General features: G+C 64.9%; 92 protein-coding genes, 1 tRNA gene and 1 pseudogene. 60 read left to right on the forward strand and 34 right to left on the reverse strand.

Features of this window, described 5'->3' with window-relative positions:
• Nucleotides 1–99 precede the first annotated feature (99 nt).
• The 9 genes from EKL94_RS03555 (at nt 100) to EKL94_RS03595 (ending at nt 10692) form a co-directional block, all read left to right on the forward strand.
• The gene (locus tag EKL94_RS03555; protein WP_126928007.1) at nt 100–2676 is read left to right on the forward strand and encodes a TonB-dependent receptor plug domain-containing protein; all 2577 of its coding nucleotides are present in this window, start codon (nt 100–102) and stop codon (nt 2674–2676) included.
• A gap of 52 nt (nt 2677–2728) precedes the next feature.
• Nucleotides 2729–3310 carry an FMN reductase gene (gene msuE, locus EKL94_RS03560; protein ID WP_126928008.1) on the forward strand — a complete coding sequence of 194 codons (582 nt, stop codon included), beginning with the start codon at nt 2729–2731 and terminating at the stop codon, nt 3308–3310.
• Nucleotides 3311–3466: 156 nt separating this feature from the next.
• Nucleotides 3467–3829 (forward strand): DUF3088 family protein, encoded by a 363-nt coding sequence (locus tag EKL94_RS03565; RefSeq protein WP_014036937.1) that lies wholly within the window; start codon nt 3467–3469, stop codon nt 3827–3829.
• Nucleotides 3830–3843: 14 nt separating this feature from the next.
• A complete protein-coding gene (locus EKL94_RS03570) occupies nt 3844–4821 on the forward strand; it encodes an MsnO8 family LLM class oxidoreductase (RefSeq protein WP_126928009.1) in 978 nt (325 codons plus the stop codon).
• Between the two features lie 18 nt (nt 4822–4839).
• Nucleotides 4840–6183: an LLM class flavin-dependent oxidoreductase gene (locus EKL94_RS03575; protein ID WP_126928010.1), complete on the forward strand. Its 1344-nt coding sequence runs from the start codon at nt 4840–4842 to the stop codon at nt 6181–6183.
• A 4-nt stretch (nt 6184–6187) separates the two neighbouring features.
• On the forward strand, nt 6188–7408 hold the full coding sequence (locus EKL94_RS03580) for a M20 aminoacylase family protein (protein ID WP_126928011.1): 1221 nt from the start codon (nt 6188–6190) through the stop codon (nt 7406–7408).
• On the forward strand, nt 7405–7956 hold the full coding sequence (locus EKL94_RS03585) for a GNAT family N-acetyltransferase (protein WP_126928012.1): 552 nt from the start codon (nt 7405–7407) through the stop codon (nt 7954–7956). The genes EKL94_RS03580 and EKL94_RS03585 overlap by 4 nt, the downstream gene beginning before the upstream one ends.
• On the forward strand, nt 7953–9698 hold the full coding sequence (locus tag EKL94_RS22750) for an amino acid ABC transporter permease/ATP-binding protein (RefSeq protein ID WP_126928013.1): 1746 nt from the start codon (nt 7953–7955) through the stop codon (nt 9696–9698). The genes EKL94_RS03585 and EKL94_RS22750 overlap by 4 nt, the downstream gene beginning before the upstream one ends.
• 16 nt (nt 9699–9714) lie before the next feature.
• Complete coding sequence (locus tag EKL94_RS03595) at nt 9715–10692, forward strand: ABC transporter substrate-binding protein (RefSeq protein WP_126928014.1); 978 nt, start codon at nt 9715–9717, stop codon at nt 10690–10692.
• Between the two features lie 88 nt (nt 10693–10780).
• Here the strand turns inward: EKL94_RS03595 and EKL94_RS03600 are convergent, their stop codons facing one another.
• Nucleotides 10781–13900 carry a discoidin domain-containing protein gene (locus EKL94_RS03600; RefSeq protein ID WP_126928015.1) on the reverse strand — a complete coding sequence of 1040 codons (3120 nt, stop codon included), beginning with the start codon at nt 13898–13900 and terminating at the stop codon, nt 10781–10783.
• A gap of 513 nt (nt 13901–14413) precedes the next feature.
• Here EKL94_RS03600 and EKL94_RS03610 point away from each other — a divergent pair.
• Nucleotides 14414–14911 carry a helix-turn-helix transcriptional regulator gene (locus EKL94_RS03610; protein ID WP_126928016.1) on the forward strand — a complete coding sequence of 166 codons (498 nt, stop codon included), beginning with the start codon at nt 14414–14416 and terminating at the stop codon, nt 14909–14911.
• Between the two features lie 27 nt (nt 14912–14938).
• Here EKL94_RS03610 and EKL94_RS03615 read toward each other — a convergent pair whose 3' ends face one another.
• The gene (locus EKL94_RS03615) at nt 14939–16015 is read right to left on the reverse strand and encodes an MBL fold metallo-hydrolase (RefSeq protein WP_126928017.1); all 1077 of its coding nucleotides are present in this window, start codon (nt 16013–16015) and stop codon (nt 14939–14941) included.
• A gap of 104 nt (nt 16016–16119) precedes the next feature.
• On the opposite strand from EKL94_RS03615, the gene EKL94_RS03620 reads away from it, so the two are divergent.
• A complete protein-coding gene (locus tag EKL94_RS03620) occupies nt 16120–16731 on the forward strand; it encodes a TetR/AcrR family transcriptional regulator (RefSeq protein WP_126928018.1) in 612 nt (203 codons plus the stop codon).
• Here EKL94_RS03620 and EKL94_RS03625 read toward each other — a convergent pair.
• Together EKL94_RS03625 and EKL94_RS03630 are read right to left on the reverse strand one after the other, a co-directional pair.
• Nucleotides 16728–18674, reverse strand: a complete 1947-nt coding sequence (locus EKL94_RS03625) for an EAL domain-containing protein (protein ID WP_126928019.1) — start codon at nt 18672–18674, stop codon at nt 16728–16730. The genes EKL94_RS03620 and EKL94_RS03625 overlap by 4 nt on opposite strands.
• Nucleotides 18675–18737: 63 nt before the next feature.
• The gene (locus tag EKL94_RS03630; RefSeq protein WP_126928020.1) at nt 18738–19640 is read right to left on the reverse strand and encodes a LysR substrate-binding domain-containing protein; all 903 of its coding nucleotides are present in this window, start codon (nt 19638–19640) and stop codon (nt 18738–18740) included.
• A 120-nt stretch (nt 19641–19760) separates the two neighbouring features.
• Between EKL94_RS03630 and EKL94_RS03635 the strand changes: the two genes are divergently transcribed.
• On the forward strand, nt 19761–21272 hold the full coding sequence (locus EKL94_RS03635) for an MFS transporter (protein WP_126928021.1): 1512 nt from the start codon (nt 19761–19763) through the stop codon (nt 21270–21272).
• Here EKL94_RS03635 and EKL94_RS03640 read toward each other — a convergent pair.
• From EKL94_RS03640 to EKL94_RS03650, 3 genes are read right to left on the reverse strand one after another with little or no spacing between them, the layout of a single operon-like run.
• Nucleotides 21266–21982, reverse strand: a complete 717-nt coding sequence (locus EKL94_RS03640) for an SDR family NAD(P)-dependent oxidoreductase (protein ID WP_099552883.1) — start codon at nt 21980–21982, stop codon at nt 21266–21268. The two genes, EKL94_RS03635 and EKL94_RS03640, sit on opposite strands and share 7 nt — an antisense overlap.
• A 28-nt stretch (nt 21983–22010) precedes the next feature.
• Complete coding sequence (locus tag EKL94_RS03645) at nt 22011–22739, reverse strand: GNAT family N-acetyltransferase (RefSeq protein ID WP_126928022.1); 729 nt, start codon at nt 22737–22739, stop codon at nt 22011–22013.
• Between the two features lie 14 nt (nt 22740–22753).
• Nucleotides 22754–23419 carry an ArsR/SmtB family transcription factor gene (locus EKL94_RS03650; RefSeq protein ID WP_126928023.1) on the reverse strand — a complete coding sequence of 222 codons (666 nt, stop codon included), beginning with the start codon at nt 23417–23419 and terminating at the stop codon, nt 22754–22756.
• 55 nt (nt 23420–23474) lie between these two features.
• Here EKL94_RS03650 and EKL94_RS03655 point away from each other — a divergent pair, with 55 nt between their 5' ends.
• Both EKL94_RS03655 and EKL94_RS03660 read left to right on the forward strand, forming a co-directional pair.
• Nucleotides 23475–23978: a DUF2938 domain-containing protein gene (locus EKL94_RS03655; RefSeq protein ID WP_126928086.1), complete on the forward strand. Its 504-nt coding sequence runs from the start codon at nt 23475–23477 to the stop codon at nt 23976–23978.
• Nucleotides 23979–24019: 41 nt separating this feature from the next.
• Complete coding sequence (locus EKL94_RS03660; protein ID WP_126928024.1) at nt 24020–24823, forward strand: APH(3')-II family aminoglycoside O-phosphotransferase; 804 nt, start codon at nt 24020–24022, stop codon at nt 24821–24823.
• Here the strand turns inward: EKL94_RS03660 and EKL94_RS03665 are convergent.
• Complete coding sequence (locus EKL94_RS03665; RefSeq protein WP_126928025.1) at nt 24796–25221, reverse strand: DoxX family protein; 426 nt, start codon at nt 25219–25221, stop codon at nt 24796–24798. The genes EKL94_RS03660 and EKL94_RS03665 overlap by 28 nt on opposite strands.
• A gap of 143 nt (nt 25222–25364) precedes the next feature.
• Between EKL94_RS03665 and EKL94_RS03670 the strand changes: the two genes are divergently transcribed.
• The 4 genes and pseudogenes from EKL94_RS03670 to EKL94_RS03685 all read left to right on the forward strand — a co-directional run bounded on the left by EKL94_RS03670 (nt 25365) and on the right by EKL94_RS03685 (nt 29225).
• Nucleotides 25365–25955 (forward strand): TetR/AcrR family transcriptional regulator, encoded by a 591-nt coding sequence (locus EKL94_RS03670; RefSeq protein WP_126928026.1) that lies wholly within the window; start codon nt 25365–25367, stop codon nt 25953–25955.
• The gene (locus EKL94_RS03675; RefSeq protein WP_126928027.1) at nt 25952–26986 is read left to right on the forward strand and encodes a DUF418 domain-containing protein; all 1035 of its coding nucleotides are present in this window, start codon (nt 25952–25954) and stop codon (nt 26984–26986) included. The genes EKL94_RS03670 and EKL94_RS03675 overlap by 4 nt, the downstream gene beginning before the upstream one ends.
• A gap of 99 nt (nt 26987–27085) precedes the next feature.
• Nucleotides 27086–28093 (forward strand): aminoglycoside phosphotransferase family protein, encoded by a 1008-nt coding sequence (locus EKL94_RS03680; protein WP_126928028.1) that lies wholly within the window; start codon nt 27086–27088, stop codon nt 28091–28093.
• Nucleotides 28094–28280: 187 nt separating this feature from the next.
• Nucleotides 28281–29225: pseudogene (locus EKL94_RS03685) on the forward strand (IS481-like element ISStma12 family transposase).
• 39 nt (nt 29226–29264) lie between these two features.
• Here the strand turns inward: EKL94_RS03685 and EKL94_RS03690 are convergent.
• From EKL94_RS03690 to amaB, 7 genes are all read right to left on the reverse strand, one after another.
• Nucleotides 29265–30152, reverse strand: a complete 888-nt coding sequence (locus EKL94_RS03690; protein WP_126928087.1) for a DMT family transporter — start codon at nt 30150–30152, stop codon at nt 29265–29267.
• Nucleotides 30153–30184: 32 nt separating this feature from the next.
• Nucleotides 30185–31246 (reverse strand): UDP-N-acetylmuramate dehydrogenase, encoded by a 1062-nt coding sequence (gene murB / locus EKL94_RS03695; protein ID WP_126928029.1) that lies wholly within the window; start codon nt 31244–31246, stop codon nt 30185–30187.
• Nucleotides 31247–31254: 8 nt separating this feature from the next.
• Nucleotides 31255–32310, reverse strand: a complete 1056-nt coding sequence (locus EKL94_RS03700; protein ID WP_126928030.1) for a quinone-dependent dihydroorotate dehydrogenase — start codon at nt 32308–32310, stop codon at nt 31255–31257.
• A gap of 9 nt (nt 32311–32319) precedes the next feature.
• Nucleotides 32320–33090: a class I SAM-dependent methyltransferase gene (locus tag EKL94_RS03705; RefSeq protein WP_126928031.1), complete on the reverse strand. Its 771-nt coding sequence runs from the start codon at nt 33088–33090 to the stop codon at nt 32320–32322.
• Nucleotides 33091–33094: 4 nt separating this feature from the next.
• A complete protein-coding gene (locus EKL94_RS03710) occupies nt 33095–33379 on the reverse strand; it encodes a DUF4190 domain-containing protein (RefSeq protein WP_005413144.1) in 285 nt (94 codons plus the stop codon).
• Between the two features lie 135 nt (nt 33380–33514).
• Nucleotides 33515–34318, reverse strand: a complete 804-nt coding sequence (locus EKL94_RS03715; protein WP_126928032.1) for an SDR family NAD(P)-dependent oxidoreductase — start codon at nt 34316–34318, stop codon at nt 33515–33517.
• Entirely contained in the window at nt 34318–35850 is a 1533-nt protein-coding gene (gene amaB, locus EKL94_RS03720) for an L-piperidine-6-carboxylate dehydrogenase (protein ID WP_126928033.1), read from the reverse strand. The genes EKL94_RS03715 and amaB overlap by 1 nt, the downstream gene beginning before the upstream one ends.
• A 520-nt stretch (nt 35851–36370) precedes the next feature.
• Here amaB and EKL94_RS03725 point away from each other — a divergent pair.
• From EKL94_RS03725 to EKL94_RS03750, 6 genes are all read left to right on the forward strand, one after another.
• Nucleotides 36371–37738, forward strand: coding sequence for an undecaprenyl-phosphate glucose phosphotransferase (locus tag EKL94_RS03725; protein ID WP_440085879.1), 1368 nt, complete (start codon nt 36371–36373; stop codon nt 37736–37738).
• Nucleotides 37739–37890: 152 nt separating this feature from the next.
• A complete protein-coding gene (locus EKL94_RS03730; protein ID WP_099589757.1) occupies nt 37891–38325 on the forward strand; it encodes a low molecular weight protein-tyrosine-phosphatase in 435 nt (144 codons plus the stop codon).
• A gap of 53 nt (nt 38326–38378) precedes the next feature.
• Entirely contained in the window at nt 38379–40589 is a 2211-nt protein-coding gene (locus EKL94_RS03735; protein ID WP_126928035.1) for a polysaccharide biosynthesis tyrosine autokinase, read from the forward strand.
• A gap of 349 nt (nt 40590–40938) precedes the next feature.
• Entirely contained in the window at nt 40939–42117 is a 1179-nt protein-coding gene (locus EKL94_RS03740) for a glycosyltransferase family 4 protein (protein ID WP_126928036.1), read from the forward strand.
• 139 nt (nt 42118–42256) lie between these two features.
• A complete protein-coding gene (locus tag EKL94_RS03745; protein WP_126928037.1) occupies nt 42257–43306 on the forward strand; it encodes a glycosyltransferase family 4 protein in 1050 nt (349 codons plus the stop codon).
• A gap of 83 nt (nt 43307–43389) precedes the next feature.
• Nucleotides 43390–44688: an O-antigen ligase family protein gene (locus EKL94_RS03750; RefSeq protein ID WP_126928038.1), complete on the forward strand. Its 1299-nt coding sequence runs from the start codon at nt 43390–43392 to the stop codon at nt 44686–44688.
• A 1068-nt stretch (nt 44689–45756) separates the two neighbouring features.
• Here the strand turns inward: EKL94_RS03750 and EKL94_RS03755 are convergent.
• The 9 genes from EKL94_RS03755 to EKL94_RS03795 form a co-directional block, all read right to left on the reverse strand.
• A complete protein-coding gene (locus EKL94_RS03755) occupies nt 45757–46704 on the reverse strand; it encodes a phosphoribosyltransferase family protein (protein WP_126928039.1) in 948 nt (315 codons plus the stop codon).
• Nucleotides 46705–46759: 55 nt separating this feature from the next.
• Nucleotides 46760–48253 (reverse strand): MOP flippase family protein, encoded by a 1494-nt coding sequence (locus tag EKL94_RS03760; RefSeq protein WP_126928040.1) that lies wholly within the window; start codon nt 48251–48253, stop codon nt 46760–46762.
• Nucleotides 48250–49356 carry a glycosyltransferase family 4 protein gene (locus tag EKL94_RS03765; protein ID WP_126928041.1) on the reverse strand — a complete coding sequence of 369 codons (1107 nt, stop codon included), beginning with the start codon at nt 49354–49356 and terminating at the stop codon, nt 48250–48252. The genes EKL94_RS03760 and EKL94_RS03765 overlap by 4 nt, the downstream gene beginning before the upstream one ends.
• 73 nt (nt 49357–49429) lie before the next feature.
• Nucleotides 49430–51550, reverse strand: coding sequence for a YjbH domain-containing protein (locus EKL94_RS03770; protein WP_126928042.1), 2121 nt, complete (start codon nt 51548–51550; stop codon nt 49430–49432).
• Complete coding sequence (locus tag EKL94_RS03775; protein ID WP_126928043.1) at nt 51550–52323, reverse strand: capsule biosynthesis GfcC family protein; 774 nt, start codon at nt 52321–52323, stop codon at nt 51550–51552. The genes EKL94_RS03770 and EKL94_RS03775 overlap by 1 nt, the downstream gene beginning before the upstream one ends.
• Nucleotides 52320–53012, reverse strand: coding sequence for a YjbF family lipoprotein (locus tag EKL94_RS03780; RefSeq protein ID WP_126928044.1), 693 nt, complete (start codon nt 53010–53012; stop codon nt 52320–52322). The genes EKL94_RS03775 and EKL94_RS03780 overlap by 4 nt, the downstream gene beginning before the upstream one ends.
• Nucleotides 53013–53025: 13 nt before the next feature.
• Nucleotides 53026–54132 (reverse strand): polysaccharide biosynthesis/export family protein, encoded by a 1107-nt coding sequence (locus tag EKL94_RS03785; protein WP_126928045.1) that lies wholly within the window; start codon nt 54130–54132, stop codon nt 53026–53028.
• A gap of 88 nt (nt 54133–54220) precedes the next feature.
• Nucleotides 54221–54523, reverse strand: coding sequence for a hypothetical protein (locus tag EKL94_RS03790; RefSeq protein ID WP_126928046.1), 303 nt, complete (start codon nt 54521–54523; stop codon nt 54221–54223).
• 109 nt (nt 54524–54632) lie between these two features.
• Nucleotides 54633–55223, reverse strand: a complete 591-nt coding sequence (locus EKL94_RS03795; RefSeq protein ID WP_126928047.1) for a phosphatase PAP2 family protein — start codon at nt 55221–55223, stop codon at nt 54633–54635.
• Between the two features lie 109 nt (nt 55224–55332).
• Between EKL94_RS03795 and EKL94_RS03800 the strand changes: the two genes are divergently transcribed.
• Together EKL94_RS03800 and EKL94_RS03805 are read left to right on the forward strand one after the other, a co-directional pair.
• Nucleotides 55333–55409: transfer RNA gene (locus EKL94_RS03800), tRNA-Arg, on the forward strand.
• An 87-nt stretch (nt 55410–55496) separates the two neighbouring features.
• Nucleotides 55497–56699: an acyltransferase family protein gene (locus EKL94_RS03805; protein ID WP_126928048.1), complete on the forward strand. Its 1203-nt coding sequence runs from the start codon at nt 55497–55499 to the stop codon at nt 56697–56699.
• An 89-nt stretch (nt 56700–56788) separates the two neighbouring features.
• Here EKL94_RS03805 and EKL94_RS03810 read toward each other — a convergent pair whose 3' ends face one another.
• Nucleotides 56789–57679, reverse strand: a complete 891-nt coding sequence (locus tag EKL94_RS03810; RefSeq protein ID WP_126928049.1) for a dihydrodipicolinate synthase family protein — start codon at nt 57677–57679, stop codon at nt 56789–56791.
• A gap of 145 nt (nt 57680–57824) precedes the next feature.
• Here EKL94_RS03810 and EKL94_RS03815 point away from each other — a divergent pair, with 145 nt between their 5' ends.
• On the forward strand, nt 57825–58289 hold the full coding sequence (locus EKL94_RS03815; protein ID WP_126928088.1) for a GNAT family N-acetyltransferase: 465 nt from the start codon (nt 57825–57827) through the stop codon (nt 58287–58289).
• 7 nt (nt 58290–58296) lie between these two features.
• Here the strand turns inward: EKL94_RS03815 and EKL94_RS03820 are convergent, their stop codons facing one another.
• The gene (locus EKL94_RS03820) at nt 58297–58854 is read right to left on the reverse strand and encodes a GNAT family N-acetyltransferase (protein ID WP_126928050.1); all 558 of its coding nucleotides are present in this window, start codon (nt 58852–58854) and stop codon (nt 58297–58299) included.
• 146 nt (nt 58855–59000) lie between these two features.
• On the opposite strand from EKL94_RS03820, the gene EKL94_RS03825 reads away from it, so the two are divergent.
• Complete coding sequence (locus tag EKL94_RS03825) at nt 59001–59894, forward strand: AraC family transcriptional regulator (RefSeq protein WP_126928051.1); 894 nt, start codon at nt 59001–59003, stop codon at nt 59892–59894.
• A gap of 53 nt (nt 59895–59947) precedes the next feature.
• On the opposite strand, the gene EKL94_RS03830 is transcribed toward EKL94_RS03825, so the two are convergent.
• On the reverse strand, nt 59948–60307 hold the full coding sequence (locus EKL94_RS03830; protein WP_010482617.1) for a response regulator: 360 nt from the start codon (nt 60305–60307) through the stop codon (nt 59948–59950).
• A complete protein-coding gene (locus EKL94_RS03835) occupies nt 60297–61460 on the reverse strand; it encodes a two-component system sensor histidine kinase NtrB (protein WP_440085889.1) in 1164 nt (387 codons plus the stop codon). Before EKL94_RS03835 ends, EKL94_RS03830 begins: the two co-directional genes overlap by 11 nt.
• A gap of 151 nt (nt 61461–61611) precedes the next feature.
• On the opposite strand from EKL94_RS03835, the gene EKL94_RS03840 reads away from it, so the two are divergent.
• The 5 genes from EKL94_RS03840 (at nt 61612) to EKL94_RS03860 (ending at nt 67751) form a co-directional block, all read left to right on the forward strand.
• Entirely contained in the window at nt 61612–64713 is a 3102-nt protein-coding gene (locus EKL94_RS03840) for a response regulator (protein ID WP_126928053.1), read from the forward strand.
• Nucleotides 64710–65534: a CheR family methyltransferase gene (locus EKL94_RS03845; protein ID WP_126928054.1), complete on the forward strand. Its 825-nt coding sequence runs from the start codon at nt 64710–64712 to the stop codon at nt 65532–65534. The genes EKL94_RS03840 and EKL94_RS03845 overlap by 4 nt, the downstream gene beginning before the upstream one ends.
• Entirely contained in the window at nt 65534–66109 is a 576-nt protein-coding gene (locus EKL94_RS03850) for a chemotaxis protein CheB (protein ID WP_126928055.1), read from the forward strand. Before EKL94_RS03845 ends, EKL94_RS03850 begins: the two co-directional genes overlap by 1 nt.
• Nucleotides 66106–67239, forward strand: a complete 1134-nt coding sequence (locus EKL94_RS03855; RefSeq protein ID WP_126928056.1) for a hybrid sensor histidine kinase/response regulator — start codon at nt 66106–66108, stop codon at nt 67237–67239. Before EKL94_RS03850 ends, EKL94_RS03855 begins: the two co-directional genes overlap by 4 nt.
• An 83-nt stretch (nt 67240–67322) precedes the next feature.
• Complete coding sequence (locus EKL94_RS03860; protein ID WP_126928057.1) at nt 67323–67751, forward strand: BLUF domain-containing protein; 429 nt, start codon at nt 67323–67325, stop codon at nt 67749–67751.
• A gap of 3 nt (nt 67752–67754) precedes the next feature.
• Here the strand turns inward: EKL94_RS03860 and EKL94_RS03865 are convergent, their stop codons facing one another.
• Entirely contained in the window at nt 67755–68075 is a 321-nt protein-coding gene (locus EKL94_RS03865) for an ArsR/SmtB family transcription factor (RefSeq protein ID WP_126928058.1), read from the reverse strand.
• A 44-nt stretch (nt 68076–68119) separates the two neighbouring features.
• Between EKL94_RS03865 and EKL94_RS03870 the strand changes: the two genes are divergently transcribed.
• The 3 genes from EKL94_RS03870 to EKL94_RS03880 all read left to right on the forward strand — a co-directional run bounded on the left by EKL94_RS03870 (nt 68120) and on the right by EKL94_RS03880 (nt 70129).
• Nucleotides 68120–68599, forward strand: a complete 480-nt coding sequence (locus EKL94_RS03870; RefSeq protein WP_440087547.1) for a YeeE/YedE family protein — start codon at nt 68120–68122, stop codon at nt 68597–68599.
• Nucleotides 68596–69009 (forward strand): DUF6691 family protein, encoded by a 414-nt coding sequence (locus EKL94_RS03875; RefSeq protein ID WP_126928060.1) that lies wholly within the window; start codon nt 68596–68598, stop codon nt 69007–69009. The genes EKL94_RS03870 and EKL94_RS03875 overlap by 4 nt, the downstream gene beginning before the upstream one ends.
• 67 nt (nt 69010–69076) lie before the next feature.
• On the forward strand, nt 69077–70129 hold the full coding sequence (locus EKL94_RS03880; RefSeq protein WP_126928061.1) for a linear amide C-N hydrolase: 1053 nt from the start codon (nt 69077–69079) through the stop codon (nt 70127–70129).
• Here EKL94_RS03880 and EKL94_RS03885 read toward each other — a convergent pair.
• A complete protein-coding gene (locus tag EKL94_RS03885) occupies nt 70126–70905 on the reverse strand; it encodes a DUF6491 family protein (RefSeq protein WP_126928062.1) in 780 nt (259 codons plus the stop codon). The genes EKL94_RS03880 and EKL94_RS03885 overlap by 4 nt on opposite strands.
• An 81-nt stretch (nt 70906–70986) precedes the next feature.
• On the opposite strand from EKL94_RS03885, the gene EKL94_RS03890 reads away from it, so the two are divergent.
• Nucleotides 70987–71685: a helix-turn-helix domain-containing protein gene (locus EKL94_RS03890; protein ID WP_126928063.1), complete on the forward strand. Its 699-nt coding sequence runs from the start codon at nt 70987–70989 to the stop codon at nt 71683–71685.
• Nucleotides 71686–71796: 111 nt separating this feature from the next.
• Nucleotides 71797–72747: a DMT family transporter gene (locus EKL94_RS03895; protein WP_126928064.1), complete on the forward strand. Its 951-nt coding sequence runs from the start codon at nt 71797–71799 to the stop codon at nt 72745–72747.
• Between the two features lie 9 nt (nt 72748–72756).
• On the opposite strand, the gene EKL94_RS22330 is transcribed toward EKL94_RS03895, so the two are convergent.
• A complete protein-coding gene (locus tag EKL94_RS22330) occupies nt 72757–73077 on the reverse strand; it encodes a hypothetical protein (RefSeq protein WP_185829984.1) in 321 nt (106 codons plus the stop codon).
• Nucleotides 73078–73104: 27 nt separating this feature from the next.
• On the opposite strand from EKL94_RS22330, the gene thrA reads away from it, so the two are divergent.
• Genes thrA through thrC form a run of 3 tightly spaced genes read left to right on the forward strand, consistent with a single transcriptional unit; the run spans nt 73105 to nt 77836 of the window.
• Entirely contained in the window at nt 73105–75609 is a 2505-nt protein-coding gene (thrA, locus tag EKL94_RS03900; RefSeq protein WP_126928065.1) for a bifunctional aspartate kinase/homoserine dehydrogenase I, read from the forward strand.
• Nucleotides 75606–76520 carry a homoserine kinase gene (locus EKL94_RS03905; protein WP_126928066.1) on the forward strand — a complete coding sequence of 305 codons (915 nt, stop codon included), beginning with the start codon at nt 75606–75608 and terminating at the stop codon, nt 76518–76520. The genes thrA and EKL94_RS03905 overlap by 4 nt, the downstream gene beginning before the upstream one ends.
• Before the next feature lie 29 nt (nt 76521–76549).
• Nucleotides 76550–77836 (forward strand): threonine synthase, encoded by a 1287-nt coding sequence (gene thrC, locus EKL94_RS03910; protein ID WP_126928067.1) that lies wholly within the window; start codon nt 76550–76552, stop codon nt 77834–77836.
• A gap of 132 nt (nt 77837–77968) precedes the next feature.
• On the opposite strand, the gene EKL94_RS03915 is transcribed toward thrC, so the two are convergent.
• Nucleotides 77969–78721, reverse strand: a complete 753-nt coding sequence (locus EKL94_RS03915; protein ID WP_126928089.1) for a Crp/Fnr family transcriptional regulator — start codon at nt 78719–78721, stop codon at nt 77969–77971.
• Between the two features lie 128 nt (nt 78722–78849).
• Here EKL94_RS03915 and hisS point away from each other — a divergent pair, with 128 nt between their 5' ends.
• The 19 genes from hisS to cueR all read left to right on the forward strand — a co-directional run bounded on the left by hisS (nt 78850) and on the right by cueR (nt 99940).
• A complete protein-coding gene (gene hisS, locus EKL94_RS03920; RefSeq protein ID WP_126928068.1) occupies nt 78850–80247 on the forward strand; it encodes a histidine--tRNA ligase in 1398 nt (465 codons plus the stop codon).
• Nucleotides 80247–80540 (forward strand): hypothetical protein, encoded by a 294-nt coding sequence (locus EKL94_RS03925; protein WP_126928069.1) that lies wholly within the window; start codon nt 80247–80249, stop codon nt 80538–80540. Before hisS ends, EKL94_RS03925 begins: the two co-directional genes overlap by 1 nt.
• A 588-nt stretch (nt 80541–81128) precedes the next feature.
• The gene (locus EKL94_RS03930; RefSeq protein WP_126928070.1) at nt 81129–81437 is read left to right on the forward strand and encodes a YerC/YecD family TrpR-related protein; all 309 of its coding nucleotides are present in this window, start codon (nt 81129–81131) and stop codon (nt 81435–81437) included.
• Between the two features lie 34 nt (nt 81438–81471).
• The gene (hisG, locus tag EKL94_RS03935) at nt 81472–82383 is read left to right on the forward strand and encodes an ATP phosphoribosyltransferase (RefSeq protein WP_126928071.1); all 912 of its coding nucleotides are present in this window, start codon (nt 81472–81474) and stop codon (nt 82381–82383) included.
• On the forward strand, nt 82380–83675 hold the full coding sequence (gene hisD / locus EKL94_RS03940) for a histidinol dehydrogenase (RefSeq protein WP_126928072.1): 1296 nt from the start codon (nt 82380–82382) through the stop codon (nt 83673–83675). Before hisG ends, hisD begins: the two co-directional genes overlap by 4 nt.
• On the forward strand, nt 83672–84766 hold the full coding sequence (hisC, locus tag EKL94_RS03945) for a histidinol-phosphate transaminase (protein ID WP_126928073.1): 1095 nt from the start codon (nt 83672–83674) through the stop codon (nt 84764–84766). Before hisD ends, hisC begins: the two co-directional genes overlap by 4 nt.
• Complete coding sequence (gene hisB / locus EKL94_RS03950; protein WP_126928074.1) at nt 84763–85836, forward strand: bifunctional histidinol-phosphatase/imidazoleglycerol-phosphate dehydratase HisB; 1074 nt, start codon at nt 84763–84765, stop codon at nt 85834–85836. Before hisC ends, hisB begins: the two co-directional genes overlap by 4 nt.
• The gene (gene hisH / locus EKL94_RS03955) at nt 85833–86435 is read left to right on the forward strand and encodes an imidazole glycerol phosphate synthase subunit HisH (RefSeq protein WP_126928075.1); all 603 of its coding nucleotides are present in this window, start codon (nt 85833–85835) and stop codon (nt 86433–86435) included. The genes hisB and hisH overlap by 4 nt, the downstream gene beginning before the upstream one ends.
• Nucleotides 86432–87166, forward strand: a complete 735-nt coding sequence (gene hisA / locus EKL94_RS03960; protein ID WP_126928076.1) for a 1-(5-phosphoribosyl)-5-[(5-phosphoribosylamino)methylideneamino]imidazole-4-carboxamide isomerase — start codon at nt 86432–86434, stop codon at nt 87164–87166. The genes hisH and hisA overlap by 4 nt, the downstream gene beginning before the upstream one ends.
• A complete protein-coding gene (hisF, locus tag EKL94_RS03965; RefSeq protein ID WP_126928077.1) occupies nt 87160–87936 on the forward strand; it encodes an imidazole glycerol phosphate synthase subunit HisF in 777 nt (258 codons plus the stop codon). The genes hisA and hisF overlap by 7 nt, the downstream gene beginning before the upstream one ends.
• On the forward strand, nt 87926–88546 hold the full coding sequence (gene hisIE / locus EKL94_RS03970; protein ID WP_126928078.1) for a bifunctional phosphoribosyl-AMP cyclohydrolase/phosphoribosyl-ATP diphosphatase HisIE: 621 nt from the start codon (nt 87926–87928) through the stop codon (nt 88544–88546). Before hisF ends, hisIE begins: the two co-directional genes overlap by 11 nt.
• 98 nt (nt 88547–88644) lie before the next feature.
• Nucleotides 88645–90234 carry a calcineurin-like phosphoesterase C-terminal domain-containing protein gene (locus EKL94_RS03975; RefSeq protein ID WP_126928079.1) on the forward strand — a complete coding sequence of 530 codons (1590 nt, stop codon included), beginning with the start codon at nt 88645–88647 and terminating at the stop codon, nt 90232–90234.
• A gap of 35 nt (nt 90235–90269) precedes the next feature.
• Nucleotides 90270–90554 carry a hypothetical protein gene (locus tag EKL94_RS03980; protein WP_005409434.1) on the forward strand — a complete coding sequence of 95 codons (285 nt, stop codon included), beginning with the start codon at nt 90270–90272 and terminating at the stop codon, nt 90552–90554.
• Between the two features lie 84 nt (nt 90555–90638).
• Nucleotides 90639–91661 carry a glucokinase gene (locus tag EKL94_RS03985; RefSeq protein WP_126928080.1) on the forward strand — a complete coding sequence of 341 codons (1023 nt, stop codon included), beginning with the start codon at nt 90639–90641 and terminating at the stop codon, nt 91659–91661.
• Nucleotides 91662–91712: 51 nt separating this feature from the next.
• Nucleotides 91713–92711: a glycosylasparaginase gene (locus EKL94_RS03990; RefSeq protein ID WP_126928081.1), complete on the forward strand. Its 999-nt coding sequence runs from the start codon at nt 91713–91715 to the stop codon at nt 92709–92711.
• On the forward strand, nt 92708–93442 hold the full coding sequence (locus tag EKL94_RS03995) for a copper homeostasis protein CutC (RefSeq protein ID WP_126928082.1): 735 nt from the start codon (nt 92708–92710) through the stop codon (nt 93440–93442). Before EKL94_RS03990 ends, EKL94_RS03995 begins: the two co-directional genes overlap by 4 nt.
• 410 nt (nt 93443–93852) lie before the next feature.
• Nucleotides 93853–96810 (forward strand): TonB-dependent receptor plug domain-containing protein, encoded by a 2958-nt coding sequence (locus tag EKL94_RS04000; RefSeq protein WP_126928083.1) that lies wholly within the window; start codon nt 93853–93855, stop codon nt 96808–96810.
• A 161-nt stretch (nt 96811–96971) separates the two neighbouring features.
• Nucleotides 96972–99473 (forward strand): heavy metal translocating P-type ATPase, encoded by a 2502-nt coding sequence (locus EKL94_RS04005; RefSeq protein WP_126928084.1) that lies wholly within the window; start codon nt 96972–96974, stop codon nt 99471–99473.
• 11 nt (nt 99474–99484) lie between these two features.
• Complete coding sequence (cueR, locus tag EKL94_RS04010; RefSeq protein WP_010482574.1) at nt 99485–99940, forward strand: Cu(I)-responsive transcriptional regulator; 456 nt, start codon at nt 99485–99487, stop codon at nt 99938–99940.
• Nucleotides 99941–100019: 79 nt separating this feature from the next.
• Here cueR and EKL94_RS04015 read toward each other — a convergent pair whose 3' ends face one another.
• Both EKL94_RS04015 and EKL94_RS04020 read right to left on the reverse strand, forming a co-directional pair.
• Nucleotides 100020–100214 carry a heavy-metal-associated domain-containing protein gene (locus tag EKL94_RS04015; protein ID WP_049445502.1) on the reverse strand — a complete coding sequence of 65 codons (195 nt, stop codon included), beginning with the start codon at nt 100212–100214 and terminating at the stop codon, nt 100020–100022.
• A 199-nt stretch (nt 100215–100413) separates the two neighbouring features.
• Entirely contained in the window at nt 100414–103491 is a 3078-nt protein-coding gene (locus EKL94_RS04020) for a TonB-dependent receptor (protein WP_126928085.1), read from the reverse strand.
• Nucleotides 103492–104450 lie beyond the last annotated feature (959 nt).

The following is a 104450-nucleotide window of genomic DNA, read 5'->3' on the forward strand; positions in this document are numbered from 1 at the left end:
TCGTTTGGCTTTTAGTTTTTTTGTTTGTGAGGCGAGAAAAGGGGCAACAGTTAGGAGGCCGTATGCGGGGGTCGGAGTTGTGGTTAAGAACCAGCCCCCATGCCTGCCGCCCACGCCCCTGTCCTGAGCACTCTCGCTGTTCTGATCACAGCCATCCTCGCCGCTTCGCCCAGCCATGCGGCTGAAGCCGATGCGGATCCTGCTGCCACCGCCGCGACGGCCAACGTGGCAGCATCCACGCTGGATGCGGTGGTGGTGACCGGTTCGCGCACCAGCACGCGCACGGTGAAGAACAGCTCTACGCCCATCGATGTGATCTCCGCCGAGGACCTCGCTGCTACCGGCCAGGGCAACCTGCTGGAAGCGCTGCAGCGCAGCCTGCCGTCGCTGAGCCAGATTGGCGGCTACCAGAGCGACCAGGAAAGCCTGATCCGCGGCTACCAGCTGCGCAATCTGTCACCGGGCTACACGCTGGTGCTGGTGAATGGAAAGCGCCGTAATGCCAGTGCCTATGTGAGCGGGGCCAACGGTGGTGGCTTTCCAGGGCACGCCTGGGCTGACCTCGCGCTGATTCCGGTCTCGGCCATCGACCATGTGGAAGTGCTGCGCGATGGCGCTTCGGCCATCTACGGCTCGGATGCGATCACCGGCGTGGTCAACGTGATCCTGAAATCGCAGGCACACGGTGGCGAGTTTGCCGTGGAGAGCGGGCAGAGCATCGATGGCGATGGCTCGCGCACCAGCGTGCGTGCCAACGTGGGCCTGCCATGGGGCCAGGATGGCTTCGTCAACCTGTCCGGCGAGACCACCCGCCAGCATCATGCGATCCGTACCCGCCGCTATATCGACGGCTACCTGAGTTACCCGGCGGTGGATGGCAACGGCAATCTGGTGGCGTTGCGGCCGAACAACCGGCTACCGGCAGGTGCATCGCCGAACCCGGCCGAGGCCAACCGCGATGCCGAAGCCAACACCATCCTCAGCTCGCCGTCGTATGCGTTGAAGGCGTTTGCGGTGAATGTGGGTCATGGCTTGGGCGAAAGCGCGCAGTTCTACGCCAACGCCACGGCCAGTGACCGCACCGCGCAGGCGATCCAGAACTTCCGCCTGCCGGCGACCATCTTCACTACCTACAAGGCACCCGGCGTGTTGAGTGTGTTCCCCGATGGCTTCCTGCCGGTGCTGGAAACCAAGGAGAAGCAGTACACCGGTACGGCCGGTGTGAAAGGCCAGATCGCGGGCTGGGACTACGACGCCAGCCTGACCGGCAACCGCAGCACGGTACGCACCTATACCCGCAACTCGGTGAACTACTCGCTGCCATACCCCGGTTCGCCCACTGACTTCTATGACGGCAAGCTGGACTACCAGCAGGGCATCGCCAACCTGGACCTGCGCCGCGGCTTCGAGGTGGCGGCCTTTGCTTCGCCGCTGGAAGTGAGCGCGGGCGCCGAGTACCAGCACGAACAGTACGAGCGTGGGGCAGGGCAGTGGGAGTCGTACACCGGCTTTGGTGCTGCGGCCTTCGTCGGCTATTCCACTGCGGACGCGGTGAAGGCGACCCGCAACAGCAAGGCGGTGTACGTGGGTGCGGCCACCAACATCACCTCGCGCTGGTACCTGGATGCGGCCGCGCGCTGGGAAGACCATTCCGACTTCGGCAGTGTCTCCACCGGCCGCCTGACCACGCGCTTCGACTTCACCGATGCGCTGGGCGTGCGCGCCACGGTCAGCAACGGCTTCCACGCGCCCAGCCTGGGTGCGCAGTTCTACCAGGCCACCGGCAGCTGCCCGTGCGGCACCACGCTGGTGGCGCAGGTGTCTTCGCCGGCGGCGATCGCGCTGGGTGCCACGCCGCTGAAGCCGGAAAAGGCCACCAACTACAGCCTGGGCATGACCTGGGACCCGAGCCCGGCGTTCCACCTGGCGGTGGATGCCTATCAGATCGACATCCGCGGCCAGCTGGGGCAGTCCAGCCAGATCGGCTACAACGCGCAGGATCCGGCGCGTGTCACCGACAACAGCGGCACGGTGCTGAGTGCGGCGCAGAAGAACACCATCGATGCGCTGCTCGGGTCGGCCGGCATCAGCATCCTGCCGGGTGATGCGTTCTATGCCAGCTACTTCACCAACGTGGGCAACACCCGCACGCGCGGTGTCGAGCTGACCCTGGAGGCGAATCAGGAAACCACGTGGGGCAAGCTGCGCTGGAGCTATGCGGCCAACGTCGGCCGTACCACCATCCAGAAGGTCAGCGACATTCCGGGGGCGCTGCAGGGGCTGCCGAACATCAACTTGCTGACCAAGACCAGCGAGTACGCGCTGCGCTTCCGCACGCCCAGCTATACCCAGGTGGCTGGGCTGGGCTGGCAGAACGGACGCTGGCGCTCGAACCTGGACTTCACCTACTACGGCCCGATCAAGCGCCTGAACAACGGCGTGGAGTACAAGCAGCCGCCGGTGCTGGTGACCAACCTGTCCGGTGGCGTGGAACTGGGCGAGGGTTGGAGTGCGGCGCTGGGCATCAACAACGTGTTCGACAAGCGCACCCGCAAGGTGCCCGAGTACGCGCGCAGTGCCACCGATGTGGCCAGCATCGAGACGACGTGGGATAGCGGCGATGTGTTGAGCAACGTCGGTGCGTACTGGTACGGGCGGGTCAGTTACCGGTTCTGAGGTTCATGCCAAAGGCAGCCGGACGTAGTTCGGCATCATCGAGGAGCAGTTCATGTCTTCTGCATTGAAGGTGGTTGCATTGGTGGGGTCGCCGACCAGTTCGGCGACATCGCGCACGTTGTTGCTGGTGCGGTATCTGCTGGCGTCGCTGCAGCAGCGCGTGCGTGCCAGCGTGGAGCTGGTGGAGTTGGCGCCGATCGCGCGCTCGCTCGGCCAGTCGTTGTCGCGCGGTGAGGTGGAACCGGCGGTGGAGCAGGCGCTGCAGACCATCGAGGCCGCCGAGCTGCTGGTGGTGGCCGCACCGGTGCACCGTGGTTCGTATCCAGGGCTGTTCAAGCACCTGGTGGATTTCATCGAACTGGAGGCGCTGGTGGATACGCCGGTGTTGCTGGCGGCGACCGGTGGCAGCGAACGGCATGCACTGGTGATCGACCACCAGCTGCGACCGTTGTTCAGTTTCCTGCAGGCGCACACGCTGCCGATCGGGGTGTATGCCACGCCTGCCGACTTCGATGGCGAGCACATCAACAGTGCAGCGCTGCAGGCCCGCATCGCGCTGGCGACCGAGCGTGCGGCCGGGCATCTGGCCACGCAGGCGCTGGCGGTAGCGGCGCCACTGCGACGCATCGCCTGAGGCCATAACCGGCGGCGCTTTGCATATGGCCAAGGCGCATCTGCGTGGCCGGATCTGACCGCCGATTGTCGCCAGGCAGCGCTATGGCAGCCGCTGGCATCTCTAGCATCGATATCGAAGCGGCATCGCATTGCCGGCACAGATGAGGACCCCCCAGTGACGCTCGACGCAGCAAGCAAACCCATCCTGTTCCTGCTCGACCGCGAGTTCGAGGACGGCCAGATTCCCGGCCAGCGCTTCTTCTGCCGGCACAGCCTGTTGCTGGAGGGTGCGCTGTCGAGCATCGACGGCCTCGACGCGCAGCTGGATGTACGCCGCATCGGTTTCGCGCGGCCACGCCGCGAGGTGATCGCCGAGATCGGCGAGCAGGACCAGTCGCTGCCGAAGCTGGTGCTGCCGCAGGGCGTGCGCAGCGAACTTGCCAGCGGCGCGCACCAGGACCGCCAGTACATCTCCGGTGCCGAGCCGATCCTGGCCGCGCTGAACGGATTGCTCGGCATTCCCGTGGCCCACCCCTGAGCGAGGACGCGACCATGAGTTATCAGATCAGCGTGTTGGACAAGAGCCCGGTGGCCGAAGGTGCCTCGCCGGAGCAGGCGCTGCGCAACAGCCTGCAATTGGCGCAGCGCGCCGAACAGCTGGGCTATCACCGGTACTGGTTTGCCGAGCACCATGCCGCACCGACGCTGGCCAGCCCCGCACCGGAAGTGCTGGCGGCCTGGGTACTGGCACAGACCCGGCGCATCCGCATCGGCAGTGGCGGGGTGATGCTGCGCCACTACGCGCCGTACAAGGTGGCAGAGAACTTCAACCTGCTGGCGGCATTGGCGCCAGGACGGGTGGATCTGGGCGTGGGCAAGGCACCCGGCGGCCTGCCAGCATCGACTGCCGCGCTGGCGGCCGGGCGTCCGCCGTTTGCCGACTTCGACCAGCAACTGCGCGACCTGGAAGGCTATCTGTCCGGCGCCGAAAGCGAGGCGCTGGCGCGGCCGGTTCCGCAGCAGGCACCGGAGCGCTTCCTGCTCGGCGCCAGCCCGCAGAGCGCAAAGCAGGCAGCCGAGCTGGGCTGGCGTTTCGTCTACGCCGCGCACTTCGATGGCGACCCGAAGCACATCGAGGCCGCGTTCGACGCCTACCGCAGCATCTCCTCGCAGCCTCCGCTGCTGGCCACGGTGGCCTTCGCCGCGCCGACTGCCGAAGCCGCAGCCCGCCATATCGGCGCACTGCGCGTCTACAAGCTGCACCTTGGTCCCGGGCAGACGGTGAACCTGCCCAGCCCCGAAGCGGCTGCCGAGTACGCACGCCAGGTGGGTGTGGCCGACTTCCGCATCGAGGAAACACGCCCGAGCGTGTTGTCCGGTGATGCGCAGCACGTGCGTGACGAACTGGATGCGCTGCACCGGCGCTTCGGCGTGGGCGAGTTCATCCTTGATGCGCCGGTGGCCGATCTCGACGCACGCCTGACATCCCTTGAACTGCTGTCGCCCGCGCCACGCGCGGCGGTGGCCTGACCTGCAGGAGCGATTCCCATGAGCACGACCCCGCGCCACATTCCGTTCGGCATCATGCTGCAGGGCCCTGGCAGCCACATGCATGCCTGGAAGCACCCGTCCAATCCGGCCGATGCCAGCGTCAACCTGCAGTTCTACATCGACATTGCGCGCACCGCCGAGGACAACGGCATCGCCTTCGGCTTCGTGGCCGACGGCCTGTACATCAACGAGAAGTCGATCCCGCACTTCCTCAACCGTTTCGAACCGATCTCGTTGCTGTCGGCGCTGGCCACGGCAACGAAGAAGATCGGCCTGGCGGGCACACTGTCGACGTCCTACAGCGATCCGTTCACCGTAGCCCGGCAGTTCGCCTCGCTGGATCTGCTCAGCGGCGGCCGTGCCGGCTGGAACGTGGTGACCTCGCCGTTGGAAGGTTCGGGTCGCAACTATGGCCGGCCACACCCGGAGCACGCGCTGCGCTACCAGATCGCAGACGAGTATCTGGACGTGGTGCAGGGGCTGTGGGATTCCTGGGACGACGACGCCTTCGTGCGCGAGCGCGACAGCGGCACGTTCTTCGCACCAGAGAAATTCCGCCGGCTCGACCACAAGGGCCGCTTCTTCCAGGTGGAAGGGCCGCTCAACATCCAGCGTTCGCCACAGGGCCAGCCGGTGATCTTCCAGGCGGGTTCATCCGATGATGGCATTGCCTTGGCCGGCAAGTACGCCGATGCGGTGTTCACCCATTCGCCGTCGCTGGAAGAGACCCGCGCATTCACCCAGAAGGTGAAGAACTCGGCAATCGCGCACGGCCGCAGCGGCAATGACGTGAAGATCTTCCCGGGTATCGGCCCCATCGTCGGCCGCACTGCCGAGGAAGCCGAAGCCAAGTACCAGGCAATCGCCGCGCTGGCCACGCTGGAGGATGCACTGGCGTACCTGGGGCGCTTCTTCGACCACCACGACTTCAGCCAGTACGATCCGGATGCACCCTTCCCGGAGCTGGGCGACATCGGCAGCAACTCGTTCCGCTCCACCACCGACCGCATCAAGCAGGATGCGCGTGAGAAGGGCTTGAGCCTGCGCCAGGTGGCATTGGAAGCAGTGAGCCCGCGACCGAACTTCATCGGTACGCCGGAGCACGTGGCCGATGAGCTGATCCGCTGGTTCGATGCCGGTGCCAGCGACGGCTTCATCCTTGGATTCGCCGCACAGCGCGAAGGCCTGGACGATTTCGTGACCCAGGTGCTTCCGATCCTGCAGGCGCGCGGCTACCACCAGCGCGAGCTGGAGGGACAGACCCTGCGCGAGCATCTGGGCCTGCCGTACAAGGCCAGCCGTCATGCGACCAATGCCGAACCGGCGCGGAAGGCGGGGTAGGGCGATGAGCGGAGAATCCGCAGTAGCGCCGGGCCATTCCCGGCGGAATTCCCAATCGACGGGCATATTGCCCGAGATCGCGGCACGCGCCGAGGCGGCCATCGCGATCCGTCATGACCTGCACCGCCACCCGGAGCTTGCCTTCGAGGAGCACCGCACCAGCGCCCGTGTTGCCGAGTTGCTGCAGCAGTGGGGCTATGAGGTGACCACCGGCCTCGGTGGCACCGGCGTGGTCGGCACGTTGCAGCGTGGGCAGGGTAGCCGTCGTCTCGGCCTGCGCGCCGACATCGATGCACTGCCGATCCACGAGAACTCCGGCCTGGCCTATGCCAGCCAGACCGAGGGGTTGATGCATGCCTGCGGCCACGATGGGCATACCGCCATCCTGCTGTCCGCCGCGCACTACCTGGCCCATCACGGTGATATCGACGGCACCCTGCAGCTGGTGTTCCAGCCGGCCGAGGAGACGGGTTCGGGCGCATCGAAGATGATTGCCGATGGCCTGTTCGAGCGCTTCCCGGTGGACGCGATCTATGGGCTGCATAACTGGCCGGGCGTGCCGGCGGGGCACTTCGGCTTCGTCGATGGCCCGGCGATGGCGTCGGTGGACTGGGCGCGGCTGAAGGTGATCGGCAAGGGCGGTCACGGCGCCGAGCCGCAGGGCAGCGTCGACCCGATCCTGGCGGCGGCGCACATCGTTACGGCGTTGCAGAGCGTGGTGTCGCGCAATGTCGATCCGCGAGAGATGGGCGTGGTCACCGTCGGTTCGATCCACGGCGGGCAGGCCGCCAACGTGATTCCGGACGTGGTCGAGCTGAAGCTGACCGTGCGCGCCTACCTTCCCGAAGTACGTGACACTCTGCGGCGCCGTGTTACCGAAGTCGCCGAGCAGACCGCCGCCGCGTTCGGTGCGCGCGCCGAGATCGAGTTCCCACGCGGCTTCCCCAGCGTGATCAACCACCCGCAGCAGACCGCCTACATCCGCGAGGTGGCGCTGCAGGGCTTCGGCAGCGAACACGTAGTGCCCGAATTCGCGCCGCGCACCGCCAGCGAGGACTTCGCCTTCCTGCTGCAGGCGCGGCCGGGCAGCTTCGTGTTCGTCGGCAACGGCGACAGCGCACCGCTGCACAGCCCGCGCTACGTGTTCAACGACGCGGCCATCGCGCCAGCCGCTAGCCTGTGGGCGCGGCTGGCCGAAGACTATCTGGTGAAGGACGTGGCATGAGCAGCAACGAACGCTTCCTCTATACCTCGGTGGATGATCCGCTGGCGCGGCCGCTGTTTGATGGCCTGGAGCAGGAGTACGACAGCCGCTACGCCGACGTGCGCCGACGCATCGGTGGCAGCGCCCGCGAGGAGCTGCAGCGCTACCCGGCGCAGGCCTTTGCTGCCCCGGTCGGTGCCTTCGTACTGCTGCTGCGCGACGGCGTGGCGATTTCCGGTGGCGCGTTCATGCCGCACCGCGATCCGGATACCGCCGAGTTCAAGCGCATCTGGACGCTACCCGGGCTGCGCCGCCAGGGCATCGCGCGGCGCGTGCTGCAGGAGCTGGAAGAGCAGGCGGCGCGGCAGGGGTACCAGCGGGTGTTCCTGACCACCGGCTTCCGCCAGCCTGAAGCGGTTGGCCTGTACCTGAGCCATGGCTACACCGCGCTGTTCGATCTGGAGGCCGACCCGGAAACCGTTGCGCATCTGCCGTTCGAAAAGCACCTGCGGGCACCGGCGCCCGTCATCGTACCTGCGCAGACCCAGCTGCAAGGAGCCCACGCGTGAGCACGCCTTCGACCGCGCTGGATGGCATTGCAACCCGGCCGGCGCCAGCACCGGCGCTGAAGATCGTGCCAGCCCGGCATCCGCTGCAGGTCTTCGGCACGGTGCTGGCACTGGCGCTGATCCTGATCGGGCTGCAATCCGTGCTGGGCAATCCGCGCTGGGGCTGGGGCACATTCGCCGAGTGGTTCTTCGCACGCCCTGTGCTGGAAGGCCTGGGCCGCACGCTGCTGCTGACCGCGCTCGGTACCGGCCTCGGCTTCGCACTGGGTACCTTGCTTGCGCTGGCCCGGGTGTCCGGTTCACCGCTGCTGTCGGCGGTGTCGTGGGGCTATGTGTGGTTGTTCCGCTCGATCCCGCTGCTGGTGCTGTTGCTGCTGCTGAACAACCTGGGCTACCTGTACAGCACCATCGAGCTGGGCGTGCCGTTCACCGGCATCAGCCTGTTCTCGTACCCGACCACGCAGCTGATCGGTGTGTTCACCGCCGCGGTGCTGGGCCTGACCCTGAACCAGGCGGCGTTCTCGGCCGAGGTGATCCGCGGTGGCATTCTTTCGGTCGACCACGGCCAGTACGAGGCCGCAGCCGCGCTTGGCCTGCCGCGCGGTCGCCAGGTGCGCCGCATCATCCTGCCGCAGGCGATGCGTTCGATCCTGCCGGCCGCGTTCAACGATGTGATCGGCCTGGCCAAGAGCACCTCGGTGGTCTACGTGCTGGCGCTGCCGGAGCTGTTCTACACCGTGCAGGTGATCTACCGGCGCAATCTGGAAGTGGTGCCGCTGCTGATGGTGGCCACGGTCTGGTACCTGGTGATCCTGACCGTGCTGTCGCTGCTGCAGCGGCGCGTGGAACAGCGCTTCGCGCGCGGCCAGCTGCAGCGCGAGCGTTCGGTGTCACGGGTGTCGTCACCGGTGCGGACATCCAGTGATGCTGCGCCGCGCGTGGCAAGCCGCCCGCGCATCGCCACCCAGGTTGAAGCGGGCGAGGGTGCGGCGGTGTCGCTGCACGGTGTGGGCAAGGTGTTCGGCGAGCAGCCGGTGCTGGAAGACGTGAACCTGGATCTGCGCGCTGGAAGCGTGACGGTGCTGATAGGCCCGTCCGGCGCCGGCAAGTCCACGCTGCTGCGACTGATCAATCATCTGGAACGCGCCGACAGCGGTTACGTGACTGTCGGCGGCCAGCTGATCGGCTACCGCCGCGATGGCGACACCCTGTACGAGCTGCCCGAGCGCGAGATCCGCCGCCGTCGTGCGGAAGTGGGCATGGTGTTCCAGGGCTTCAACCTGTTCCCGCACCTGACCGCGCTGGAGAACATCATCGAGGCACCCATTGCAGTGCGTGGCGTGCCGCGCGCGCAGGCCGAGCAGCAGGCGCGCACGCTGCTGGAGCGGGTCGGTCTGGCCGACAAGGCCGATGCCTTCCCGCGCCAGCTGTCCGGTGGCCAGCAGCAGCGCATCGCGATCGCCCGCGCACTGGCGCTGCAACCGAAGGTGCTGCTGTTCGATGAGCCTACCTCGGCACTGGACCCGGAGCTGGTCGCTGAAGTGCTGAGCGTGATCGAGGAGCTGGCCCGTTCCGGCACCACGCTGGTGATCGTCACCCATGAACTGAGCTTCGCCCGTCGCGTGGCCGACCACGTGGTGATGATGGACCAGGGCCGGGTGATCGAGCAGGGCACGCCCGAGGCCCTGTTCGAGCGCCCGCGCCAGCAGCGCACTGCCGATTTCCTGGCCAAGACCCTGTAACCCCGGAAGGAACACCATGAGCCCTGCAGCACCGCGTCGCCCCTCGCGCAGCACCCTGTTGATCGTGGGCGTGCTGGTCATCGGCATCGCCGGCATCGTCTATTCGCGCGTACGCCAGGCACCGGATGCCGCCGCCGTAGCCGCGACCAGCCTGGCAAGCGGCAACACCGCTGCCTTGAAGGGCACGTTTGACCCGAAGGCGCAGGCGTTGATCCCGGCCGACTATCACTTTGTCACCCCCGGTACGTTCACCGTGGCCACTCATCCGGGGCAGCTGCCGCTGGCCGACTATGGTGCCGACAGCAAGGACGTGGTCGGCATCGAGCCGGACATCGCACGGCTGATCGCCGATGGGCTGGGCCTGAAGCTGGTGATCGTACCGGTGGCCTGGCCCGACTGGCCGCTGGGGCTGGAATCAGGCAAGTACGATGCGGTGCTGTCGAACGTGACCGTCACCGAAGAGCGCAAGAAGAAATTCGATTTCTCCAGCTACCGTTACGACCTGCTGGGCATCTACACGCGTACAGATGGGCCGATCCAGAAGATCGAAAAACCCGCCGATGTCGCAGGGCTGAAGGTGGTGGTGGGTGCCAGCACCAACCAGGACCAGATCCTGCGGCAGTGGGACCAGCAGAACATCGCCGCCGGCTTGAAGCCGGTGGAGTACCAGTACTTCGATGACGCCGTGGTCGGCCGGCTGGCGGTGATCACCGGCCGCGCGGATGTCTCGTTCGAACCGAATGCCACCGGCGCGTACTCGGCACGCGACGGCAAGGTGCGGCGCGTAGGCCTGTTCCCTGGCGGCTGGCCGAACGCTGCGGCGATCTCGGTAACCACGCGCAAGGGCAGCGGCCTGGCCGATGCGGTGACGCAGGCATTGAACACCCAGATCGGCAGCGGCACCTATGCGCAGGCGCTGAAGCGGTGGAATGTGGCCGAGGAAGCGGTGCCGCAGTCGCAGACCAATCCGCCGGGGTTGCCGACGCTGCAATGACACCGGGCGTGGCCCGGCGGGCCCCTGTAGTCGAGCTTGCTCGACTGGCGCATGGTGATCGGCGAAATGCAGTCGAGCAAGCTCGACTCTACCAACGCGCTTCCAGCGTTCTGAACGACTTCTCCAGCCGCACACCCTCGGCATCGAAGTCGGAAACGCTACGCCCATCCACACGCACCGTCTTCGGCATGGTACGCGCCGGCCACCAGACCTTCACCGCCGTCCCGCTGCGCAACCCCTTGCCCAGCGTGACCGTCAGCACCCCGTCGCGCTGCCGCGCCTGCATCTGCAACGTGCCATACGCGGTCGGCAGCCGCTCCACCGCCAGCCCTTCGCCAGCAACCCACGACGGCGGCGTGCCCGGCAGCAATGACAACGCATCATCGTCTTCGCGCATCAGCATGCCGAACAGCGTGCGGCCGTACTCGGCGCCGATCCAGGTGTGCGGCATGTCGCCCAGATAGCGTGGGAAACGCAGGCGCGAGTGCACGACCTCGGCCAGAACCTGCCACTCAAGCGGACGCCGATCATGCAGCAGTCCCTGCAGCAGCTCATCGGCCACCTGCGGCTGGCCCAGGTGCACATAGCTCAGCACGTTGCGGATCTCATACGGCGTATAGGCGTACAGCGCATCGGGCTGGCTGCGCTTGCGCACGTCCTCCAGATAACGCGCGAAGGTGGTCCGCAGTGCCTCGGCGGGCAGCACGCTCTGCGCACCGGTGGGGTCCAGTGCGATCGATACGCCGGTGGGATCACCATCACCCAGATCCGCCGAGGACGGGATGAAGTCGATGCCCTTCCACGCCATCGTGGCGCGGATCGAGGCGTGCAGCGCGTCGTAGAGCAGCTTGTATTGCTCGCGCGCCCAGGCAGCAGTCTCGTGGTCGCCCAGCGCCTCGGCCAGCCACGCGCCGTCGTGCCACCCCTTCAGGCCCCAGTAGTCATCCCAGTAGCTGTGGGTAGGGGACGGATAGCCCTCATGGCTGATCGACGGTGCAAGGATGCCGGCGAAGCGCTCCGGTGATGGCTGGTCGGCCTTGTAGCCGGGCACCAGCGTGCGCTCGCGCAGCTCCTGCAGGAAGTGCAGCGCGGCCTTCACTTTCGGCAGGTAGTCACGCACTGATTCCGGTCCACCATCAAGGCGCGCGACATCGGCCACCAACGCGACGTACTGCCCTTGGCTGTCGTACTCGATGTCCGAACCAAAGCCGGTGTTGACGCTGCCATCGTCGTTGAGGATGGGCGAGACCAGGCCGTTGCCATGCACGCCGTGTTCGCTGTACCAGGCCAGGTAGTCGCGCGCGACCTTGGCCTCGCCCATGCGCAGCAGCACCGCCGAGGTGGCCATGCCGTCGCGGATGAAGGAGCGGCTGTAGTTGCGCGGGCCGGGCTGCATCGCAGGGCCGGTCTGGTTGATCAGCATGTAGGCGGCCTGCGCACGCAGCATGTCGACCAGTGAGGGATCGGGCAGGCGCAGGCCGACCTGGCCCAGCCGTGCCTGCCAGTCCGCGGAGGCCTGCGTGGCCAGGGAATCAAACGCCGTATTGGCATCGCGGGGCAGCGTAGCCAGATCGAGCGCAGGCGCTTCGGGCAGCGCGCCCTTGCTATCGGCGGCGGCAGTACCCAGCGGGAACGCGACCACGATGGCATCGCTGGCGCCCGGTGCCAGTGATACGCGGTAGTTCAACGCAGCCGAGGCAAGACCCTCGTCGTCGCGCGCCTGTTGCGTGGAGGGCAGCTGGCCGGCAGCGACGTTCGCGGTGATTTCCGTTGCGCCATCCTTGCCAAACGGCGCCGTGCCGGACGCAGTCACCGGCGTGAGCGACTGCAGCAGCATGCGGCCATTGATGCGCACGGCCTGTCCATCGATCGCCACATCGCGGATGGGTGACAGCCCGCCGTTCTGCCACGGTGGATTCATCTGTATCGGGCGCACGACCAGGCTGAGCGTGCCGTCGATCCGGGTCTTGCCGGTGTTGTGCAGGCGATGACGCAGGAAGGTCACCGGCTGGCCGGTGCGCTCGATGGCGAACACTTCACTGCGTAGCTCCAGCCCGGGCTGCGGTGACCACGTAGCGGACGGCATCGGCTTCCAGCCATCCCGCAACGCGTGCTGTATCGGCTGTCCTGCCGCGCCAGCGGTTTGGCCATCGGCATTGCGCCAGATCGGCTGCACCAACGGCGCGCCCTTGAATGCTTCCAGATTGCCGTATTCGTCGAAGATCGATTTCTGTCGTCCTGCGTGCACACCGACGGCGGTCCAATAGGTCTGCTGCATCTGCAGCGACGCCGGGAACAGCGCGCGCTGCGCGCCGCTGGCGGCGATCTGATACTGCTTCATCGGTGTCATCACCGCTTTCGGGCCGAGCAGGCGCAGTCGCGCGATCTGCGGGGTAGCGCCGTCCACGCTCAGGCGGAATGCACGCAGCGGTTGCGCCGTGTCGGCCGCCAGCCAACTCTGCCGGCGGCTGGCCGCCTGCGCATCATGTGCGAGGTCCTGCCAACGGCCTTGCGCGTCCTGCGCCTGCAGTCGAGCAGCGCCGCGCGCGCCATCCGCCCATTCCACTACAAGGCCAGCCGTGGACTGCGCGCGGGGCAGGGTGATCTCAAACGCGTGAGCGCCTCCTTTTCCGGCCGGAACCGCAACGGTGCCGCCGCCTTGCCAGAGCGCCGCTGCCTGCGTTGCATCGATACCGCTGATGCGTGCGCTGAGCGTGCTGTCCAGCGGCTCCATCTCGAAGATCGACACGCCCCAGTCGGAGGTGCGCTGCGGGCTGGCCAGCCGCAGGTAGCGGGCCTGCCGCGGTGCGAAGTACAGCGTTTCCACGTCGCCCAGCGAATCGGCCATGGTGTATGCGGTCTGCCACTGCGTGCCGTCCATTGACGTCTGCAGTGAATAGCCTTCCGGGTTCGATACATCCCAGGTGAGGCGCGCGCCGGCCAGCAGGGTGGGCGCGCCCAGATCGATCTGGAACCAGTGGCCGGGGCTGAAGGCGCCGCCGGTGACGGTCTTCGGGTCGCCGTCGATCAGGTGGCTGATCGCCATCGCCGGTACCTGTTGCGAGGAACTGCTGGCCTGCCATTGGCTGCGCGGGGGGAGGGTCTGTGCCTGTGCGCTGGAGGCCAGGGCGGCCAACAGCAGGGCAGTGGCAGGGCGCAACGGGAAAAGCGGTGTGGAGACCTTGGAGCGTTCGGCGCGCAACGTCATTACGGACAGCCTCGCAGGTTCGACCGGAATCGGGCGAGCGCTACGCTAGCAAGGGATGTAATCGGTTACATGACGCACTGCAGCGCCGCTGGACGCTGGCGCTGCCATCGCGGGAGGGCTGACGGATGTGGCTCTGGACGTGCAGCGCGGATTGGCTAGGGTCACATCGCAAGCCTTTTAAGTTGGTTGTCATTTGACAACTTTTGTGAGCCGTGTGCAGACTATGGAGAACAAGGAATGTCTCGAGCGCGTCATCCAGACAAGGACATCGAAGCGGCGTTGCAGTTCGCGGAGGATCGTGGGTGGAGGCTCCGTATGGCGGACGGCCATGCGTGGGGTCGGATGTATTGCCCTTACAACGACACCGATTGCCGATGCGGGGAGTTCTGCATCGTGAGCATCTGGAGCACGCCGCGAAGCGGCAGCCATCATGCAAGGGCCTTGCGGCGTGTGGTCGAGAACTGCAGTCGTGAGCAATGAGATCAGGCTTCGTCAGAAGCGAAGGGGTCAATCATGGAATTCAACTTCACCCTGAAGTACCGCTTGCCGGACACAGGCAATGAAATCGGCGTCCTCGAGCAGCGCTTGGCCGAAGGTGGCTGTGACGACGCGCTTGTGGGCCTTGGGCTGCCGGGACGACTGGCCCTGGCGTTCTGCCGCGAAGCAGACAGCGCAGGGGCTGCCCTGCGTTCGGCGCTGAACGATGTGCAGCGGGCCGTGCCCGGTGCCGAACTGGTTGAAGTGAGCCCCGATCTGGTAGGGCTCACTGACGTCGCAGATCTGCTCGGAATGTCGCGCCAGAACATGCGGAAGCTCATGCTGGCCAACCCGCAGTCGTTTCCGTCCCCGGTGCATGACGGCTCGACCTCGATCTGGCATCTCGTCGACATTCTCGGTTGGCTGCGAGCGCGCGGCAGCGGGAAAGTCACGACGGAAATGACCGAGCTTGCCGCCGCTGCACTGCAGCTCAATCTGGCCCGGGAAGGGCGCAGGCTTCACCCGAAGACGTAGCGGCGGCCAGAATCGGAGCCCGCCGCATTACAGCTCCACCGTCTCCCACCAGCGTGTACCCGCCAGTGGCGCCTGCATGTCCAGCGCTTCGCCCATCATCGGCGTAGCCACCGGCACGTTCTTCGCGGCCGCCAATGCGGTGATGCGCTCGAACGGCTGCTGCCATGCGTGCAGGGCCAGGTCGAAGGTGCCGTTGTGAATTGGCAGCAGCCACTTTCCGCGCAGGTCCAGGTGCGCCTGCAGCGTCTGTTCCGGCTGCATGTGCACGAACGCCCAGCGCGGATCATAGGCGCCGGTCTCGATCATGGTCAGGTCGAACGGACCGTATTTCTCGCCGATGGCCTTGAAGCCGTCGAAGTAGCCGGTGTCGCCGCTGAAGAAAATGCGGAAGTCAGCGTCCTGGATCACCCATGACGCCCACAGGCTGCGATCACTATCGCCCAGCCCGCGGCCGGAGAAGTGCTGGCCTGGGGTCGCGGTCAGGCGCAGGCCGTTGGCTTCGGTGGATTGCCACCAGTCCAGCTGCTCGACCTTGCGCGCATCCACCCCCCACGCGATCAACTGGTCGCCGACGCCGAGCGGGGCGATGAAGCGCGCGGTCTTGCCGGCCAGCTGGATCACTGCGGCATGGTCCAGATGGTCGTAGTGGTTGTGCGAGAGGATCACACCAGCAATCGGCGGCAGCGCGTCGATGCTGATCGGTGGCGCATGGAAGCGTGCAGGGCCCATCCACTGCACCGGCGAGGCGCGCTCGGAGAACACCGGATCGGTCAGCCAGTACTGGCCACGCAGCTTCAGCAGGATGGTGGAGTGCCCAAGCCGGAACAGGCTGCGATCCGGTGCGGCGTCCAGTGTGGCACGGTCCAGCGGCTGCACCGGAATGGGGTGAGCGGGCACGGTGCCCTTCGGTTTGTTGAAGAGGAACGTCCACCAGATCTCCGCACCGTCGCGCAGGCCCATCGCCGGACGCGGCAGGGCATTGCGGAACTTGCCATCACGGTACTGCGGCGAATCGGGGAAGTCGGGGAGGGACCAGGACTTGCAGAAGGTGTAGGCGGTCACGGCGAGGATTCCGAGCAGGAGGACAAGGAGCAGGCGCTTCATGGGTGACGTCCGCTGGGTACACTGCACAGTGTAGTTTCGCGCTTTTCAAAAGTACACTGCCGGGTGTAATGTGGAGGCATCCGTTCAGTTATCCGGTTCCCGCCATGCCCCGTGCCCCACAACGCCTGACCGACCGTAAACGCGACGCCATCGTGCGCGCGGCGGTGGAGGAGTTCCGTGCATCGGGCTACGAGGCGACCAGCATGGACCGCATCGCCGAGGCGGCCGGGGTCTCCAAGCGCACCGTCTACAACCACTTCCCGAGCAAGGAAGCGCTGTTCTCGATGATCCTGGAGGAGCTGTGGGAACGCAGCGTGGCCAGCGACACATTGCCGTACCGTGCCGACCAGCCGCTGCAGGCGCAGTTGCTGCAGTTGCTGGGCCAGAAGCTGGAACTGCTCAGCGATGCCAACTTCATCGACCTGGCGCGGGTGGCGATGGCCGAGATCATCCACTCACCGGAGCGTGCGCAGGCCATCGTCTGCCGCATGGGCGAGAAGGAAAGTGGCGAGAGTGCGTGGATCCGCGCGGCCATCGCCGATGGCCGGTTGCGCGAGGTCGATCCGGAGTTCGCCGGCCACCAGCTGCACGGGCTGGTGAAGAGCTTTGCGTTCTGGCCACAGGTGACGATGGGGCACGCACCGTTGAACGCACAGGAGCGTGCACGCGTGGCCGAATCGGCGGTGGCGATGTTCCTGGGTTTCTACGCGGTCTAGCTGGCGGCGAAGCGGCGGAACTCGTCGGCCGGCAGCGCCGCCGAATACAGATAACCCTGGCCGACATCCACACCCAGTGCGCGCAGTTGCTGCTCCTGCGCCAGGGTTTCGGTACCTTCGGCCACCACGATCGCGCCGCAGCGGTGCGCGACTTCGACGATGAAGCGCACGATCGACTGCGACTTGGCGTCGGACAGCGTGGCGATCAGCGCCTGCTCGATCTTCACCTCGGCGATGGCCAGCTGCGAGAGCAGGATCAGGGTTGAATAGCCGGCACCGAAATCATCCAGTGACAGCGTGACCTCCGCCGCCAGCAGCTGCGCGATGTTGGCATCGACCACGTCGCGCTCGACGATCTCGGTCCATTCGACGATCTCCAGGCGCAGCATCACGCCGGGCACATCGTGCAGTGCCAGCAGTTCCTGCAGGCGCAGGCCGAAGTCGGGCAGGCGCAGTGACTCGGCCGAAACGTTCACGGCGATCTTCAGCTGCGAGCCGTCGCGTCGGCACTGCTGCAGAAAGTGGATGGCCGACTGCAGCGTGGCCCATTCCAGTTCAGCCAGCCGCCCCTGCCGGCGCAGCAGCGAGATCACCCGCATCGGCGCGATCAGCCGGCCCTCGCCGTCGCGCATGCGCAGCAGTGCTTCGGCGCCGACCAGCTGGCGATCCTGCAGGCGATGCTTGGGCTGGTAGCACAGCGGTGCGTCGCCCTCCTGCAGCCAGCGTTCGAGGGCGACTTCGATCAGGGCGTCGATCTCGCTGTCGCGCTGGATCGGGTCGTCGAAGAACACGACGCCGGATTCAATCGCACTCAGTGCCACGGTGATCGCGCGGAACGGAAGATGTCCTTCGTCGGCATCCACGGGGGGCTTCAATTCGACCACTGCACAGCGGAACAGCGGCCGGAAACCTGGCCAATCGCGGCCGACCCGATCGGCCAGGTTGCTGGCCAGCTCGGTGATCTGCGGCTGCGTGCGCAGTTCGGACAAGGTCAGGTCGCGCACCAGGATCGCCAGTGCGGCATCGCCGAACTGATAGATCTCCAGTTGCCCGGCCGGCAGCGAGGGCAGCAGCCGATGCACCTCTTCGGTGCTGTCGCGCTGCCACAGGCCGTTGTCCTGCAGCGGACCGTAGCGCAGGCGCAGATCGCGCAGGTTGCCCATCTCGGCCACGATCAGGCAGGCCTTGCCGATGCCGTCGTTGTCGCGCCAGTAATGCTGCAGGCGTTCGCCGAGCGCACGCATGTTGGGCAGGCCGCTGATCGGATCGATGCGCAGCCAGGCCTGTTCGCGCTGGCGCTGTGCATCGATCTGCGCATCGTTGTAGACCAGTGCGAACACCGCGCCGAGCATCAGCAGTGATAGTGGCAGTGCCAGCAGGCGCTGGATTGCCAACTCATCCACGGGCAGCTGATGGGCGCCGATGATTGCTACGCCCAGGGCCAGGCCCAACGCAGTGACGGCGATACGCACGCCCCAGGCCTGCAGGATCATGCGCAGCGAGAGTTCATTGAGCATGCGCGGGTGCAGGCGCCTGCGCAGCCAGACGCCGGCCAGCATCTGCAGCGTGGCCTCGAGGCCGGCGGGCAGGAAGTACTGGGTGCCGGCGAACTGATAGCGGGCCAGCAGGCTGGCGCCCAGGCAGGCCAGGCCGCCGCGCCAGCCGCCGAGCAGGCCGCTGACCAGCAGGATGTCGAAACCCAGGTGAAGCTTGACCACGCCCTGGGTGTAGCGGGCCACGAACCAGGCGTTGAACAGGTAGATCAGGCCCAGCGCCACGCCCACGTACAGGCGGCGGCCTTCAATGGCGTGGCCGGCGCGGCGGGTGGCGATCAGCAGCACGCCGATCATGCCGATCACCGCCGTGGCCTGCAGCAGGTACAGCGGCAGGCTGGGCAGGGCGCTGTCCAGGACCTGGGCCGAGACCCGTGAAAGCGCATCCATAGCAGGTTCCCGCCTGTGACCGACGGCCAGTGACCAGCAGCGTAGTCGCAGCAGGGCGCAGGTTCAATTGCGCTGGCTGCGTTCGGGCAGGAGGTGTTCGGCCATGAAATCGACAAACGCGCGCACACGCGGTTGCTGATGGCGATGGCTTGGCCAGAGGGCCCAGAAGGTGCTGCGCTCGGTGCTCCATGGTTCCAGAACGCTGACGAGGGCACCGCGGTCCAGCGCATCACGCGTGGCGAAGTCGGGCAGGCACGCAATGCCATGGCCATCGATGGCCATGTGCAGGATCGTCTCAAGATGATTGGCGGTCATCGCGGCAGTCAGCCGCGTCTCAGCGCTTCCCTCATGCACGGGCAGTGGCCAGCGTTCGATCAGGCCGGTGCCGGGAAAGCGATGGAGAAGGCATGCGTGGCCGCTCAGCTCGTCCGGGTGCTGCGGCGTGCCGCGCTGGGCGAAGTAGGCAGGGGCACCCACGCACAGCAGGCGGGCACTGCCGAGGTTGCGGCCGTGCAGCCTGGAGTCGGCGGGGCTGCCTGTGCGGACGACGGCATCGAAGCCTTCCTCGATGACATCGACCAGGCGGTCGCTGAAGTGCAGGTCGAGTTCGATGGCAGGGAAGCGGTGCGCAAACGCTGAAAGCACCGGCAGCATCAGTCCGCTGGCGAGTGGAAGACTGACCTTCAGGCGACCGCTGGGGGCGGCCTGGGCGTCGGTCAGTTCGCGCTCTGCCGCGGCAACCTCGATCATGATGCGGCGGCAACGTTCAAGGAACTGCTCGCCTTCGGCAGTCAGGCTGACGCTGCGGGTATTGCGATTCAGCAGGCGGGCGCCCAGGCGCTCTTCCAGCCGGGCGATGGTCTTGCTTGCGGCCGAAGGGGTGATGCCACGCTGTCGTGCTGCGGCCGCGAAGCTGCGTGCCTCGGCGACCAGAACGAAGAGGCTGAGACCGGCGAAGCTGTCCATGACGTGGCCATTGATGACGTTTGTGTCATTAAAGTATGGACTGAATGACGGATTCTTACGAAATAACGTCGCCGATAGCATCAATGCGGTGGCGCTTGGCCACGCTCGAGTTTCATCGACATGTCTGTTGCCTCTGCTGAGACGGCCGGATCATCACGCTTTGGAGTGGTGCTGGCAGGCTGCCTGACGGCGCTCACCATTCCCCTGAGCATTGCCAGCCCCGCCGTGGGCATTCCCGCCATCCGGGACGCGCTGGGCGGTTCCCCTGCGGCGTTGTCCTGGATCATCAACGCCTACCTGTTGACCTACGGCTGCACCACGCTGGTGGCCGGTGGACTGGCCGATCTGCATGGCAGGCGCCGGATCTGGATTCTGGGCGGCGCGTTGTTTGCACTCGTCACCGGCCTGATTCCCTTGATGCCCGATGTGGCGTGGATCAATGTCCTGAGACTGCTTCAGGGGATGGCGGCGTCGGCAGCGTTTGCCGGCGCGATGGCGTCGTTGGCGCAGGTGTTCGACGGCCAGGCGCGGGCAAGGGTTTTCAGCCTGATCGGCACCACCTTTGGTGCAGGGGCCGCAGGCGGTCCGCTGCTGGCGGGCGGGTTGATCGATGCGCTGGGCTGGGAATGGGTGTTCTTCCTGCCTGCGTTGCTGGCGGCCCTGACCGTACCGCTGGTCGCCCTGTCATCCGCCGAATCGAGAAACGCCGGTTCGCCACGCCTGGATTGGCTGGGGGCCATCACCTTCATGCTGGCGCTGGGCTCACTCACCTACGCCATGATCGTGCTGCCGGAACGTGGCCTGCTGCATCCGCAGACGCTGGTACTGCTGGCGCTCTCGGTGGTATTGCTGGGCGTGTTCATTGCCGTAGAGCGCTCCCATCGAACACCTTTGCTGGATCTCGGCCTGTTCCGCAACCGGCGCTTTGTTGGCGTGCAGATTCTGGCCGCTGCCCCTGCGTTCTCCTACGTCGTCCTTCTGGTCGTGCTGCCGGCTGGCTTCATCGGTGTAGAAGGACTACGACCCACCGAGGCTGGACTTGCGATGGCAGCACTGTCTGCACCCTTGCTGGTTGTTCCCCTGGTTGCCGGTTACCTGCTGCGCTGGATTCCGGCGCGGACGCTGTGCTGTGCGGGCCTGCTGATCGGCGCTGTTGGGCTGGCATGGCTGGCGCAGGTGTTCCAGTTCCCGTCGGTGCGCTGGATGCCGATGCTGGTCATCGGAATCGGCATCGGCCTTCCCTGGGGGATCATGGATGGCCTGGCGGTCAGCGTGGTCGGCAAGGAGCAGGCCGGCATGGCCGCTGGCATCTTCAATGCGATGCGACTGGCAGGCGATTCCATTGCCCTCGCGCTTGTCGGCATCATGCTCTCGGCCCGGATCGGCGGGAACATGATGCTGGAGGCCGGCGTCGTGGCCCGTGCCGCCGTGCACAGGCTGTCCATGGGCGACCTGGGCGGAGCGGTGGAGGCGTTGCCCGGCGTTTCGAGAACGGTGCTGGCCCAGGCGTACATGGAGGCCGTCCGTGGCCAGCTGTTTGTCCTGGCGATGGCGACCGTGCTGACCGCCATCGTGCTGGGGTACCTGTTGCGCGAAGAGGTCGAGCCTGGCCTGCGCAGCGGTAGTCAGTAGCGCGGGTCGGCGATGGCCGGCAGCACCAGTTCGCGCACGAAGCCGGACGGCGACAACTGCAGCAACGCGCGCACCATCGCAACGACGTCATGCACGGGCACCAGTTCGCCGTCGCCGCGCGCTGCGGCCTCTGCCACCGGCACCGACAGTGCATCGTCGGTGTTGAGGTAGCCCAGCTGCAGGCTGGTCACCGCCAGGCGGCGATCGCGGAAGCCTTCGCGCAGTGCATCGGCGATGCCGTTGAGTGCGAACTTGGATGCGCCGAACGCCACTTCCGGGCGGCCGCTGCGTGGCAGTGCCGAGGTCGAGCCGGTCAGCACCAGCTGCGGGCGTGGTGCGCCCAGCACCCGTGGCAGCAGGCGCTGCAGCAGCACCAGGGTCGCGGTGATGTTGACGTCGACCAGCTGGGTGAGCGCGGCATCGCTCTCGTCGAGGAAGGCGTACTCATCGCTGAAGGCGGTCTCTTCCCAGATGCCCAGGTTGTGGATCAGCACATCCAGATCGGCCGGTGCCTGCGCTGCGATGTGATTGGCAGCCAGGGTGGGCTGGGACAGATCGGCTTCGATCCACTGCAGGGTGACACCCTCAGGGCATTCAAGATCGCGTGGACGCTTGCGCGAAACTCCGATGACGGTGTCGCCCGCGCTGCACAGGCCTTCCACGAACGCCCGACCCAGGCCCCTGCTGGCGCCGATGACCATCAATTTCATGTTGCTTCCTTGTTGTACTGCGGCAGCCTCAATCGGCTGCCAGAACGGTGTCCCAGTCGGCGAACGCACGCAGGCCGCTGCGCTCGGCGGTAATGATCGAGGCGGTGTTGTCGAGCTGGCAACGGTACTGAGGCTGCAGCCCGGCCGCCTGCGCGGACACGGCCATGGCGTGTACCAGCTGGCGCGCGTGCCCGCGACCGCGGGCCTCGGGCAGGGTCAGCACGCCCATGTCGGCCAGGGCTGGATCCAGGCTCCACGGGTACATGCTTCCCGCGGCAACCAGCCGCTCGCCATCGAAGGCGCCGAACACCTGCCAGTGGTCCAGCTCGACCCAGGCGGCATCGAGATCCTCTTCGCTGGCGCTGGCCTGGAACACGTCGAACGCGGCTGCGTCGGCCGGGTCGAGACGGCGGATATGTGGCGGTGCAGGGCGCGCGGCCAGGGCCGCAAGTTCTGCGGCAGGGAAGTAGAAGACGCGATCTGCGCCATGGGTGCGCTGGCCGAGCTGCTGCAGACGTTGTTGCAGCTGCGCCAGCGTCCAGTGCGGTTGCACGTGCAGTTGCAGGCGAGCCGCCAGGGCAGGGCGCAGCAGGGCGCGCGCAGGGCCGACGAGCGGATGCAGCAGCATGCCGTCCTCGCCCTCGTCGAAATCATCGCTGCACGCCAACTGCAGCAGTGGATCATCCTGCAGCGTGCGCTGCCCGGAGAACACGCCGCGCCAGGTCGCATCGATCAACGGGGCAAACACATCATCCATGACCGGTGTCTCGCTCAGTGCCGAGGCAGGTTCACCTGCAGGCCGGCGGCCTTCCATTCGGGGTAACCGGCGGCGAGCCGCTGCGCGGTCAGTCCGGCCTCGCGCAGCATCGCCACCGCATCGTTGGACAGCACGCAGTAGGGACCGCGGCAGTAGGCGACAATGTGGACGGCACGCGGCAGTTCGTCCATCCGTGCACGCAGTTCCGTAACGGGAATGTTCAGCGCGCCGGGCAGGTGGCCCAGATCGAATTCCTCGCGCGGCCGCACATCCAGCAGCACCACGCTGCTGCGTTGTTCCAGCAGCTGCTCGACGGTCAGTCCTTCCAGCACCTCGCGGCGCTGCAGGCTGTCGTGGATCACGCCCTGCATTTCGCTGCGCTGGTGGTCGGCATAGTCGCGCAGCGCGGCCAGCAGGTTGCCCAGCGGGCCATCACCACTGCGGTAGAGGATGCGCTTGCCATCGCGGCGGGTCTGTACCAGGCCGGCACGGCGCAGCTGCTGCAGATGCTGGGAGGTATTTGCCACCGACAGCCCGGTCAGTTCGGCCAGGCGTTCCACGGCGCGCTCGCCCTGGGCGATGTGCTCCAGTAGGGCCAGACGATGGGCATGGCCGAGCGTGCGGGCGATCTCGGCCAAGGCCTCCAGCGGTGAGGGTGGTGGCTCTGTTGCAGCGTTCATGCGGGGCACGCTAGCATCGCTCTATCATTCAAGCAAATAATTGAAGGTAAGTGATATGGTTGGCGTGGCGACATTCGTGATGGATGCGGTGGTAGTCGGCGTGGGAGCAACCGCAGTGATGGACCTGTGGGCACTGGTGCAGCGGCGGCTGCTCGGTATTCCCTCGCTGGATTTCGCGATGGTCGGGCGATGGCTGGGGCACCTGCCGCGCGGGCGCTTCCGCCACGACGGCATCGGCCGCGCGGCAGCGGTCAGTGGCGAGCGCGCGCTGGGCTGGACCGCGCATTACGTGATCGGGGTGGTGTTCGCCGCGTTGTTGCTGGCCGTGGTAGGGAGCGATTGGGTGCAGGCACCCACCCTGTGGCCGGCGCTGGCCTTCGGCATCCTCAGCGTTGCCGCGCCGTTCCTCATCCTGCAGCCGGGCATGGGTGCCGGCATTGCCGCTTCGAAGACCCCGGCGCCGGGCAAGGCGCGCCTGCGCAGCCTGGTGGCGCACAGCGTGTTCGGCGCGGGCATGTACCTTTCCGCGCTGCTGTTGGCCGCGGTTCGTGCAGGATGAGCGAGAATCCGTGGGGTCACCGGCAACAGGAACACCCCGGCATGGAAGCACCCAATCACTTCACTGATGGCATGCCACTGCCGTGGGCATGGCAGGAAGCGTTGGCCGATGCGCGCATCGAGCGCCAGTCGATCGGTGTTTCGCGCGCGGATGTAGCCCGTGTGCAGCGGCCGGGGCAGGCCGATGCCTTCGTGAAGTCGGAAGTGATCGACGCCTTCAGTGAGCTGGGCGATGAGATCGCGCGCCTGCGCTGGCTGCAGGCACAGGGACAACCGGCGCCGACGGTGATTGCCACCGCCGAAGAGGCGGGCCGGCGCTGGTTGCTGATGAGCGCGCTGCCCGGCCGCGACCTGGCTTCGTCGCCTGAACTCGCACCGCAGGAGCTGGTGGAACTGCTGGCCGACGCGCTGCGCGGGCTGCATGCGTTGCCGGTGGCAGCCTGTCCGTTCGACCAGCGACTGGCCTCGCGCCTGCAGGCCGCGCAGGCACGGGTCGAGGCGGGGCGGGTAGACGCCGATGACTTCGATGACGAACGCCTGGGCCAGAGTCCGCAGCAGGTCTTCGCCGAACTGTGCAGCACCCGGCCCGATCATGAAGACCTGGTGGTCAGCCATGGCGATGCCTGCCTGCCGAACCTGATGGCGGTCGAGGGCCGCTTCAGTGGTTTCATCGACTGTGGCCGGCTGGGTGTGGCCGACCGCTACCAGGACCTTGCGCTGGCCGCGCGCAGCCTTGTCTACAACTTCGACAACACACGTTGGGTGGCGCCGCTGTTCAAGCGCTACGGCGTGGTGGCCGACGAGCGCCGGCTGGCGTTCTACCGGTTGCTCGACGAGTTCTTCTGAGCCCGCGCGTGGCTGGCGATGGCCGCGCAGATCAGGCCACCGACCACGCTCAGGTGCTCCAGCGCGAAGAACAGGGCCAGCTGCTGTTCCGCACCGTGCTTGGTCCAGAAGGTATGCACGATGACGATGGTCAGCAGCATGAACACCGCCAGCGCGCCGCTGCCCAGCCAGAGCAGACGGTCAAGCAGCAGGCACAGTGAGCCACCCAGCAGCACCACGGCGCTGGCGAGGTTGAACAGCACGGGCGGTTGCAGCCCGGCCGCCTGCATTTCGGCCACGCTGTTGTCCCACGCCAGCAGCTTGGCCAGGCCCGAGGACAGGAACACCACGGCCAGCAGCAGTCGGGCGAGGAACCACAGCACGCGGCTGTCGAGCAGGGTGGTGATCATCCGTGGCATGCAGGAACTCCGGGTTGAGCGTTGGGCGGGCCACGCAGCATCGGGCCTCAACAGCGGTTGAGGTCAAGGCTGGCTGAACGAAGCCCGATGATGGTCGGGTTGCCGTCTTCTAATTGGACGAACGTTCGTTCAGTCTTTGCGCCATGAACCGAGCCGACCGCAACGAGCAACGCCTCGCGCAGATCCTGCAGGCCGCCCTGCAGTGCTTCCTCGCAAAGGGATTCCACCAGACCAGCATGCGTGACATCGCGCAGGCGGCCGGTGTCAGCCTGGGCAATCTCTACAACCACTTCCCGGGCAAGGAAGCGATCATCCTTGCCGTGGCGGTGGCCGAGAGCGAAGAGCTGGCACCGTTGCTGCAGCGACTGGCTGCGTCCGAAGGCGAGCGCGCACAGGTGCTGGTGTTCCTTCGGGACTTCCACGCACTGTGCCGGCAGCCGGAATGGGCGACGCTCGCCGTCGAAGTGCTGGCCGAGAGTGCACGCAATCCTTCCGTGGCCAAGGCGTTTGCGGCCAATCGCAGGCAATTGCAGGCAACCCTGGCCGAAGCCCTGCAGCAGGTGGCACAGCGCGAACGTCGGTGTCCCGTGCTGGCCCCGGCACTGCAGGCGCAGGTGCTGCTGGATGCCATCGAAAGCGATGCGTTGCGTCGAGGGCTGGGCGAAGCCGATGGCACCGATGAGGCATCGCTGGATCCAGGCCTGCTCGCGCTGCTGCTCGGGGCGCGCGCATGAGCACTGTTGACCGGCGGTTGCACGGGCTGGACCTGGCGCGCTACCTGGCGCTGGCCGGCATGGTGCTGGTCAACTTCCGCCTGGCGATGGCCGTGCCCGCAGAGGGTGAGGGTTGGCTGGCAGGGTTCTTCCATCTGCTGGAAGGCAAGGCCTCGGCGACGTTCGTCACTCTGGCCGGTCTTGGCCTGGTGCTGGCCACGCAGCGGCAGGGTTGGTGGCCGGCCAGTGTGCAGACCTGGCGGCGCGCACTGTTCCTGATGGTGCTGGGCCTGCTCAACCTGACCCTGTTCCCGGCCGATATCCTGCACTACTACGCGGTGTATTTCGCGTTGGCCGTGGTGTGGCTGCGTGCCTGCCCGCGGGTGTTGCTGGCCAGCATCGTGGGCCTGGCGGCCTGTTCGTTCTGGGCGTTGCTGCACTGGGACTACAGCGAGGGATGGAACTGGCAGACGCTGGAGTACGCCGGTCTGTGGCAATGGCCGGGCGCGGCCCGCAACCTGCTGTTCAATGGCTTCCATCCGCTGCTGCCGTGGCTGTGCTTCTTCCTGCTGGGGATGTTGCTGGCACGGCTGCAACTGTCGCAACCGCGGGTCCAGCGCGCGCTGCTGGTGCTGGGCCTGCTGCTGATCGCGGCTGGACATGGCGTGCAGCAGCTTGCGCAGGGAACCCCCTGGCAGGCGTGGCTGGGAACGCAGCCGATGCCGCCGGGACCGGTCTACGTACTCACCGGTGCGGGCGCAGCGTGCAGTGTCATTGCCGCCTGCCTGTGGCTGACGCGTGTGCGACCGGGTGACTGGCTGGAGCCGTTCACCGCGGCCGGTCGCATGACCCTGACCCTGTACGTGGGCCACATCCTGCTGGGCATGGGCACACTGGAAAGCCTGGGCCTGCTTGATGGCAGTGCATCGCTCGCGTCGGTGCTGCTGTGGGCACTGCTGTTCCTGATGCTGGCGACCGGCGCGGCATGGCTGTGGTCGTGGCAGTTCGCACGCGGCCCGCTGGAGGCGGTGATGCGGCGCATCGCAGGCTAGTTCTCTGGTCGTGCCGAGGCGATGTTGTGACGGACATGTCTGTGTCGTGGCGAGCGCATCTGCGATAGTGGTGGCAGGTAACACTTTCCGCTTGCATCCATGTCATTCGCTTCGGCGCAGCATCTCGGCGAAGTCCTGCAACAATCCTATGGCATCACCCCCACCGCCGTGGTGCCACGCCCGGTGGGTGCCGACGCCAATGCCAGCGTGTATCGCGTCGATGCGCGGCACGGGCAGTGGTGGTTGAAGTGCCGCACCTACCAGGTCGACCCAGCAGTGTGGGACAGCCTGCACTGGATGCGCGGCACGTTGGGTATCGATGAGATCGTGGCGCCCTGGCCGGCACTGACCGGTGGTGCGTCGGTGCAGCGCTGGGGATTGCAGTTCACCCTGTTCCCTTATGTGGAAGGCCAGTCCGGGTTCGAGGCGGCGTTGAGCCGCACGCAGTGGAAACGGCTGGGTGAGGTGCTGCGCCGCCTGCACGGCGCACAGCTGCCGGTGGAACTGCAGCGGGCGCTGCCGATCGTCCGGCTGGAAACCGCGGCGCTGGAGACCGTCGGGCAATGGTTGGCCGGCGAAGGCCTGGCGGCCGCGAAGGATGGGCTGGGCCGCGCATTCGTTTCGGTGTGGGACCAGCAGCATGCGCGCATCGCGGCGCTGCATGCGCAGGCACGGGAGCTGCTCGCGGCATTGCAGGATGTGCCGGTAGACCTGTACCTGTGCCACACCGACCTGCATGCCGGCAACCTGCTGATGGGCAATGACGGGGGCCTGCACCTGATCGACTGGGATGGCCTGTCGCTGGCGCCGCGCGAGCGCGACCTGATGTTCATCGGCGCGGCCGTTGGCGGGCGCTGGGGGCGCGAGAATCCGCTGGGCTTCGAGGACGGCTACGGCAGCGACCGCGGCGACCCGCGCTGGATCGCCTGGTACCGGCACTGGCGCATTCTGCAGGACCTGATCGAGTTCCAGCAGGTGCTGCTGGGCAGCGATGGAGAAGAGCGTTCGCCGCAGCTGCGCCGACAGTCGCTGCACTACCTGGGCGAGCAGTTCGCGCCGGGCAATGTGTTCGATGCGGCGGAGCGGGTGTATCGCGCGCTGGACTAGGTTCTGGGCCGTTGCCAGGATCGCCCCGGGTAGAGTCGACTGTTAGTCGACTGCTCTTCGATTGGAACAGACAAAGCCCGCGCTGCGCGCGATAGTCGACTAGCTGTGATCTCTCGGTAGGTTGTTCATCCGGGGCATCTTTGGAAAATGGTGGTTACCACACCTATCCAGTCCCCAAAGAGCCCGGATGAACCACCATAAAAATGCCCGTTTGACGCCGTTTAGTCGAGAACTTCTTGTCCGCCGCATCACTGAGCAAGGCCTTCGGCCAGAAGAGGCCGCCCAGGCTTGCGGGGTGAGTGTACGCACGGCTTACAAGTGGCTGGCCCGGTATCGAGCCGAGGGCCTGATTGGGCTGCAGAACCGCAGCTCTCGGCCAAGCCGCAGCCCCCATGGCACCCCTGAGGCACTGGTAGAGCAGATCGTCCAGCGTCGACGTCAACGGCAAACCTACCTGACCATTTCCAAGGCACTGGGTGTGGCTCACAGCACCATTTCACGGCTGATGCGCCGACGAGGACTCAATCGCCTGTGCCTTCTGGACCCACCGAAGAAGGCGGTCCGGTATGAGTACGACAGCCCGGGCGGCTTGCTGCACTTGGATATCAAGAAACTCGGCAACTTCCACCGGCCCGGACACCGGGTCGATCCGAATCGGCGTGGCAATGCTGGCGGCGGTGGCTGAGGCTATGTCCATGTGGCCATTGATGACCACTCCCGAGTCGCCTTCAGTAGCGTTCACACCGATGAGAAGGGCTCAACGGCCTGCCAAGCGCTGCTGGCCGCTTTGGCGTACTACAAGACGCTGGGGGTCACCTTCCAGCGTGTCCTGACTGACAACGGCGCCTGCTATCGCTCCGGCGTCTTCGCTCGACTCGTCGCCTCGTTGGGCATGAAGCACTATCGGACCAAGCCCTACACCCCGCGAACCAACGGTAAGGCCGAGCGCTTCATCCAGACCAGCTTGCGCGAATGGGCCTACGCCTGCGAGTACGCTTCGTCAGAGCAACGCGATGCCGTGCTACCTGAATGGCTGCATCACTACAACTGGCACCGACCCCACATGGGGATCGGCAGCCAGCCGCCTATTTCCAGAATCCCGCTGAACAACGTGGTGGGTTTACACAACTAGCAGTCGACTCTACCAGGGACTTGTCCATCGAGGCGGTTTTCATTCGGCGGGCTTGGCCGCTGCCGAGGCCGCTGCGCTCGCGGCGCGGCGCGACAACACGGCCTCGCGATGGGCGATGTACGCGTTGGCGGCGAGGATGATGCCGGCACCGATGATCGTCCAGCGATCCACCGTTTCGTTGAACAGCAGCCAGCCGCACAGCGTCACCAGTGGCAGCTGCAGGAAGCTGATCGGGGTCAGGGCGGAGACTTCGCCCAGGCGCAGCGCACGCGTCCACAGCAGCTGGCCGATGGTGCCGAGCACGCCGGTGGCCAGAAGCCACAGCCACGCCACGCCGGTGGGCCAGACCCAGACGAACAGGGCCGGAACCAGCGACAGCGGCACCCAGAACACGTAGGTGTAGAGCACCACGGTGTCGGCACTGTCGATGCGGGTCAGCTGCTTGATCTGGATCGCCACCAGCGAACTGAGCACGGCCGCACCGACAGCGACCAGGCTGCCGGCCGTGAAGCCGGCAGTGCCGGGGCGGACGATCACCAGTACACCGATGAAGCCGACCACCACCGCGGCCCAGCGGCGCACGCGCACGGTCTCGCCCAGCCACAGCACGGCGGCGATGGTGACGAACAACGGGGTGGAGTACGAGAGCGAAACTGCCTGCGCCAACGGCAGGTGGCCCAGTGCCCAGAATGCGCACAGCATCGAACCCAGGCCGATCGCACTGCGCACGAAATAACGCGGCAGCTGCTGCGTCTTCAGCGGCGCGTGGCCGGGGCGCAGCAGCATCGGCAGCAACGCCAGCAGGCCGAACGCATTGCGGAAGAACGCCACTTCCTGGGTCGGCACGTAGCGCGTGGCGTAGCGGATGGCCACGGCCATCAGGCCGAATGCCATCGTGCTGCCGAGCATCAGCAGCGCCGCCCGCATCGGGGTGGCGCTAGGGGAGAGGGCGGGGCTGTTCACCACTGTGCGCCGAGCAGGCGGGGCTCCGGTTCGATCGGCACGCCGAACTTCTCCAGCACCGAAGCGGAGATGCGTCGCGCCAGCGCCAGCAGTTCAGCACCGGTGGCGTTACCGTGGTTGACCAGCACCAGTGCGTGGCTCGGCGCCACGCCAGCATCGCCTTCGCGGAAGCCCTTCCAGCCGCAGGACTCGATCATCCATGCCGCCGAGACCTTACACTTGTCCTCGCGGTCTGCCGGGAACACCGGCAGCTCGGGGAAGTGCTGCAGCAGCACGTCGACCTGTTCCAGCGGCAGCACCGGGTTCTTGAAGAAGCTGCCGGCGTTGCCCAGCACATCCGGGTCGGGCAGCTTGCGGCGGCGGATCGCAATCACTGCGTTGGCCACGTCCACTGCGCTCGGCAGCTCCACGCCCTGTGCCTGCAGCTCCTCGCGGATGCCGGCGTAGTCCATGCGCAGGTCGTGCAGCAGCGGCAGCTTGAGCTCGATGGCGGTGATCAGGTAGCGATCCGGCTGCTGTTTGAAGACGCTGTCGCGGTAGGCGAAGCCACACTGTTCGTTGTCCAGCCGTACCCAGGTTTGTTCCTCGCAGTCCCAAGCTTCAACGGCCTGGATGAACTCGCCAACCTGCGCACCGTAGGCACCGATGTTCTGGATCGGCGCGGCACCGGCGGTGCCGGGAATCAGCGCCAGGTTTTCCAGGCCGGACAGGCCTTCCTGCAGCGACCACATCACCAGGCCATGCCAGGGCACGCCGGCGCCGGCGCGGATCACTGCATGGTCGGCGCGGTGTTCCAGGAAACTGATGTCACGGTTGCCGAACGCCAGCACGGTGCCGGGCAGATCTTCGGCGATCAGTACGTTGCTGCCGCTGCCCAGCACCAGCAGCGGGCCGCTGGCCACTTCGGGCAATGCCAGCACTTCCGGTAGCAGTGCGGCATCGTGCAGTTCCAGCAGCTGCGCGGCGCTGGCCTGCACATGGAAGGTGTTCAGCGCCTGCAGCGGCGCATTGCGGGTGAGCGTCCAGCGCAGCGGGGCGTTGCCGTCGACGGTATCCATGGGCGCGCTCACAGTGGGGCCACCGCGCCGCGGCTCGGCGCTTCGCGGCGGCGACGGATCGCCTCCACGCATTCGGAGACCAGCGCCGGGCCACGGAAGATCAGGCCGCTGTAGCACTGCACCAGCGCCGCACCAGCGGCCATCTTGGCTACCGCGTCGGCACCGGACAGGATGCCGCCGACGCCGATCAACGGCACCGATTCGGGCAGGCGCGAGCGCAGGCGGCGCAGCACCAGCGTGGACTGCTCCAGCACCGGCGCGCCGGACAGGCCACCGGCCTCGTTGGCCAGCGGATCGCCGGCCACCTTGCTGTGGTCGATGGTGGTGTTGGTGGCGATCACGCCGTCCACCTGCAGCTCGCCCAGCACGCGGGCGGCGGCATCGATGTCGCGCTCGCTGAGGTCCGGCGCCACCTTCACCAGCATCGGCACGCGGCGGCCGTGGCGGGCGGCAAGGTCTTCCTGGCGGTCACGCAGCTGGCTGACCAGCTGTCGCAGCGCGGTTTCTTCCTGCAGTTCACGCAGGCCGGCGGTGTTGGGCGAGGAGATGTTGACGGTGATGTAGTCGGCCAGTGGATAGACCTTGTCCAGGCAGGCGATGTAATCGTCCACGGCCTGTTCGTTGGGGGTGTCCTTGTTCTTGCCGATGTTGATGCCGAGCAGGCCGCGGCGGTTGCGCGCGCGCTCGACGTTGCGCACCAGCGCGTCCACGCCCGCATTGTTGAAGCCCATGCGGTTGATGATCGCGTTGTGCGCCGGCAGGCGGAACAGGCGCGGATGCGGATTGCCGGCCTGCGGGCGCGGGGTGATGGTGCCGATCTCGACGAAGCCGAAGCCGAGCGCGAACAATGCATCAATGTGCTCGCCGTTCTTGTCCAGGCCGGCGGCCAGGCCGACCGGATTGGGGAAGGTCAGCCCGAACACCGTGCTGGGCATCGGCGCGATGCGTGCGGCCAGCAACGGCGTGGTGCCGGTGCGATAGGCCAGGTCCAGTGCGGACAGGCCGAGGCCGTGGGCGCGCTCGGCGTCGAGCGAGAACAGGAAGGGGCGGGCAAGCGAATACATGCGTTGGTTTCAGTCCAGCGTGCCGAGGAAGGCTCGGGTTCGATATTCAAAAGCGACCTGGCCGTCGACCGCGTGGGCGGCGAACAGGTCCTGCAAAGCGTCGATCATCGGCGTATAGCGCGGATGACCGGATTGGGGTGCGTAGGAGGAGGACAGCAGGCGCCCGCGCAGGGCATCGAAGTCCAGATGCTGTACGTTCGGCAGCTCCACCATGCCGCGCAGGCCGGGGCCGAACCAGGCCTGCATGGTGGCATCGTCCTGGTAGCGCTCGGCTACAGCGGTGTAGTCGGTGCCGTAGTCCAGCAGCAGCTGTTCATAGCCGATCAGGAACGGGCTGGCATCGAGCAGGCGCGAATTCCAGTAGATCAATGCCTGGCCACCCGGACGCAGGATGCGCTGCCACTCGGCGCGCACCGCCACGGTGTCGAACCAGTGGAAGGCCTGCGCGACGCTGACCAGATCAACGCTGGCATCGTCCAGGCCGGTGGCCTCGGCGCGGCCATCGACGGCGGAGAAGCGCGGGTACTGGGGTGCCAGCCAGTGTTCGGCGGCGGCGCGCATGGCGGCATTCGGCTCGACCGCTACCAGCGGGTGACCGCTGGCCAGAAACTGACGGCTGGAAATGCCAGTGCCGGCGCCGATGTCGGCGACCCGAGCCTCGCGGCTGACGCCCATCGGGCCGTGCAGCCAGCCCAGCAGCGCGGGCGGGTAATCGGGCCGGTAGCGGACGTAGTCGGCGACGCGGCTGCTGAAGCGTTCAGTGCTGTCGGAGGCGGTCATGGCGTCAGTTCGACACCGCCGCCAGCCACGCCAGGCCACCGAAGAACAGGATGAAGACCAGGATGGCGGCAAGTACGGCGCCGACCATCACCCAGCCCAGCACCAGGCCGGTGACGGCCAGGCCATCGCCTTCCAGTTCATGCGGGCGGCGGCGGATCTCGGCGCGGGCCATGTGGCCGGTGATGATGGCCACGATGCTGGCCACGAAGGGCAGGACGGTCCAGCTGGCGATGCCCATGACCAGGCTGACCACGGCCAGGGCGCTTGTCTGTCGGGGTGCCACGCTCATCGGGTCCTCCTTGGCAGTGTGCACATGATAGTGCCTCTGCCCGGGCAATCCCATGCCCGGCGGATGCGATGGAAGGCGTCGACCCTGGTCGACGAAAGGCATGCCAACCAAGGTTGGCAGCTACCGGGGGCGGTATCAGCCCATCAACACCTGGCCACCATCCACGTTGAGCACGCTGCCGGTGACCCAGCGCGCCAGCGGTGAGCACAGGAACAGGGCCGCATCGGCGATCTCGCGCGGGTGCCCGAATCGACCGAACGGGATCTTCGCCAGGGTGCCGTGGTACAGGGCGGGGTCTTCGGTGCGGCGGCGGTCCCACAGACCGTCGTCGAACTCGATCGAGCCCGGTGCGATCGCGTTGACCCGGATCCGGTCCTTGGCCAACGCGAGGGCCTGCGAGGTGGTGTAGTGCGAAAGCGCGGCCTTGGCGGCGGCGTAGGGCGCGCCACCGGGGCGCGGCTGCTGTGCGGCGATCGACGACAGATTGAGGATGCAGGCATCGCTGGACGCGCGCAGCCAGGGCAGGGCCAGGCGTGAGGCCCGAACGGCGGCCATCAGGTCGATCTGCAGGCTGGCGGCCCAACCGTCCTCGTCGTCGGCCATGCCGTAGCCGGTGGCGTTGTTGACCAGCACGTCGATGCCGCCGAGTGCATCGGCGGCGGCCTGCAGCCAGGCCTGGATCTGGCCGGGGTCGGCCAGATCGGCGGAGAACGTGTGCAGTTGGAAGCCCTGCGCCTGTGCATCGGCACGCAGGGCATCCAGGCCGGCCTGGCCGCGGGCGCAGACCGCGACCTGCGCACCGGCGCCGGCAAACGCCAGCGCCATTTCACGACCGATGCCCTTGCTGCCGCCGGCGATGAGCACGCGGCGGCCGGTGAAATCGAGGATCGGAGCCCCTGTGGGGCTCTGACCCACAGACGTCTCGGCGTCGTTTGCCATCACAGATCGAACTTGATGCCCTGGGCCAGCGGCAGCGAATCCGAATAGTTAATGGTGTTGGTCTGGCGGCGCATGTAGACCTTCCATGCATCCGAACCGGACTCGCGGCCACCGCCAGTGTCCTTTTCGCCACCGAAGGCGCCGCCGATCTCCGCACCGGACGTGCCGATGTTGATGTTGGCGATGCCGCAGTCACTGCCGGCCGCCGACAGGAACTTTTCGGCGGTCTTCAGGTTCTGGGTGAAGATCGAGGACGACAGCCCCTGCGGCACGCCGTTCTGCATGTCGATGGCTTCGTCGATGGTGTCGTACGGCATCACGTACAGGATCGGCGCGAAGGTCTCGTGCTGGACCACGGCGTCGCTGTTCTTCAGGCCGGAGACGATCGCCGGCAGCACGAAGTTGCCTGCGCGGTCGATGCGGGTGCCGCCGGTTTCGATGGTGCCACCGGCGGCCTTGGCCTGGGCGATGGCATCGAGGAACTGCTGCACGGCGCCATCGCTGTTCAGCGGGCCCATCAGGTTGGCGGCATCGGTCGGGTCGCCGATCTTGCCTTCTACCTGCTTGTAGGCCTTGACCAGGGTGGCCAGCACGTCGGCGTAGATCGAGCGGTGCACGATCAGGCGGCGGGTGGTGGTGCAGCGCTGGCCGGCGGTACCGACGGCGCCGAACACGATGCCCGGCACGGCCAGCTTCAGATCGGCGGTTTCGTCCAGGATGATGGCGTTGTTGCCGCCCAGTTCCAGCAGGCAGCGGCCCAGGCGGCGCGCGACCTTCTCGTTGACCGTGCGGCCGACCTGGGTCGAGCCGGTGAAGCTGATCAGCGGCACGCGGCGGTCATCGACCATCTTCTCCGACAGCGCAGTGCCTGCGTCGTTGATCAGGAAGAAGATGTCCGGGAAACCGGCTTCGCGCAGGGCGTCGTTGCAGATCTTCAGCGAGGCGATGGCGGTCAGCGGCGTCTTGTTGGACGGCTTCCAGATGCACACGTCGCCGCAGATGGCGGCCAGGAACGAGTTCCAGCTCCACACCGCGACCGGGAAGTTGAAGGCTGAGATGATGCCGACCAGGCCCAGCGGGTGGTACTGCTCGTACATGCGGTGGCCGGGGCGCTCGGAATGCATGGTGTAGCCGTACAGCATGCGGCTCTGGCCCACGGCGAAATCGGCGATGTCGATCATCTCCTGCACTTCGCCATCGCCTTCCGGCTTGCTCTTGCCCATTTCCAGCGCAACCAGCGAACCCAGCGCGTCCTTGTGCTTGCGCAGTGCTTCGCCGCACAGGCGCACGGCTTCGCCGCGGCGCGGGGCCGGCGTGGTGCGCCAGATCTTGAAGGCTTCCTGGGCGCGGGCGACGACGGTGTCGTACTCGGCCTCGGTGGTCGCGCGGACCTGCGCGATCGGCTCGCCGGTGGTCGGGTTGACCGGGGTGATCAGCTCACCGCTGGTCGCGCTCGACCACTCCCCGTTGCCCAGGTACGTGCCAGCGTTGATCGCGTCCAGGCCAAGGGACTTGAGCAGCTCGGAAGACATGCAGACTCCTGTGTTTCGTTACGTTGTTTGGCGCCATCGCGGGCAGGTGGGGGATGCGATGAACAGAACCGCCGATGGTAGCAGAGGGCGGTGGTGGGGCTTTGGTGCGGTGCGGGGTGGGGCGAGCTCGAGGCTGTCAATTTGCCGACCTGCGATCCGGACGTGGATGGATGATCGCGACGCAAAGTGACGCACATTGATGCATTGCGACACATGTTAAATTCGTAATATTTCTAAGGGCTTACGTGGTCTCCTGGCGATATGTTCAGTCAGTCCCCGACTTGAAATTCCTATCTTTTGCCGCAGACATCATTCACAATTCAGTCACGCCTGATTGACAAACCTTTGACAGTCGCGTGCTGGCTGGGGAGTCCATGCACGTGAAGACGAACAATTCAGCGTTCGGTCGAGTCGTGAATGGAGAAGTGCTTTGCTACATGGATCGGTAGAAGACCTCCCCGCAGCGCGGGCCCGGGCGGGCCGCCGCCGCGTCGAAGCCCGGGCGGCCCTTGAGTTAGGGTTGCGCCTGGGCGATCTGTTGCTGCTGCCGGGTATGGCGGTGCTCTCCCACATCGTTCTGTATGGCACGGCTGCGCCGGATTCGTCCCAGCGCATCGTGTTCGGCGCGGTGATTCTCAGCGCCATCGTCTGCTTCTCTGTCGCGCCGCTGTATCGGAACTGGCGGATGCGCGGGTTGCTGGCCGATCTCTGGCTGCTGCTGTTGGCGTGGTCTGCCACCTTCGCGTTGTTCTCGCTCTACGTCGTCCTGGTCGGACTTGCCGATGCGGTCCCCTCTACCTGGCTGGTTGGCTGGTATGCCTTTGGCCTGGGTTCCATGGCTGCATTACGCGTATTGCTGAGGGTGCAGTTGCATCGCTTGCGTTCACGCGGGATGGACCATGAGCGGATCCTGCTGGTCGGGCTGCGGGCGCCTGCTTTGAGGCTGCACCGCCTGCTGCGTGGGAAACCAGAGCTTGGCAAAGACGTCATCGGCTACTTCGCCAGTGCGGGCGATATCGCTACCCGTCGCGGTGGGGATGCGCCGTGCAGGCTGGGGCGGCTGGAAGACGTTCCGCAGTACATGGATCAGCACCGCGGAGAATTCGACCAGGTCTGGGTGTCGATGCCGATGGGGCACGCGGCCGCGATCAAGGACATGCTCAAGCAGATCGAGCGATTTCCGGTGCCGGTGCGCCTGATTCCCGATACCACGGGTTTGGGGGCGCTTAATCCGGGCGTGCACCAGGTGGGTGATGTGCCGATGATCGGCGTACGTCAAGGCTTGGTGGATCATCGGTTCCGCGTGTTCAAACGGGTCGAGGACATTGTCGTCGCGGGTGCGGCGGTGATCCTGCTGGCGCCGTTGTTTGCCGTGCTGGCCATCGGCGTGAAGCTGAGTTCGCCGGGGCCGGTGTTGTTCCGCCAGAAGCGTCATGGCCTTGGCGGTAAAGAGTTCTGGATGCTCAAGTTCCGCTCCATGCGTGTGCACGCGGAGGGGGAGGGGCAGATCACCCAGGCGACGCGCGGTGATCCACGCGTCACCCGGTTTGGCGCCTTCCTGCGCCGCAGCAGCCTGGACGAGCTGCCGCAGTTCTTCAATGTGCTGGGTGGGAACATGTCGGTGGTGGGGCCGCGGCCGCACGCGATCCAGCACAACAACCACTATGAGCGGGTGATCGAACGCTACATGCACCGCCACTACGTCAAGCCGGGAATTACCGGCTGGGCGCAGGTGCACGGGTTGCGCGGTGAGACACCGGAGTTACGCTCGATGAAGAAGCGCGTGCAGTACGACATCGATTACATCCGGCGCTGGAGCCCGACGCTGGATGTGCGGATCATCGTGCTGACGGCGTTGAAGGTGCTGGGGCAGAAGTCGGCGTATTAGGGTGGTCGATTTCTGGAACTGCGACGTAATCCCATGAATCTGTTGGCGATTTCATCGCCTGTAATGCGCTTGTAAGGTATGCTGTTCGGCTGCCGCCGACCTAGGGTGTTCTGGTCGCGTGCGCCGCAAGGAATGCCACAGGATCCAGGTCAGTGTTCAAGAACGTTCTTTTTGTATGTGTCGGCAACATCTGCCGCAGTCCCTCCGCAGAGGTGATGCTGCGCCAGGCGGTCGAGGGCAAGGGGATCCAGGTGTCCTCTGCTGGCCTCGGTGCGCTGGTTGGGCATGGCATTGATGCCACGGCGCAGGAGCTGCTGGTTGAGCAGGGCATGGATGGCCTTGCTCATCGCGCGCGTCAGATTGATGACGCCATCCTGGGAGCCGCTGATCTGGTGCTGACCATGGAGCGCAAGCACGTGCGCCGCATCGCCGAGATCGCGCCGCAGGCGTCCGGAAAAACCTTCCTGCTGGGCAAATGGCAGCAGGATCGGGAGATTCCCGATCCGTACCGCCAACAGCGCCCGGCGTTTGAGCATGTTTACAAGTTGATGGCCGAGGGTGTGGAGAGTTGGGCGCGGCACCTGTAGCGCTGATTTCTCATCTCTGACTGCACCTACATCCAATTGAAGAGTTCTTACTGATGACCACCGATACCCGTAGTCCTGCGCAGGACGATACTGACGAAATCGATCTGCGGCAGTTGTTCGGTACGCTGATTGACCATAAATGGTGGATCGCTGGCATTACGGGGACGTTCTTCGCCGTTGCTGCCGCATATACGCTGCTGGCGACACCCATCTATCGTGCTGACGCCATTGTGCAGGTTGAATCGAAGGTGCCGAGTTTGCCCGGCCTTTCTGACATCAGTCAGTCGCTTGGGATCGGAGGTGGCACAGCGGAGGCGACAACCGAGATTGCGCTCATAACCTCCCGCGCGGTGGTCGGTAGCGCTGTCGATGCGCTGAAGCTTGATGTCGAGGTGAAGCCGAATCGTTTCCCGTTGCTGGGCGGCTACTTTGCGCGGAAGGCCGAGCGCTCGGATCCCGAAGCGCTGGCGGATGTGCGCTTTGGCATGTCGCGATTCGGCTGGGGCGGAGATAAGTTGGACGTGTTCCAGTTGGACTTGCCACGCCACCTGGTTGCCGAGCCCTTGACCGTGATCGTGGGCGAGAGCGGTACGTACGAATTGCTAGATGATTCCAGCAACCTTCTATTAAGGGGGCAGGTTGGCAAGCCTGCAGTCGGAAAGGGAATTGCGATGCAGGTTGCGGAGATGCGCGCGCACCCAGGCATGCGCTTTGAAGTGACCCGTCAGCGCCACCTCACGGTGGTGGGCGAGCTGCAGAGGAAGGTTACCGTAAACGAGTCGGGCAAGGAGTCGGGCATCCTGACGCTGGCCTATGAGAATGCAGATCCTGAACTTGCGCAGCGCTTCCTGCAGCAGGTTGCCCAGGCCTATGTGCGGCAGAACGTGGAACGAAATTCGGCCGAAGCCTCCGCACAGCTGACCTTCGTGAAAGAGCAGTTGCCCAACGTGCGTAATCAGGTGGACGCCGCACAGAAGACGCTGAGTGCCTACCAGACGCGCGCCAACTCCGTGGATCTGACCCTGCAGACCAAGGGGCTGCTGGAACAGGAAGTTGCTGTGGAGACAAGTATCCAGCAGCTTCGCCTGCAGCAGGCAGAGATGGACCGCAAGTTCACGCGTGATCATCCGGCATATCAGGCGTTGATGCGGCAGATCGGAGAGCTGGAGGGTCGAAAGAGCGGATTCCAGGGGCAAGTGAAGCAATTGCCCGAAGCACAGCAGGAATTGCTTCGCCTGACGCGCGATCTTCAGGTCAGCAACGAGATGTATACCGGCATGCTGAATCAGGCGCAGCAGCTGGACGTTGCGCGCGCGGGTACGGTGGGCAATGTGCGCATTGTGGATGCGGCGGAGGTGGATTCGACGACTCCTGTGCGGCCACGCAAGGCGCTGGTTGTGCTGATTGGCGGGGTATTGGGCGCATTCCTTTCAGTTGCTATGGTTCTACTGAAGCAGATGCTCAACCGTGGCGTCGAGGATCCGGCGCAGATCGAGGAGCTTGGTTTGCCCGTTTATGCGTCGATCCCGGTCAGTGCACAACAGCAGACCGATTCGGTGCGCGGCAAGTTCCGCGCCGACGGCAAGCTGCATCTGCTGGCGGTCAAGGATCCGGCGGACCTCGCGATTGAGGCTGTTCGTAGTCTTCGTACAAGCCTGCATTTCGCGCGCCTTGAAGCCAAGAACAATATCGTTCTGATCTCCGGTGCGAGCCCGAACGCCGGCAAGACTTTCGTTTCCTCCAACCTCGCGGCGGTGATCGCGCAGGCCGGTCAGCGTGTGCTGATCATCGACGCTGACATGCGTAAGGGAACCCTGCATAAGGCACTGGGGGCAGCGCAGACGCCGGGTTTGTCGGATCTTCTGGTGGGCAAGATTGATCGTTCGCAGGTGGTACGAAGCCTTACTGGCCTGGACAATCTGAGCTTTATCGCACGTGGTGACGTTCCGCCTAACCCGTCGGAGCTGCTGATGCATGCCAATTTTACCGCGTTGCTCGAAGAGCTGGCACCGCAGTACGACCTGATCATCGTTGATACACCGCCGATCTTGGCCGTTACCGATGCGGCGATCATTGCCCATCACGCTGGTACCTGCCTGATGGTGGCGCGCTTTGGCTTGAACCAAGCCAAGGAGCTTGCTTTGGCAAAGCGTCGATTCGAGCAGAACAACGTTCGAATCAAGGGGGCTATTTTCAATGCTGTCGAGCGACGAGCTACGGGCTACTACAGCTATGGATACTACGAGTACAAATCCAGCAATTGATGTGCACTCGGCGCGAAGAGCATCCAGTTGGCGAGGTGGTGATGATATTTTGTGCGCCTTCAATAAATGAATAGAAATTCGCAAAATTGCTAGAACAAGCGAGCTCGACGTCGGGTTGGAATCAGAAAGTGCGCAGGCTGTACATCGTATGGAGTGAGTTCTTCGGCCTTGTGGTAATGTCGGCTGAGGCATTCGGCATCAGACTGACCACGTCGAGAGTGTTGCGCGCGGGATTCGACCCTATTGGTGCTCTGGTTGTAGACCTTGTCCACTGTTATCTGTATCGCGTCTCGAATCTGCTGGGCTGCTTAATAGTGATGCGGAGCTTGATCGGTAAACGGGTGCATTCATGAAGATTTCCCTGCTGAATAATCTGTACTCGCCCTATCATGTTGGTGGTGCGGAGAAATCCGTTGAGTCACTCGCCCGTGGGCTCGCGCTGATGGGGCATGACGTTTCGGTTTTGACTCTGCATGAAGGTAGATCCCTGGAGGTAAAGTCCGAGGGCGGAATAAGGATATTTCGATTTCCCTTGAGAAACGGCTACTGGCCATTCGGCGCCAAGCAGAAGCGTGCTTCGTGGCGGAAGATGCTCTGGCATGCGAGAGACTTCTTCAACTTGGCGGCGGGCAGGGATCTGGCTCGAGTGGTTAATGAGATTCGACCAGATGTGGTCCATACCAACAATATCTCAGGGTTCTCAGCTTCTGCGTGGGAAGCCGCCTTTCGCCTGCGCATTCCGATCGTTCATACGGCTCGGGATTATCATTTGCTTCACCCTAACTCTACCCTCTTTGCAAATGGGAAATCTCAGGATTCCTATTCTTTAAGTACAAGGCTGTGGGCTGCTGGCAAGCGGCCTTTTGTCCAAAAGGTAAGTCATTTTGTTGCAATAAGTGAATATGTGAGGGGTGTGCATGTGCGCTCGGGCTTATTTAATCACTGCCCGGCCAGTGTAATCTACAATTCAGTGAATTCCCCCGATATGGAGTACCGTCCGGCAGTTCTCGATGGCCACAAAGTGTATGGTTTCATCGGTCGGTTGGATCCATCAAAGGGCGTTGAGAGGGTTATTGAGGCGGCAAAAATGCTGCCCGGACGGCGCTGGGTTATTGCGGGCGATGGGGAGTCGTGCTATGTGGATTCGCTCCGTCATTCTGCCCCATCCAACGTGGAGTTTCTTGGCAAAGTTTCACCTTCTTTATTCTTTTCCCGAATAAATGTACTGATCATTCCATCGTTGTGGGCTGAGCCCCTCGGGCGAGTGGCGATTGAGGCCTATATGCACGGTGTTCCCGTTGTTTCTTCCGGATTGGGCGGGCTGGGCGAAATCGTCAGGAACGGGCAGACTGGCTTTGTCTTTGATCCGTTCAATGCTGAGAGCTTGCTTGGTGCCTTGGCAGAAATTGATAGAACGGATTTTGAATGTCTCGCTATCAACTGCAAAGCCTACGCGAACAATTTCACCGAGCGAGCTGTTGCAGGGCACTACGTTGACGTTTACAGACAAGCAAGGGCGGACTTCTGATGGGGGTGCTGCATGATCCTGGATCGGTCCGTCGGCGCGGCCTCCATGGAAGGCGTTTTGGGGGCGACGCACGTATCGGTACCCGTGCGTTTGTAACGACGGGCGTTATGAAGAAGTCAGCGGTCGCGGGGATGCTGTCATGAGCGTTCAAAAGCCAACTGCTGCTGCGCGAAATGGGCGGATTCTCTACGATGAGCGTTGGTTTGGGGCTACGGGTATTGGTCGATTCAGTAGAGAGGTTGGCGTGAGGCTCGGAAAGGCCTCGGCTTTGCCGCTATCTGGAAATCCTGCTGGCGCTTTGGACGTAATCCGGCTTTCGCTGTACATGCTGTTCAACCGGCACGATGTTGTCTTGTCCCCAGGGTTCAATTCGCCACTCGTGGGACTTTCACGCTTTGTTTTGACGGTTCATGACCTGAACCACATAGACGTTCCGTACAATTCTGGATTCCTGAAGCGTGCTTACTACAATTTCGTGCTCAAGCGCGCATGTAGGCGAGCTGCACGAGTCCTTACGGTTTCCAACTATTCTAGAAAGAGAATTATGGAATGGTCTGGGGCCAGTCCGGAGCAGGTCGTGGTCGTGGGAAATGGAGTCTCGGATGGATTCCTAGGGGCGAGGAAGAACGATGTCAGTCGTGATCCATCTAATGGTTATCTGTTCTGCGTGGGTAATAGAAAGGCTCACAAGAACGAAGGTGCCGCAATTCGAGCGTTGGCGGCGCTGGGTAGATATCCGAAGATTCGCCTGGTGTTCTCCGGGGACAGCTCTGATGCACTGGATGAGCTCGCAGAGGAATTTGGCGTGTCTGGTCGGGTGAGTTTTACAGGGGCACTTAGTGAAGAGCAGCTAGCGGAAATGTATCGCAACGCAGCAGCTCTTGTGTTTCCTTCACTTTACGAAGGCTTTGGCCTTCCAGCAATTGAGGCAATGGCAGTTGGCTGTCCTGTTATTGCGTCTAGAACATCTGCACTTGGCGAGATCGCAGATGGCGCCGCTCTACTGTTTGATCCTGAGTCGGACGCCGAGATAGTTGAATGCATCGAAACGGTTGTGAGTTCTTTGGATGTACGGCGAGAACTACAGAGACTCGGATTTGAGCGTGTCAAAGCGTTCAAGTGGGAGGAGGTTGCTAGGTTGGTTCAACATGCTATCGAGAATGGCGGTGATTTGGGGAATTCTCCGTGACGCAAATTCTTCCGTTTGATGCTTGCAGTGATACGGCTCTTGGATTGATTTGCGTGATTGCAGAATTTTAGGTCAGTTATTAAATGTCGAAATTGAGTTCCAGTACCCTTCGGCGCCGATTGGCACTACTGCTCTGCGTCGTCTCGGCATTCTTCCTGATTGCCGGCAACCTACCTCGTATGATCCCGGCTATTGGTGGGGCGATAAACGGCGGTGAAGTCGCCTGGCTGTTGTGCATCTGTACGCTTGGATTAGCGTTTCTTGGGTCTGCTTTGTCTGTCCGCGCGTTGGTGGCTGCGGTGGGGGCTTGCATTCTTTCATTTGTAGTCGGCCTTTCGAAATTTGGCTTTAGCGGAGAGGCCTTTGCGTACAATATTAGGCTTTGTGGGCATTTGGTAGGTGGAGTTGTTCTTGCGAGATCATTGTGGCATCTCTATAGAGACAATTATCGAGCGCTCGTAAAGGCAATTGTTGTTACCTATACCGTATTAGCTCTCGCATCATTTGTGTTATTTGCAATATTTCCGGACACATCCCAGTTGTGGAAGGTCATGCAGGATTCCGGCGTGGACTTTCAGGGGGATCCACACAATGGAAGGCTGATATCTCCATACTTTGATCCAAACTTTTACTCCTGCATCATCGTGCTGCCAATTTTGCTTGCTTGGTACACGACAAGCTATTGGAAAGCGGGCTGGGTGTGCATGGCAATTCTGGTTGTGAGCCTGCTCATGACAGTGTCACGAAGTGGAATGGCGCTTCTTGTTCTTGTTCTTATTGCAATTTCGCTTGCGAACGCTCGGAGGATAATTAGAAAGAAATTTTCCTACGGCGCAGCCGCTGCGGCCTTGTTCGCGATCGCTGGCATCACTGTTTCTGGATTGGTACTGTCACCCTTCGTAGAGAGAGCTGCTTCCAGATTCACTGGCGTTAAGGAGGATCGCTCCGCTCTTTCCAGGGTTAAGTCTTTTGAGATCGGAAATTTGCTTATTGCCGATCAGCCGATACTCGGCTTCGGATACAACTATGTGAACGAGCCGGCTCGCAAGATGCGCGGGGGCAAGGTTGGATTGGACTCCAGCATTCAGGTATTCTTTGCGAGCTTCGGACTGCCTGGCTCAATAGTGCTGATCGGGGTTGTTTGCAGTTGGCTCTGGAATGTTGATAGAAGACTCAGTTCAGATAGGGTTTTTCTCTATCGGGGCACTGTAATTTACAGTGTGATAACAGTCGTATTTGCTGGAAATTTCAATCAAATTTTGTTTTACCCATTTTGGCTTGTTCCGGTGCTCGCGTTTCTGGCGTATTTCCATTTCTTGGCGTACGGAGGGGGGCGGGGAATGGATGGCTCGGGCTATTCGCCTATCTCTCAAACTTCGTGATGTCTTACAGTCGGGCTGCCCGCTCGCCACGGTGTGTAATGGCAAACCTGTTTTTTGCATTATGAGGCTGTTGTAGCGGTGTTGGGAGGGGTGTTGGTCAGGATAAAGATTGATGCAGTTTGCAGCGAGATGCGCTACGTGAGCGTGGCGCCTGGAACGATACTATCCAATGGCTTGCGGTCGCAGTGAGGGAACACCAACCTGTTGTTCGAGCTGAGTAGGAAGGCGCTGGCACATACCGCAGAGTGCCGTGGCGTTTGACGAGTAACTATTGCGGCGCGGTGCAGGCAGCGCTGGCCTTGCAGGTTAGCGGTCAGTCCCTGCCAAGTGGCTTGTCGTGCGCCCGATTCAATGACCAGTGCAAGGCTCAATCAAGCCATTTTGGCCCTCCATGCCGCGGCGCAGATCCGCGGCCCAGCGCTGACCCGAAACCATGACCAATCCACGGTCGCTGTCTGGGAGAGTGCCCGGGAACCTAGCGGCGTTACAGTGGATGGATCTGTTGCGCGGTAGTTTTGCACATGTGTACCGATGCAGTCGCAGTAAGATGGCCATTCGAAGCTCTGCTTCGGTTCCTACATCGACCGGCTCTACTAGTTTGGTTTTCATCCTAGCCGCCCTGAGGGTCGCCGTTCGCTGCACAAGCCCGAATCATCGGAACAGCTCCATCAGCGGAACGCCGGCATTCTGGCCCTTCCGAGTCGCAATGGCCCGAAAGCATCTTCTCTAGTCCTTCTCTGGCAAGGGTCCCAGCGTTCTTGTTGCAGGGACTTCAGCACAGACTCAACGTAGACTTTCGACAGATCTTTCAGCTGCGCTCGTACTGCCAGCACATTTCCTTAGGCTTGAACCATTGTTTGCCATGCGTTGCTTTCCGTTCTCGCCCTAGCACTGGTTCTTCGCCAGCGCTGGGGCGAGCCGGCAACTGGCAGCCATCCCCTTGGTCTTGTCTTGGTTTGATCTCTAGGGCCTGGGCCAACTTACGAGGTGAAGTCCGGCGTCTGATTTCCTCGATCGCTACTTCTTCGCTCATTAACATGTCCCTTGGAGGAGGGGGCTTTCAGTGGTCTATGGCAGTAGCGTCTTCCGAATCTTGCGCTTTATCTTCGAAAGAAGCTGTTCAGTGGCAACCATGGCTCGGCCAAGACTTGCTCCTGGTAGGTACATCCGATTGTTCGCTGTACAGAAGACCGGCTTCTTTGCAGAGTTGGCAATCTCTATGGCCTGCTGCAACTCGCTTTCAACGAAAAGCGTTGCCGATGTGTCACTTGCGTATACGCTTGCCTTGAACTTGGAGTGCAGGTTCAGCCTTCTGCGCTCTTCTGCTGTGGCCACGTTGAGCATCTGCAGTGATCCATACTTGACCCCGTGGCGTTCCAGCCATTTTTCGGTGGCAGGACGGTACTTCTCAAGCCTGCTTGTCACCAAGTGCTTGACTGCGACGGTCGGCAGAATCAACGGATCTGCGTTCTCAATGAACTCAAGATACTTCGGACCGTCGTCGTTCTGTTCGTGGGTTGGGTCGACGCATAGTACTCCGTCGATGTCCAGGCACGCCTCGGAAAGGCGGGGATGATGCATGATGTTCCACTCGAAGGCGCGCGGTTGCGGCAGCAACTCGAAGTGAATGTCAACGTGATCTCTGCTCTTTGCTTCTGCGTATGCGGCTAGCGTCGTGACTCGACCGCCGTTCTCGACATAGGTGGCCAGTTGAGCTTTGGCCGATGCTATTGCATTTCCCGATGAAACGCTGTCGTCGATCAGCAGAATTCGACGCGCATCGCCAGTGCGAACCAGGTGGTTCATCTTGTACGAGCGACTGTTTCCTTTCGCAATGTCACTATTGCTGACGAAGGATGCCAGGTCTGTCAGCGGCAAGTTGAGTTTCAGCGCGACAATGCTCGCTACAAGCATGCCGCTCCTGGGTATCGCCACAACCAATTCAGTATCTTGCGGAATTCTGTGCAGGTTCCTGCTGATCAACAGCGAAAGGTCATCAATGCTTCTATAGTTCATCAGCGGTTCTTCCGGAAATTGGATTGCGTCAGCAACCAGTTTGAATGGGGTAGGCTCATTCCATGTGATCTGGCGTGACTGACCTCTGGGCGTTCGGTGAACGACGCAATGGAGACAGCAGTTCCATCATTGCCCTCAGCCAGGCCTTATTGATCAAGGTGCTGCCGACCAGATACACACATGCGCCGACTGCCATGCTGGTGCCAGCAAGTATGTATACTTGGCCGATTGGCAGCGCCATTGCAGCCCAAGCCGCGGCGACCGCAAACGTGGTGCAGATCATTGGGGGCGCGAGCGCGCCGACGTATTCGAGGAAGGTTGCTCCACAGGCTGGACGTACCAAGAAGCGATAGTGGGGGTAGAAGGCGGCGCACTGCACCAAGAGCAACGAGATCGCCAAACCATGCAGATCCGCAGCAAATGCTCCCAGGTACATGAGCGCGGGAACGATTGCTAGCAATGCCAGATCCCACCAGAATGCACGGCGCACATTACCGGTTGCATTCAATAGGCTTCCCACTGGGTTCGCAGTGGAGCGGAGCAGGCCCCATATCGCGAACACGCGCATGAAGTCGACCGCTTCGTGCCACTGTGGCCCCAGAACCACGGCAACGATGAGCTCAGCCCAAAGTGCTGTAGCCGCGTAGATCGGGAAGTTGATTGAGGAGGTCAGCCTCATCGTTTGCAGATAGATCGACTTCAGGGCTGAGCGGTCTGCCTGCACTCTTGCCATTATTGGCAAGCCGACCCGGGTGACAACGGGATTCACTACGGTGTTGGCCAGGCGAAGCGTCAGGTCGCGTGGAAGTGTGTATACGCCCATGGCTGCTGATCCGGCGACCGCGCCTCCGATCAGTATGTCTACCTGCATCTGCGCGCTGATAAGCAGAGTGTCCGCAAGTCGATAGGAGCCAAAACCGAGATGCGGCTTGATCTCTTGAAGATTGAAATGAAATCCAGGACGTAGTCCCTTCGACAAGCATGCCCATGCCAGGAGGCTGCTGATCGCGCTTGTAGTAACGATGGCGGCAACCAGCGAGTAGACGCCACCATCAAGCATTGCTACCAGGATTGCGCATGCAAAACCGGCGATGGCAGACGCAACTTCGATTCCAGCAAGTGTATGGAATCGGAGATCCTTCTCAGCTAGCACGCGAAACTGCTGACCAGCAGCGCTCAGGGGCATCGCCAGGCTGATCAGGAGTATCACTGGTATCAATTCGCTTTGATCGTAAAATTTTGCCAATGGCCACGCTGCAATCATCAGCAGAAGCATCATAATCAGTGCTGCGCCAAGATTCAGCCAGTACAAAGAGGAGAGGATTCTCGCTGTCCTCTCTGGGAAGTGAATAAGGGCGTTCGACAGGCCGAGGTCGACGAAAAGCGAGATGACGCCATAGACGGCTAGCGTAATGGCCATCACGCCGAAATCGGCTGGCGTCAGCAATCTGGCAAGGATCATCGTCTGCGCAAACTGCAGGAGCGCTCTCAGTAGCAGCGATGCAGAGGTCCATCTGCCTGCGGAAAATGCTTGGGCGCGCAGATTCATTTGTGCTGCAAGGCAGATTTAATTTTTTCTGCCAGCTTCCTGCGGAAGGTCTCCGGATGGAACTCTAGGGCATGCCTTGAGATTTTCTCGTGGTCCCATTCCATTGATGTCTGCTCAAACTCAACGACTGCCGCTCGGATTGATTTGGCGGTCTGTTCTGCGAAGAATGTGCCTGTCTCGCCCTCGATGACGCTATCCAGAATTCCCCCTTTCCCAAACGCAATCACCGGCGTTCCAAACGCTTGCGCTTCCACCGGCGCAATACCAAAGTCTTCTTCAGCCGCAAACACGAAGGCGCGGGCCTCCGCAAGGTGCTTCTCAAGCACCTCCTGAGGTTGATACCCGAGTACGCTGACATTCGGCTTTGCTAACTGCCTCATCTGCTCCAGCATTGGGCCGCTGCCAATAACAATCAGCTTCCGATCAGGCATGCGATTGAATGCCTCGATGATCAGATCGATTCGCTTGTACGGCACCAGTCGTGAGGCGGTGACGTAGTAATCCTTGCGGGCAACCGCTGGCAATGCTTCGGGAATGTCGACCGGGGGCGGAATCACAACCGACTCTCGTCCGTAGACCTTGCGAATACGCCGAGCAATGAAGGTCGAGTTGGCGATGAAATGGTCCACACCATTGGCGGTCCGAACGTCCCACATGCGAATATAGGAGAGAATGATCCGTGCGATGGCACTCTTCAGGCCACGGTCCAGCCCGGATTCGCGCAGATACTGCGGTTGAAGATCCCAGGCATAGCGAATCGGGGAGTGGCAGTAGCACACATGGACTTGATCTGGGCCAGTGAGCACGCCTTTGGCTACGGCGTAGCTGCTTGATAGAACAAGGTCGAAGCCGCTGAGATCAAACTGCTCGATGGCCAGCGGCATGAGCGGAAGGTAATTTCGATAGCTTTTGTGTGCACGCGGCAGTTTCTGGATGAAACTGGTGTGAACCTTGTGGCTACCAAGGAAAGAGCGATCTTCCTCAGGAAGGAAATCCACCAGGGTGAATATCTCTGCCTGGGGATACAGCAGTAGCATCTGCTTCAGTACCTTCTCGGCACCTGCATTGACTGTAAGCCAGTCGTGGATGATTGCTACACGCATGCTGTTCTTCCTTGCAGACTTCGATGCTGCCTGTTCGATTGGGTGGAATCGAGATGGCTCGATTTCCATGGGCTTACTTTGCGATGTTTTCGAGATTGTCGAAGAAGAAGTCCGGGTCCCGCTCCGACGTCAACTGGTAGAGCGAGTAGCTTCGACTCAATCGCGCGCCACCATCTCGATATAGTGGATTCCAGGCGAACGTCGCACGGGCGCGAGTCGAACGAGGCAGCAGGAAGTCGAAGGGAATCGAAATGAAGATGCCCTTATCGAAACTGCCTTCGCCAAAGTCCATGGATGAAACATCGGTCTTGGTGGCGTATGCGCCCATGTTGACGCCATTGTCGAAGGCGCGCGCGACCGAGACCGTGGCGCCCCAGTCCTTTGCCAGATAGCGACCGGCGCTGATCATGCTGGTGATCTTGTGCTCATCGCCCCACTGATAGTAGAAGCTGGCGTGGCCGGTGGTGGTGCTGTAGTCGCGGAAGCTGAATCGCTGGTCGAAATCGCGTTGCTTCACCCAGTTCAGCTCGGCACCTAAGGCCCAGCGCTCGTTGAGGGGGCGGTAGAGGATTTCACCACCCACACCGCCATACATGGCCTCGAACAAACCGGCATATGCCGAGCCATACAGGTCCTTGCCCAGCTGATGATTGCTGGTGAACTGCAGGTTGGTCAGGGTCAGGTCTTCCGTGGTCAGGTAACGACGGATGTTGGTGCGGACCCGGGGCAGATTGCTTGGCGCGTCGTAGCGGAAGCGATCGTAGTTGTTGTACGCGTTGTAGCTGACCGTTCCACTCAGCCAGCTATTCCGCGTGAAGTGGAAATTGGCCGAGTAGGTGCCTGCGACCTGGAACAGGAAGAAGCCATCAGGACCGCCGAGCTGCTGCTGGTATCCAATGTTGAACGCGCCGTCGTAGCGCCGAAGTGGCGCCGCATAAAGGCTCTCACGGCGCTGCTGCGCAGGCGCTGCCTGCTCGATGTGGCCGGCCAGTTCGCTCAGCGGGGTACGATTGTCGAGGTAGCTGTTGAAGGTGCTGCGCTCAATGCTGCTTTCCACGACGGGTACACCCAGACGGGTATTCTCGATCGTGAACCAGGTGGTATCGGATGGCAGTTCGGAATCCAGGATCCGCGCCGCACGGCCAACGCCCTGCGCCGGGTAGTAGAACCGACGCTGTTCGCCGCTGACGATGACTTCCGATCCGCGTCGGCTGATGCCCGTGACACGAAGGCCGGCGTTCTCTTCCAGGGTTCGGCTCAAGGCGGGCCAGTCGATATCATCCATTGACTGCGCAGAGGGTGCTGCGGATGCTCGCGCAACCGGAGGCGGATCCAGCAGCTTGGGCGTGGATTTCGCTCGTGCCACATTGCCGCGCAGGGTAATGCCGAACATGGCTGTGTCGCCGCGTTCCCAGCCAAGATGCAGTTGCACGTTGGGATTCACGGCATAGCTTGCGCCCAGGTTGATCGGGCTCTTCTGTGTTTGATTGTTGTTCTGTGGTTCGCGCTTGTAGTCGTTGCCGTCGTACTCAAGCTTCAGCTGCAGGGGTTCCCACGGTGTCTGGTACGCGATGCCGCCGAAGATGCCGACGGGACCGCGGAACATGCCCTTGCTGTTGAAGTTGCCGGTGCCCTGCGCGCGCGGGCGCTCTTCAAAGCGATCGCTGATCACCCGAAGCGGATTCGAGAAATCACCTCGATTGCCAATGTAGCCGGTGGCAAGGCCGAGGCTTGCATCGATGGGCCCGAATCGCTTGCTTGCAACCAGATACTCACTGGAGAACAGGCCAGTACCGCCGATATCGCGGAAGCCTGCGGACAGCTCGGGCGCCCATCGGCTTTCCTGCCACAGCCGGACCTTCAGGTCGATCGACTTGTCCTTGTAGTTCTGCTTGCCGCTCAACCATTCCGGGCCATAGCGGCGGTTCGCTACCGAAACATAGCGGAATGCGCCTTCGACCCAGGGCAGCGGCTGCATCACCACGTTGTAGCGACTGTAGGGCGAGGTATGGCTTGCAGTGAAGCTCACCTCGCCGTCGTCGGCCATGCGCGCGGTGGGGGTCTGCAGCAGGCCAACGCCGCCCCAATCGCTTGCGGTGGGAGCAGGGGCAGTTTGTGCGTGCAATACAGCACTGACGCTCAGGCTGAGAAGGGCAACACTGGCGCGTGCCAGTGGGATGGAGCGATGGCGCATCAGTATGAAACTCCGGGTGCATCCAGCACCTGGGTGGCAAGGAAGCGCACGGCATCCTCGTTGACATCGGGGGCAATCGTGCGGATCTTGGCGGCGTCCAGCGGCACGTAGATCACCGCGCCAGGAGCAAGGTGCATGGGCGTGCTGCGGTTCCACAGGGCCACGCCGAGTTGCTGCACTTTGCCGTCGGGCTGGATGACGTAGAGATCATCCCGGCTCGCCGCTGGCAAGATGGGGCAGGCGCTTCGATAGTGTCGAGCGTCAAGCGAGAACTGATGCTCGAGCTTGCACGGCTGTACTACCGCGCCAACAACCTGCACGGTTTCGGGTCGGCCCGGATAGACGACGCGGTCGCCGGCCAGCGCGGGCCGATTCTCCGATGCACTGGCTTCCAGGCGACGCGGATCAAGGAGCTGCGCCTCGCGCCCGGTCACTGGCAGGTCAACGAGCTCGCGCGCCAGCTGCGCGGCCGCGTCGGCAAGCTCCGGGGCATCCTGCTGGGAGGCGAGCGTTTCAAGATCGAAGAGCAGGCCCGCTTTGAGGCGGGTCTGTGGCGTCAGTGCACGTTGCCGAAGAAGGGCGGCGCCCAGCATATAGGCTTCTTCTTCCGGCGCTGCAGCGAGTGCGGCTGCGCTGAGGCGGGCCTCGGCGGGAAGCGTGTGCATGCCGGGATTACGAACATGGCCGACCGCTTCGACGTCAATCGGCGAGGAGGCGTGCGCATGGGAGGCCAGCGCCAATGCCAGCCCAAGGATGATCGGTCGCAGTGTCATCGGTTCTGCAGGTCCTGCGAGTAGGGCTTGAGCTGGACAACTTCAAGGCTGGTGTCGGGTGCGATGGCCTGGATGCTCTTCCAGATGAACCCATTGGCAGGATCGACCCAATAATGGTTGTCGCGCTTCCATCCGTCGCCCTGAAGCCGCTCCCGCACGTGCAGCAGCTCGCGCTTGCTCTCCAGGATGTGGACCTTCTCTTTGCCCAAGATGGCCAGGGTGCCGGTGACCTTCATGCCATACCGGTAATCAGGCATGACGTCGTAGCGGCGCTGCACGGTCGTGCCGTCTGCTATCCGGTGCAGCGCATGGAAGGGGGAATCTCCTTCGAGCGTCATGTCCTGAAGTTCCGGACTGCTGCCGTGGGTTCCGACGACGACACCATCATTGAGGAAGACGATGCTTCGCTCGGAGCTGTACCAAGCCTGGCGCCCGGAGTCGATGTTGCCAAGCACCAGGACGGCGCCACCCGCTGGACCGGTGACCTTGATCTGGGGGAATCGATTGGCGGCCACCTCGGCGGCCGTGGGTTCCACGTCAGGCTTGCCCTGCAGTGCCATCTGGACCGACTTGACGCTGGTCTTGCCCACGACGCCGCAACTGGTTGCCGTGATGAGGACAAGCAACGCAAGTGCTACGTGGCGCTGGCGGTTTGCACGTCGGGTGGCAGCCTGAGCGATCCTGCTCACGGTAGAGACCACGTTACTTGTCCAGATCGTTACGCGCGCTGGCGGCGTTGCTGATGATGGCGGTGAAGGGCAGCAGCTGGTTCACGAACCGGCTCCAGCGGGTTACGCCAGCGGCACCGACAAACACGACATCACCGGGCTGCAGGTCGAACTGGCTGGCCACGGCAAATGCAGCGGGTGACTTCGCTTCCAGGTGGAATACCTGCGACGGCGTGGTCTGAAGGTCGTTCGAGCCTCGGATCACGTAGACTGCGTTGCCGTTGGAGGTGGTCTGCAATAGGCCGCGGGCCCGGCCAAGGGCCTGGCTCAGGGAAATCTCGCCGGTCTTGAAGTTCAGTGCGCCGGGTTGATTGACTTCACCTACCACGAACACTTCCTTGTGATCCAGGTAAGGCACGTAAATATGATCGCCAGCAGCCAGGAACACATTGGTGTCGCCGCCGCCGTTGCGGCCCAGGCGATCCAGGTCGATGGTATAGGTGGTGCTGTTCCGGGTGAGGCGTACGCCGGAGAGGTCCGCCTGCATCGGGTCCAGGCCGGCCTGGCTGATGGCATCGCCCAGTGTCAAGGGCACGACAGTGAGTGCAACGGTGGCGGGCTGGCGCGAAGCGCCGGTAACCCACACGCGTTGGCTTGCATACGTCAGCAGTGAGACATCCACCTGCGGCGCCTCGATGTAGCGGGCGAGCTTGGACGTCAGCTCTTCACGCAGCTCTGCAGGTGTCTTGCCCGAGGCGGTGATCTTGCCGATATAGGGATAGAACAGCGTTCCATCCGATTGGACGGGGCGGCCAGCAGCATTCAATTGCTGTTGGGGGCCAGCGGGTACCGTCAGTTCGGGATGATCCCAAACCGTGATGTAGAGGATGTCGCCGGCGCCGATGCGATAGGGGCCCGGCTGATATTGGGTCAAGGCAGCCGGTAGCGCCGCCACATCGCGGGTGGCGCGCTCCATCGCGATCAGCTTGGGTGTGATCGGAATCAGTTCGATCTGGTCGTTGCCGATGGGCTGATCATCGCGAGCGAAGGTGCTCGAGCGAAGATGTTGGCCCGGCGCCCACATGCAGCCGGTCAGGGTGAGTGCCACCGTCATTGTGGCTACGAAACGCTTGCAGTCCATCGAAATCTGTTCCTGGCCCGGACGGGCATGAAAAAACCCTCGCCGAGCTGACGCCCGGCGAGGGCGAGGTGCTACATCGGCGTGTCGATCAGCGGGTGGTGCCGGTCGTGCCGGTGGTGCCCGTGGTGCCGGTCGGCGGGTTGGTGGTGCCGGTACCGCCGTTGTTGCCCGCGTCGTCCTTGCTGCTGTCTGCAGCAACACTGTACAGCACGCCTGCGGCGGCAATACCCATGCCCACGGTCGCGACGGTGGTCAAGGTGCCAGTGGCAGCAGCGCCAGCAGCCTCCGTACCGGCAACTTCAGCGCTGGTTTCGGCGGCAGCCGGAGCTTCCTGGGCGAACACCGGCGAGGACAGGCCCAGCAGGGCAAGAGCTGCAATCATCTTCTTCATCTACGGGGTCTCCTACTCCGTGAGGGAAATTTTTCCACCGCTATGTTGGCTGCTATTCATTTGCCCTGTCAAGGAACGTGAAGGAATTGTGTAGTCGCGTTGGCGGTTCTCAGAAGTGCTGGAAGATCTCAGCCCTGCCGGAGATGAGCTTTGCCAGCATTATGACGAGTTGGTGCGTGTGGACGTCCGGCAAGGCGAGGGGCAGGACCATTCCCGCGAGTACGGCAGCGACAACGGCCATCGCAGAGGCACGACCGACTGGTGATGCGGCGTGCAGTGCCCATGTGCTGCAGCTCAGCCCAAGTGCCAGCCCGGCAATTACTTCCGAAAGGCTATGCGCATGCAGCGGGATTCGTGACCAGGCAATAGCGGTGGCCAGCAGCACGCCGGTTGCCAGGCCGATCGCCCGTGCGTGCTTGCCGGATCCGGCGAGCAGCGCACCCACGACCGGATAGACGACACTGGACATCGCGGCATGCCCGGAGAAACCGGTGAAGTGCACGCTCTTGATGCCAATTCCCCAGCCCATGAAGGCCAGCTTTGAGGCAAGCGTGACGCCGGCGGTGACGGCGATGGCCAGCAGCCATCGCCATTTCAGGCGTACATCTGCGCGGGGCAGGGTGATCAGCAGCACCAGGGCCATCGGCAGCAGCCAGCGGCTGTCGCCGAGGGCGGAGAGGGTTCGCCAAGCGTCGGACATCCAGTTCACAACGGGTCGCGGCGGGTCAGCATATCGACTCCGAGGGCCCTTCAGAACGCCCGGCGCTTGGTCCATTCAGCCAGACGAGGTATCCTTCCTCGCTGCCAATGGCCCCGTAGCTCAGCTGGATAGAGCGTCCCCCTCCTAAGGGGAAGGTCGCCCGTTCGAATCGGGCCGGGGTCACCATTCAGGGTGGGTGCCTGGGTGAGCTCGTCCTCCAGGTGTTGGAGCGGGTCCCGCCTGTACTTTTTCTGCTTGCTTCCAGGTTGCTTGGTGTTGATCGATCTTTATTCGCCCTTCGTGCCGGCTGGAATCGCCCTGCTCGCCATGGTGTGTGCTTTGCCATTGGGGAAGTTCGTGCCGCTACCGGACTCCAAGGGGCGTGCTACTTCGATCGATGGTCTCAGGGGGCTGCTTGCCCTGAGTGTGTTCGTCCACCACTCATCAATCTGGTATGTCTATGCAAGAAGCGGGGAGTGGAAGTCTCCAGCCTCCGCCTTGTACGCGCAACTTGGCGAGGCCGCAGTTGCTCTATTCTTCATGATTTCCGCTTTTCTCTTCTATCGGCAAATTGCAGGTGGCGTCACTGATTGGACGAGGCTCTACGTCGGCAGAGTCCTACGCATGTTTCCGCTCTACGCGATCTGCGTTGTTGTTGTGCTGCTTCTGGTCTTGATCGAGAGCGACTTCCACCTTGTCGATCCATTGGTCCAGTTCGGAGTCGGGGTGATCCAGTGGTTCTCATTCACTGTGCTCGGGGCGCCGGATATCAATGGTGTTGTTGGGACCCGCTACATCATGGCCGGAGTCGTTTGGACGCTTCCCTATGAATGGGTTTGGTATGCAGTATTGCCGCTGTTGGCATATTTCTTGCGTCAGCGTGTGCAGCACGGATTATTGCTGCTGTCTGCACTCGGTCTAGCGTATGCGGCTGTCCGCTTGAGCCTGGTACTGATGTTGCCCTTTGTCGGTGGTGTTGCCGCCTACTACGCAACAACCCGAATGGCCATTGCGAGCTTTCTTCGTGGAAGATGGGGCTCGATTCTGGCGATTTCGTGCATGATCCTGTCGGTCATCTGCTTCGATTCAGCTAGGCATCCAGCTGCGGTCGCCTTGTGGTCGGTTTTTTTTGCGGCGATTGCGTGTGGTAACAGCTTGTTCGGGTTGCTGACCCTTCGGGTTTCAGCAGTTTTGGGTGAGCTCTCCTATGGCATCTATCTCCTGCACGGGTTTGTACTGTTTCTTGCCTACAAGGGCTTGGGTGCGGTTGCCTTTGCAGATCTCTCGCCCGCCTCGCACTGGGCTCTGACGACCGCTCTGTTGCTGCCGCTGCTCATCGCCTGCCTTGTCAGCTACCGGTGCATTGAACTTCCTTCGATGCGTTCGCGCAGGAGTGTCCTCGAAAAATTGCAAGTCGTGAGCGAAATCCTTGTCGCCAGATGGCGCGATCTGTGTCGGTCTGAGCGGGTGGGCTGAAGATATGCGCGGGCTGGCAGTACCGATTGCATCAGCACTCGAATCCGTCAGGAACATTTGCCGTCAGCGATAAGATCTGGGGCGTTGTTCTACAGCAACTCCAGCCCACCCAGTACCGCCGCCACCTCCTCGCGCTGACCACCACGCAGCCCCTGCAACGGCAGTGGCAGGCAGTCCTCGCCGCACAGCCCCAGCAGCGCCCCCGCGCAGGCCATGACGCGAATCCCGCCAAACCGGTCATACAACGACCACAGCGGCGCCAGTCGTGTGGAGAGGGCAATTGCACACTCCTCATCGCCGTTTCCCACGGCCCGCACGATCTGCAGCGCAACCTCGGGGAACAACCCTGCGGTCACCGAATACCAGCCATCGCACCCCGCCAGCAGTCCACGCACAGCCGAGGCGTCACCACTGACGCCCAGCGTCACGTGCGCGGGAACGCATGCACGGAGTGCAGCAACGCGGCCGGCCGCCTCGGCCGGATCATCTGCGAGGCGCGGAATCTTGATCGAAGCGATGTTGGGCAGCGCGGCGATCCGGCCATGCAGTGCATCGGTAAAGCGGAAATGCGTGGTGCCCGGATTGTCGTAGACGCAGATCGGCGTGCGCACCGCTGCGCATACGGTTTCGAACAGCGCTTGCACCTCATGATCCTTCAGGGGCTGGTAGGACACGGGGGCGAGCAGCAGGCCTGCAGCACCCGCATCCTCGGCATCCAGCGCCAGTTCCAGCACATCGCGGGTACGCAGTGCACCGATGCCGGCGATCACCGGTACGCCCCCGGCATGCGCGAGTGCTTCGCGCAGCACCCGCTTGCGCTCGGGCCTTTCAAGATAGGCGTAGCTGCCCGTGGAGCCCAGGACGCCCATCGAATCAACGCCGGAACCCGCCAGGCGCTCGACCAGTCCGGCGAACGCGCGCAGCTCGATCTGATGCTCGGTGAGGGGGGTGAGCGGGAACGCGCTGAGGCCTTTGAACATGGGATTTACCGATATGGTCGACGGAAAGAGCGGCCGGGCTGGGCGAGCATGGCTGGACGCGGGGAATTGTTTATTGTCCTATGACAAAACTCAAGTGCCGTCCTGCAGCGTGTCTGCCCAGTGCAAATGACGCACCATGAACGTCATGAGCCCGCACCTTCACCCCGTCCAGCCTTCGAACTACGCCGCCGTCGCCAGCTGGCCTGAATCTGCCGAAGCCACCCAGCGCTGGGCGGGCCCGGGTGTGCCGTTTCCACTACCGCCGGAGCGGTTCGCGCAGGTGCTTGAGCTCGCGTTGCGCCCGGGCTGGGCGCTGCTGGACGAGCAGGGTGCCTGCGTTGGATTCGGCCAGTTCTGGACGACCGACGCCGGCACCGCACACCTGGGCCGCATCATTGTTTCCCCGTCTGCTCGCGGGCGCGGGCTGGGGCGATTGTTGATGCAGTCCTTGAGTACACAGGCGCTGCGCGAAGACGGTATCCAACGCCTCACCCTGCGCGTCTACCGTGACAACACGGCCGCCGCGACCCTGTACCGCGATCTCGGTTTCCAGCAGGTCGAAGCGTCCTCGACGCCAGAACTTCTGTTCATGCAGCGCACGTCGGGCTGAATCCTGCTCAAGCCGGTGTGGCGGCCTGCAGGGCAAACCATTGCTCGCGGGTGATGCGGCTGATGTGCTCGGTGCGGTAGTCGCCGAGGAAGCTGTTGAACTTGTTCACTTCGGTATGGTGATGCTGGAAACCGCATTTGCTCTGCGCTGTGAGCGATTGCACGTTGTCAGCGAAGTAGCCGCACCACAGCGCTTCCAGTTCCAGCTGCATGAATGCATGACGCATCACTTCGCGCACCGCTTCGGGGACCAGCCCGCGGCCCCAGTACGGTACGCCGATCCAGTAGGCGATCTCGCCTTCGCGGTCGCTGATCTCGAAGTTGCTGTCAGCGCCGATCAGAATGCCGACACAGCCGATGGCGCGGCCATCCTCGCGGTTCTGCAGTGCGTAGACCTCCGGCTGGTTGAAGACGGTGCGGATGATTTCGGTACTTTCCTCGACGCTGGTGTGCACCGGCCAACCGGCGATCGGACCCACCCGCGGGTCGCGGGCGTACTCGTACAGATCGGCGGCGTCGGTGTCTCGCCAGGGGCGAAGGATCAAGCGTTCGGTGTGCAGTTGCATGTCGATTCCACGGGGACAAAGAGAGTGCACAGGCTAGGTCGCCAGGCGCGGCGGGCCCAGAGCGGGACCTTGATGGTTTCGGTACTTTTAACAACTGATGGCCGAGCCCGGGTATGCTGGGGCCCGGAATACAGCCGGATCGGCCCATGGACCGCGTACCGCAGCTTCTGGACCAGGACGAATCCATGCGGCTGGAAGTCAGCACGCTGGCCGAAGGGCAGGGCGTCCCGTTGTCGTTCGGCCACGCCTATCTGGCGGTGCTGGTATGCGTATCGGGGCGCGCGCGCTTTGCACTGAACTTCCGCGAGGTAGCGGTGCAGCGTCATGATGTGCTGGTGCTGGCAGAGGACACGCTGGCGCTGCTGCGGCAGCGCTCACGCGGCTTCCTGGCGGTGGTCTGCCTGATGCCCAAGGCACTGGCATCGGAGGTGGCCTATGTGCTGCCCAATGCACTGTTCAAGTTCCTGCACGACCAGCCCCACTGCGTGCCGTCGCCGCTGGAAGTGCCGCTTCTGCAGGGCTGGCTGCAGCAGTTGATGGATGCGCAGCACAATGGCGGCCGCTATCGGCACGTGATGCTGCGCAACCTGCTGCAGACGTTCTTCCTGAAGTTCGCAACGCTGCTGCCGGCGCGCAGCGTGGCCGTGACGCAGGTCAGCCGGCGCGAGCGCCTGGCCTGGAACTTCTGGGAACTGGTCGGTGAGCGCAGCACGCGCCAGCGCGACGTGCAGTCCTATGCCGACGCGCTGTGCATCACCCCGTTCTATCTTTCGCAGCTGACCCGCGAGTGCTTCGACGAAACGCCCAAAGCGTTGATCGATCGCCAGGTCGTGCTGGAGATCAAGGCGCTGCTGAGTTACAGCGAGTTGTCGATCGGACGCATCGCCGAGCGACTGTGTTTCGAGGATGCGTCCTACCTGTGCCGCTATTTCCGGCGGCATGCCGGGCAATCGCTGACCGGCTACCGGCGGGCGGAGCAGGGTGGTACTGATGCGATACGAACAAGGGCGCCGGTACTTCGGCACGCAGATCCTCGGTGACGCCGCCGGGCGCGCGTAGTCGTCGCAATTCCCGGTGCGCCTCCCTGTTCCGCTTACGCCTGCTTCAACAACTGCACCAGCTGGCGCAGCCGATAGGGCTTGGGCAGGAACTCCACCTGTTCCGGCAGGGGCGGAAGCTGCGAACGCGCATAACCGGACGACAGGATCATCCGCGCCTGCGGCTGTTCGCGCGCCACATGCTCGCTCAGCTCGATGCCGGACATGCCGTTGGGCATGCTGACGTCACTGAACACCACATCGAATCGCGCTTCGCCCTTCAGCAGCGCGGCGGCCTCATGCGCATCGGCGGTCGTGGCCACGTCGATGCCGAGGTCGCGCAGGGCCAGGCCGATCATTTCACGCAGATCGGTCTGGTCTTCCACCATCAATACGCGGATCGGGTCATCGGTCATCGGCAGGGTCCTCCATTGCGGGGAGCAGCAGGCTGACCGTGGTGCCGACACCGGGCGTGGTGGACACGTCGACGAAGCCGCCGCTCTGGGTAGTGAATCCGAACACCTGGCTCAGGCCCAGGCCGCTGCCCTTGCCGATGTCCTTGGTGGTGAAGAACGGCTCGGTCGCCCGTTCGGCGATGTCGGCCGCCATCCCGTGACCCTCATCGCAGACGCTGAGGGTGACATAGCCACGTTGCAGCGTGGAGTCCGCATCCGGGTCGAGGCGATGCTCCAGCGCAGTGCCGATCAGGATGCGGCCACCTTCAAGGGTAGCATCCGCGGCATTGGCGACCAGATTGGCAAGCGCCGTCTGCAACTGCAGCGCATCGGTGTTGACCGCAGGCAGGCCGGGCGCCAGCTGGGCATCCAGCACCACCGTGGGCGGGCAGGCGCGTTGCAGGTCCGGCAGCCACTGCCGTATCAGCGCATTGATATCCAGTGGTTCGCGGATCAGGGTCTGGCCGGTGCTGAAGGCCAGCAGCTGGCGGGTCAGCAGCGCACCACGATCGGTCGCGGTCTGCGCCGCATCCAGCAGCTCGGCGGCGCGCGCATCGTCACCGTTCACGCGCAGGGACAGCAGGTCCAGCGCGTTGCCGATGGTGGTCAGCAGGTTGTTGAACTCGTGCGACAGCCCGCGGCTGAGACGGCCGACGGTCTCGAACTGTTGGGTATTGCGCAGTGCACGCTGGGCATCGCGCAGCAGTCGCTGTGCCTGCCACTGCTCGGTGATGTCGCGGGTGATCTTGACGAAGCCGAGCAGCTCGCCCGCTTCGACGACCGGCTCGATGACCACGCTGGCACGAAAAGAGGAGCCATCGCGGCGCACCCGCCAGCCTTCACTGGCAACGTGGCCCTGCTGCGCTGCGAGGCGGAGCAGGCGCTGCGGTTCCCCGGCTTCGCGATCGGCAGCCAGATAGAAACGGCCAAAGTGCGTGCCGACCACTTCATCGGCTGAATAGCCCTTGATGCGCTCCGCGCCCGGGTTCCAGCTGCAGACGATGCCATCAGGATCAAGCAGGTACAGCGCATGGTCGCGCACACTGTCGATCAGCAGTCGCAGTTGGCGGGAAGGGTCCGTCAGCACGGACGTCGTAGAAGCAGCTGCGTCCACGTGGAAATGAGCATTACCCCTGGGAGGGACGTGAAGCTAGGCAGTGCAGTGTGAAGGGTGCGTGCAGACGCGGCACGTGCCAATGGTCCTGTGCCGCTGAATACGACACGGAGTACCATCACCCACCCTCTGTCTTCTGGAACCGACCTGCATGCGTCCTGGTGCGACTACGCGTGACCGCTGGATCTGGATGACCTCCGCCGTACTGCTGGCAGCGACCATCGCGTTGGAACTGGTGGTTCCGCTGGGCTATGCCGTTTGGCTGGCGTACTTCCTCGCAGTTGGCGTCACGCTGTTCCAGCGCAGTGCGCGCGCACCGTTCATCGTGGCCGTCGTCGCCTGTGTCCTGTTGATCATTGGCTACAACGTCGCCCCGGCCAGCTCCAACTCGGCGTTCTCGTTCGTCAACCGCAGCATTGGCGGGTGTGCGTTCCTGATGATCGCGCTGATCGTCTCCCGTGCCATCCAGGCGCGGCGCGAAGCGATGCGGGCGCTGTGGCTGCAGGAAGCCGAGAACGCTGTGGCGATGAGCCTGCGCGGTGACCTGGGTCCGGAGCAGATCGCCGAGGCGGCGGCCACCAGCCTTGGGGCCCAGCTGCAGGCCGACGTCGCCGCCGTCTACCGCCTGGAAGGCGGGCGACTGCAGCTGACCGGCGGCCTGGCATTGCCGTCCGGCATGCCGGCGTCGCTGGCATTGCAGGAAGGCGTGGCCGGGCAGGTGGCGCGGGACGAACGCATCCGCCACCTGCATGGGGGTGACGATGCGGTGCTTGAGTTGCAGACCAGCCTGGGGCGGTTGCCGGTGCGCGAGCGCATCCTGGCGCCGATCAGCAGCGATGGTGCGGTGGTGGGCGTCATTGAACTGGGACGCACCCGCGTCGGCGAGCAGGATCGACTCGACATCGAGCTGCTGGAGCGCTGTGCCGAGACCATCGGCATGGCGCTGCGCGCATCGCTGCTACGCGCACAGTTGGTGGTACTGCTGGAGGAATCCCAGCGCCAGGGAGAGGAGCTGCAGGCCCAGCAGGAAGAGCTGCGCGTGGCCAATGAGGAACTGGAAGAGCAGAGCCGCAGCCTGCTGCAGTCGCAGAGCCATCTGGAAGAACAGCAGGCCGAGCTGGAACAGAGCAACGTCCAGCTGGAAGAGCGCACCCACGAGCTGGAGGCGCAGAAGCAGGCGCTGCTGGTCGCGCAGAGCCAGCTGGTGCGCAACAGCAACGAACTGGCCGCCACCTCGCGCTACAAGTCCGAGTTCCTGGCCAACATGTCGCATGAACTGCGCACGCCGCTGAACAGCTCGCTGATCCTGGCCAAGCTGCTGGCCGACAACAAGGACGGCACGCTCACCGAAGAACAGGTGAAGTATGCGCGCGCGATCCTGTCATCCAACAACGATCTGCTGGCGCTGATCAATGACATCCTGGACCTGTCGCGCATCGAGGCCGGCCACGTCGAGCTGGCCGATGAAGTGGTGGTGACGGACAGCGTGCTGCAGCGCCTGCGCGAGACCTTCGAGCCGATGGCGCGGCAGAAGGGCCTGGCCCTGCAGATCGAGGCCGATGCGCTCGCCCCCAGCCAGCTGGTGGTGGACAGCCAGCGGCTGCAGCAGATCCTGAAGAACCTGCTGGCCAATGCGGTGAAGTTCACCGAGCATGGAAAGGTCAGCCTGCACGTGCGTGCCGGTGGCCAGGGGCGCGTCCGGTTCGAGGTCTGCGACAGCGGTATCGGCATTGCCCGCGAGCAGCTGCAGGTCATTTTCGAGGCATTCCGCCAGGCCGATGGCAGCACCCGCCGCCGCTACGGTGGCACCGGACTGGGGCTGTCGATCTCGCGCGATCTGGCCGAGCGCATGGGCGGCAGCATCCAGGTTGACAGTGAACCGGGTCGCGGTAGCTGCTTCATCCTGGAACTGCCGTTGCAGGGCGCGCCTGCGTCGAATGCCGCTGACATCTCCACGGCGCCGGTGTCGTCGCCGATGGCGGCCGCTGCGCCGACGATGCCGGCGCCTGCAACGACTGCGGTGGCGCCGACCACCGCGGTGCCCAGCGTGGCCGATGACCGCGGTCGTCGCCAACGCGCTGGCCGCTTGATCCTGGCCGTCGAGGACGACGCCACCTTCGCCGAAGCGCTGGTGACCCTGGCCCATGAACTGGACTTCGACTGCGTGGTGGCCGGGACCGCCGAAGAGGCGCTGACCCTGGCCAGCGAACTGCGCCCGAACGGCATCCTGCTCGATATCGGCCTGCCGGACGTGTCCGGCCTGAGCGTGCTGGAGCGCCTGAAGCGCAACCCCGATACCCGGCATATCCCGGTGCACGTGGTCTCGGCGATGGACCGCAGCCAGGTGGCGCGTGAGCTGGGCGCGATTGGCTTCGCAATCAAGCCGACCACGCGCGAACGGCTGGTGACGGCCATTGAGCAGCTGGAACAGACCAGCCAGCGCGACGTGCGGCGCCTGCTGATCGTCGAGGACGACAGCGAACTGCGCCACAACCTGGAATTGCTGCTGGGCCGTGATCAGCTGCAGATCGTCGCCGTGGGGACCCTGGCCGGTGCGCTGGAGCAGCTCAGCACGGTCACCTTCGACTGCATGGTGATGGACCTGTCGCTGCCCGACGGCAGCGGCTACGACCTGCTCGAGCACATGGCCGGCAACGATGATGTCGGCTTCCCGCCGGTGATCGTCTATACCGGGCGCGCGCTTGGCCGCGAGGAAGAGCAGCGCCTGCGCCGCTATTCGAAGAGCATCATCATCAAGGGCGCGCGTTCGCCCGAACGCCTGCTGGATGAAGTGACCCTGTTCCTGCACAGCGTCGAGGCCAGCCTGCCGACCGACCAGCAGCGCCTGCTGCGCGAGGCGCGCCGTCGCGACACCGTGCTCGATGGCCGTACCGTGCTGCTGGCCGAGGACGATGTGCGCAACATCTTCGCGCTGTCCAGCGTGCTCGAGCCGCTGGGTGTGACGCTGGAGATCGCGCGCAACGGCCAGGAAGCGGTGGATCGCCTGGCAGAGCGCGAAGTCGACCTGGTGCTGATGGACATCATGATGCCGGAGAAGGACGGCCTGGCCGCGATGCGCGAGATCCGTGCGCAGCGCCACCTGCAGGACCTGCCGATCATCGCGCTGACTGCCAAGGCCATGCCCGATGACCGTGAGCGGTGCCTGCAGGCCGGTGCCAACGACTATATCGCCAAGCCCATCGACGTGGACAAGCTGGTCTCGCTGTGCCGGGTCTGGTGCTCGCGGCAATGAACGAACAGGCGCTGTTCGACCTGGAACTGAAGGTCCTGCTGGAGGCGCTGTACCAGCGCTACCACTACGATTTCCGCAGCTATGCGGTGTCGTCGCTGCGCCGGCGCATGCGCCAGGCGATGCAGCGCTATGAGTGCGAACGGCTGGTCGACCTGCAGTACCGGCTGCTGCACGAGCCGGACCTGTTCGCCCAGGCCATGCAGTTCTTCACCGTGCAGGTCTCGGAGATGTTCCGTGACCCGGCGTACTTCCGAGAGCTGCGCGAGCAGGTGGTGCCGGTGCTGCGCACCTATCCCTCGGTGAAGCTGTGGGTGGCCGGTTGCAGTACGGGCGAGGAAGTGTGGTCGCTGGCGATCCTGCTGCACGAAGAAGGTCTGCTTGATCGCAGCATCGTCTATGCCACCGACATCAATCCGGCCGCGCTGGCCACCGCCGAGGCCGGCGCCTATGGCATCGACCGGATGGCCCAGTTCAGCCGCAACTACCTGGCCGCCGGTGGCACGGCGTCGCTGTCCGACTATTACGCCACCGCCTACGATGGTGCGGTGTTCGACCGCCAGCTGCGCCGCAACGTGGTGTTCGCCGACCACAGCCTGGCCACCGATACCGTGTTCTCCGAAGTGCACCTGGTGTCGTGCCGCAACGTGCTGATCTATTTCAACCGCGACCTGCAGGACCGCGCCGTCGGCCTGTTCCGCGAAGCGCTGGTGCACCGTGGCTTTCTCGGCCTCGGCAGCAAGGAGTCGCTGCAGTTCGGGTGCCACCATGACGCCTTCGAGGTTTGTTCGCGCGAGCACCGCCTGTACCGGAAGGTGGCCTGATGGCGCTGCCGGCGCGTCCTGCCGTGCTGGTGATCGGCGCGTCCGCCGGTGGCGTGGCGGCCCTGCAGGCAGTGCTCGGTGCACTGCCGGCGAAGCTGCCGGTCCCGGTACTGGCCGTGCTGCACCTGCCGCGTGACCGCACCAGCCGCATCGCCGAGGTGCTGGCACCGTACTGCGCGTTGCCGGTGCGCGAAGCCGAAGACAAGCAACCGTTGCAGCCGGGCACGGTGACGTTCGCGCCGCCGGATTACCACCTGCTGGTGGAGGACGAGGGGGCGGTGGCGTTGTCGGTGGATGCACCGGTGCTGTTTTCCCGTCCGGCCATCGATCCACTGTTCGACTCCGCTGCTGCGGTGTTCGGCGGGCAGGTATTGGCCCTGCTGCTGACCGGTGCCAGCAGTGATGGCAGCGAAGGCGTTGCCGCCGTGCGTCGTGCCGGTGGCCATGCCTGGCTGCAATGTCCCGAGGAGGCCGAGGCGTCGATGATGCCGGCTTCCGCCCTGCAGCACGCCGGCGCCGATGCCGTGCTGCCCCTTGAACTGATGTGTCGCCGCCTGAAGGAGTTGTTTGCATGAACCTGCTGCCACCGGACCCTGCGCAGTCGCAGACCCCGGTCAACCTGCTGATCGTCGATGACGTGCCGCAGAACCTGGTAGCCATGCAGGCCCTGCTGCAGCGCGAAGGGGTCAAACTGCTGCTGGCCGGCTCGGGCGCGCAGGCGCTGGAGTTGCTGCTTGAGCACGAGGTGGCATTGGCCCTGCTTGACGTGCACATGCCGGAGATCGATGGCTTCACCCTGGCCGAACTGATGCGCGGTTCGCATCGCAGCCGCGACGTTCCGATCATCTTCCTGACCGCCTCTCCGGATGATCCGCTGCGCGTGTTCAAGGGCTACGAGAGCGGTGCGGTCGATTTCCTGCACAAGCCGGTGGCGCCGCAGGTGATCCTGAGCAAGGTCAATGTCTTCATCGAGTTGTACCAGCAGCGGCAGCTGTTGAAGGCGCGCAACGAGGCGCTGGAACGCGCGCTCAAGCTCAACGAAACAATGGCAGCGGTGCTGACCCACGACCTGCGCACGCCGCTGTCGGCGATCCTGCTCTGCAGTGACAAGCTGGCGCTGGAGATCCCGCAGGACAATGCGGGTGCACAGCAGACCCTGCAATACCTGGAGGCCAGCACCCTGCGCATGGCACGCATGGTCGAACAGCTGCTGGACTTCTCTCGGATCCGCAGCGGCGGCCTGCGCCTGCAGGCCAGTGCCTGCGACCTGGCCGACGTGACCCGCGCGGTGGTGGCCGAGGCAGGCAGCGCGCATGGGGCGGAGCGGATCCATCTGGACATGCACGGTGATACGCGGCTGCAGGGCGATCTGGACCGTCTCGGCCAGGTCGCTGCCAACCTGGTCGGCAACGCGTTGACCCATGGCAGCGAGGCGAGGGTGGAGGTGGATGGGCGCGACCCGCGCAGCGTGCTGTTGCGGGTGAGCAACGCCGGCCGGATCGACGACGCGCTGCTGCCGCGGCTGTTCGAACCGTTCAAGGCCAGCTTCCACCACAGCAAGGGCCTGGGGCTGGGCCTGTACATCGTCGATCAGTTCGTGCGCGCACACGGGGGGCGCATCGCCGCACGCAATGAGGCCGGGCAGGTAGTGTTCGAAGCCCTGTTGCCGAGACGCGCAGAGGGGCTGCCTGCAGCGGCAACCTGAATTCTTCAGGAAACGCCCACGGGCACTGAGACGGACTCGTCCGCAACTGCTACCGTGGGTGTACATCTTGTCAAGGAAGCACCATGCCACTGCGTGCCATCGCCTACGTCAGCCAGGCGCTGCCCGATCTTTCCGCTGAACGGTTGCAGACGCTGGTCGACGATGCAGCCCGCTTCAACAAGGTGGCGGGCGTGACCGGTGTGCTGCTGCACGACGGCGGGCGGTTCCTGCAGTACATCGAGGGGCCGCCGGACGGTATCGATTCGGTGTACGAGCGCATCCTGCAGGCCGGCAGCCATGTCGACATCATCGAACTGGCGCGCGGCCGCCTGGGCCAGCGCCAGTTTCCGTACTGGTCGATGCGCGCGCTGCCGGTGGAAGAGGCGCTGTTGCGCCAGCTGTCATCCAGCGACTGGTCGGGTTTTACCCGTGCCCTCCAGGGCGATCGCTCCGCGCCGACGCCGGTGGATCTGCTCGACAACGTCGTCCAGCCAGCCCTGCACGCCGGTTGAGCGTCAACGCGCGGTGCCGCCGCAGTAGGCGGCATGCAGCGCCTGCAGCACGCCCAGTGCGGGCCCTTCAATCACGCGGTAGTGGATGGCCTGCGCTTCGCGCCGCGTCGCGACGATGTCCAGTTCGCGCAGCACCGCCAGATGCTGTGACAGCGCGGATGCGCTGAGTCCGGTCAGTGCCTGCAGTTCCGGCACCGGCGCCTCACCTTCGACCAGGCGGCACAGCACGCGCAGCCGCGCAGGATGGGCAAGGCTTTTAAGCAACGTCGCAGCCTGGGCAGCGTGCTCGGCCATGGCGGCGCTGTCGAGCGGGGTGCGGGCCATGGTTGACCTTTTGGTTTAGATGAAGCTAATTTAGAAAAAACTAAATCAAAAGGCAAGCGAATGAATGGAATGAGCGGAGGCAGGTCATGACCCTGCCGTGGGCCGCAGTGGCGGGAGGCGCATTGATCGGTGCGGCAGCGGTGCTGTTGCTGGCCACAACGGGCCGCGTGGCCGGCATCAGTGGCATCGCCGCTGGCAGCGTGCGTGCAGTGCCAGGTGAGCGAGGTTGGCGCTGGGCCTTCCTGCTCGGCCTGCTGGCTGCTGCAGGGCTGGTGCTGTGGTGGCAGGCGGCGCCAGGGCAAGCGCCCCGCACCCTGCTGCGTGACGCCTTGCCGGCGTGGCAGCTGATCGGTGCCGGCCTGCTGGTCGGCTTCGGTACTCGGTTGGGCAACGGCTGCACCAGCGGTCACGGAGTCTGCGGCCTGGCCCGCGGCTCAAAGCGGTCGCTGCTGGCGGTGCTGGTGTTCATGGCCTGCGCCATGCTGACCACATTCCTGATCCGTCACGGCGGAGGCTTCGCATGAGCCGCACGATGGCTGCCGCCGGTGCGGCAGGCGCGCTTTTCGGCGCAGGCCTGGCGTTGGCCGGCATGACCGATCCGCGCCGCATCCTCGGTTTCCTCGATATCGCCGGCGATTTCGATCCCACCTTGGCCTGGGTGCTGGCCTCTGCACTGCTGGTCAGCGCGGTTGGCCAGCGCTGGGTGCTGCGGCGCGCGCGTCCTTCCTGCGCAACGCACTTCCAATTGCCTGCTGCGCGCGGTGTTGATCTGCGTCTGGTGCTGGGCGCGGCGTTGTTCGGCATCGGCTGGGGCTGGGCAGGCTATTGCCCCGGCCCTGCCATCGCCGGGCTGGCGGTGGGATCGCGCGAGGCGCTGTGGTTCGTGCCGGCGATGCTTGCAGGTTTCTGGCTGCATGATCGCGTGGTTCGCTGAGGCTTCACCACTGTGTCACCCTGCATGGGGTCATATCCATGGATCACGGGGAAAGGAGCGTAACGACATGGCACGGATGAAGTGGAAGGAAAGGGCACTGCTTGCGGTCGCACTGGCCGCAGCAGCAGCCCCGGCGCTGGCCTGCACGCGTGCGGTGTACCTGGGCGACAACGGCGATGTGATCACCGCGCGCTCGATGGACTGGAAGGTCGATGTAGCGACCAATCTCTACGTGCTGCCGCGCGGTATCGCACGTAGCGGCCAGGCCGGCCCGAAGTCGCTGGCGTGGACCGCGCGCTACGGTTCGGTGGTGGCCACCGGCTACGACGTATCGACCACCGATGGCATGAACGAAAAGGGCCTGGTGGCCAACCTGCTGTGGCTGGTCGAATCGGAGTATCCGCAGCAGCGTGGCAACAAGCCGGGCCTGGCCATTTCGCTGTGGGCGCAGTATGTGCTGGACAACTTCGCTACCGTGGAAGAGGCGGTCACCGCGTTGACGCGCGAACCGTACTCGATCGTCACCGACAAGGTGCCTGGCGAAGATCGGCAGGCGACGCTGCACCTGTCGCTGTCCGATGCCAGCGGCGACAGTGCCATCGTCGAGTACATCGGCGGTCGCCAGGTGATCCACCATGACCGGCGCTATCAGGTGATGACCAACTCACCGATCTTCGAGCAGCAGCTGGCCCTCAACAGCTACTGGCAGCAGATCGGCGGCACGGTGATGCTGCCGGGCACCAACCGCTCCGCCGACCGATTCGCGCGCGCCTCGTTCTACATCAACGCCATTCCCAAGGCCGAGGATCCGGTAGAGGCCTTGGCCAGTGTGTTCAGCGTGATCCGCAACGCGTCGGTGCCGTATGGCATCACCACCCCGGGTGAGCCGAACATCTCATCCACGCGCTGGCGCACCGTGGCCGACCACAAGCGGCGGCTGTACTTCTTCGAATCGGCATTGACCCCGAACACCTTCTGGGTCGATCTGAACAAGGTCGATTTCGGCGGGAAGGTGCTCAAGCTCGACCTTGGAAAGGATCAGCGCAACACCTTTGCCGGCGATGCACTGGGCCAGTTCGTGCCCAGCGCACCGTTCACCTTCCTCGGCGTCGACGGTTAGTTCGACGCCTGGCTGGAGGCCGGGTAGACCGCCTGGATCGTGCAGCTGCCGCGGGTGTACTGCGGCAGCGGGGCGATGCTTTCACTGCGCAGATCGTCTGTCTCGAACTCGGCGGTCATGATCCGATCGCCAGGATTGCCGCAGATCAGGCCATTCTGCAGGCCCGAGTGGAAGCTCAGCTGCGGCGCGCGGTCGAGCTGGCGGCAGTGGCTGCCGAGTTCGACCCGGTAGTAGCGATGGCCACCATTACGGTGCGGATTGGTCTCCACCAGCATGCCCTGCGGGTCGGATGACCAGGCACGCACGTTGCGCGTGGCAAAGTAGTAGGACGGTGAGCCGCCGAAGCTGCGGCGTACCTCCTTGCGTTCGCGGATGGTCACGGCGGGCAGGGTGGCCGTGCGCAGGCGGTCGCTGTCGCGGGCGACGCTGGCATAGTCGCGATCCTGCAGCGGGGTGACCGCGCTGACGGTGCATCGGCGGCCGTCGACCACGACGCGTTCACTGGGGCGGCCGCACGCCCAACCGGCGGGGGCTTCCAGTTTCAGCGAAGTGGCACCGCGGACGCCGGGACAATCTTCGTTGAAGTCGATCCGATAGGCCTGGCCGGAGGCGGCGCGCAGTGCGATCGAGCGCGGTGATGCCTGCTCCACTTCCTGTACGCCGACCGCGTCCATGCAGTGTGGAGCCGGTGGCGTACGCTCCTGTGCGGAGGCCGAAGCTGCGAGCACCAGGCAGAGGCTGGTGGCGAGCACCAGGGACACCTGCTGATGGGTCATGTCCTGCACTCCCTGCGTTGGATGACGGATCGACTATAGCAACGGTTTGCACGGCCGTTGTTACACGCGCACACTGCCCGGATGGGCGCCATCTTCCATCTGCGGCACTACGGACAGGCCACTGGCCTGGACCGCCATGACTACGCGCAGTGGGTGCTGCCGCTGCAGGGTGAGCTGCAGTTCGAGATGGAAGGGCGCGGCGGTCGGCTGGACCTGTTGCAGGGGGCTTTCGTTGCCGCTGGCGAAGCGCATGACCAGATGGCTGATGGTCCCAATGGTTTCGTGATCGTTGACTGTCCTCCGGGCGTGCTCGATGACGGCACGCAGGAGCATCTGTGCCGCCAACGCTGGCTTTACCTGCCATTGGCGCTGCGCCAGCGTCTTGCCAGTGTGCAGGCAGGGCAGCCGATGCCGGCACTGTTGCCGCAGTTGCTGCAGGTATTTGCACCTGCTGGCAGTGGCGCGCGCATGCAGGGCCTGTGTGCGGCGGTCCAGGCCGACCCCGGGCAGGCGTGGCCGGTGGCGCGCATGGCTGCGTTCGTCGGGGTCAGCGAGAGCCGGTTGCACGCGCTGTTCCAGCAGGAGTTCGGGCTCAGCCCGCAGGCCTGGCTCAGTGCGTGCCGCCTGCGCTGGGCCAAGCATCAGCTGCGTGCCAGCACCGCGCCGATCAGCGAAATCGCACTGTGTGCAGGCTACTCCGAGCAGAGCGCATTGACCCGCGCGCTGCGTCGTGAGTGTGGCCAGACCCCGGCCGCGTGGCGCAGGGGCGCCGGACTGTAGCGTCGAGCCATGCTCGACCCTACAAACGCGACGGGGCAGTAGCCTCGGTCAAGAACGACCCACCGGCCGCCGCGTACACTGCGCGGCCTCTTCTCCCCCCGAAGATCCCGAATGCGCAACAATCCGATGGCCCTGGGCATCGCCAATGGCGTGGCCGCTGGCGCGCTGTGGGGCGTGGTTTTCCTCGCGCCCGCCGTGCTGCAGTCGTTCAATGCCCTGCAACTGTCGGCCGGCCGCTATCTGGTCTACGGCCTGATCGCCGTGGCCCTGCTGCTGCCGCGCTGGAAGCGGCTGGCACCGCGGCTGGGCCGCGCCGAATGGATCGGCCTGTTGTGGCTGAGCCTGGCCGGGAACCTGGTGTATTTCCTGCTGCTGGCGACGGCGGTGCAGTGGGCCGGTGGCGCGGCGGCATCCTTGATTGTCGGCCTGATTCCGGTGGTGGTCACCCTGGTTGGCGTGCGCGAGCAGGGCGCTGTACCACTGAAGCAGCTGCTGCCGGCACTCGGCCTGTGCGTGCTGGGCGTAGCACTGGTTGGCTGGGAAGCACTGATGTCCGAGCATCTGGCAACCCCGTGGCGGCAGCGCCTGATCGGCCTGCTGTGCGCGTTCGGCGCGCTGTTCTCGTGGGCGTTGTACTCGATCGGTAACAGTCGCTGGCTGGCGCGCCGAACGGATCTGTCCAGCCACGACTGGTCGCTGCTGACCGGCGTTACGACCGGCGGCCTGGCCCTGCTGCTGGTGCCGATGGCCTTCATCGGCCACACCGGCGGGCACACGGCGGCGCAATGGAGTGGTTTCTGGGCAATCAGCGCCGGTGTGGCGGTGGTGGCCTCGATCCTCGGCAATGCGTTCTGGAACCGCGCCAGCCGCCTGCTGCCGCTGACTCTGACCGGCCAGATGATCGTGTTCGAGACGCTGTTCGCGCTGGCGTATGCCTTCGCCTGGCAGCAGCGCTGGCCCTCGCTGCTGGAAGCACTGGCGATCGTGTTCCTGGTGGCCGGCGTGATGCTGTGCGCGCATGCCCATCGCACACCGCGGGCGATCGCCGAACATGCCGCCTGAATGCGCTCGTCAAGCGTGCTGATGCCGGCTTGGTCTCAGATGCAACCAAATGCCGGCACGTTGACCGATGATCGCGGCAATGGTTTTTTGCATCGCAGCACTTGACAGCGGACCGGCGCACAGTGTTTTCTGTGCGTCATGGTTCTTGATGCCGCCCACGCCAGCCTGATCGCCCCCGCCACCGCGGGCCGTTCGACTGCGCCGGTCGCCACCACCACCATTACCACCACCACCGTCACCACTGCCCTGGTGCGGCCCGTCGTCTTCGTGTAACTCCCGAAAACCACGGCCCCGCACCATACAGGTGGCGGGGAAACTCGACACCTGCATGCGACGGGGCCTCCTACCGAGGTCTGCATGTCTTCCCACGCCCCCGCTCATTCCGTTGCCCCGGCCGACCTGGCTGCGCCGTCCACTGTCGTGCACAAGTTCGGCGGCACCTCGGTGGCCGATGCTGAACGCTATCGCCATGTTGCCGGCCTGCTGCTGGCCCGTCCCGAATCGCTGCAGGTCACTGTCGTCTCGGCGATGAAGGGCGTCACCGACGCCTTGATTGAACTGGCGCAGCTGGCGGCCAGCGGCGACGAGCGTTGGCGCGAGGCCTGGCATGCGCTGCGCGCGCGCCATCGTGGCGCTGCGGTGGCCCTGCTGGGCGAGCAGGTGGGCGAGACCGTGGAGTGGATCGACGCCCGTTTCGAGCAGCTGGCCGAAGTGCTGGCGGCGCTGGCAGTGATCGGTGAGCTGCCGCGCGAGGTTCTGGATCGTGTGCAGGGCCTGGGCGAAGTGTTCTCCGCGCAGCTGCTTGGCACCCACCTGCGTGCATTGGGCGAAGACTGCGCGGTGCTCGATGCGCGTGATGTGCTGGTGGTCGGGCACGGCGAACTGGGCGTGGATGTGGACTGGGAAGCCAGTGCAGACCGCCTGGCCAAGTGGCGCCTGCAACACCCGCAATCACGTCTGGTTGCCACCGGGTTCGTCGCGCGTGATCGCGATGACCGCATCACCACGCTCGGCCGCAACGGCAGCGACTACTCCGGCGCGATCTTCGCCGCGTTGTTCAATGCCGATGAACTGCACATCTGGACCGATGTCGACGGCGTGCTGTCGGCCGACCCGCGGCTGGTGCCCGAAGCGGTGCAGCTGGAATCGCTGAGCTACGACGAGGCCTGCGAACTGGCCTACTTCGGCGCCAAGGTGGTGCACCCGCAGACGATGTCCCCGGCGATCCGCCTCGGCCTGCCGATCTTCATCCGCAATACCTTCCAGCCCGCACATCCGGGTACGCGCATCTCCGCCGAGCGCTCGCCGCGCGGGCCGGTGAAGGGCCTGACCCTGAGCCCCGGTCTGGCCCTGCTGAACCTGGAGGGCACCGGACTGATCGGCGTGCCCGGTACCGCTGAGCGTGTGTTTGCCGCCCTGCGCCAGGCACAGGTGTCGGTGGTGATGATCTCGCAGGGCTCGTCGGAACATTCGATCTGTTGCGTGGTGCGTGCTGCCGAAGCTGCACGCGGCCGCGAGGCGTTGTTGCACGCGTTCGCGCACGAGTTGTCGGTGGGCCAGGTGCAGCGCGTGCAGGTCAGTGAGGGCGTCAGCGTGCTGGCGGCAGTGGGTGACGGCATGGCTGGCCAGCCGGGTGTGGCCGCACGCCTGTTCGAGGCACTGGGGCGTGCGCAGGTGAACATCCTGGCGATTGCGCAGGGCTCGTCCGAGCGCAATATCTCGGTCGCGGTGGACAGTGCCGATGCCACCCGTGCGCTGCGCGCTGCACATGCCGGCTTCTGGCTGTCGCCGCAGACGTTTGCGGTCGGTGTGATCGGGCCGGGCAACGTGGGTGCGGCACTGCTGGATCAGCTGTTGGCGGCCCGCCCGCAGCTGCTGGCCAAGGCCAATGTGGATCTGCGCCTGCGTGCGCTGGCCTCGCGTTCGCGCATGCGCCTGGAAGTGGATGGCCTGCACGCCGACTGGCGGGAGGCATTGCAGGGCGCGGGCGAGTCCAGCGATCTGGATCGTTTCACCGAACACCTGCTGGCCGCGCACCTGCCGCATGCGGTGGTGATCGACTGCAGCGGCAGTGCCGAGGTGGCCGAGCGCTACGAGGGTTGGCTGGCGGCCGGCATCCATGTGGTCACCCCCAACAAACAGGCCGGTGCCGGCCCGCTGCCGCGCTACCAGCGCATCCGCGCCGCGGCGGCAGCCAGCGGCGCGCGATTCCGCTACGAGGCCACGGTGGGTGCAGGCCTGCCGGTGATCACCACGCTGCGTGATCTGGTTGATACCGGTGACGAGGTACTGGCCATCGAAGGCATCTTCTCCGGCACGCTGGCCTGGCTGTTCAACCGCTTCGACGGCAGTCAGCCGTTCTCGCAGCTGGTCGCGCAGGCGCGGTCGATGGGCTACACCGAGCCGGACCCGCGCGATGATCTTTCGGGCGTGGATGTGGCGCGCAAGCTGGTGATCCTGGCCCGCGAGGCCGGCCACGCACTCAGCCTGGAACAGGTAGAGGTGGAAAGCCTGGTGCCGGCGCTGCTGCGCGACGGCAGCGTGGATGACTTCATGGCGCGGCTGGGCGAGTCCGATGCCAGCCTGCTGCAGCGCCTGCAGGATGCGCGGGCGCGTGGCGCGGTGCTGCGCTACGTGGCAAAGCTGGGTGCCGACGGCGCCTCGGTGGGCCTGCAGGAACTGCCCGCCGACCACGCCTTTGCCAACCTGCGGCTGACCGATAACGTGGTGCAGTTCCGTACCCGCCGTTACTGCGACAACCCGTTGGTGGTGCAGGGGCCGGGGGCCGGCCCGGAAGTCACGGCGGCCGGCGTGTTCGCTGACCTGCTGCGGGTGGCCGCCGGCGAAGGAGCGCGCCTGTGATTGTACGTGCGTTCGCGCCCGCCTCGGTGGCCAACGTAGCGGTGGGCTTCGACATTCTTGGTCACGCCATTGCCGGTGTTGGCGATACGGTGAGCGTGCGCCGCATCGACGAGCCGGTGGTGCGCATCGAGGCGATCCGCGGCAGCGCGGTTGAGCTGCCACTGGATGCGGCTGGAAACACGGCAGGTGCTGCGTTGATGTCGCTGCGCGCAGGGCTGGCCCTGGACTTCGGATTCGCGGTGGAGATCGACAAGGGCATTCCGTTCGGTTCCGGCATGGGCGGTTCGGCAGCGTCGTGCGTCGCTGCGCTGGTTGCCGCCAATGCGCTGCTGGATGCGCCGCTGTCGCGCGAGGCGCTGTATCCGTTTGCGCTCGATGGCGAGGCGGTGGCCAGCGGTGGCCGCCACGGCGACAACGTGGGGCCGCTGTTGCTGGGGGGGCTTGCACTGTGCACGTCCGATCGGCTGCTGCCGATTCCGGTGCCGGCGACCTGGCACAGCCTGCTGGTGCATCCGCATGCGGTGCTGGAAACACGTCGCGCACGCCAGGCGCTGCAGGGCAGCTATGCGCTGGGTGAATTCGTGGCGCAGAGTGCGAATCTCGCGCTGGTACTCAGTGGCTGCCATCGCAGCGACGCCGCACTGGTGCGGGCGGGACTGCGCGACGTGCTGGTGGAGCCGCGCCGGGCCGGCCTGATCGCCGGTTTCGACGCAGCCCGCGATGCGGCGCTGTCGGCACAGGCGATGGGGGCAGGCATCTCCGGTGCCGGTCCCAGCGTGTTCGCCTGGTTCGAGGATGCCGACCAGGCCCGCGCTGCTGCCGCACCGGTGCAGGCGGCATTCGCCGCCGCCGGTTTCGACAGCGATGCCTGGGTGTCGCCGCTGGATGCACCGGGAGCCCGCTTGTGCTGAATCCTTCCCCTTTACTGGATACCCGACTCATGCAATTTGTTTCGACCCGTGGCCGGTCCCCGGCTGTTGGCCTCAGTGCGGCGATCGCTGCAGGATTGGCGCCGGACGGCGGACTGTATGTACCGCAGGTGCTGCCGGCGCCACGTGAGCTGCAGGCCGGTGCAACGCTGGCCGATACCGCCGCCGATCTGCTGGCACCGTTCTTCGCAGGCGATGCTCTGGAGGCAGTGCTGCCATCGATCTGCCGCGAGGCGTTCGACTTTCCGGTGCCGCTGCGTCCACTGGGCGGCGGTGACCATGTGCTGGAGCTGTTCCATGGGCCGACGGCGGCGTTCAAGGATATCGGTGCGCGCTTCCTGGCCGGAACACTGTCGCGGCTGCAGGCCGGCAAGGACCGTGATCTGACGATTGTTGTCGCCACGTCTGGCGATACCGGCGCCGCCGTTGCTGCGGCGTTCCATCGCCAGCCCGGCGTGCGCGTGGTGGTGCTGTATCCGGATGGCCGCGTGTCACCGCGCCAGGCGCATCAGCTCGGTTGCTTCGGCGACAACATCCAGGCGCTGCGCGTGGCCGGTGCCTTCGACGACTGCCAGGCGATGGTCAAGCAGGCGCTGGCCGACCGCGAACTGCAGGCGCAGGTGCCGTTGAGTTCGGCCAACAGCATCAGCCTCGGCCGCCTGCTGCCGCAGATGAGTTATTACGCGCATGCGGCGCTGACCCACTACGCGGCGCATCGTCGCCGACTCAACCTGGTGGTGCCGACTGGCAACCTCGGCAATGCGATGGCGGGCGTGCTGGCGCGCGCGCTGGGCGTGCCGATCGGGCAGATCGTGCTGGCCACCAATGCCAATGCGGTACTGCCGGCGTACTTCAATGGTGGCGACTACCAGCCGCAGGCCAGCGTGGCCACCGTGGCCAATGCAATGGACGTAGGGGCGCCAAGCAACTTTGAGCGCCTGCGCTGGCTTTACCAGGGAGATGACGCCGAGCTGCGCGCTGCGTTCCGCGCGTTCGCGGTGGATGACGTGACCATCCGCGCGACGATTGCGGCGGCACATGCCAGCAATGGTGAGCTGTTCTGCCCGCATACGGCGACAGCAGTGAAGGTGCTGCAGGACCTGCGTGCGCGCGGTGCCAAGGGCGACTGGGCGGTGGTGGCCACGGCGCACCCGGCCAAGTTCGAGGCCGTGGTCGAGCCGTTGATCAGTGGCCCGGTTGCGGTGCCGCCTGCGCTGGATGCGTTGCTGCAACGACCGGCGCACGCCGAACCATTGGCGGCCGATTACGCGGCGTTGCGTGAGGTGTTGTTGCGTTGATCGGAGATGGATGCGGTTGCCGGCCAGCGGCCGGCACTACCGGACGGAGGCAACCTGGGTTGGGCACGACCGGATGGATGCAGCGCGGGTAGTGCCGGCCGCTGGCCGGCAACCCAACCAACCGCGATGCGGTCAGATCAACCCTTCGCCGGCCAGCATGCGCAGCCCGTCCTCGTCGAGGATCTCCACCACGTTCAGGTGGGGCAGGGCGATCAACCCCTGCTGGCGCAGTTTGGTGAAGGTGCGGCTGACCGTTTCCATGGTCAGGCCCAGATGGTCGGCGATGTCGCCACGACCCATCGGCAGCGACACGCGCAGGCCGTCGCCGCCCAGCTTGGCCTCGCGTGCGGCCAGGCGCAGCAGGAAATCGGCCAGCTTCTCGGCCGGCTGCAGGCGAGCCAGGGCCAGCGCGGCGTCCTGTGCGGCATCCAGCTCCTGGCAGGCGCGCTGCAGCAGCTTGCGCTCCAGGTGCGGGAAGCGGCTGCGCAGTGCCTTCATCTGCGGCAATGCGACGCGGCAGACGCGGCTGTCGGCGATGGCCTCGATGTCGTAGCGATGGTTGTCGCTGCCGCTCAGACCCAGATAGTCGCCAGGCAGTACGAAGCCGTTGATCTGGCGGCGCCCATCGGCCAGGGTGCGCACCAGGCGCAGCGCGCCGCCGGTCAATGTATAGACATGCTGGCGTTCCTCGCCGGTGCGGGCCAGGGTGCTGCCCATCGTCACCTGCTGCGAAACGGTGACCTGTTCCAGCGCCTGTACTTCATCGGGCGACAGCGCCGAGCACACCGCCAGGTGGCGAACCGAGCAGTGCAGGCAGTCCTGCGTGACGCAGGACGGCGAGGCGGAGTCATTGGTGGTGGGCGGAGCGCCGGAAGGCCGTGACATGTTGCGGGGGGGCGTATCGCGGTCGGGGAGGGCCTTATGATACTTCAAGCGGCCGTTCGACCCTGCCCGAGGCGGGGGCGCTAGAATGTCGCCCCCTCCCACGTCCCGTTCCAGCAGGAGTTCCGCCCGTGATCAAGCCCCGTACCCCGCCCGGCACCCTTGAACTGCTGCCGCGCGAGCAGATTGCGTTCCAGCGCATGCTGGACGTCATCCGCCGCAACTACGAGCGCTTCGGGTTCCTGCCGGTGGAGACGCCGGTGTTCGAGCTGTCCGACGTGCTGCTGACCAAGTCCGGCGGTGAGACCGAGCGCCAGGTGTATTTCGTGCAGTCCACCGGTGCGCTTGCCAACGCCGCCGAATCCGGTGACCGTTCGCTGCCGGAAATGGCGCTGCGCTTCGACCTGACCGTGCCGCTGGCGCGCTACGTGGCCGAGCACGAACACGAACTGACCTTCCCGTTCCGCCGTTACCAGATGCAGCGCGTGTACCGCGGCGAGCGCGCCCAGCGCGGCCGCTTCCGCGAGTTCTACCAGTGCGACATCGACGTGATCGGCAAGGACAGCCTGAGCGTGCGATACGACGCCGAAGTGCTGGCGGTCATCCACGCCGTGTTCTCGGAACTGCGCATCGGTGACTTCAGCATCCAGCTGAACAACCGCAAGCTGATGCGCGGCTTCTTCGAAAGCCTGGGTGTGGCCGAGGGAGAGCGCCAGCTGGCCGTTCTGCGCGAAGTGGACAAGCTGGACAAGCGCGGTGCTGATTACGTGCGCGAGACGCTGGTGGGCGAGGGCTTCGACATCCCGGCCGAGCAGGTCGAGAAGATCCTGGCATTCGTGGCCGTGCGTTCGCAGGGCCATGCCGATGCGCTGGCGCAGCTGGCCACGCTTGAAGCCGACGCCGGTTCTTCGGAGATCCTGCGTACCGGTGTTGCTGAACTGCGCGAAGTGCTGCAGCTGGTGCAGGCGCTGGGCGTGCCGGAAACCGCGTACTGCCTGAACTTCTCCATTGCGCGCGGCCTGGACTACTACACCGGCACCGTCTACGAGACCACGCTGACCGACCACCCGCAGATCGGCTCGATCTGCTCGGGCGGCCGCTACGAAGACCTGGCCAGCCACTACAGCAAGTCGAAGTTGCCGGGCGTGGGCATCTCCATCGGCCTGTCGCGCCTGTTCTGGCAGCTGCGCGAAGCCGGCCTGATCGATGGCATCGAAGGCAGCAGCGTGCAGGCGCTGGTGGCCCTGATGGACGAGCAGGGCATGCCGCAGTCGCTGGACATCGCGCGCCGCCTGCGCGCCGGTGGCATCAACACCGAAGTGCAGATGGAGCCGAAGAAGATCGGTAAGCAGTTCCAGTACGCCGCCAAGGCCGGCATCCGCTTCGTGGTGCTGGCGGGTGAGGATGAACTGGCGCGCGGCGTGGTGGCAGTGAAGGACCTGCTGCGCGAACAGCAGTTCGAAGTGTCGCGCGACGAGCTGGCCAGCACTCTGCAGGTGGAGCTGGAGCAGTCCAAGGCGATGGCGTAATGCGGGCCGCCGCAGGGGCGCTGTGCGTGCTCCTGCTGGCGGGCTGCCAGAGTGACCCGTCGCTGCACAGCACGCGCATTGGTCCGGACCAGTACCGGCTGCAGGTTGATCGTTGCCATGTGATCGACCGTGCGCAGCTGGAGAGTGACCTGCGGGCCCTGGCCACGCGGAAGTGTCCGGCGGGTGCAGGGGCGTTGGAGAACATCCAGTCCCTGCCGAGCCAGCAGGGCAGCCTGTTCGGCGAATGCCTGCGGCGCGGGGCGCTGCAGGCCGAGGTGCGCTGTATGCCCTGAGCCGGGCCAGGTTGTTGATTTGAAAGCAGAACGCCCGCCCTTTGGTGGGCGTTTTGTGTTTCCGGACGAATCGCAGTCGAGCATGGCTTGTATGTTCCTCCCGGCTCGACTCTACAAAAGCCGGTTCCGATCCGATCCATGCTGTTCTGACAGCTCGCGGCCAACTGTCGAAGGCGGGGTGGGTCCGGTGGCAGGGGTGTGAGCGGCATGGGCACGAGGCATGCCTCGGGCGGGTTGGGCAGGATGCCCAGCCCCGGTCTTGCCGTGTGCGCAGGACAGCGCACACGAGCAAGCGGCGACCGAGCTTACATGGGTGAGGGCGCTTTGCTTGCGAAGCACCGCTTCGCAAGCGCCCGAACGCACAGCCGCCAGCGGCTGGGCCGGGCCCCGGAGGGGGACTTGCAGCGCCCCCCTCAACCGGATCCATCCCGCCAACCTGCAGAAAACCAGCTTCTGCTGTTGCTCTGGCTGTTGCCTCTGCGGGTGCAGGGCAGCAGCCCTGCCGCACCTCAACCCTCGATTTGACGCACTGCGCAAGAATGCGCTAATGTACTAACGCGCTATTACATTGATGCATGGAAACGACCCGTGAAAGCCCGCCCCGAGATTGCCGCCAAAGACCCGAAGGCCGACCTGGAAGCCCTGGCCCAGGCCTTTGCCGCCCTGCGCGAGCCGGAACAGGTCGAAGCCTTCCTTCGCGACCTGTGTACCCCCGCCGAACTGGAAGCCATGGCCGACCGCTGGAAGGTGGTGCCGCTGCTGCAGCAGGGCGTGCCGTACCGCGAGATCCACGAGCGCACCGGGGTCAGCGTGACCACCACCGGACGGGTGGCGCGCACGCTCGAGCATGGCCATCGAGGCTATGCCGCTGCCATCGACCGCCTTGCTTTGCGCTGATCCGCGCCCCGTTCCGAACTTCGAGACCTCCCCCATGAGTGCAACCCAGGCAGCACCGGCACGAGACCGGCTGCGTATCGCCATCCAGAAGAGTGGCCGGCTGGCCGAGCCCGCCCGCAACCTGCTCAGTGCCTGTGGCCTGAGCTGGCGCGAGAGCCGCGACAAGCTGTTCTGCTACGGCGAATCGTTGCCGGTGGACCTGTTGCTGGTGCGCGACGACGACATCCCCGGCCTGATCGCCGACGGCGTCTGCGACCTCGGCATCGTCGGTCGCAATGAGCTGGACGAGCAGGCTGCGGCGCGCCGCCAGATCGGCCTGCCGGATGCCTACCAGGCGCTGCGCGGGCTGGGCTTCGGCCAGTGCCGGCTGATGCTGGCGGTGCCCGAGGAGTGGCAGTGGCAGGGACCGGCCCAGCTGGCCGGCACCCGCATCGCCACCAGCTACCCGGCCATCCTCAAGCAGTGGCTGGCCGAGCAGGGCGTGGACGCACAGGTGGTCGAGTTGTCCGGGTCCGTGGAAATCGCCCCGCGACTGGGTACCGCCGACTTGATCTGCGACCTGGTTTCCAGCGGCGCCACGTTGCGTGCCAACCAGTTGACCCCGGTGCACAACCTGCTCGACAGCGAGGCAGTGCTGGCCGGTGCGCTGCGTGTGCCGGATGATGCGCGTGCATCGTTGCGCGCGATGCTGCTGCGCCGCCTCGACGGCGTGGTACAACGCCAGGACCGCAAGCTGTTGATGTTCCGCGCCAGTGAGGATCGCCTCGACGCGCTGTCACAGCTGCTGGCCGATGCCGAGCCGCTGGTGCGGCTGCCGGCCGATGGCGGCGCGCTGCGCCTGCAGACCATGTGCCCGGGCCCGCTGAGCTGGCAGCGCATGGAAGAACTCGAGCGCGCCGGTGCGCAGGGCCTGATGGTACTGAGCGTGGAGCGGTCGCTGGCATGAACCGTCTGATCTGGTCCCGACTTGATGAGGCCGCGCGCAGCGCGGCGCTGACCCGCCCGGTGCAGACCGTGGCGCAGCAGACCCGCGACGCGGTGACTACGCTGATTGCAGAAGTGCGCGCACAGGGCGACGACGCGCTGCGTGCGATCACCGCACGCTTCGATGGTGTCGAGCTGTCGTCCTTTGAGGTGGGCGAAGCCGAGTTCGCCGCGGCCGAAGCTGCGGTGCCGGCCGAGCTGCGCCAGGCCATGGTGGAAGCCGCCGAACGCATCGCGCGCTTCCACGCCGCCGGCATGGGCCAGGGGTATGCGGTGGAAACCGCCCCGGGCGTGGTCTGCGAACGCATGCTGCGTCCGATCGGCCGGGTGGGCCTGTATGTGCCGGCGGGCAGCGCACCGCTGCCGTCCACCGCGCTGATGCTGGGTGTTCCTGCGCAGTTGGCCGGCTGCCCGCAGGTGGTGCTGTGCACGCCGCCGCGCGCCGATGGCACGGCCGATCCGGCGGTGCTGGTGGCCGCGCGGCTGACCGGGGTGCAGCGCGTGTTCAAGCTGGGCGGCGCCCAGGCCATCGCTGCGATGGCCTATGGCACCGCCAGCATTCCGGCCTGCGACAAGCTGTTCGGGCCCGGCAACAGCTTCGTCACCGAAGCCAAGCAGCAGGTCGCGCAGGATGGCGCCGCTGCCATCGACATGCCGGCCGGTCCCTCCGAAGTGCTGGTGATTGCCGATGCTGGCGCCACCCCGGCGTTCGTCGCCGCCGACCTGCTGTCGCAGGCCGAGCACGGCCCGGATTCGCAGGTGCTGCTGCTGACCGACGATGCCGCGATGCTGGCAGCCGTTGAAGTGGAAGTGGAGCGCCAGGTCGCCCTGCTGCCGCGCCAGCAGATCGCGCGCCAGGCGCTGTCGGCCTCGCGGTTGATCCAGGTCGATTCGCTCGCCGAAGCCTTCGCGATCAGCAACCGCTATGCGCCCGAGCACCTGATCCTGGCGCTGCGTGATCCGCGCGAGTGGCTGGACAAGGTGCAGGCGGCCGGCTCGGTGTTCCTGGGGGATTACACGCCCGAAGCACTGGGCGACTACTGCAGCGGCACCAACCACGTGCTGCCTACCGCCGGTGCCGCGCGTGCCTACAGTGGCGTCAGCGTTGCCAGCTTCCAGAACCTGATCAGCGTGCAGAGCGCCAGCGCCGCTGGCCTGGCGGCAATCGGCGGCTGCGCGCGCATCATCGCCAGCGCCGAGGGCCTGGATGCGCATGAGCGTGCGGTTGCCCTGCGCATGGAGGTGGCAGCATGAGCGCGCCTATCGGTGAAGTGCTGGCGCTGGTGCGCCCGGATCTGCAGGCGTTCGCCGGCTACAGCTCGGCGCGCAGCGCAGCGGTGCAGGGCGAGGTCTGGTTGAACGCCAATGAATCGGCCTGGGCCAATCCAGCTGACGTTGCGGGCAGCAGCCGCCGTTACCCGGAGCCGCAGCCGTTTGCGCTGCGCGAGGGCCTGGCTGGGCTATATGGCGTAACGCCGCAGCAGCTGCTGGTGGGCCGCGGCAGCGACGAAGCGATTGATCTGCTGGTGCGTGCCCTGTGCGTGCCGGGCCGCGATGGCGTGCTGGTCACTTCGCCGGTATTCGGCATGTATGCGGTCTGCGCGCGCCTGCAGGGTGCGCCGCTGATCGACGTGCCGCTGGTGGACGGCGAGGAGGGCCTGCGCGTCGACCTCGACGCGATCATCCACACGGCACAGGCGCAGGGCGCCAAGCTGGTGTTCCTGTGCGCGCCGTCTAATCCCGCCGGCAGCGATCTCGGCCTGGCCGAAATCGAACGCGTGGCCACCGCGCTGCGCGGGCAGGCACTGGTGGTGGTCGATGAGGCCTACGTGGAGTACGCGCAGCGTCCGTCGGCAACCACGTTGCTGGCCGCGCACGCCAACCTGGCGGTGCTGCGCACGCTGTCGAAGGCACACGCGCTCGCGGCCGCTCGCATTGGAACGCTGATCGCCGCCCCGGAACTGATTGCCGTGCTGCGCCGTTGCCAGGCGCCGTATCCGGTGCCGACTCCGTGTGCCGAGCTGGCCGTGCAGGCCCTGCAGCCGGCCGCGCTGGAACGCACCGCCGAGCGCGTGGCGACCGTCATCGCCGAGCGCGACCGCCTGTTCGCCGTTTTACCCGGCCTGCCCGGCGTTCGTCGCGTGTACCGCTCGTCCGGCAACTACCTGCTGGTCCGCTTTTCCGATGCGCAGGCCGCGTTCGATACGCTGCTGGCCGCCGGCGTGGTGGTGCGCGACCAGCGCGCTGCACCACAGCTGGGCGATGCGCTGCGCATCAGTATCGGCAGCCCCGAAGAGAATGACCGCGTGCTTGTGGCCCTGTCGGCGCGGAGGGCCGCAGCATGACCCCGATCCTGTTCATCGACCGCGACGGCACCCTCATCGAGGAGCCGGCCGACTTCCAGATCGACGCCTACGAGAAGCTGCGTTTCGTGCCGCAGGTGATCCCGGCGCTGCTGAAGCTGCGGGATGCCGGCTACCAGTTTGTCATCGTCACCAACCAGGACGGCCTGGGCAGCGACAGCTACCCGCGTGCCAGCTTTGACGGTCCCAATGATCTGATGCTGCAGATCTTCGAAAGCCAGGGCATCACCTTCCGTGACGTGCTGATCGATTGCAGTTGGCCGCAGGACAACGCGCCCACGCGCAAGCCGGGCATCGGCCTGATGACCGCCTACCTGCAGGACCGCAGCATCGACTGGGCGCGTTCGGGCATGGTTGGGGATCGCATCACCGACCTGCAGTTCGCCGACAACCTCAACATCCGTGGTTTCCAGCTGCGCACCGAGCAGTTTGGCGGCGAGTGGGACTGGCCGGGCATCGCCCACGCGCTGGCCGACGCGCCGCGTACCGCCGTGGTCCAGCGCAATACGAAAGAGACGAAGATCCGCGTTGAACTGGATCTGGACCGTGCCGGTGATGCGCGCATCGCCACCGGCCTGCCGTTCTTCGACCACATGCTGGAGCAGATCGGCAAGCACGGCGGCTTCGCGCTGGACATCCAGGCCGAGGGTGACCTGCACATCGACGAGCACCACACCATCGAGGACACCGGGCTGGCCCTGGGCCAGGCCCTGCGTGAGGCGCTGGGCGACAAGCGCGGCATTGGCCGCTACGGCTTCACCCTGCCCATGGACGAGACGCTGGCCAGCGCCGCACTGGATTTCAGTGGCCGCCCGTACTTCGTGTTCGAGGGCGAGTTCAAGCGTGAACGGGTGGGCGATATGCCGACCGAGCTGGTGCCGCATTTCTTCCGTTCGCTGTGCGATGCCAGCGGCCTGAACCTCAACCTGCAGGTACGCGGCGACAACGATCACCACAAGGTCGAGGCCTGCTTCAAGGCACTCGCGCGTGCGCTGCGTCCGGCGCTGGCCCGGCAGGGCACCGCGCTGCCTTCCACCAAGGGGGCGCTGTGAGCGACGTCGCGCTGATCGATGCCGGCGGTGCCAATCTGGGCTCGGTGCGCTATGCACTGGAGCGCCTGGGCGCAACGGTGCGGCTGGTGCGTGATGCCGACGGCCTGGTCGGCGCGCAGCGGGTGATCCTGCCCGGCGTCGGCGCGGCCGGTCCCGGTATGCAGCGCCTGCACGCGCAGGGCCTGGTGGAACCGCTGCAGCGACTGGAGGTGCCGCTGATGGGCATCTGCCTCGGCATGCAGCTGCTGTTCGAGCGCTCCGAGGAGGCGGGTGTTGAGACACTGGGCCTGATTCCCGGCGTGGTGCGCAAGCTGGTGCCGGCCTGCGGCATCCGCGTGCCGCACATGGGCTGGAACCGCCTGCTGCCGCTGCGCGAATCACTGCTGCTGCGCGGTGTGCCGGAGCGTGCCAGCGCCTACTTCGTGCACAGCTACGCGGCGCCCCTCAATACCTACACCGTCGCTGCCTGTGACCACGGCGGCCTGTTCACCGCCGTGGTGGAGCAGGGGCGCTACTACGGCGCACAGTTCCACCCCGAGCGCTCCGGCGAGACCGGCTCGCTGATGCTGCGCAATTTCCTCGAGGGCACTGCTGCATGAGTTTCATCGTCTACCCCGCGCTGGATATCCGTGATGGCCGCGTGGTGCGGCTGCGCCAGGGCGACTACGCGCAGGAAACCTCCTATGGCGACGATCCGTTGCCGCGCGCGCAGGCCTTCGCCGCGCAGGGTGCGCAGTGGATGCATCTGGTCGATCTGGACGCTGCGCGCGCCGGTGGCTACACGCTGGCGCCGCTACTGTCGTCGATCCGCGCGCAGACATCGCTGCAGGTGCAGACCGGCGGCGGCGTGCGTGGCCGCGACGATGTGGCGCGCATTCTCGACGCCGGCGCGGGCCGCGTGGTGGTCGGTTCGCTGGCGGTGCGTCGCCCCGATGAAGTGGTCGGCTGGCTGGAGGAATTCGGCGCCGAGCGCATCACGATTGCGCTGGACGCGCGCCAGGACGCACAGGGGCAGTGGCAACTGCCGGTGCACGGCTGGACCGAGAACGCCGGGGTGACCCTGGATGACCTGGCCCAGCGCTACGCGCGCGCCGGCATGCGCCACCTGCTGTGCACCGACATTGCCCGTGACGGCATGCTGGCTGGGCCCAATATCGGCCTCTATCGGCACCTGTCGGGCTTGCTGCCGGGCGTGGCGGTGCAGGCCTCCGGTGGCATCCGTGACGTGGCCGATGTAGCCGAGGCGCGTGCCGCTGGCTGCGGTGGTGCGATCCTCGGCAAGGCGCTGCTGGAGCAGCGCATGGATCTTGGGGAGGCACTGGCATGTTGAGCCGTCGCATCATTCCGTGCCTGGACGTGCGCGATGGCCGCGTGGTCAAGGGTGTGCGCTTTCGCGACCACGTCGACATGGGCGACATCGCCGAGCTGGCCCAGCGCTATCGCGACCAGGGTGCCGACGAACTGGTGTTCTATGACATCGGTGCAAGCCCCGAGGCGCGTTCGGTCGACGTTGCCTGGATCGAGCGCATCGCGCGGCTGATCGATATCCCGTTCTGCGTGGCCGGTGGCATCGACAGCGTGGAAACCGCACGTCGTGTGTTGTTCTCCGGTGCCGACAAAGTATCGATCAATTCGCCCGCGCTGGGCTGTCCCGAACTGATCACTGAACTGGCCGACGAGTTCGGCGTGCAATGCGTGGTGGTCGGTGTCGATTCCGTGCGTGAGGCTGATGGCCAGTGGCGGGTGCGGCGTTTCAGTGGAGACCCGGACAAGACCCAGGCGGTGCCGCTGCGTACCCTGGACTGGATTGTCGAGGCGCAACGGCGGGGCGCTGGTGAGATCGTGCTGAACTGCATGGACAGTGATGGCGTACGCCGTGGCTACGATGTCGTGCAGCTGCAGCAGGCACGAGCACTGTGCCAGGTGCCACTGATCGCCTCAGGCGGTGCAGGTGCGATGGAGCACTTCGCCGAAGCCTTCGACCAGGCCGACGTCGACGGCGCGCTGGCCGCCAGCGTGTTCCACAGCGGCGCGATCGCCATTCCGGAATTGAAGCGCTACCTGCGCGGACAGCAGATCGAGGTGCGGGATGTCTATTGAAATCAGGCCGTCATTGGACGCATTGCAGGCGCTGGACTGGGGCAAGGGCGACGGCCTGCTGCCGGCGGTGGTGCAGGATACCGATACCCTGCAGGTACTGATGCTGGGCTATGTGAGTGCCGAATCGCTGGCGGCCACGCTGGCCATCGGCCACATGACCTTCTTCAGCCGCAGCAAGCAGCGGTTGTGGACCAAGGGCGAGCAGTCCGGCAACGTGCTGGTGGTGCAGTCGATCAGTGTCGACTGCGATGCCGATACGCTGCTGGTGATGGCACGCCCGGCGGGGCCAACCTGCCACACCGGTGCGGAGAGCTGTTTCGACCAGGCGCCGAAGGACTTCCTGGGCGGGCTGGGCCAGCTGGTGGCAATGCGCGAGGCGCAGCGTCCGCCAGGCAGCTATACGACCAGCCTGTTCGAGGGTGGCATCCGCCGCATCGCGCAGAAGGTGGGCGAGGAGGGCGTGGAGACCGCCCTGGCGGCGGTGGCCCAGGATGATGAGGCGCTGCTGGGCGAGGCCTCGGACCTGCTGTACCACCTGCTGGTGCTGCTGCGCGCGCGCGGCTTGTCGCTGGATGACGCGCGCGCGGTGCTGGAAAAGCGCCATCGTTGAAGGAGGCGTGCGGACCAACGGTCCGCACCCACCTCCGCAATGCAGCCGAGCATGGCTCGGCTCTACAATAGGCGGTCTTCTTCTTTCCCGGACCGCCCATGAAACTGCCTGCCGCCTGGCTGTGCTGCCTGTTGCTGACCTCGCCGGCCTGGGCCGCGGACACCGTGGTCACCGGCAAGGTCTATCTGGAGCGCGACGGCAAACCCGGCCGCGGTGCGACCGATCCGGGCCTGGCCGGGGTGCAGGTTTCCAACGGCGAGACCATCGTCAAGACCGCCGCCGATGGCAGCTACAGCCTGCCGGTGCGCGACGGACAGACCGTGTTCGTGATCAAGCCCGATGCGTATTCGTTCCCGAAGGCGGCGGACGGCCTGCCTTCGTTCTGGCGCCACTATCGCCCGAACGGCTCGCCGGCACTGAAGTACGGCGGCATCGCCGCGACCAGCGACGTCACCCGCAACTGGGATTTCGCCCTGCAGTCGGATCGCCACGACAGTCGCCGCGGCTTCCAGATGCTGGTGTTCACCGACTCCCAGACCGCGAGCCTGAAGGACATCGGCTACTACCAGCAGTCGATCGTGGCGCCGCTGGTCGGCCAGTCCAGGGCGCGCATGGGCACCACCCTGGGTGACATCGTCAACGATGACTTGACTCTCTACCCGGCGATCAACAAGGTCACCACCGGACTTGGCGTGCCGTGGTTCCATGTGCCGGGCAACCACGACCTCGACTTCGATGCCGCCAGCGATGAGCATTCGCTGGAGAGCTGGCGCAACATCTACGGCCCGGATACCTACGCGGTGGAAGAGGGTGGCGCCAGTTTCGTGTTCCTGGACGACGTGGTGTACGACCCCAAGGCCAAGCCGAAGTACATCGGCGGCCTGCGCGAAGACCAGTTCACTTTCCTCGCCAGCTACCTGAAGGGTCTGCACAGGGACCGCCTGCTGGTGCTGGGCATGCACATCCCGCTGTTCGACGCCGCACCGGGTCGCGAGACCTTCCGCCACGCTGATCGCCAGCGCCTGTTCGATCTGCTGAAGGACTTCCGCAACGTGCTGGTGCTCAGCGGCCACAGCCACACCCAGCAGCACGTCTACCACGGCAAGGCCGAGGGCTGGAATGGCGACAAGCCGCTGCACGAATACAACGTCGGCGCCAACTGCGGTGCGTTCTGGTCGGGGGTGAAGAATGCCGCCGGCGTGCCGGACAGCACCATGAGCGATGGCACCCCGAAGGGCTATGCGTTGCTCGACGTGGCCGGCAATGGCAGCTACAAACTGCAGTACCGCGTGGCCGGAAAACCGGCCAGCGAGCAGATCGGCCTGCATGCGCCGAAGGTGCTGCGCCAGGGGGCCTACCCGGCGTGGGGCATCTATGCCAACGTCTACATGGGTGAGGACGCCAGCGTGGTCGAGTACCGCGTCGATGGTGGCGCCTGGCAGCCGATGAAGCAGGTCAGCCAGCCCGATCCGCGCCTGATGGTGGAGAACGTGGCTGACGATCTGGCTGACAGCCTGCGTGGCTACGACCGCTCGCCGGAGGCCACCGCATCGCCGCACCTGTGGCGTGGCGCGCTGCCGACCGATCTGGCCGTGGGCAGCCACAAGGTTGAGGTGCGCTCCACCCAGCCTGACGGCGCGGTGTTCACCGCCAGCACCAGCTACAGCCTGCAGACTGCCCAGCCCTGACCCCGCGCACCACCGCTCCAGCGAAAGGACCCCGCATGGATATCCGCTTCATGGCCGGCACCACGCCGGTGACCCTCAGCCGCCATTGGTTCACCGGCGCGATGCTGCTGCAGAGCGCCACCGAAAAGGTCTGGGTGCAGCACCCGCTGCATCCGGGCACCCACTTCTCGTTCTCGCTGGTACAGTCGTGGCTGCGCCACATCGCCGGCCATGAAGTGCTGGTCGAGCGCACCCGGCCGCTGCTGTTCGCCGGCTTCCGCCCGCAGCGGCTGCGCGTGCTGGTGGATGGCGTGCAGGTGGCCGAACAGGAAGGCATGTAGGCCAACCTGAACCATCGGCGCGCTAGGCAAAGCCGCCCCGATGCCTGAGAATCGGGGCGATTCAATCGATCCAAGCAGGCCAGCGTGACCATCGCAGCAGCGTCCCCGGTTTCCTCCGACTCCGCCCGCGGCGGTCTTCCGCGCCGTCTGGTCGTTGCCGATGTCGGCGGCACCTTTGCCCGCCTCGCCCTGGCTGAAACCCAACACGGCCAGGCGCCGCTGCTGGGCAGCCACCGCACCTATGCCTGCGCGGAGCACCCCAGCCTGGCGGCGATCCTGGCCGATTTCAGCGCAGGCCTTGGCCAGCCGGTGCAGACCGCGGTGGTGGCCATCGCCGGCCTGCTTGATGGCGATGTGCTGATCAATTCCAACCTGCCGTGGACGGTCTCGCTGTCGGCCACCCGCGCGCAGTCCGGGCTGCGAGAGCTGCAGCTGATCAATGATTTCGAGGCGGTGGCACTGGCCATCCCGTACCTGCAGGCCGATACGCTGGTGCCGTTGAACGGCGATGCTGATCCAACGCAGACGTTCCCGGCGCTGGTGCTGGGCGCCGGTACCGGCCTGGGCGCCGCACTGCGCTTTGCCGACGGCGAGCGCCCGGTGCTGGCCAGCGAGATCGGCCATGCCGCGCTCGGCGCCGGCAACACACTGGAGCTGCAGGTGCTGGGCAAGCTGCTGCAGCGCTGGCCGCACGTGGACAATGAGCGTGTGCTGTCGGGCAGCGGCCTGATGAACCTGTACCCGTGCCTGTGCGAGCTGCGCGGCGCCACCCCGGTGTGGACCAGCACCGAAGCACTGATCGGTGCCGCCCGCAGCGGTGAGGACGCGTTGGCGGTGGAGACGCTGCAGGTGTTCTGTGCCTGGCTGGGCAGCCTGGCCGGTGACGCGGCGATCGCCGTCGGTGCGCGCTCGGTGTACCTGGCAGGCGGTATTTCCGCGCATGTGCAGGATTTCCTGGCCGATGGCCGCTTCCGTGAGCGCTTCCTCAACAAGGGCGTGCTGACCGAGGTGCTGCGTCAGGTACCGGTGTGGCGCGTGGAGCATGGCCAGCTGGGCGTGCTCGGTGCAGCGGTCTGGCACGCCGCACGGCAGCCCACGCACGACTGATCGGCACGGCCGGCATCGGGCCGGCCGCGCATTGCAGACTGGGAGGGAAAGATGGTGGATCGCAGGCAGTTCCTTCAGGCCGGCGCACTGGCCGCAGGCATCGCAGCATTACCGGGCGTGCAGGCGCGCACGCAGGTTGGGGCCAAAGTGGTTTCGACCTGGGACTTCGGCGTGCCGGCCAACCAGGCCGCGTGGAAGGTGCTGGCGCAGGGTGGCAGCGCACTGGATGCAGTCGAAGCCGGTGCACGCTGGGCCGAGAGCGAGCTGTGCAACCCTACCGTCGGCCATTGCGGTAATCCGGATCGCGACGGCGTGCTGAGCCTGGACGCGAGCATCATGGACGGCGATGGCCGCTGTGGTGCGGTGGCCGCGCTGGTCGACATCCTGCATCCGGTGTCGGTGGCCCGCAAAGTGATGGAGAACAGCCCGCATGTGCTGCTGGTGGGCGAGGGCGCGCAGCAGTTCGCGGTGCAGCAGGGTTTCGAGCGCAAGCACCTGCTGACGCCGCAGGCCGAAGCGGCCTGGCGCGAGTGGCTGAAGACCGAGAAGTACCAGCCGCAGATCAATGCCGAGCGCCGTGGCATTCCCGGCAACAGCGACAACCACGACACCATCGGCATGCTGGCACTGGATGCCAAGGGCCACCTGGCCGGTGCCTGCACCACCAGCGGCATGGCCTGGAAACTGCACGGCCGGGTCGGCGACAGCCCGATCATCGGTGCCGGGCTGTATGTCGACAACGAAGTGGGCGCGGCCACCGCCTCGGGCGTGGGTGAGGAAATGATCCGCAACGCCGCCTCGTTCCTGGTAGTCGAGCTGATGCGCCAGGGGCGTTCGCCGGCGCAGGCCTGCCGCGAAGCCATCGACCGCGTGGTGCGCAAGCGCCCGGAAGCGAGCAGGACACTGCAGGTCTGCTTCCTGGCCATGAACAAGCAGGGCGAGGTGGGCGCCTACGCGCTGCATCGTGGCTTTGTGTACGCCGTGTGCGATGGGCAGCGCCAGGATGACCTGCGCGATTCGCCGTCGATCTATACGAGCACCCAGGCGTGAGCGCGCGGCTGACCCTGGAAATTGCCAGCAACTCGCTGGCCTCGGCGCTGGCCGCCCAGGCCGGCGGCGCCGACCGCATCGAGCTGTTCGACAACCTGGCCGAGGGCGGTACCACGCCGTCGTTCGCCAGCATCGCGATTGCCCGCGAACGCCTGTCGATTCCGCTGTTCGTGCTGGTGCGGCCACGCCCGGGCGACTTCCACTACGACGCGCTGGAAACCGAACTGATGCTGCGTGATATCGCGCAGTGCCGTGCGCTGGGTTGCGATGGCGTGGTGATCGGTGCGCTGGATGTACAGGGCGGCATCGATATGGCGCTGTGCCGTGAACTGATGCAGGCCGCCGGGCCGTTGCAGGTGACCTTCCATCGCGCCTTCGACGCCGCCCGTGATCTGCCGACGGCGCTGGAGCAGGTGATCGGGCTGGGTTGCCAGCGCGTGCTGACCTCGGGCGGCCAGGTCAGCGCCGAGGCCGGTGCCGATGTGCTGGCGGGACTGGTTACCCAGGCGGCAGGGCGCATCAGTGTGATGGCCGGCGCGGGGCTGGGCCCGGCCAATATCGCCACCGTCGCACGACGGAGCGGCTGTACTGAACTGCACGCCTCGGCCAAGGGCCTGCGGCGCTCGGCCATGCAGTTCCAGAACCCGGCGCTGCGCGGTTTGGACCCGGACTGGAGCCAGACCGCCACCGCGACCGTGGCCGCACTACGGCAGGCGCTGGACGACGCGTAGTAACCCACTTCTTCTGTAGAGCCGAGCCTACGCTCGGCTGCTCTTCGCGACGAACAACAACAGCCGAGCGCAGGCTCGGCTCTACAACGACCCGCTGACGGCCGCACGCGAGTACGCGGACAAATCCGTTCCGCGCACGATTGTCGCGATCGTGACATTCACGTGTGCGCTGTTCTCTCAGCGATGTTTCGCAACCCTTTGATTGTTCTTGATACCTGCGGCCGATAACGGCATTGCGTAGCGTGTTGCTGCGCCGCCGCATGCCGCGCGTGGTTCAGCTGTGCTTTAGTTTGGATCGATCCACAGGGGAGGGTGTCGGGACGGTCTTGAACCGATCCAGGTGCCCGGATCAGCCGTAGTGCCGCGCCACCACCCGTCCGTGCGTCCACACTTTCGAAGAGCAACCACCCATGGCTCAGATCGTCCGCAAGCGTCGTCACCTGCTGTCCCAGGCCCTGGTCCTGGCCCTGTTGCCCCTGGCTGCCAGCGCGCAGGAGGCCGCCAGTACGTCCACCAAGGATCTCGACGCGGTCACCGTCACCGGCTCGCGCATCAAGCGCGCCAGCGTCGAAGGCCCGGCACCGGTCAACGTGATCACCGCCGCGCAGATCCAGAAGGAAGGCTTCGTCAGCGTGTACGACGCGCTGAAGACCCTCACCGAAGCGACCGGCACTGTTGAAGCCGCCTCGCAGTGGGGCTCGCATACGCCCAATGCCAGCGGCCTGAACCTGCGCGGGATGGGCCCGAACCGCTCGCTGCTGCTGGTCAACGGCCGCCGTGTGGCCGACTACCCGCTGCCCTACGGCGGCGAAACCAACTTCTCCAACTACGGCAACATTCCCGCTGCCGCAGTCGAACGCATCGAAGTGCTGACCGGTGGCGCCTCGGCCATCTATGGTTCCGATGCGATCGCCGGCGTGGTCAACGTCATCCTCAAGACCAACTACGACGGCGACGAAGTGCGCGTGCGTGGCGGTACCTCCACCGAAGGCGGTCGCGATACCTGGGATCTGTCCTGGGCCGGTGGCCGGACCGGCGACAACTGGAGCGTGACCTACGCGCTGCAGTACACCAAGCGTGACCCGCTGTTCGGCCGTGACCGCCCGCAGATGGATGATGCCGATGATGCGCCGTACCCGTCCTGGAACATGGAACAACGCAAGGTCGGCTTCCGTCCCACCGCCGGCCTGGCGCTGATCGATCCGACCACGGGCCAGCGCCTGGCGCCGCCCACCGGCACCTGCGAGAAGTTCGACGGCGAGTACTACACCGCCGATCGCCTGGTCTACAACTACGCCGCCAACACCATCACCAACACCGGCCGCCTGTGCGGCATGAGCGCCGACTACGCCAACTGGCTGCTCACCGGCGGTGCCGAGAACGTGTCCGGCAACCTGTATGCCACCTTCGATTTCAGCAATGACCTGCAGGCCTGGACCAACCTGGCGGTGTACCGCTCCGAAGCGATCTGGGGCACCAATCCGCCTGGCGTGTCGCTGATCGACGATGACAACGGCTACTACTGGGATGCCAACCGCAACCGCCCGATCCTCGGCGTGCGCCAGTTCACTCCAAATGAGGTGGGTGGCCTGGATACGCTGCGCAACACCAACCGCGAACTGTCCTGGGATTGGAGCGCGGGCCTGCGTGGCCGCCTGGCCGATCGCTTCGACTGGAGCGCCACGGTGGGGCGTTCCTACTACCGCGTGGAAGAGCGGCAGAACGTGGTCGACAAGCAGAAGTCGTACGACTACTTCCTCGGCCCGAAGCTGGGCACCACCGCCAACGGTGAGTCGATCTACGCACTGAACGAATCGCGCTGGTGGAATCCGCTGACGCCGGACCAGTACTGGCAGATGGGCACCGTCGCGAAGAATCGCGCAACGTCCTACGTCAACCAGGCCTCGGCCGACATCACCGGTGAACTGTTCCAGGGGTGGGCCGGTCCGGTTTCGTTCGCCGCCGTGGCCGAAGTGGCGCAGCAGGGCTATCACCTCAGCCCGGACCCGCGCGCTGGCATCGACTTCGACCTGCAGAACGTCGATCGCGGTGGCGGCGAGCGCACCCGCTATTCGGCCGGCGTGGAGTTCAAGATTCCGCTGCTGGAAAGCGTGACCGCCACTGCGGCCGCGCGCTATGACCGCTATGGCAGCTACAAGGCTGACAACAGCGGCGAAGCGCTGGACATCGGCAGCCAGAAGGAAACCACCTGGAATGTCGGCCTGGAATGGCGCCCGGTGGAATCGCTGCTGGTGCGTGGCTCCTATGCCACCAGCTTCCATGCGCCGGACATGCACTATCTGCTGGGCCAGCCGAGCAGCTCCGAAGTGCAGACCTATGACCGCCTGCGCTGCATCCAGAGTGGCGCGTACCTGGTCAACAACTGTGGCGTGGGCAATACCGATGTCTGGTACACGTTCGACGTGAACCGGCGTGGCACGCCGCTGCTGCGCTCGGAGACCGGTGATTCGTGGACGGTCGGTTTCGTCTGGGATGTGATGCCCAATCTGTCGGTCAGTGCCGACTACTGGGCAATCAAGCTGGAAGACATGATCGTCGACGTCGGCGCCGACGAGGTGCTGGCCAGCGAAGCGGGCTGCCTGACCGGCAAGAACATGGACGGTACGCCATGGGCCAATCCGGCCGGTGGCGAATACTGCGCCGGCATCCTGGCCCGCGTGAACCGTGACAGCAACGGTCGCCTGGTATCGATCGAGCGCGGCCCGTTCAACCTGGCCAGCCGGGAAGTGCGCGGCATCGATCTGACCGCACGCTATCGCCTGGAAACCGCGCAGTGGGGCAGCTTCCAGCTGGGCCTGAACTACACCAACCAGATCTCGACCAAGGAACAGCGCTACGCCAACGACCCGAACCCGGAGCGTCGTGACCGCGACCTGCGCAGCAAGCTGCGCGCGAGCCTGGCCTGGCAGCGCGGCAACTGGAACGCCAACGTCTATGCCGACCGCATCGGGTCGGTGCCGGGCGTGCGCTACCACTGGGGCACCGATCGCCTGAACAACCCCGGTGGCTGCCTGCCGTTCGCCGATGGTTACGTGCCCAGCGACAGCCCGTCGCTGAACTGCCTGGAACCGGCAACCCGTCCGGATGGCTCGCCCAACCCGAACCCGAACGCCGGCCAGCAGACCACGCGCTACTACGGGCGGGTCGGGCCGTTCATCACCTGGAACTTCAACCTGGGTTACCAGGTGACTGAACGCGCCAAGGTCAACGTCTACGTCAACAACGTGTTCAATTCGGCCAGCTGGAACCACAAGGATCCGTACAAGCTGGACTATGACTTCGCCCCGACCCGGTTGCTCGGCGCGGTTGGCCGCGAGTTCGCGCTGGAGTACGTGTTCACCTTCTGAGGTGACCGACCTCCGTCAGTAGATCCACGCCATGCGTGGATGCGGAACCTGAACACCGGGGGCGGCGCCCCCTTCAGGCATGCGGACAGGCTGGATTTGACCTTCCCACGATGGCAAGGTTTAGCCTGTCCGCATCCAGAAGGAACCCCGGGAATCCGATCATGAGCACGCCCCGCGCCATTGCAGTCCCCGCAAGCCCCGCCACCATCAGTCTGCCCATCGAGGGCATGACCTGCGCCAGCTGTGTCGGCCGGGTCGAGGCGGCGCTGTCCAAGGTCGAAGGTGTGGGCAGTGTTTCGGTCAATCTGGCCACCGAGCGCGCGGATATCCGCCCGTCCGGTCCGGTCGATCGCGCGGCGCTGATCCAGGCGGTGGAGCGGGTGGGCTACGACGTGCCTGCCGCCACCGTTGAACTGGCCGTGGAAGGCATGACCTGCGCCTCCTGCGTGGGTCGCGTGGAGCGCGCGCTGCTGGCGGTGCCAGGCGTGAGCCAGGCCAGCGTGAACCTGGCGACGGAGCGTGCGACCGTGCGCGGCGTGGCGGGCGTTGACGCGCTGGTGGCGGCCATCGACAAGGTCGGCTACGCCGCACGCCTGATCGAGGCCGGCGTGCAGTCCGATGATGAGGCCGCAGAAAAGAAGGATGCCGAGCGCGCTGAACTGAAGCGCGACCTGATCGTGGCGACCGCGCTGGCGCTGCCGGTGTTCGTGCTGGAGATGGGCTCGCACCTGATTCCCGGCATGCACGAATGGGTGATGGCCACCATCGGCATGCAGGCCAGCTGGTACCTGCAGTTCGTGCTGACCCTGCTGGTGCTGGCCATTCCCGGCCGCCGTTTCTACCAGAAGGGGTTCCCGGCACTGCTGCGGCTGGCGCCGGACATGAACTCACTGGTGGCGGTGGGCACCGCCGCGGCGTTTGGCTACTCGGTGGTGGCGACCTTTGCGCCGCGGCTGCTGCCGCCGGGCACGGTGAACGTCTACTACGAAGCGGCAGCGGTCATCGTCGCGCTGATCCTGCTCGGCCGCTTCCTCGAGGCCCGCGCCAAGGGCCGTACCTCCGAGGCGATCAAGCGTCTGGTCAACCTGCAGGCCAAGGTCGCCCATGTGATCCGTGACGGCCGCACCGTCGATATCCCGGTCAATGAGGTGCAGAGCGGCGACATGGTGGAAGTGCGGCCGGGCGAGCGCGTGCCGGTCGATGGCGAGGTGGTTGAAGGCCGCAGCTACATCGACGAATCGATGATCAGCGGCGAGCCGATTCCGGTCGAGAAGCAGCCGGGCAGCAGCGTGGTGGGTGGCACGGTCAACCAGAAGGGCGCACTGACGGTGCGTGCCACGGCGGTGGGCGCGCAGACCATGCTGGCGCAGATCATCCGCATGGTCGAACAGGCGCAGGGCTCGAAGCTGCCGATCCAGGCGGTGGTCGACAAGGTCACGTTGTGGTTCGTGCCTGCGGTGATGCTGGCCGCACTGGCGACCTTCGCGGTCTGGCTGATCTTCGGTCCCTCGCCGGCGCTGAGCTTCGCGCTGGTCAATGCGGTGGCAGTGCTGATCATTGCCTGCCCGTGCGCGATGGGCCTGGCCACGCCGACCTCGATCATGGTCGGTACCGGCCGTGGCGCGGAGATGGGCGTGCTGTTCCGCAAGGGCGAAGCACTGCAGCTGCTGAAGGATGCACAGGTGGTGGCGGTGGACAAGACCGGCACGCTGACCGAAGGCCGCCCGCGCCTGACCGACTTCGAGATCACGGACGGTTTCGATCGCAGCACGGTGCTGGCGGCAGTTGCCGCAGTGGAATCGCGCTCTGAACATCCGATCGCCCGCGCCATCGTCGATGCCGCCACCGAGCAGGGCATCGCACTGCCGTCGATGGTCGATTTCGAATCGGTTACCGGGATGGGCGTGCGTGCCAGCGTCGATGGTGCGCGGGTGGAAGTCGGTGCTGATCGTTTCATGCGCGATCTGGACGTGGACATCACCCTGTTTGCGACGCTGGCGGCCGAGCTGGGTACACAGGGCAAGTCGCCGCTGTATGCCGCCATCGATGGTCGCCTGGCCGCAATCATCGCGGTATCCGATCCGATCAAGCCGAGCACGCCGGCGGCGATCGCGGCACTGCATCAGCTCGGCCTGAAGGTGGCGATGATCACCGGTGACAACGCCGGGACCGCGCAGGCGATCGCGCGCCAACTGGGCATCGATGAGGTGGTGGCCGAGGTGCTGCCTGAAGGCAAGGTCGAAGCGGTGCGCCGCCTGAAAGCCACGCATGGCCACGTCGCCTTCGTCGGTGATGGCATCAACGATGCGCCGGCACTGGCCGAGGCCGATGTCGGCCTGGCCATCGGGACCGGTACCGATATCGCGGTGGAGTCGGCCGATGTGGTGCTGATGTCGGGCAATCTGCAGGGCGTGCCGAATGCCATCGCGCTGTCGAAGGCGACGCTGGGCAACATCCGGCAGAACCTGTTCTGGGCGTTCGCCTACAACACCGCGTTGATTCCGGTGGCCGCCGGCGTGCTGTACCCGGTCTGGGGCGTGCTGCTGTCGCCGGTGTTCGCGGCCGGTGCGATGGCCCTGTCCAGCGTGTTCGTGCTGGGCAACGCGCTGCGCCTGCGCCGCTTCCAGCCGCCGATGGCCGATGCCGCCGCCGTCAATCATTGAAGGGAATACCCATGAACATCGGTGAAGCCGCCAAGGCCTCCAGCGTGTCAGCGAAGATGATCCGCTACTACGAACAGATCGGCCTGATTCCCGCAGCTGATAGAACCGAATCGGGCTACCGGGCGTATTCGCAGGCGGACATCCACCGTCTGCGCTTCATTCGCCGCGCGCGCGATCTAGGCTTCCAGGTGGCCGAGATCACCGATCTGCTGGGCCTCTGGAATGACACCTCGCGGCACAGTGCCGACGTGAAGCACCTGGCCGAACAGCACATTGCCGATCTGGAGCAGCGCATCGAGCACATGCGGCAGATGGCCGACACGCTGAAATCGCTGATCAGTTGTTGCGCGGGCGACGAGCGCCCGGAGTGCCCGATCCTGCAGCGGCTGGGCGAGGACGATGAGACGCCGGTGCCGGTCGATACCGCGAAGACCGGCGCGGTGCGGCGGCGCGCACAGAAGCATTGACTCGATATCGCATGCATGAAAAAGCCCGCCGGGTGCTGTAGTACCCGGCGGGCTTTCCAGTGTGGGGCAGGGCAGGGGATCAGGCAGTACGCGGCGGGAAGCCTGCGTCGTTCAGTGCCGCCACGATCTGCGCTTCGCTGGCCGAGGTCTGTACCTGCACGCGACGGCTGGCGGGATCTGCCTGCACGCTGGCCTGCGGGTCCACGCCTTCAATCGCCTTGGTCACGCTGCGCGCGCAGCCGCCGCAGGTCATGCCTTCAACATGGAATTCCATCTGTAGCTCCTTCGGTGCTCTTGGGGTGGAATCAGTGTGCACCTTCCAACGATGGCAGGGTCAAGCGCCGGGCTGAACGACAGGCAAGGTGCCGACAAAAAACGGCAGCCACCTGTACCAGCGTGGCTGCCGTGGAGGAACGTCCCCGCCGGAGCAGAGTGTGGATTGCGCCGGGCCGCCCCGGGCAACCCGTGGTGCCTTAGAACTTCCAGGTGGCGCCGAAGTACAGCTGGCGGCCTGCATAGGTGTTGGAGATCAGGCGGGCCTTGGTGTCATTGCCCAGGTGCACGCGCTGCTCGGACTTGGTGGCATTGATCACCGAGGCGGTCAGCGTCCAGTCCGGGGTCAGGTTGTAGGCAACGTTCAGGTCCAGCTGGTCATACGGCTCGGTGTAGACCGTCATGCCGTTCTGCAGGCCGCCCACCACTTCGCCGCGACGGTTGAACGAGGCACGCGCAAGGAACTTGTCGTTCTCGTAGAACACGGTGACGTTGGCCTGGTTCTTGGCACTGCCGACCAGCGGCGAGGAGCCGATGTTCTGCCCGTCAATCACGATCGATGCCAGGTTGGTGTCGTTGTAGGTGTAGTTGGCCTGCACGCCCACACCGAAATCGAAGGTGTACTGGCCATACAGTTCCACGCCCTGCGAAACACCATCCTGGCCATTGGCCTTGGTCTTGTAGTTCTGCACGGTCACCACTTCGCCGCCGACAGTCATCTGCGTGTCGCGCACGACCGGCACGGTGAAGTTGCTGACGTCCTTGCGGAACAGGCCGACACCGGCCACGGCACCCGGCTGGAAGTACCATTCCAGGCCCAGGTCGTACTGCGTGGCCTTGAACGGCTGCAGCTGCTTGTTACTGCCTTCGCCGGCCCAACCCGGGTTCGGCGCACCGCCGGCGACGCGACGATCGTCGACGTACTCGGCGCTGTAGAAGCTCAGAGCGCCCGGGGTGGCGATATCGGTGTAGCCCGGACGGGCGATGACCTTTGACGCGGCACCGCGCAGCACAAGGGTGTCAGTGATGTCCCAGGCGATGTTGAAGCTCGGCAGGATGTCGGTATACGTGCGGTCGACGCCGATCAGTTCATGGGACTTGCTCTGTGCCAGATCGTATGGCAGTCGCACGAAGCCACTCTCGCAGCCATAGCCCGGATAGGCCGCAGCGGCCGGATCGGTGCACGCCATCGGTGCGCCGGAGGCGTTGTCCAGGAAGTAGTCGTTGAACTTCTCGATCGAGTCGGAAGACTGTGCGAACTGCTTGGTGCGCACCACGCGCACGCCGACATTGCCGCGCAGGCGCTCGGTGCGGAAGTTGGCCTGGAAGTAGCCCGAGTAGATCTTCTCGTTGACGTTGTAGACGAAGTCTTCTTCGGTACGGTTGTGCGAACCACCGTAGGTCTTGTTCAGGTAGTCGATGTACGCCGGGTAGTTGATGCCCGGGAACACGTTGGCATTGAAGCCACCGGCAATGTTGCTGATCGGATTGGACAGGAAGAAGCCGGGCTGCGCGTCGCCGGCAGTCGGGTCGCAACCTACCTGGTAGCGGCCGTCCTTGTAGTCGGCCGGATCGCGGCCCTGGCAGGTCCAGTAGGTGTTGCCGGTGTTGCGGTGGACCTTGCCATCGCGGTACTTGGCACCGAACTGGATCGAATCCAGCCAGCCCGATTCAAACAGCTTGGTCACGTCGGCCTGGAAATAGTTCTGCTTGACCTCGGTGCGCTTCCACGACGAATCGGTCGAGCCGGTGTCGACTTCGGCGATGCCGTTCATCAGCTGCTGCTGCAGGTCGGGCGAGAAGGTGGCCGAGGGCGTGCCAGTCAGATCCCATGCGCTGTACTGGTTGCCGGACAGGTAGTCGTTGCCGACCTTGCGGCGCGGCTTGGCCGACATGCGGAAGTTCATCGATGGACCACCTTCGGACCAGGTGCGACCGCCGGTGAACGAGGCCTTCCACAGCGGGCTGATATCCCAGTCGATGGTCAGGTCAGCAGTCTGCGACAGCGCTTTTTCCTTGCTGTAGCCACCGGTAAGCTGCGGCGTCGGAACCGTGCAGTCGTCCGGGCCCCAGCCGCCAGGCTTGAGGCCAGCGGCTTTGGCCTGGTCTTCGCTGCAGTAGTAGGTCTTTCCAGCCAGCTTTTCGAACTGGGCGCCGGTAACGGTGTTGCCGCTGGGATCGAAGTCCAGGCCGTTGAGCAGGCGGCCGCCGGCCCAGTTTCCATCGCCGTTGAAGCGCGCCATGCTCCATTCCGGAATCTTCAGCATGTTCTGGGTGTAGTCACCCTGCAGCTCGAAGCGGAAGTAGTTGGCGGTCATCGTGACGTTGTCGACCGGCTTGAACTGGAAGGTCAGCTGGCCGCCCTTGCGCTCGCGCTTTTCTTCCTTCACCGCGAAGTTGACCGAGGTCGGCATGAAGAAGTCGCTGTAGTTGCCGCCCGTCTGGTTGTTGAAACCGGACTTGCCCCACCAGTAGTGGATGCCATCCTGCTGCTGCACATTGCCATAGGCATCGCGCGCCTTGCCGGCGCCGTACCACTGGTAGTCCTCGGTGCTGGCTTCCATGGTACGGGTGGTGCGCTTCTGCTGCGTCACGCCGATCAGCACGCCGAAACGCTCATCCTTGCTGTGCCACGAATACAGGGCCGAGGCCTGCGGGTCGATATCGTGGTGGGTATCGGAGGAGGTGCCCTCAAGCGTGACGAAGCCCGAGTTGGATTCCATGTCCAGCGGACGGCGGGTGTGCAGGATCACCGTGCCGCCGATGCCGCCTTCGTCGATGCGTGCTTCCGGCGACTTGAACAGCTCGGCACTGGACAGCATGTTCGACGGCAGCAGGGTGTAGTTGAACGAACGGGTCGCTTCGTCGTTGGTTTCCGACGTGGCCACGTAGTTGCCGTTCAACTGGGTCAGGGTCAGGTCTGGTGCCAGGCCACGCACGCTGACGGTCTTGCCTTCACCGCCACTGCGGGTGATGACCACGCCGGGTACGCGCTGCAGTGCGTCGGCCACGTTCTTGTCGGGGAACTTGCCGACGTCTTCGGCGGTGATCACTTCGACCACGGCGTTGGCGTCGCGTTTCTGCTCAAGGCTCTTTTCAATGGCGTAGCGGTAGCCGGTGACCTGGACGCTGTCCAGATTGGTGGCGTCCTGCGAGCCGGTGGAAGCGACCTGCTGCGCGGCGGCGCCTGCCGGAATGACGGCGGCGACCAGGGCCAGCGCGATGGCCAGCGACAATGCGTCCTGGCCATGCGTACGTGTTGAATGCTTCATTCCCATCTCTCCCTCTCTCCTGGATTGATCCGGTGACGTGGCACGGACAACTTGAATCGATCTAATTTGAAGTGACATTGTCGCTATTGCCATGCAGTGGCAGTAGCACCGTGCGCGTGGCCTGGTACGTCCTGTTGCTGCTCCCCCAACTCCCGGCCATCGCAGTGTCGTTCTTGGATCGATCTAAGCGATGGGCGGGCGTTTTTTAGCATGGGTCGCCCGTGGGCGCATGCTGCTCCGCAATATGGTACTGGCGTGGCGAAGGAATGACGGTTTGCTGAAAACAGTGAAATCGTTTTCGTGCGCAGGGAAGGGTGGGCCGGCAGGGCTGCGCCCTGCACCTGCGGTAGTGCCGGCCGCTGGCCGGCAACAGCCAAAGCCAAAGCCAAAGCGGCTCTGGTTTTCTGCTGGTTTGGCGGGGCGGTGTGGGCTGGCAGGACACGCCGTAAACCCCCCTCCGGGGTCCGGCCCAGCCGCTGGCGGCTGTGCGTTCGGGCGCTTGCGAAGCAGTGCTTCGCAAGCAAAGCGCCCTCACCCATGGGGGCTCGATGGCGCCATCCATGGCGCCAACGGTCCTGCCAGCCCACACCGCCCCACCTTTGACAGTTTCCCGGTGACGGTTGGATGGGTCCTGGAATTGCGTGGGGTCATGGGGTCAGATCCGTTTTCCAACGGAAAACGGATCTGACCCCAATTGATTTCGTTATCTGACAGAGATTCATCCACGCATGGCGTGGATCCACAGATCGCGGGAATCTGTCGAAGGCGGGGTGGGTCCGGTTGCGGGGGCGTGAGCCGCATGGATGCGGCGACCGAGCTTACATGGACGTACTTGCAGCGTCCCCCGCAACCGGACCCACCCCGCCATCCCTCAGGAAACCAGCTTCTGCTGTTGCTCTGCCCGAGGCCCCAGAGTCGCAATCCAAACCCAATGCGTGCATCGTCTGTGACTAGCAGACAACGAG

Origin of the sequence: Stenotrophomonas maltophilia, from assembly GCF_003970865.1 — a bacterium.
Lineage (GTDB): Bacteria > Pseudomonadota > Gammaproteobacteria > Xanthomonadales > Xanthomonadaceae > Stenotrophomonas > Stenotrophomonas maltophilia_AR.

What these genes read in the sequence shown, in the direction of transcription:
- EKL94_RS03860 (WP_126928057.1), top strand. Translation starts at nt 67,323, where the DNA reads ATGCCACTGCGTGCCATCGCCTACGTCAGCCAGGCGCTGCCCGATCTT.
- hisG (WP_126928071.1), top strand. Translation starts at nt 81,472, where the DNA reads ATGAGTGCAACCCAGGCAGCACCGGCACGAGACCGGCTGCGTATCGCC.
- EKL94_RS03925 (WP_126928069.1), top strand. Translation starts at nt 80,247, where the DNA reads ATGCGGGCCGCCGCAGGGGCGCTGTGCGTGCTCCTGCTGGCGGGCTGC.
- EKL94_RS03665 (WP_126928025.1), bottom strand. Translation starts at nt 25,221, where the DNA reads ATGCCACGGATGATCACCACCCTGCTCGACAGCCGCGTGCTGTGGTTC.
- EKL94_RS03740 (WP_126928036.1), top strand. Translation starts at nt 40,939, where the DNA reads ATGAAGATTTCCCTGCTGAATAATCTGTACTCGCCCTATCATGTTGGT.
- EKL94_RS03825 (WP_126928051.1), top strand. Translation starts at nt 59,001, where the DNA reads ATGGACCGCGTACCGCAGCTTCTGGACCAGGACGAATCCATGCGGCTG.
- amaB (WP_126928033.1), bottom strand. Translation starts at nt 35,850, where the DNA reads ATGTCTTCCGAGCTGCTCAAGTCCCTTGGCCTGGACGCGATCAACGCT.
- EKL94_RS03830 (WP_010482617.1), bottom strand. Translation starts at nt 60,307, where the DNA reads ATGACCGATGACCCGATCCGCGTATTGATGGTGGAAGACCAGACCGAT.
- EKL94_RS03735 (WP_126928035.1), top strand. Translation starts at nt 38,379, where the DNA reads ATGACCACCGATACCCGTAGTCCTGCGCAGGACGATACTGACGAAATC.
- EKL94_RS04015 (WP_049445502.1), bottom strand. Translation starts at nt 100,214, where the DNA reads ATGGAATTCCATGTTGAAGGCATGACCTGCGGCGGCTGCGCGCGCAGC.
- cueR (WP_010482574.1), top strand. Translation starts at nt 99,485, where the DNA reads ATGAACATCGGTGAAGCCGCCAAGGCCTCCAGCGTGTCAGCGAAGATG.
- EKL94_RS03640 (WP_099552883.1), bottom strand. Translation starts at nt 21,982, where the DNA reads ATGAAATTGATGGTCATCGGCGCCAGCAGGGGCCTGGGTCGGGCGTTC.
- EKL94_RS03790 (WP_126928046.1), bottom strand. Translation starts at nt 54,523, where the DNA reads ATGAAGAAGATGATTGCAGCTCTTGCCCTGCTGGGCCTGTCCTCGCCG.
- EKL94_RS03600 (WP_126928015.1), bottom strand. Translation starts at nt 13,900, where the DNA reads ATGACGTTGCGCGCCGAACGCTCCAAGGTCTCCACACCGCTTTTCCCG.
- EKL94_RS22330 (WP_185829984.1), bottom strand. Translation starts at nt 73,077, where the DNA reads ATGCAGGTGTCGAGTTTCCCCGCCACCTGTATGGTGCGGGGCCGTGGT.
- EKL94_RS03660 (WP_126928024.1), top strand. Translation starts at nt 24,020, where the DNA reads ATGGAAGCACCCAATCACTTCACTGATGGCATGCCACTGCCGTGGGCA.
- EKL94_RS03890 (WP_126928063.1), top strand. Translation starts at nt 70,987, where the DNA reads ATGGGCGCCATCTTCCATCTGCGGCACTACGGACAGGCCACTGGCCTG.
- EKL94_RS03615 (WP_126928017.1), bottom strand. Translation starts at nt 16,015, where the DNA reads ATGAAGCGCCTGCTCCTTGTCCTCCTGCTCGGAATCCTCGCCGTGACC.
- EKL94_RS03710 (WP_005413144.1), bottom strand. Translation starts at nt 33,379, where the DNA reads ATGAGCGTGGCACCCCGACAGACAAGCGCCCTGGCCGTGGTCAGCCTG.
- EKL94_RS03745 (WP_126928037.1), top strand. Translation starts at nt 42,257, where the DNA reads ATGAGCGTTCAAAAGCCAACTGCTGCTGCGCGAAATGGGCGGATTCTC.
- EKL94_RS03645 (WP_126928022.1), bottom strand. Translation starts at nt 22,739, where the DNA reads ATGGATGATGTGTTTGCCCCGTTGATCGATGCGACCTGGCGCGGCGTG.
- EKL94_RS03715 (WP_126928032.1), bottom strand. Translation starts at nt 34,318, where the DNA reads ATGGCAAACGACGCCGAGACGTCTGTGGGTCAGAGCCCCACAGGGGCT.
- EKL94_RS03855 (WP_126928056.1), top strand. Translation starts at nt 66,106, where the DNA reads ATGAACCTGCTGCCACCGGACCCTGCGCAGTCGCAGACCCCGGTCAAC.
- EKL94_RS03785 (WP_126928045.1), bottom strand. Translation starts at nt 54,132, where the DNA reads ATGGACTGCAAGCGTTTCGTAGCCACAATGACGGTGGCACTCACCCTG.
- hisA (WP_126928076.1), top strand. Translation starts at nt 86,432, where the DNA reads ATGAGTTTCATCGTCTACCCCGCGCTGGATATCCGTGATGGCCGCGTG.
- EKL94_RS03770 (WP_126928042.1), bottom strand. Translation starts at nt 51,550, where the DNA reads ATGCGCCATCGCTCCATCCCACTGGCACGCGCCAGTGTTGCCCTTCTC.
- EKL94_RS03810 (WP_126928049.1), bottom strand. Translation starts at nt 57,679, where the DNA reads ATGTTCAAAGGCCTCAGCGCGTTCCCGCTCACCCCCCTCACCGAGCAT.
- EKL94_RS03760 (WP_126928040.1), bottom strand. Translation starts at nt 48,253, where the DNA reads ATGAATCTGCGCGCCCAAGCATTTTCCGCAGGCAGATGGACCTCTGCA.
- thrC (WP_126928067.1), top strand. Translation starts at nt 76,550, where the DNA reads ATGCAATTTGTTTCGACCCGTGGCCGGTCCCCGGCTGTTGGCCTCAGT.
- EKL94_RS03610 (WP_126928016.1), top strand. Translation starts at nt 14,414, where the DNA reads ATGGAATTCAACTTCACCCTGAAGTACCGCTTGCCGGACACAGGCAAT.
- EKL94_RS03575 (WP_126928010.1), top strand. Translation starts at nt 4,840, where the DNA reads ATGAGCACGACCCCGCGCCACATTCCGTTCGGCATCATGCTGCAGGGC.
- EKL94_RS04005 (WP_126928084.1), top strand. Translation starts at nt 96,972, where the DNA reads ATGAGCACGCCCCGCGCCATTGCAGTCCCCGCAAGCCCCGCCACCATC.
- EKL94_RS04000 (WP_126928083.1), top strand. Translation starts at nt 93,853, where the DNA reads ATGGCTCAGATCGTCCGCAAGCGTCGTCACCTGCTGTCCCAGGCCCTG.
- EKL94_RS03675 (WP_126928027.1), top strand. Translation starts at nt 25,952, where the DNA reads ATGAGCACTGTTGACCGGCGGTTGCACGGGCTGGACCTGGCGCGCTAC.
- EKL94_RS03775 (WP_126928043.1), bottom strand. Translation starts at nt 52,323, where the DNA reads ATGACACTGCGACCGATCATCCTTGGGCTGGCATTGGCGCTGGCCTCC.
- EKL94_RS03765 (WP_126928041.1), bottom strand. Translation starts at nt 49,356, where the DNA reads ATGCGTGTAGCAATCATCCACGACTGGCTTACAGTCAATGCAGGTGCC.
- EKL94_RS03980 (WP_005409434.1), top strand. Translation starts at nt 90,270, where the DNA reads ATGGATATCCGCTTCATGGCCGGCACCACGCCGGTGACCCTCAGCCGC.
- EKL94_RS03670 (WP_126928026.1), top strand. Translation starts at nt 25,365, where the DNA reads ATGAACCGAGCCGACCGCAACGAGCAACGCCTCGCGCAGATCCTGCAG.
- EKL94_RS03595 (WP_126928014.1), top strand. Translation starts at nt 9,715, where the DNA reads ATGAGCCCTGCAGCACCGCGTCGCCCCTCGCGCAGCACCCTGTTGATC.
- EKL94_RS03915 (WP_126928089.1), bottom strand. Translation starts at nt 78,721, where the DNA reads ATGTCACGGCCTTCCGGCGCTCCGCCCACCACCAATGACTCCGCCTCG.
- EKL94_RS03990 (WP_126928081.1), top strand. Translation starts at nt 91,713, where the DNA reads ATGGTGGATCGCAGGCAGTTCCTTCAGGCCGGCGCACTGGCCGCAGGC.
- EKL94_RS03555 (WP_126928007.1), top strand. Translation starts at nt 100, where the DNA reads ATGCCTGCCGCCCACGCCCCTGTCCTGAGCACTCTCGCTGTTCTGATC.
- EKL94_RS03700 (WP_126928030.1), bottom strand. Translation starts at nt 32,310, where the DNA reads ATGTATTCGCTTGCCCGCCCCTTCCTGTTCTCGCTCGACGCCGAGCGC.
- EKL94_RS03570 (WP_126928009.1), top strand. Translation starts at nt 3,844, where the DNA reads ATGAGTTATCAGATCAGCGTGTTGGACAAGAGCCCGGTGGCCGAAGGT.
- EKL94_RS03585 (WP_126928012.1), top strand. Translation starts at nt 7,405, where the DNA reads ATGAGCAGCAACGAACGCTTCCTCTATACCTCGGTGGATGATCCGCTG.
- EKL94_RS04020 (WP_126928085.1), bottom strand. Translation starts at nt 103,491, where the DNA reads ATGGGAATGAAGCATTCAACACGTACGCATGGCCAGGACGCATTGTCG.
- hisC (WP_126928073.1), top strand. Translation starts at nt 83,672, where the DNA reads ATGAGCGCGCCTATCGGTGAAGTGCTGGCGCTGGTGCGCCCGGATCTG.
- EKL94_RS03880 (WP_126928061.1), top strand. Translation starts at nt 69,077, where the DNA reads ATGGCACGGATGAAGTGGAAGGAAAGGGCACTGCTTGCGGTCGCACTG.
- EKL94_RS03580 (WP_126928011.1), top strand. Translation starts at nt 6,188, where the DNA reads ATGAGCGGAGAATCCGCAGTAGCGCCGGGCCATTCCCGGCGGAATTCC.
- hisIE (WP_126928078.1), top strand. Translation starts at nt 87,926, where the DNA reads ATGTCTATTGAAATCAGGCCGTCATTGGACGCATTGCAGGCGCTGGAC.
- hisF (WP_126928077.1), top strand. Translation starts at nt 87,160, where the DNA reads ATGTTGAGCCGTCGCATCATTCCGTGCCTGGACGTGCGCGATGGCCGC.
- EKL94_RS03630 (WP_126928020.1), bottom strand. Translation starts at nt 19,640, where the DNA reads ATGGACAGCTTCGCCGGTCTCAGCCTCTTCGTTCTGGTCGCCGAGGCA.
- EKL94_RS03795 (WP_126928047.1), bottom strand. Translation starts at nt 55,223, where the DNA reads ATGTCCGACGCTTGGCGAACCCTCTCCGCCCTCGGCGACAGCCGCTGG.
- EKL94_RS03635 (WP_126928021.1), top strand. Translation starts at nt 19,761, where the DNA reads ATGTCTGTTGCCTCTGCTGAGACGGCCGGATCATCACGCTTTGGAGTG.
- EKL94_RS03705 (WP_126928031.1), bottom strand. Translation starts at nt 33,090, where the DNA reads ATGACCGCCTCCGACAGCACTGAACGCTTCAGCAGCCGCGTCGCCGAC.
- EKL94_RS03885 (WP_126928062.1), bottom strand. Translation starts at nt 70,905, where the DNA reads ATGACCCATCAGCAGGTGTCCCTGGTGCTCGCCACCAGCCTCTGCCTG.
- hisB (WP_126928074.1), top strand. Translation starts at nt 84,763, where the DNA reads ATGACCCCGATCCTGTTCATCGACCGCGACGGCACCCTCATCGAGGAG.
- EKL94_RS03895 (WP_126928064.1), top strand. Translation starts at nt 71,797, where the DNA reads ATGCGCAACAATCCGATGGCCCTGGGCATCGCCAATGGCGTGGCCGCT.
- EKL94_RS03875 (WP_126928060.1), top strand. Translation starts at nt 68,596, where the DNA reads ATGAGCCGCACGATGGCTGCCGCCGGTGCGGCAGGCGCGCTTTTCGGC.
- EKL94_RS03690 (WP_126928087.1), bottom strand. Translation starts at nt 30,152, where the DNA reads ATGCGGGCGGCGCTGCTGATGCTCGGCAGCACGATGGCATTCGGCCTG.
- EKL94_RS03625 (WP_126928019.1), bottom strand. Translation starts at nt 18,674, where the DNA reads ATGGATGCGCTTTCACGGGTCTCGGCCCAGGTCCTGGACAGCGCCCTG.
- EKL94_RS03620 (WP_126928018.1), top strand. Translation starts at nt 16,120, where the DNA reads ATGCCCCGTGCCCCACAACGCCTGACCGACCGTAAACGCGACGCCATC.
- EKL94_RS03845 (WP_126928054.1), top strand. Translation starts at nt 64,710, where the DNA reads ATGAACGAACAGGCGCTGTTCGACCTGGAACTGAAGGTCCTGCTGGAG.
- msuE (WP_126928008.1), top strand. Translation starts at nt 2,729, where the DNA reads ATGTCTTCTGCATTGAAGGTGGTTGCATTGGTGGGGTCGCCGACCAGT.
- EKL94_RS03850 (WP_126928055.1), top strand. Translation starts at nt 65,534, where the DNA reads ATGGCGCTGCCGGCGCGTCCTGCCGTGCTGGTGATCGGCGCGTCCGCC.
- EKL94_RS03865 (WP_126928058.1), bottom strand. Translation starts at nt 68,075, where the DNA reads ATGGCCCGCACCCCGCTCGACAGCGCCGCCATGGCCGAGCACGCTGCC.
- EKL94_RS03750 (WP_126928038.1), top strand. Translation starts at nt 43,390, where the DNA reads ATGTCGAAATTGAGTTCCAGTACCCTTCGGCGCCGATTGGCACTACTG.
- hisD (WP_126928072.1), top strand. Translation starts at nt 82,380, where the DNA reads ATGAACCGTCTGATCTGGTCCCGACTTGATGAGGCCGCGCGCAGCGCG.
- thrA (WP_126928065.1), top strand. Translation starts at nt 73,105, where the DNA reads ATGTCTTCCCACGCCCCCGCTCATTCCGTTGCCCCGGCCGACCTGGCT.
- EKL94_RS03650 (WP_126928023.1), bottom strand. Translation starts at nt 23,419, where the DNA reads ATGAACGCTGCAACAGAGCCACCACCCTCACCGCTGGAGGCCTTGGCC.
- EKL94_RS03755 (WP_126928039.1), bottom strand. Translation starts at nt 46,704, where the DNA reads ATGAACTATAGAAGCATTGATGACCTTTCGCTGTTGATCAGCAGGAAC.
- EKL94_RS03680 (WP_126928028.1), top strand. Translation starts at nt 27,086, where the DNA reads ATGTCATTCGCTTCGGCGCAGCATCTCGGCGAAGTCCTGCAACAATCC.
- murB (WP_126928029.1), bottom strand. Translation starts at nt 31,246, where the DNA reads ATGGATACCGTCGACGGCAACGCCCCGCTGCGCTGGACGCTCACCCGC.
- EKL94_RS03820 (WP_126928050.1), bottom strand. Translation starts at nt 58,854, where the DNA reads ATGCAACTGCACACCGAACGCTTGATCCTTCGCCCCTGGCGAGACACC.
- EKL94_RS03815 (WP_126928088.1), top strand. Translation starts at nt 57,825, where the DNA reads ATGAGCCCGCACCTTCACCCCGTCCAGCCTTCGAACTACGCCGCCGTC.
- EKL94_RS03975 (WP_126928079.1), top strand. Translation starts at nt 88,645, where the DNA reads ATGAAACTGCCTGCCGCCTGGCTGTGCTGCCTGTTGCTGACCTCGCCG.
- EKL94_RS03840 (WP_126928053.1), top strand. Translation starts at nt 61,612, where the DNA reads ATGCGTCCTGGTGCGACTACGCGTGACCGCTGGATCTGGATGACCTCC.
- EKL94_RS03655 (WP_126928086.1), top strand. Translation starts at nt 23,475, where the DNA reads ATGGTTGGCGTGGCGACATTCGTGATGGATGCGGTGGTAGTCGGCGTG.